Origin of the sequence: Bacillus paranthracis, from assembly GCF_001883995.1 — a bacterium.
Taxonomy (GTDB): Bacteria; Bacillota; Bacilli; order Bacillales; family Bacillaceae_G; genus Bacillus_A; species Bacillus_A paranthracis.
Genome location: NZ_MACE01000056.1, coordinates 57,444 through 172,786, shown reverse-complemented (window position 1 = coordinate 172,786; position 115,343 = coordinate 57,444). Strand labels below are relative to the sequence as shown.

Here is a 115,343-nt window from a genome sequence, read left to right as displayed (position 1 = left end):
GTAATTGCTCTGCCTTTCCTTCAATTAATTGAATATCTATTCCTTCAAACGACCATCTATCTTTCGCCTTTTGAATCATAATCTCATTCTGTTCAACCGCTGTTACTCTATAACCATATTCTTTTGTCATATACGCTGCTGTTTTCCCCGTACCGCAGCCGAGTTCAAGGACATTTGCTCCATATCTAAAAGGCAATTGTGCTAACAGTTGTTTTGTTAACGTAAAACCACCAGGATGAGCACTCCCTATTCCATAATAAGCTAGGAAATCAATGTATGTGTTTCGTTTCATAAAATTCTCCTTTAAATTTTCTATAATACATATATTCACCCATCCATAATTAGTGCACATAAAAAAGCATTCCCAAGTGCGATACCGCAACTTGAAAATGCTCTTCTCTTTTTTATTTCTCTTCAATATACGCCCATTTAAAGCTATATTCCGGACTAATATTATGTTTCACAATTCCCTTTACATTCGGTTTCATAACATATGATTTAGCACTTTGATATAAAGGTACAAGTGCTACATCTTCCTCAAGTAATAATTTCTCTGCCTTACCTAACTCTGTCCAACGTTTTTTTGCATCAGCCATCCATTCTGTCTTACTTTTAGTAATAATGTCATCATATTTTGAATTTGAGTAGCTCATCTGGTTTTGCGAATTTTTTGTTTCAAACATATCAAGATATGTCATTGGATCCGCATAATCTGGATTCCAGCCACCATATGAAAAATCATAATCTTGGTCTGATTCTAATTTTAGTTTTTGTTTAAATGGTTGCAACTTAATATTTACTGTCACACCTTTTAAATTCTTTTCAACTTGATCTTTTACATACTCCCCAACTTTTTTCGCATTACCAGTATCATAATTTAATAACTCTATTGTCACTTGATCTTTTCCAAGTTCTTTTTTCGCTTCTTCCCATGCTGCTGCTGCCTTTTTGGAGTCTTGTTTTAAACCATTCTTAAACGTTTCTGCGAAATCTTTACCGTCTGGTCCACTTGCTAAACCTTTTGGTACTAAGTAATCCACTGGTTTTGAACCATCATTTAAAATAACATTCGTTAAAGCTTTCTTATCAATTGATAACGCAATTGCTTCACGTAATTTTTTACTCTTTAGAGGTGTATCTTGACCACCACGTTTTTGATTTAGACGTAAGTAAAACGTACTTGTTTCCGAATAGGCCCCAAACTCTTCTTTATTGTTTCTATACTTATCCACGAATTCACCTGATAATAGCGCGAAATCAATTGCACCTGTATCATATAAATTTACTCTAGTAGCTGGTTCTTTTACTACACTATAGTTGATTTCCTCTAGTTTTACAGTCTTTTTATCCCAATACTGATCATTTTTCTTTAATTTCCAGCCTTGCTCATGTTTCCAGTCTGTAAGCACAAATGGACCATTATACAGTGTTGTATCAGACTCTAAACCGAATTTATTTCCTTTTTCTTTTACGAACTTTTCATTTAATGGATAGTATGACGCAAATGCCATTAAGTTCAAGAAATATGGTACAGGTCTTTCTAGTTCTACTTCAAGCGTATAATCATCTACCGCTTTTACACCTAATGTCGAAACTTCTCCTTTTCCTTGATTAATCGCTTCTGCATTTTTAAGATAGTAAGCAATAAATGCATACTCAGCAGCTGTTTTTGGATCTACTAGACGTTGCCATGCAAATACGAAATCTTTCGCTGTTACAGGATCACCATTTGACCATTTTGCATCTTTCCGTAATTTAAATGTATATTTTTTGCCATCCTCGCTTTTTGTGCTAGATTCCGCTACAGCTGGGATTGGCTTATTATCTTTATCAAGGCGATATAAACCTTCCATTGTATTCCCTAAAATTTGTGAGCCAAGTGTATCTGTATTTTTTGAAGTATCCATCGTTGGAATTTCATTCGTTTCTGTACGATTTAGCACTTGCTTTGCCGCATATTTAATATCAGATTTCTTCTCTTCCCCACCATTATTAGACGTTGTAGTCGGTTTCTTCTCCCCACCAGATCCAGAAGAACATGCTGTTAAAGCCATACTCATTGCCAAAACTGGTGCTACAACCGCCGTAAACTTTTTCATCTTTTTCTTCATTCTTGTCCCCTCCCCAATTATATGTACGAAACTAACTTTGAGAGATTTTCTACGAACATAATCATTAATACTTTTTCACCAATTAACACGCTATAAATTACCCTCATTTTTAAAGTTTTTATTATCTTATTTTTATAGTAACTATGTATTTTACTATTATTACTATACGAATTCTCCCCCATCTACTATATGTCAGTACCACATTTCTTATTCTTCTCTATTTAATTGAATATAAAAAGAGCGTGTTAAAAATAACTTATCTACTTTTAAACACGCTCTTTTTATTATTTACCTTCCGTTACATAAGCCCACTTAAAGCTATACTCTGGACTAATGTTATGTTTCACAATGCCTTTTATATTCGGTTTCATTACATATGCTCTACCTGTTTGATATAAAGGTACCATCCCTGCATCTTCTTCAAGTAATAATTTTTCTGCTTTACCTAACGTTTCCCAACGTTTCTTCGCATCAGACATTAACTCATTACCTGCTTTTTTCACCATTTCATCATATTTCGGATTCGAATAACTCATTTGGTTATATGGGCTCTTCGATTCGAACATATCAATAAATGTCATTGGATCCGAATAATCTGGGCTCCAACCAGCAAATGAAATTTCATAATCTTGTGCTGATTCTAATTTTAGTTTTTGTTTGAACGGCTGAATTTTCGTATTAACCGTTACACCTTTTAAGTTTTTCTCAATTTGATCTTTAAAGTAGTCAGCAATTTTTTTCGCTGTTCCATCATCATAGCTTAGTAATTCAATTGTCACTTGATCTTTTCCAAGCTCTTTTTTCGCTGCTTCCCAAGCTGCTGCACCTTTTTTCGGATCATATTTCAGACCATTTTTAAATGTATCTTGGTAATCTTTACCGTCAGGTCCTGTCGCAAGCCCTTTTGGTACTAATTGATCTGTTGCTTTTGAACCGTTATTTAAAATAACGTTTGCTAAACCTTTTTTATCAATTGATAATGCGATTGCTTCACGTAGTTTTTTACTCTTTAACGGTGTATCTTGTCCATTACGTTTTTGATTTAAACGTAAGAAGAATGTACTTGCTTCTGAATATTCACCATACTCTTCTTTATTCGATTTATATTTATCAACGAACTCCCCTGATAATAGCGTGAAATCAATTGATCCTGTATCATATAAGTTTACTTTCGTCGCAACTTCTTTTACTACACTATAGTTAATTTCTTCTAATTTCACAGTTTTATTATCCCAGTACTTATCATTTTTCTTTAGCTGCCATCCTTGTTCATGTTTCCATGAAGCCATAACGAACGGTCCGTTATACAACGTTGTATCTGCTTCTAAACCGAACTTATCTCCTTTTTCTTTTACGAACTTTTCATTTAAAGGATAGTACGATGGGAATGCCATTAAATTCAAGAAATATGGCACTGGTTTTTCTAATTCTACTTCTAGCGTATAATCATCTACCGCTTTTGCTCCTAAATCTGTTAGAGGTTTTTCACCTTTATTAATTGCCTCTCCGTTTTTAATATAGTAAGCGATAAACGCATATTCTGCCGCTGTATTTTTATCAAGTAAGCGTTGCCATGCGTATACGAAATCTTTCGCTGTTACAGGATCACCGTTTGACCATTTTGCATCTTTACGTAGTTTAAATGTATATTTTTTGCCATCCTCGCTTTTCGTACTAGATTCTGCCGCAGCTGGGATTGGCTTATTATCTTTATCTAATCGATATAAACCTTCCATTGTGTTCCCTAAAATTTGAGAACCTAATGTATCAGTAGATTTCGAAACATCCATCGTCGGAATCTCTTGATTCTCTGTACGATTTAACACTTGTTTCGCTGCGTATTTAATTTCAGATTTTTTCTCTTCCCCACCACCGCTAGACGTCGTAGTTGATTTCTTCTCCCCACCAGATCCAGAACAAGCTGTCAACGCCATACTCATCGCTAAAACTGGCGCTACAACCGCCGTGAACTTTTTCATCTTTTTCTTCATTTTTGTACCCTCCCCAATTATATGTACGAAGCTGTTTTTGAGAGATTTTCTAATAACCAGTTATCAGAAAATTCTTATTAATTAATATTCTACTAATTTTTCCGGTTTTGTAAAGTTATTTTTAAAATATTTAGAAAATTTATTTTACTTAACAATAGTAACATTCTATTATCTATGACCATACTACACGTATCCTCCATCTACTACATTTCATTTCTTCTCTACTCTTTCATTTTCACGTTCAATGGTACAACAAAAAAGTACTTCAAGGCATGTAGACTGCTTTGAAGTACTTTTTCAACTCTATTATTTTTCAGTAACATATGCCCACTTATAGCTGTATTCTGGGCTAATATTATGCTTAACAACACCTTTTACATGCGGTTTCATAACATAAGATCTAGCACTTTGATATAAAGGTACAAGAGCTACATCTTCTTCAAGAAGTAATTTCTCTGCTTTTCCTAGTTCCTCCCAGCGTTTCTTCGCATCACTCATTAATTCCCCACCAGCTTTTTTAATTATTTCATCATATTTCTGATCAGAGAAACTCATTTGGTTATGAGAGTGCTTACTTTCAAACATATCTAAATATGTCATTGGATCCGCATAATCTGGGCTCCATCCACCATATGAAATATCATAATCTTGATCTGATTCTAATTTAAGTTTTTGTTTAAACGGCTGCAGTTTAATATTTACTGTTACACCTTTTAAGTTTTTCTCAATTTGATCTTTTACATATTCCCCAACTTTTTTCGCATTACCAGTATCATAGTTTAAAAACTCAATTGTAACTTGATCTTTTCCAAGTTCTTTTTTCGCTTCTTCCCATGCAGCAGCTGCTTTTTTCGCATCTGGTTTAACACCGTTTTTAAACGTTTCTTGGAAGTCTTTCCCATCAGGTCCAGCTGCTAAGCCTTTCGGCACTAAATAATCTGCAGGTTTTGACCCATCATTTAAAATAACATTTGTTAAATTCTTTTTATCAATTGATAGCGCAATTGCTTCACGTAATTTCTTGCTCTTTAATGGTGTATCTTGTCCACCACGTTTCTGGTTTAAACGTATAAAGAACGTACTTGGTTCGTTATACACCCCATATTCCTCTTTATTATTTCTATATTTGTCAACAAATTCACCTGTTAATAAGGAGAAATCAATTTGACCACTATCATATAAATTCACATTAGTTGCTGGCTCTTTTACAACACTATAGTTAATTTCATCTAATTTTACAGTCTTTTTATCCCAATATTGATCATTCTTCTTCAGTTTCCAACCTTGCTCATGCTTCCAATCAGTAAGAACGAACGGTCCGTTATATACAGTTGTATCAGATTCTAAACCGTATTTATCCCCTTTTTCTTTTACGAATTTCTCATTTAATGGATAGTACGATGGGAATGCTACTAAGTTTAAGAAGTATGGTACTGCTTGTTCTAATTCAACTTCTAAAGTAAGGTCATCTACTGCTTTAACTCCAAGTTCTGTTACAGGTTTTTCACCTTTATTAACCGCTTCTGCATTTTTAATTGGGAATGCAATGAATGCATACTCAGCAGCTGTTTTTGGATCTAATAAACGTTGCCATGCAAATACGAAATCTTTCGCTGTTACAGGATCACCATTTGACCATTTTGCATCTTTACGTAATTTAAATGTATATTTTTTACCATCCTCACTCTTCGTGCTTGATTCTGCCGCAGCTGGGATTGGTTTATTCTCTTTATCTAAACGGTATAAGCCTTCCATTGTGTTCCCTAAAATTTGAGAGCCCAAAGTATCTGTACTCTTCGACGTATCCATTGTTGGAATTTCCTGATTTTCTGTTTTATTGAACACTTGTTTCGCTGCTAATTTTTCTTCTGATTTGCTATCTCCGCCAGAGCTAGAATTTGTGCTTGTCTTCTTATCTCCACCTGATGTAGAACATGCTGTCAATGCCATACTCATTGCTAAAACTGGTGCTACAACTGCTGTTAGTTTTTTCATTTTTTTCTTTTTCACTTTCTGTACCCTCCCTAATTCTTAACGCTCTCATTTAAGAATTTTCTGATAATTCTGTTTTTCTTTATATATTTATCAGAAGATTCTTATTAACTATTATTCTACTAATTTTTCGAGTTTTGTAAAGTGTTATTATTGAAAATTTTAAAAAAATTATTTTCTTACAGTAATATTCATAAAAATTCCATAATCTTTCGAAACACTATATCTCATTGAATTCTATGTATTGATTTAATAGTCTTTATATCCCTCCACCATAAAACACTTGTAAATTATTGTTAATAAATAATGTATACCGTAACAAACCTCTTTTCTACAAAAATAAAAAAGTCAGCTTTGCTGACTTTTTTATCCGACCATTTTCTCTTTTTTCATTTCCTCTATTACTCTCGTATACTTCTCTTCATCAAATTCATTTTCACTTTTTGCAACAACTACAGTCGCAATACCGTTACCAATTAAATTAACGATAGCACGTGCTTCTGACATGAAACGATCTACACCAAGTAATAGTGCTAACCCTTCTAATGGAATAACATTCATCGCAGATAAAGTAGACGCTAGTACAATAAAGCCTCCACCTGTTACTGCGGCTGCTCCTTTAGATGTAACTAATAAAATAGCTATTATAGTTAATTGTTGACCTAGTGAAAGATCGACGTGAAAGACTTGTGCTAAAAATATAGTAGCCATAGATAAATAAATTGTTGTTCCATCTAAGTTAAAAGAGTAACCTGTCGGAATGACTAAACCTACTACTGGCTTCGAACATCCGAAGTCTTCCATCTTTGTCATCATTCGCGGCAATACTGATTCTGATGATGATGTCCCAAGAACAATAAGTAATTCTTCTTTAATGTATGCTAAATATTTCCACAAACTAAATTTGTAAAATTTACAAATGAAATTTAAAACAATAAAAACAAATAATGCCATTGTTGCATATACACAAATCATTAATTTACCAAGTGGAATAAGTGTACTTAAACCATATTTACCAATTGTAAACGCCATCCCGCCGAATGCTCCAATTGGTGCTAATTTCATTACAATTGATAAAATGTTAAAAAATACTTTCGATAATCTTTCAAAAAAGTCGATTACCGGTTGTCCATTTTTCCCTAACATCGTTAACCCTGCACCGAATAAAATGGAGAAAAACAAAACTTGTAAAATATCACCTTTTGCAAATGCTTCAAACATGTTAGACGGCACAATATGTAAAAAGAAATCCATCCATTTCATTTCTTGTCCGCTTTGTACATATTGTGAAACATCTCCGCCCTTTAGTTTTGAAGGGTCTAATCCGTCTCCTGGACGCACAACATTCGCTACAATGATACCAATTATTAAAGCCGCTGTTGTAACAATTTCAAAATATAATAGTGCCTTCCCGCCAACACGACCTACCTTTTTCATACTTCCCATACTTGCAATACCAAGCACAATTGTTAAAAAGATAATCGGTGCAATAACCATTTTAATCATATTGATGAACGTTTCACCAATTGGCTTCATCTCTTGTCCAACACTCGGCCAAATCGCTCCTACTGCAATACCACAAATAATGGCCACAATAACTTGAAATGTTAAATTCTTTACAATTCTCATTTTTAATACTCCCTTATTTTTTCATTTCTCCCAAACTATTTTCATCACTAACATTTATTCTATGTGATGGCCCTCTGTTATGTAACTTAAACCTTAACTTTATGTTACACTATTATGTTAATTTTGAAAACAGTATATAACATTTGTATATAAACGACATACTATTTAACGTAATAAAAAGCAGACATCACATCTGCTTTAATTCTCCTCAATCTGCTTTTCACTTAATCCTAGATGTGTTCTAAGAGTATTGCTCAAACTCTGTAGATCTTTTTTATTAGGATTATAATAATATACACGTTGGCCGTTTGGGCCATTAGGTAAGTATAAATCATCACCAGCTAATTGTATTTTTTCAACTGAACTGTTTAAACCGTATTTATAAAAAGATAAAATATCATCCATTACTAAATTTGTTTTAAAATCACCGTCAACCGCCTCAACTATTTTTTCTAGCTTCGTAATCGATCCTACACTTTTTAATTTACTTAAAATCGCTTCCATAACAAGTTGTTGCCGCTGCCCTCTCATTGCATCACTATCAATATGACGCGTTCTTGCTAAGGCAAGTGCCTCTTCCCCTGTTAATTTTTGTAGTCCTTTTTTCAAATGGATTGCGTCAGGTTCATCTTTACTATTTTGCTCCGTAAATTCAACTGGGACATCTACTTCAATCCCATCTAATCCATCAACAATTTTAGTAAATGAATTAAAATTAAACTTTACAAAATAATCAACAGGCACTTGTAATAACTTTTCTACCGCTTCCACTGAAGCTTGCGGCCCTCCATCTTTACCATTTTTAACGAAACCACTTCCATATGCATGCGTTATTTTATCTTTTTTCTTTTCAACCGGAACATATGTGTATGTATCACGTGGTATGCTCGTCAATTTCACAGTCTTATCATCTTTATTAAAAGTAGCTAACAGCAGTGCATCTGTATGAAATGCACCATTATACTCCTTTTGTCGCTCTTGATTTTCATCAATTCCCATAATTAAAAGTGAAACATTATTAGTAATCGGTTTTACCGTTTCCTCACGTAAATTTGATTTTTCACCACGTGCCAAATTAACATTTGATTTTTGTACGAGATTAGAAGTTTTCATATATACGTAAGTACCATATCCAAATCCGCCAAATAATAATATCGCTAACAATACACTTATTATCGTTGTCTTTTTATATTTTCGTTTATTTTTCTTTTCTCTTGAAGAAGAATGATTCTCCATATAGTTTCCTCCGTTTTCTATTCATCTAATATATTTTTCACTTTCTCATAATTAGTGCTTTCCTTTTGAAATGTATTCTCTTTCAATCCTTTGTTTATTTGTATCCATTCTGTTGTAATCGAATATTGAATCATACCTTCGTGGAAACTAAGGAATTTTAGCATAATCCCTGTATTTTTCTCTACAACCATTTCAAATTTCCCTCTTAAATCTTCAGATGTACTTACAGGCATTTCTATATTTATTGTCCCTTCTATTTTGTAGCAATCCAGTCCAAGATACTTCGTTTCTTTATAATTCCAATCTTTATATCGAATTAATAAATCAGCAAATTCGGATTGAATACTATACTTCGCGAATCCCACATATTCATCATCATATCTTTTTTTCTCACCTGATTTTCTCAATAACCTTCCCGTAGGATTTAATTTTAATAGTTCATAGTTTCTTTCTTTCGGGCTCCATTTTGTTTCTTTGTACGTATACTTCTCATCATCAAATTCTTTTTTCTTGCCCTCGTTATATATAATGGTTCGTTTTTTCGTTAGCTTGTCTTCTTTTGAAGAGATTCCTCTTTGTTGCTCCGTATCAATCGCATATTTGTATGTTGTAGCAATTCTTGACGAACTAGAATATTCCTCAAATTGTCCTGAAATATTATTAAAATGATCAATGGAATCTAGCATCTTTTCATGAATCTTTTCTTTATCTGGATAATTTGCATTCGCTTTTATTTCCTCTTCATTTTCGTAATCAGAAAATGCCTTTTTCTTTACATATTCAAACACTCCGCCGTTTTGAGCAAAAATTTGATCAGAAAACTCCGACATAGACACAATGGAAAGTGCTAGAACAGCAGCACTTATAACCATCATATAAACTCTGTAACCTTTCTTTTTTACCGGAAGACTATGTAGTGTACGATTAATCTTTTCATTTAACTCTGGTGGTACTATAACATTCTCTTCGTTTATTCTCTTTTTTAATTTCTCATCAAATATTTTTTCATTATCCATCCTTTGCACCTCCTATTCCATCTTTAATCGTTTCTGTAGTTGTTCCCTCGCACGTGCCAATCTCGATTTCACTGTTCCTTTTGGTACTTCTAAAAGCTTCGCTATACTCTCTTGATTCATATCTTCATAATAATAAAGCACCGTAACAGCTCTTAACTCTTCATGTAACGATTGAATCGCATTACACAAATCTATATCTTCATACTGATCGCACGCACTCATATTGTAATCATTCTCTTCTGTCACAATTACCTTTTTATACGTTCTAATAATGTTGTTACATTCATTCATTAAAATTCGAATTAACCAAGTTTGAAAAAACTCTTCCTTCTTTAATTTTTTTATATTTTCATAGGCTTTTAAAATTGTTGTTTGTATCGCATCCTCTATATTTGTCTCATCACGTAACATAGCCTTTGCAATGCGATACATCTTCACTTTTTCTGTATGTATAAGAGTCATAAAAGCTTCATGATCACCTTTTTTCGCTAAGGAAACATCTGTTTCTTCTTTTACCAACATTTTATATAAAGGGATTACTTTCACAATTGCTCCTCCTGTTTCATCCTCGCTTCAAATTTAACTTTACATGTATTAGACGTATGAGCCTAGAAAAAGGTTCATTTTTTTGAATATTTTCATAAAAAAAGGTAAACATTTTTCATGTTTACCTTTTTTATACGTAACTCTGAGGAGATATCCATTTGGATCGACAACTTCAAAGCAATTATTTTCTTATAAAACAATAATGACTTTTCTACATCATTTACATATAGCTGCAACCCATTCGTTTCCTCCTCATCAAAAAAAGTCCACTCATATAGTGGACTTTCTACTCTACAACGGTAAATCCCTCTTCTTAAACAATACAATCGCTACTATAAAAATACAAAGCGCTCCCGCAGCTAAACCTATACTTACCGGCCATATATTATACGTTCCTTCCGCAATTTCTTTTGGACGAAACAGTGTAAATAACGATAGACTTTTCATCCACTCTAACTTATCACTTAATTTACCTACCATATTTAGTACAAAAAATAAAATAGTTAAACTTGCTGAGTAGCTAAGTGCTTTTCTTTCATCATTACATATACAAGAAAAGAAAAATGAATATGCACTAACGACTAAAAATATGAGCCCTCCTACTATATTTATCTTTAGGAATAATTCTTTATTTAAGTTATTATCACTTAAAAACCATTCTGCACCTACTATGCCCGCTACATACGTAACAACTACAATAATTAGTAGTCCTAATATGAGAACAGCGGCTTGTGTGATTGCAATTTTCACTCTAGATACAGGTGTCGCTAATAAATATGCCATCGCCCCTTTATCTACATGCCGGGCAATTAAATGTGTTGCAACTGTAACGCAAAAAATTGTTAATATGATAATAAACAATAGACTATAGTACTCACCAGCTAAAAAATCCATTACGTTTTGAATCGGACTTTCCATGCCAACAATTTTTTTCACACTATCAGGCATAGCGCTTATTAATTCATTTAAACCTTTCGCTGATACCATTGAAGGGAATATCCAAATTAACAACCATAAATATAGGGCTGCACCAGTTGCGTAACTCAAAATACTTTTTTGCGTCTCTTTCAAACTAGCTAAAAACAATTGCTTATTCATGCTTTACCCCTTCTTTCTTATCGTAATAATGCATAAATAAATGTTCTAAATCCATTGCTCTCGTTTGAAGTGCCGTTACATTATAGTTTGAAAGTATTTGTAAAACAGTTTGATAGTTTCCTTGTACGATAATCGATGCCTCTCTACCTTTTACCGCTTCAAATTGCAAATTACATTGCGTAAGAGATTTAATCTCTTCCTCTGATGATACGGTTACATCTATCACTTGTCGTCTCATACTTTGTAAATCATGAATATTTTCAACCGTTACAAGGCACCCATCTTTAATAATCGCTACTCGGTCGCATGTACGCTCAATTTCAGTGAAAATATGTGAAGACATAAGAATCGTTTTTCCCCTTTGCTTTTCCTCTACTATTAAATCTATAAACACTTGCTGCATAAGTGGATCGAGCCCTGAAGTCGGTTCATCTAAAATTAACACTTCTGGATCATGCATAAAAGCAGCAACAATCCCTACTTTTTGTTTCATTCCTTTAGACATTTTTCGAATCGGTGTTTTCACATCGAATTGTAGACGTTCTATTAATTCATCTCGTCTTTTCGTATCCTTTAGCCCACGCATTCCTTGCATTAACTTCAGAAATTCTAATCCGTTCATTCCTTCAATAAAAGAAATTTCACCCGGCAAATAACCAACTTCCCTTTGAATTTTCGCTGCTTCATTCCAACAATCCAATCCAAAAATTGAAGATTTTCCAGATGTCGGTTTTATAAATCCCATTAAATTACGAATCGTCGTTGATTTACCTGCACCATTCGGTCCTAAGTAACCGAACACTTCTCCTTCTTTTACATCAAATGTAATATGAAACAAGCCCTTTCCGTTCGAAAATTGTTTTGTGACATTTTGAACTGAAATCATAAATCCACCTCATTTTTTGAAATATTTAATGTATGATATTTCAAAATTATTGTACTCCTCCTCTTCCATATTCGCAACAACTTTTTGAAATATTTATATGTCCATATTTCAAAATTATTGTTTTCACCTATATTTTCCTGTATATTTTTATTGAGGTGATTGTATTGAATGGCTTTGAAAAAGTGAAAGAGAAGAAAAAACGCGCTATTAAAGAGGCAGCTTTCTTATTATTTTCAGAACGTGGATTTAATGAAGTAAAAATAGAACATATCGCAAAAGAAGCAAACGTTTCTCAAGTTACAATTTATAATCATTTTGGAAGTAAAGATGCGTTATTTAGAGAACTTATACAAGAATTTATCATATGTGAATTTCAATATTATAAAGATCTTGCAGCGGAAAAATTACCTTTTCATGATATGATGCAAAAAATGATTGTAAGAAAAATGAATACTGGTGGGTTATTTCAGCCGGATATGTTACTACAAATGATGCAAAGAGATGAAGAGCTCCGAAAGTTTATTTATAGTTATCAAAACGAAAAAATCTTGCCTTGGTATTTAGAAATATTAGAACAAGCACAGCAAAAAAATGAAATTAATCCCCACCTTACTAAAGAAATGATGTTACTTTACATTCAAATGTTTACTAAATTAGGTGATGATTTCGGGGCACAGCTTCTTGAAGGGGATCGTGAAAAACATATACAAGATATAGTCACTATGTTCTTCTATGGTCTTTCTGTTCCACAAAAATAAAAAGACACGAAATTCGTGTCTTTTTTATTTTATAGTGATAACTCTACCCGTTTCACTACTTTCAACCGCTAATTGAATCAACTTAATAACTTCTAAACCTTCTTGTGCTATCACAGGTAATTTCTCACCACTTATAATACTATCTCTTACACCTTTATAGTACATGTCATAACAGCCGACTTCTGTTGGAATACGTACTGACTCTTCTTCTGTTTCTAGAGTAGCAAAATTCTGTTCAATGTCTACCCCATAACCGTTATCGCCTGGCTTCATTCCATTTTTTAATTGTTCTTCCTGTGAATCCATACCGTATTTCACGATAGAACCTTTATCTCCATGCAGTGTAAAGTGTGGACCTGCCTTTTTCACATAACTGCTACTACGTAAAATGACACGTTTAACTCCGTAATGAAGTACTATGTGGAAATAATCATCAATTTCTGCACCTGGTCGTTGTTTGATTACATCTGCACTGATTGCATTTGGTTTCCCAAATAATGATAATGCTTGGTCAATTAAATGCGAGCCTAAGTCATATAATATACCTGATCCTGGTAAGTTTTTTTCTCTCCATCGATCACGTACATGTGGACGGAAGCGATCGAAATGCGCCTCATATGCGTATACATTTCCTATTCTATCCTCTTCTAATAATTTCTTTATCGTTAAGAAATCATTATCAAAACGGCGATTATGATATACACTTAATACCACATTATGTTTCTTTGCTAATGAAATAAGCTCTTCTCCTTCTTCAATTGAAACAACAAATGGTTTCTCTACAACAACATGCTTACCGTTTAATATTGCTTCTTTTACATATGGAAAATGAGTTGTATTTGGTGAAGTAATAACAACTAAATCAATATCAGCTCGCTTCACCAATTCATCAATTGTACTCAAGACGTTAGCATTCGGTAATGTTTCTTTTACTACCTCTTCTTTTGAAGATAATACGGCACGAATATCGTATTCTTCTATCGTTTGTAATAATGGGATGTGAAATGTTGTACTAGAAAATCCAAACCCTACAATCCCTACACCTATTTTTTTCATGTTGCCCCTCCATTTATCCCGCTATTTGTGGGTAGTAAGTCCACTTCATGAGAACGATTTCATTCAGTTATTATAACAAGATTATTATTATTTACATAATAAGTTGCCTAGAAAAAAGCATCTTGCCATTATTCATGGCAAGATGCTTTTTTTATTCCGGTCTTTTTTTCGTCCACGTTTCAATAACTTCACCAGTATCGTTAACATCTAGCACTAAACTACCGTTACTATACCGGTCTTTATTTCGATACGCTTTCGGATCAATTTCTTCTACGATATGTTTCTCTGTCTTCATATAAACTAGTTCATCGTCTCGAACGATTTCAATACCGACAATGCGGTATGGATTACGTTTTAATTCTTTGAAAATAACAAGACCTCGCTTCGCCCTCGTTGATTTCTCAATTTCTGATGCTTTTAGGCGTTTTACAGCACCGCGCTGCGTTACGAGAATAAGTTGATCTTTATCAGCATTTAATGGTTTACCAGAAGCGACATAGTCATCTTCTTTTAAATTAATTGCTTTCACACCAGCGGCTCTTACACCGACTGGACTTACTTCATCTTCATGGAAAATAAGTGCATATGCACCATGTGTAGCAAGAACGATATCACTCGTTCCATCTGTCGCAAATATATCAACAACTTCATCATCTTTTTTCAAGTTTACAGCAACGAATGCTCTAGAGTAACGTTGTACTTTATATTGGTTTAATTCTGTCTTCTTAATCATACCGTTCTTCGTTACAAATACGATAAATCGCTTTTCTTCCTCAAAGTTCGGTACGACAGTTGCCCAAATAATGGTTTCATCCCGGTCGAGTGAAACGATATTAGCAACGTGCTGCCCTAAATCTTTCCAACGAATATCTGGCATTTCGTATACTGGCAGATATATATAGTTTCCTTTATTCGTAAATAAGAGGACTGTCTCTGTCGTATTCGTATCGAATCGTTCAAGTAAGATGTCACCCTCTTTCATACCGAAGTCTTTGCCATTTGAGGCATTATGTGAGCGCCATCCAGTACGTTTCACATATCCTTCTTTCGTTACAGTAACGATGACATCTTCTTGTGGGATCATCACTTCTACATCGATTTTAATTTCCTCGATTTGATCTTCAATAATCGCGCGTCGATCATCACTATATGTTTTCTTAACTCTCTTTAAATCTGTTTTAATAACTTGAAGTAATCTTTTTTCACTTTGTAAAATTGCCTGTAGCTCAATAATTTTCTTATTAAGCTCATCTGCCTCTTGTTGTAGCGCTGTAATATCTGTATTCGTTAAACGATATAATTGCAAGGATACAATTGCTTCCGCTTGCGCTTCTGTAAAACCAAATTTCGCACTTAAATTATCTTTTGCATTACGCTTATCTTTTGAAGCACGAATCGTTTCAATAACTTGGTCTAAAATCGATAATGCTTTCTTTAAACCTTCTACAATATGTTGACGATTTTCTGCCTTTCGTAATTCATATTGTGAACGTCTCGTAACAACTTCTTTTTGATGGCCAATATATGCATCTAAAATTTTCGGTAATGTCATAAGCGTTGGACGACGATTATTAATCGCTACCATATTAAAGTTATATGGAATTTGTAAATCTGTATTTTTATATAAGTAATTTAAAATACCTTCAGAATTTGCTTCTTTTTTTAATTCTACGACAATGCGAAGACCTGTACGATCTGTCTCATCACGTACTTCAGCAATGCCATCTAATTTTTTATCTAGGCGTAACTCATCCATTTTCTTAACAAGGTTTGCTTTATTTACTTCGTATGGAATTTCAGTAATTACGATTTGCTGTTTCCCGCCACGAACCGTTTCAACCTCTGCTTTCCCGCGAATAATAATTTTACCTTTACCTGTTTCATACGCCTTTTTAATACCATCAATCCCTTGAATAATACCACCTGTTGGGAAATCTGGTCCTTTCATAACTGTTAATAAATCATCAACAGTACTATTCGGTTTATCAATACGCATCATTGTAGCGTCAATAACTTCTCCAAGATGATGCGGAGGAATTTCTGTTGCATAACCTGCGGAAATTCCTGTAGATCCGTTCACTAATAAGTTCGGGAACGCTGCTGGTAAAACAACTGGTTCTTCACTCGTATCATCAAAGTTTGATACGAATTCTACTGTTTCTTTATCAAGATCACGTAATAACTCCGATGCAATTGGTGATAATCGTGCTTCCGTATAACGCATTGCTGCTGCCGGATCCCCATCAACACTGCCGTTATTACCATGCATTTCAACTAAAACATTACGTACTTTCCAAGTTTGGCTTAAACGTACCATCGCCTCATATACAGAGGAATCACCATGCGGATGATAATTACCAATAACGTTACCGACTGTTTTAGCTGACTTACGGAACGCTTTATCGTGCACGTTTCCTTCTACATACATAGAATATAAAATACGTCTTTGTACTGGTTTTAAGCCGTCACGCGCATCTGGAAGTGCGCGATCTTGAATAATATATTTACTATAACGTGCAAAGCGATCACCTAACACGTCTTCAAGCGGGAGGTCATGAAACTTCTCTGCTTGCATGTTATTCCACCTCCGTCTCCATAATCATTTCATTTTCTAAAATATTTCCTTCTTCTTGCATACCAAACTGTACATTACGCTCAATCCATTTACGGCGCGGTTCTACTTTATCGCCCATTAATGTTGTTACGCGGCGCTCTGCTCTTGCTGCATCATCAATTTTCACGCGAATTAATGTACGTGTTTCAGGATTCATCGTTGTTTCCCATAATTGATCCGCATTCATTTCGCCAAGTCCTTTGTAACGCTGTAACATGTAACCTTTTCCAACTTTTTTCGTTACTTCATCTAATTCATCATCTGACCATGCGTATTCAATTACTTCACTTTTTCCTTTTCCTTTACTTACTTTGTATAAAGGAGGAAGTGCGATAAACACTTTACCAGCTTCGATAAGTGGTTTCATATATCTGTAGAAGAATGTTAATAACAATACTTGAATATGCGCTCCGTCTGTATCGGCATCGGTCATAATGACAACTTTATCGTAGTTAATATCTTCCACATCGAATTCATTGCCTACACCGCCGCCAATTGCATAAATGATTGTATTAATCTCTTCATTTTTGAAAATATCAGCAAGCTTTGCTTTTTCTGTATTAATTACTTTACCACGTAACGGTAATACCGCTTGGAAACGTCGATCTCGCCCTTGTTTTGCAGAACCACCGGCAGAGTCACCCTCTACTAGGTATAGTTCATTTTTCTGCGGGTTACGTGATTGTGCAGGTGTTAACTTACCACTTAATGTACCTTCTGATTTCTTTTTCTTTTTACCAGTACGCGCTTCCTCTCTCGCTTTACGAGCGGCTTCACGTGCTTGCGCTGCTTTAATTGCTTTTCTCACAAGAAGTGTGGCTACGTCCGGGTTTTCTTCTAAAAAGTAAGCCAAATGCTCTGATACAATGGCATCAATTGAAGAACGAGCTTCACTTGTACCTAGTTTCCCTTTTGTTTGTCCTTCAAACTGAAGTACTTCTTCTGGTACACGTACAGAAACGATAGCCGCTACACCTTCACGAATATCTGTACCTTCTAAGTTTTTATCTTTTTCTTTTAATAGTGAAACTTTGCGAGCATACTCATTGAACACACGCGTCATTGCTGTCTTAAATCCAGCTTCATGTGTTCCACCATCTTTTGTACGTACATTATTTACAAACGAAAGAATATTTTCTGAGTAGCCATCGTTAAATTGAAATGCTAGTTCTGCTTCAATCCCATTTTGTTCACCAGTGAAGTATACAACTGGGTGAATTGAATCTTTTTCTTCGTTTAAATAGGAAACGAAAGCTTCAATTCCTGTTTCATAATGAAAGACATCTTCTAAATCATTTCTTTCATCTTTTATTGAGATTTTCATCCCTTTTAATAAGAATGCAGATTCGCGTAATCTCTCACATAATGTTTCATAATTGTAATTTGTTGTACTGAAAATCGTTGTATCTGGTTTGAAATGCATTGTTGTACCAGATTCTTTCGTCTTTCCGATTTTCTCAAGCGTCGTTACAGGAACACCGCCATTTTCAAAGCGTTGTTCATAAATATTTCCGTCACGCTTAATCGTTACGACTAACCATTCAGATAAGGCGTTTACAACTGATGCCCCAACACCGTGTAAACCACCACTCGTTTTGTAACCACCTTGACCAAACTTACCACCGGCATGAAGTACAGTTAAAATAACTTCTGGTGTAGGTTTTCCAAGCTTATGCATTCCCGTAGGCATTCCTCGCCCTTTATCTATAACGCTAATACTATTATCTTTATGTATTACGACAGAAATTTCGTCGCCAAATCCCGCTAACGCTTCATCAACGGAGTTATCTACTATTTCGTATACTAAATGATGCAATCCACGGCTGTCCGTGCTCCCGATATACATACCCGGGCGTTTTCGAACGGCTTCAAGTCCTTCTAACACTTGAATCGCATCTTCATTATATTGGAACTGATGCTTCGCCAAACTCCTTGCCCCTTTCCTAATCCAAAATCAGAACATATGTTTCTATTATAGAATAACGCCTCGACTATCGTTTTGGCAAGTTATCTTATCTCTTTTATATACCATTTTCAATAGAAAAATCCTTGTTTTTTCACAAGGATTCCTCTAGGCTACTATTTCAGAAAAATAATCGTTTGTCAACGAGAAATGGATATGTATTCCAAGATTACACATTCCAAACCTTTATTATGATCCAAATGATCAATATCCAAAACGGGATTACAAGTAACAATCCCCAAAAACAGCCTTTAAAAAATCTCATGATGAACACCTCGTTCATCGGCCCTACTTATTATCATGAGGGCTGAAGCAATCTTCCTACCTTTACAATCTATACTATTTTGTCATCGCATGTTCTACTTTTATACAACGATCCATTATTACAGTATAGTCTTTTTCTTTTAAAAGTTTGTATGTATCTTCATCTTGTACTCCTAATTGTGCCCAAAAAACATCTGCATCAATCTCTACAAATTCTTTTGCAACATCCATTAAAAACTCTGAGCGACGAAATACATTTACAATGTCAACGTGTTCCTTAATATCCTTTAGTGAAGCAACTGCCTTTTCTCCAAGCACCTCATCTACTGTTGGGTTAACTGGAATAATGCGGTATCCAGCATCTTGCATTGCTTTTGAAACCATATACGATGTACGTTCTGGCTTATCCGATAAACCAACAACTGCAATCGTTTTGCTTTTCTTTAATACTTCACCAATTTCCGTACGAGTTGGGTTTTCAATTGTCATAAATTATCCCTCCTATTCCTTTAGTATAGCCGATAAAGAAAGTCTCTTTCAATATGAAAGAGACTTTCTTTTATTCCGATTATTGATTCTTTGTAGCTGAGTTATCTGCTAAAGTAGCTGTTTTCGTCATTTTTTGACCGTTACGATAGAATGTAACTTCTACCTTCTCTCCTACTTTTTTCTTTTCATATAAATATTTACGGAATTGAAGTGAATTTTCTACTTTTTGATTATCTAATGCTACTACAATATCATATTGCTCTAAACCTGCTTTTTCAGCCGGTGATATTGGGTAAATTTTACCTAATACAACACCGTTTGTTACTTCTTTCGGTACTTTCAATTGATTGACTGCATAAGCTTGCACATCTTCTAATGAAACAACACCTACTCCAAGCGCTGGACGTTTTACTACTCCATCTTTTTCAAGAGATTCAATAACTGGTTTTGCGATATTAATTGGAATAGCAAATCCAATTCCTTCAACTTCTTGTTGTGCAATTTTACTTGAATTAATCCCAATTATTTCTCCGTTTTGGTTAAATAACGCACCACCACTATTACCAGGGTTAATTGCTGCATCTGTTTGAATAACTTGAGCATTCCAATCTGCACGTTTATCGCCATCAATATCAACCGGAATTTCGCGTTCTTTACTACTGATTATACCTTCCGTTACACTTCCATCAAATCCTAGTGGGTTACCGATTGCAATTGCTTTTTCACCCGCACGGATTTTACTAGAATCACCTAAAGTGGCAACTTTATTTACATTAGCACCATCAATTTCAACAACAGCTAAATCTAACCAAGGGTCTTTCCCTACAAGCTTCGCATCTACCTTCTTGCCATCACTCAGTTTTACAGCAAGTTTATTTGCACCATCTACTACATGATTGTTCGTTACAATATATGCTTTATTTCCTGCCTTTTTATAAATAACACCTGATCCTGAACCAGCTTGTTGTTCTTGACCCGTCGGTTGCATTGCAAATGGATCAATACTTTGTTGCATATTAATAACACCTACAACAACATCTTTCGCGCCTTCAATCATACCAGGTAAGTCCGTTTCATTTTTTGCTTTATTGACAACAGGAACTACAGTACCTTCAACTTTTGAATCTGAACTAAAAGATGATACAGTCGCTCCATTATTTTGAGCCCATGGCATATATGGTGCCGCAAAACTAATTGAAACAGCCCCAACTACAGCTCCGACTAAACCTGTGAAAAAATAGCCTTTTTTACTGCCCGATTTTCTCACTTCTCTCGTTTCACTATGCTCTTCATTTAAATTTGGTCCGTCGTAATATCCCATGTTTACTTCCCCTCTCTGGTGAATTCGTATTTTTAGTATAGTCACGTTTTGTGTCCTTCTTGTGAACTCATCGTGAAATCCAATTAAAAAAATACACTTATTTAACATTGTAGACAAAAAAAGCATTTTTTGTACATTCCACCTGCAAAAGAGGATATAAAATTGTTATTTTCCTAGACTGAAGCACACAATACGTTCCAAGTTATTCTTCAAATTTATAACCAACACGAATAACAGTACCGATATGCTTCGCTTTATCTCCTAGCTTATTTCGTAGTTTTTTAATATGAGTATCAACAGTTCGGTCATCACCGTAATAGTCATATCCCCATAACTGATCTAATAAATGTTGACGTGACAACACAATTCCTTTGTTCTCCATTAAATAAACGAGAAGTTCAAATTCTTTATGTGTTAATATAATTTCTTCTCCATCTACTAAAACAGTTCTAGATAGACGATTCACTTCTATTCCAGCTAAAGACATAGCATTTTCTTCTGCTACCCCTACCACGCCATCCGCACGTTTCAGTAACGTCTTCGCGCGAGCTACTAACACTTTCGGGCTGAAAGGTTTCGTTACATATTCATCTGCACCTAATTCGAACCCTAGTAATGTATCATCCTCATCCGAACGTGCTGTTAGCATAATAATTGGTACTGCTGATTCTTTTCTAATTCGTCTACAAACAGACCATCCATCTATTTCTGGTAACATAATATCTAACATAATTAAATCAATTTCATGCTCTGCAAATAATTCTAACGCTTTTTTTCCGTCTTCTGCTTCGATTACTTCAAAGCCTTCATTGCGAAAATAATCGCTGACAATTTCACGTAATCTTCTTTCATCTTCAACAAGTAATACTGTTTTATTCATAATAATCTATCCCGCCTTTTTACTCTTTCAATCGAATAATACGTTGATTGGAGCTTCCGCGAAATGGAAGTGTTAAATCTTTTTTCTCGATTTCAAATCTTCCATCGACTAAAACATCCCCATAATGTAACAACTCTATCATATCATTATTTTGAGAACTCTGTATCTCTTCTAACGTATAACCTGTATACATCCATAGATTTTTTTTCAAATCTTTCACAGCTTTTGCTACTTTTTTCACTTCAGCAGCTTGGAAAAATGGATCTCCACCTGAAAATGTTACATCAGTTAATGGATTACTTGCAATCCCTTTCACAATTTCTTCTACTGTCATTTCAGTTCCATTACAAATATTCCACGATTTCGGATTATGGCAACCGAAACAACGATGCGGACAGCCCGCAAAAAACACGACTGTCCGCAACCCTTCTCCATCTACTACACTATCATGAATGATGTTCATCACTTTCATTTATGTTTCACCCGATCCATCTCTTCACTACGTTTCGCACTATTCCACTTCGACATATCTCCTACAAGATAACCTGTTATACGGCGAATTCTTTCTATATTAGCCTCATCTTCATTTCCGCAGCTCGGACATTCATTTCCAATAACTCCGTGATAACTACAGCACTTACAACGGTCAACAGGGTGATTAATTGAACCGTATCCAACGCCATTCTCTGCCATCGCTTGTACAATTTGTTTTAATGCCTTTTTGTTATGCATTGCTGCTCCATCTAGTTCAATATACGTAATATGTCCCCCGTTACATAGAGCGTGGAACGGGCCTTCTAAACGAATTTTATTTATCGCTTGCATGTTATAATAAACTGGAATATGGAATGAATTCGTATAGTAATTATGATTTGTTATACCGCTAATCACGCCAAATTCTTCTCTATCTTTTTTCACAAACTTCCCTGATAATCCTTCTGCCGGAGTTGCAATTACCGAGAAATTCAGTTCATGTTCTTCTGTCGCTTTATCCATTCTATCTCTCATAAAGGAAATGATTTCATACCCGAGTTTCCATGATTCTTCATCTTCTCCATGATGCTTTCCTGTTAAAACTACTAAACACTCCGCAAGACCGATAAAACCAAGACTTAACGTCCCTTGCTTTAAAATGGATGCTACAGAATCTTCAGGCTGTAACTTTTCTCCACCGCGCCATACACCTTGTGAGTATAAAAATCGAAAATCTCTTGCTCGTTTCGTACATTGATACTCAAATCGCTCTAATAATTGCTTAATTCCTAAATCTAAATAATAATTTAACGCTTCAAAAAACGCTTCTTTTGAACCACTAATTAATGCTAATTTCACTAAGTTAATAGATGTAAATGATAAATTCCCTCTTCCAATCGCCGTTTCTTCTCCATGTATGTTCGACATAACACGAGTACGACATCCCATGTAACATACTTCACTTTCCGGTCGTCCATCATAATGCACAGCATTAAATGGCGCATCTAAAAATGAAAAGTTAGGGAATAATCGTTCAGCCGTTGTCTCTAACGCTAATTCAAATAAATCATAGTTCGGATCACTTTCTTCAAAGTTCACACCTTTTTTCATTTTAAAAATTTGAATAGGAAAAATTGGTGTTTCTCCTTTACCAAGACCAGCTTGTGTCGCTTTTAAAAGTTGTTTAATTAAAAGTCTTCCTTCTTTTGATGTGTCTGTTCCATAATTAATAGAAATAAACGGTACTTGCCCGCCGCCCCTACTATGCATACTATTTGAATTATGAATGAAAGCCTCACAAGCCTGATACGTATCATTTTCTGTTTCTTTCCACGCAAATTCTTCTATTTGTTCTTTCGTGAGCGGATATGACTGTAATCGTTTCTTATGTCTCTCTACGGTTTTTCTCACATATGGAGCTAAATCAACATCAAAGAGTGCAAACGATTGACCACCGTGCTGCATATTTTGATTCGCTTGAAAAATAATAGATGAAAGAGCTAATGCACTTTTAATGTCTTGCGGTTGTCTCATATGTCCATGTCCGGTATGAAAACCGTTCGCAAGCATTTGCGCTAACGGAATTTGTGAACAAGTCGTCGTTCCTGTCGCATAAAAATCTAAATCATGTGGATATAATATATTTTCATTTATCGCTTTTTTCACTTGATCTGACAATAAATTTTCCACAGCATAATATTTTGCACTCTCAGATGCGAACGTTCCCATTACTCCCATTGGAGAGCGGCCGTCTACATTTGCATTTTCTTGCATTAAATCTTGTTCATTGCCGTGGACAATCGTCTCAAACACTCTCATTAATTCTTCTCCACGTGTATTTTTTTGTAACATTTATAACCCTCCACCAATATGTTGTTGTATTTTGATTAAAATGTTACTACATATAGTCTTATTGTTTCTGTGAGAAATGTAACATTCCTGTGAAATTTTTTGCACGAAATAATGAATTTTTCATTTACAAAAAAGAAATGTGCTCTTTACAAATGTATGGTACAATATACGGGAAAAACTCTTTTTACCCTTTATCAACACATTTGAATAAAGGAGACTGAACTTATGGTTACTACATATCTTTTATTTATCGTTGCCTACTTACTTGGCTCGATTCCATTTGCACTAGTCGTTGGAAAGATTGGTTATGGAATTGACATTCGTGAGCACGGAAGCGGTAATTTAGGCGGAACAAATACATTCCGCACATTAGGGAAAAAAGCAGGTTTTATCGTTACAATTGCTGACATTTTAAAAGGTACATTAGCAACGAGTCTACCGATTATTTTCGCGTTAGATGTTCATCCACTATGGTTCGGATTAGCAGCTGTTCTTGGACATGTGTATCCGATTTTCGCGAAATTCCGTGGTGGTAAAGCAGTTGCAACTTCTGCTGGCGTGCTATTATGCTACTCACCAGTTGTTTTTGCAATTTTAGCTGTTGTCTTTTTCAGCCTTTTATTTACAACAAGATACGTATCACTTTCTTCTATGGTAACAGCTGTCGTTGCCGTTATCGCATCAATTGTTAGCGGGGATAAAATCTTCATTATTGCGATGTGTTTATTAGCAGGTATGGTTATTTATAAACACCGTGCAAATATTGGACGAATTATAAATAAAACTGAACCGAAAGCAAACTTTTCAAAAAAGCAAAAATAAGATCGTAACCCACATAACGCAAAAAGAAAACGTGAAGCATATTAATAGCGTCTTTTTGCGTTATTTTTTATACTAAAGAAAAAGCAACATAATTTGGAGGAACTATACATGAATCTTTCCGTAACAAAAGAAGCAGCACAATGGTATAAAAACGAATTAAACTTACAATCAGGTGAAACACTACGCTTTTTCGTACAATACGGTGGTTGCAGTACTGTGCAAAAAGGACTTTCTTTAGGTATTCGTAAAGATGATCCTGCACATCCTGCTGTGCAAATTCAAGAAGAAGATATTAACTTCTTTATTGAAAGCGATGATGAGTGGTTCTTCGATGGACATAATTTAGTTGTTACATTTAACGACGGTGATGATTTCCCGCAATTTAATTATGAAAAATAAAAAAACGTGGCTTCCGCCACGCTTTTTTATTTTTTCTTAATTTCCTCATATTTCGCATACCACTCTGGATAGAACTTTTTAAATGATACAGGGCGGAACCCTTCTTTTTTTGCACAAATATTCGTTGTACTTGCAGTAATACAAAGTTCGCCATCACCATTATAAATTTCATATCCATATACAACGCGAAGCGGGCTCACTGTATCAACCCACGTTTTTACAATTGCTTTTTCCCCGTAGCGCATCGCTTTACGATAAGAAATTTGCAAATCTAAAACAGGAGAAATAATTCCTTCCTTCTCCATTTCAACATATGAAAACCCTAAATCTTGTATAAGTTTCGTGCGACCTAGTTCAAGCCACACTAAATAGTTTGAATGGTAAACAACACCCATTTGATCTGTTTCCGCATAACGGATTTCAACTTCATGTTCTGCTACAAACATATGTATTCGCCTTCTTTCACTTCTGCTACCTTGCATACATTTAATCATAATACAGTGACATCAAAAATAAAATAAAAATAGTGAATCTTTTACCGAAAGGAGCAAGCATATGATTCAAATTGTAACGGTTCGTAGCGGTGATAGCGTATATAGCTTGGCATCAAAATATGGATCAACACCTGACGAGATAGTAAAAGACAATGGATTAAATCCAGCTGAAACACTCGTTGTTGGTCAGGCACTAATTGTGAATACGAAAGGAAATAATTATTATGTACAGCCTGGCGATAGCTTATATCGAATCTCTCAAACATATAACGTTCCTCTCGCTAGTTTAGCTAAAGTGAATAATTTATCTTTAAAATCCATTCTCCATGTTGGCCAGCAATTATATATTCCAAAAGGGACGAAACGAGCAGTAGAATCCATCGCTTATTTACAACCTTCAACTATCCCCATTAAAGAAAGTTTAGTTAATTCTACACGTGCTATTAATCCATTTTTAACATACTTAGCCTACTTCAGTTTCGAGGCAAAAAGAGATGGTACGTTAAAAGAACCAACTGAAACAGCTAAAATTGCTAATATTGCAACGCAAGGAAACACCATTCCTATGCTCGTTATTACAAATATTGAAAATGGAAACTTTAGTGCCGATCTAACATCCGTTATTTTACGTGATGCAACGATTCAAAATAAATTTATTACAAACATTTTGCAAACAGCTGAGAAGTACGGTATGCGAGACATTCATTTTGATTTCGAGAGCGTGGCACCTGAAGATCGCGAAGCGTATAATCGTTTTTTACGAAATGTGAAAACACGCTTACCTAATGGGTACACACTAAGTACAACACTTGTACCGAAAACAAGTTCAAATCAAAAGGGAAAATTTTTCGAAGCTCATGATTATAAAGCACAAGGTCAAATTGTTGATTTCGTCGTCATTATGACATACGACTGGGGTTGGCAGGGCGGACCACCGATGGCTATTTCTCCTATCGGTCCTGTAAAAGAAGTACTTCAATACGCAAAATCTCAAATGCCTCCGCAAAAAATTATGATGGGACAAAATTTATACGGATTCGATTGGAAACTTCCATTCAAAGAAGGAAATCCGCCTGCAAAAGCAATTAGCTCTGTCGCAGCTGTTGCACTAGCTCGTAAATACAATGTTCCGATCCGCTATGATTTCACAGCACAGGCTCCTCATTTTAATTATTTCGATGAAAATGGTGTACAACACGAAGTTTGGTTTGAAGATTCACGGTCTGTTCAAAGTAAGTTTAATTTAATGAAAGAACAAGGTATAGGTGGTATTAGTTATTGGAAGATTGGTTTACCATTCCCGCAAAATTGGCGTTTACTCGTTGAAAACTTTACGATTACGAAAAAGGGCTGACAAAAGTCAGCCCTTTTTGTACATTCTGTTAAGATTCATCTTTGATTTCACTTTTTAATGAGTCAATACTTTCTAAACGTCTTTGATTTTTTGCTTCAATAGCAGAACGATCTTTTTCATTAGAAAGCTCCGCTGTTTCTTTCGCTTCATTAAAGTTATCAATTGTATTTTGCACCATTTCTTGTAACTTTTCAGCGTTATCACTTCGATTATCTGGATTTGGCATGTACTTTCCTCCTAATATTGTATATACACACCATCTTAAATTACCTATCTTCCCTCAAATTTATACATAAAAAAGGAGAATACAATATTCTCCTTTTCTTTAACCGTTATCAACAATCGGTTGTTTACCCGTTTGGTCTTGCATTTGCTTCCCTTTATTGCCACCAGCTTTTTTTGATTGTGTTCCAATATGATTCGGTACAAAGTCTTTTGAATTCTTTTTCGGATTACCCATTACTATCGCCTCCTTAACAGTAGTATCGTACTAGTGTTAAGAATTATTCAGCTTGCTTAAAAAGTTTCATTTCATAACGTTTTTCAATACGCTCTTCAATGCGATCGATTGCATCGCGATCGCTTAATAATTGTTGTTTATTTTCTTTCACAAGCTCGTCAAATGATTTGCGACGACTTCTTCTCATGCTGTTCACCCTCTCTCCTTCTCATTCTTACTATACATAGTATGAGCAAAGGAAAAACTCTTTAATCAGATTTGCAAGAAAATTTTATGTTTTAATACTCCTAAAAAAACTCCGTGTACAATAAAACGTACACGGAGTTTTTCACACCATAATATTTAAATACTCTTTTAACTTTTCATCTGCATTCATTTCACTTTGTTTATAGTCATGCAGCGCTTGCAGTACGAAATCATACTGTTCTAAAATATAACTTTCTAATTTCAGGACGTCCTCTAAGCAATTCAGCATAATTCTCGTATTACCAACTTCACTTTTTAACGCCGGTTCACAGGCTAAACTCGTACATATTTCTTTCACATCATCTTCTAATATGTCTGTTAATACGTATTTCTTTCGCCCTTTTACCTTTAATCTCATAACTGGATAAAAAGCTTTTATATCTAAATAGCTTCCTACATTCATGCAACGAATCCATTCGATATCACGTTTATTTCGTACAAGTATCTCTTTTACCGCTTCATATACTGCTGTCTCATCAAGTACTTCTGTATTCGATTTCCTTTTCGCCTCTCCTTCAATAGAGGCACATTTTTGATAAACTGCTGCACAAGTAATACAATCATCAAATGCATTATGAGAACTTAAACGAATTCCAAGCATTCGCTTTAACGTTTCAAGTTTATGATTAGGAGCGTGCTTCATATATTTCTTCGCTAAAAATACAGTATCAATCACTTTATTTTTCGGTTCCGGCAACCCCAGCATATTCACATTACTTTTCAAAAAGCGCATATCAAAAGATGCATTATGAGCGACAATTACATTCGTATGTAAAAATGCTAAAAATAAAGGTAACACTTCTTCAATCGTCGGTGCATCTGAAACACGATAATTTGTAATACCCGTTAAACTCGTTATTCGGTCTGGAATTGGACGCTCTGGATTCACATAGGAAACAAATTGATCTACTAGTTCATGATTACGATATTTCACTGCTGCCACTTGAATGATTTTATCATTATAAGGGTTAAATCCTGTTGTTTCAAAGTCAATTACAACATAATCTAACGGTAAGGATATATTCCCCACTCCAAATACACTCCTTTATCTCTCAACGTTTATATTTCTTTTATCATATCATGAAGCTTTCACTACGTGAAAAAGAAAAGGCAGAAATGATTATATTCCATCTCTACCTTTTCACTGTTATTTTAATTTAGCAATTCGTTTCTCCATCTCTTTTTGCGTCATCGGTCCAATAAACTTATCTTGAATGACACCTTTCGTATCTATAAAATACGAAGTTGGGATTGTAATGACTTTATACGCTGTTGTCACATCAATATTCTTGTCCAATAAAATAGGAAAAGTAATTCCTTTCTCCTTAGCAAAATTACTCACCTTTTCTATCCCTCCGCCTTTTTCTGAAGGCGTATAATTTATTGCTAAAATTTCTACATTTTCTTTATGTTCTTTATAGAAAGCCTCCATATCTGGCATTTCTTGCTGACAAGGTCCACACCACGTTGCCCAAAAATTTACAATCACTTTCTTTCCTTTTAAATCCGATAACTTTACATTCGTTCCATCTAACTTCGTTAATTCAAAGTCTGGCGCACTCTTTCCTATTTCAATACCGTTACTTGCAATCATCTCTTTCATAGCAGCTTTACTTTTTTCTTGCTCTCCTTGGGCCACCTGATCGCTTTTACCAAACTGTTCATAAGCTGCATATCCCGCTAAACAAAGTAACACTACAATAATCGTAAGCTTCCGCCACATTTTATATCACCCTAACGTGTTTGTCTTGTAACATATTCACCAAAATGCTATATACCTTATTTTAGCTTATACGGACAAGCTTGGAAATATTCACAGTCTAAATAATTAGAATATTCTTATTTAAAGTGCATTTTTTTCCTTTTTATCATATAATTAGAAAAACAAATGAAGTATTACCTATCTTCTTCTAGACCCATTCACCTTTTATTTTCATGGTTATATAACCTTCAACAAAAGGGGGATTGTTTATGAATTCATTCGAAAAAATAACATTATATATTCTTAGTTTTCTTTTATACCCAATCGGTATTATTACATGGATCATTTCACTCTTTAGTAACGATCTTGAAAAAAAGAAAGTAGGGCGTATTTGTCTCTACGTTTCTCTAGTCTCATTCGTCCTTTTCTTAATTCTTGGAATTGCAACTTTCCTTATGACAGCTACTTTTAACGTCGATCTGAATCATTCAGAATCTATCGAGTATCAAATAAATGACGCTGAATAAAGATAAGAGCATTGCGCTTATCTTTATTTACACCCTTTAAAAAACGAATGATTATTTATTAATTTTTCAGGACTTCCACATGCTACAATACTTCCTTCTTTCATGATGACAACGCGATCTGCTAGTATCACTTTCTCTACATCATGCGTTGCTACAATTCTCGTTACATCGCTTCCTAGTCCTTCTATCATATTCCAAACAAATTCTTGATTGCCCGGATCTAATCCCGCAGTCGGTTCATCTAAAATAATAAAATTCGGATTTGAACCAATTGCTCGCAATAATGCAAGCCGTTTTCTTTCTCCTCCCGAAAACTCTTCACCGCTTTTATGTAGTACAGTTTGAAGACCTTCAGGTAACCCCCTAATAATCGGTGTTACATTTACAAGTTCAGCACTTTTTTCTAACTCGTTTTCTAAGCCCACTTCCCCGAAATACATATTCTCTTTTACTGTCGTCCGAAAGAATCGAGGTTCTTGCCACACTGTAGTCAATCGAGCCTCATTTCCATAATAAGCAATACTACCGTTAGATGGTTTATACAAACCTGTCATTAATTTTAAAAGCGTTGTTTTTCCTGCACCACTTTCTCCGACAATCATAACGAGTTCACCAGGATTAATCTGCAAATCAATATTATGAATTCTGCATGTCTCTTCATCATTTTCCTGAAATGAGACATTTGTTATTGTCATCCCCATCGCTCTTTCTACATTACTATTTGCCACTCGTTTATCTAAAAAGAAAAACACTCTACTTGCCGAAGCAACTGCAACTTGTGTCATCATTAATAAATCCCCCACATAACGGACAGGGAAAAAGAGCATCTCAATTGTCGCTAACACTGCAACAAGTGAACCAACCTCCATTTCGCCCTGCATTATTTTTTGCGCACCTATAATAAGAACAACGATATATGCTCCTGTTTCAATCACTGTTCCAACTACTCCAATGTAATGCTGCATCATCGTCTTCTTTACTTCTGTTTTATAAGATTGTGCCGTTACTCCTTTAAATAAGCCAATAGCCCATTTTTCTTTTTGCAAACTACGTAAATCTTGCGCTCCTTTTACAAACTGTGACACCATCTCTACAACAGTTGATTGATTTTTTTGAGCAATACTAGCAATATTTCTTACCTTCTTCCCTAAAAGCATCGGAACCATTGCACTTAAAAATAAAAACGGAGTTATCCACAATATGAACTGTATATCTATATGTTGTAGTGCTATGATCGCACCGATAAATTGCGCAATGGCGTGTATATATTCTATTAATATAGAACCATATAGCCTGACCCAGTTCGGAATATCAGATACGACTAACGTTTCTAGCTCTCCTTGTTTGATTTTCTCACTCTCTTCAAACGGTAATAGGAAAAAATGGCGCAATACATCTATACGCTTCTCTCGTAATATTCGCTGGCTCGCTTTTGAGCTTACATAATCAAATGAAAGATTGTTCACCCACATCAATAAGCGGGTAACTGTAAACAAAGTAATGTAAAAATACGCTCCCTTCAGCTCTCGTTGAATTAGGTTATCTACAATTAGTCCCATGAATAGTGGACGGGATAGATTTAAAATAGCTGCAAAAATCCCACTGCATACAGCTGCTATTACTAATATTTTTTCTTTCTGTAACGGTAACAAAATTCTTTTATATTCTTTCATAGTATTCCCTCCATTTTTATAGTAAAAAGAAAGGGATGAAACCATTTGGTTTCATCCCTTTCCATAAAATAAGGAAGCTAACAGTTGTTAGCTTCCTTATCATTCATTTCAATTGTTTAGTTCGACACTTTAGACTCTTCAATTTTCTCACGAAGAACCATTTGTAAGATACCACCGTGACGGTAGTAGTCAATTTCAACTTCACTATCGAAACGAGCTACTACTTCAAATTGTTTTTCGTTGCCATCTGCATCAGTTGCAACTACTTTTACAAGATCACGCGGTCTAACTGTTTTGTCGATTTGAATTTCAAATGACTCGTTACCAACAAGACCTAACGTTTCAGCGCTTTCGCCATCTTTAAATTGAAGCGGTAATACGCCCATTAACACTAAGTTACTGCGGTGAATACGCTCGAAGCTTTCTGCGATTACTGCTTTAATACCTAATAAGTTAGTACCTTTTGCAGCCCAGTCACGAGAACTTCCCATACCGTAATCTTTACCTGCAATAACTAGAAGGCCTGTGCCATCTTCTTTATACTTCATAGCAGCATCATAGATTGATGTTACTTCACCAGTTGGCCAGTATGTTGTATATCCGCCTTCTGTTCCTGGTGCGATTTGGTTTTTAATACGGATGTTCGCGAATGTACCACGCATCATAACTTCATGGTTACCACGACGAGAACCGTAAGAGTTAAAGTCAACTGGTTGTACACCGTTTTCTAATAAGTAGCGTCCAGCTGGTGTGTGCTTACCGATTGAACCTGCTGGTGAAATGTGGTCAGTCGTTACAGAGTCACCAAATTTACCAACTACGCGTAAGCCTGATAACGTTTCAACTTCACCTGGTTCTTTAGATAAACCTTCAAAGAATGGTGGGTTTTGAATGTACGTTGAATCATTATCCCAAGTATATAAAGCTTCGTTTGAAGTTTGGATTTCATTCCAACGCTCATTGCTGTTAAATACTTGTGCATATTCTTTCTTGAACAGCTCAGATGTAACAACGCTTTGAACTACATCTTCAATTTCTTTAGCTGATGGCCAAATATCATTGAAGTAAACAGCATTGCCATTTGCATCTTTACCGATTTCATCATTTTTCAGGTCAATATCAACAGTACCTGCAAGTGCATATGCCACAACAAGTGGTGGTGATGCTAAGTAGTTTGCTTTTACAAGTGGATGAATACGACCTTCAAAGTTACGGTTACCAGATAAAACAGATGTTACTAGTAAGTCGTTTGCTGCGATTGCTTCTTCTAATTCCGGTGCTAATGGGCCAGAGTTACCGATACAAGTCGTACAGCCGTAACCAACTGTTTGGAAACCTAATTGATCTAAATACGTTGTTAAACCTGATTTATCTAAGTACTCCGTAACAACTTTAGATCCTGGTGCTAATGATGTTTTTACGTATTCAGGTACTTTAAGTCCCTTTTCAATTGCTTTCTTCGCAACTAAACCTGCCCCAATTAATACGTATGGGTTTGATGTATTTGTACAGCTTGTAATTGCAGCGATTGCGATTGCACCTGTTTTCATCGTTACTTCTTTATCTTCTAATGTAACCTTCACTTCTTTATCGAACTCTTGCTCATTAAATCCAAGTCCTTGTGTTCCAACTGGTGCTACAACAGCTTTGTGGAACGCATCTTTCATATCTGAAAGTGGAATTAAATCTTGTGGGCGTTTCGGTCCAGAAAGGTTAGATTCAATTGTATTTAAATCAATTTCAACAAGATCAGTGTAAATTGGATCTTTGCTGTCTGCTGTATAGAATAAGCCGTTCGCTTTACAGTATTCTTCAACAACGCGAATTTGCTCTTCATCTCTACCTGTTAAACGTAAGTATTCTAATGAAATATCATCGATTGGGAAGAATCCACAAGTTGCGCCGTATTCTGGTGCCATGTTTGAAATTGTTGCACGGTCAGCTAAAGGCATGCTCTTTAAGCCATTACCGAAGAACTCAACAAATTTACCAACTACACCTTTTTGACGTAATACTTGTGTTACTTTTAATGCAACGTCTGTTGCTGTAGTACCACTTGGAAGTGTACCAGTTAATTTTACACCGATTACTTCAGGTACTGGGAAGTACGAAGGCTGTCCAAGCATTCCTGCTTCTGCTTCAATACCACCAACGCCCCATCCAAGAACGCCGATACCGTTAATCATCGTTGTATGTGAGTCTGTTCCAACTAATGAATCTGGGTATGCAACTAAGTCACCTTCAGCATTTTTTACAGCGTGAACAACTGGTGCTAAATATTCAAGGTTTACTTGGTGTACAATACCTGTAGCTGGCGGAACTGCACGGTAGTTATCAAATGATTTTTGTGCCCAGCTTAAAAATTTATAACGTTCTTCATTACGTTTAAACTCTAAGTCCATGTTGAATGCAAGCGCGTCTGCTGTACCCGCTCTATCAACCTGTACAGAGTGATCAATTACAAGGTCTACAGTAATTTCCGGATTAATTTTATCAGGATCCCCACCCATGTCTGCCATTGCTTTACGAAGCGAAGCCAAATCAACAACAGCTGGAACACCAGTGAAATCTTGTAAAATTACACGAGATGGTTTAAATGGAACATCGATATCTTGCACATCTTTCGTTCCCCATTTCGCTAAATTTGTAACATGCTCTTCTGTGATTACACGTCCGTCTACTTGACGAAGTACTGATTCAAGTAAAACTTTCACGGAATATGGTAATTGAGATACGTTGCCAACCCCTGCATTTTCAAGCGCTTTCAAATCATAATAATGATACGTTTTTCCATCTACTTCAAAAGTTGCACGTGATTGAAATGGATTATGTTTGACCATTATGTTTCCCCCCTGTTAAACGTGACTAAGTTGTCTGAATATAAAATGTAGACAAACTTTTCAATACCTTACGATAATATCTTATTACAACTTTCTAAATAAGTAAATAATAAGAAACTTATAGATTATCATAAGTTTTCTTTATGTTTCTAAATTTGAATAGTGTTCATGTTCCTTATGAATACTATTACCATAAAGTAAAGTGCTCTATTAGCGCTTTCTTTACAGTTCATACATACTATGAACTGCTCATCATGCAACTTACAAAAAAAGTTATAGAGGTGAAATAAAATGGGTAAAAGAAAAGCAAATCATACTATTTCAGGAATGAATGCAGCATCTGCACAAGGACAAGGTGCTGGTTATAACGAAGAGTTTGCAAATGAAAACTTAACTCCTGCAGAACGACAAAATAATAAGAAACGCAAAAAGAACCAGTAACGAAAAATCCCAAAAGGAGCATTCACCTTTTGGGATTTTTTCTAATGTTTATAACGTAACAATTCCGAAACCGTTACAAATCGATAGCCCTGCTTTTTCAGTTCAGGTAATATTTTTGCTAGCGCTGCTACTGTTTGACTACGATTATTTCCTCCATCATGTAGCAATACTATATCACCACTTTTAGCATGTTTCACTACATGATTTACAATGGATTCAACCCCTGGATTTGCCCAATCACGTGGATCTTGATGCCACGACCATAGAACCGTTTGATAACCAGCTTCTTTCGCTGTTTTAAATACAGCATCGTTAATATAACCGCCAGGAGGACGGAATAGCAAAGGCTCTTTCACCCATTTTTCGAAAAATTTCTTTCCATCTAAAATATCATTTTCTAATTTTTCATCCGATGAATTACTTGCATACAAATGGTTCATCGTATGATTTCCAATTTCATGCCCCTCTTTTAACACTTGTTTCACTAAATATGGATTACGCTGAACTCGAAATCCAATCATAAAAAATGTCGCTTCTGCTTTATATTGGCGCAATAAATTTAAAATTTGTGGTGTATAAATTGGATCCGGTCCATCATCAAATGTAATAGCAATAATCTTTTCATTATTAGGTACTTCCCATGTTACATATCCAGTTGGTTCTAGCTCTTTTCTGAGCAACATTTTCGCTTCCACTTTTTCAACTTGAAATATATGTACTGCGCATAATAAAGAAAAAATGAGTAGAAAAATTTTCTGTTTTCGCATAATATTCGTTAAAGTAAGAGGTTGTCGAATACACAACAACCTCATTTACTTTTCTAATTGATCTACATGCTGCATAATATTTTGAAGATTATTTTCGTATTGCTCAAGTTGTGGGCGTTGTGTTTCCGAAGCTACTTCTAGTGCATTTTGAATCTGTTCATAGGCTTCCTGAACCTCTTGGCGTAATTCTTTCAAATCATGACCGTAGTTTGGATCATTTTTTACAATGTTGTTAAATGCATTTTCTGCTTGTGTAACACCTTGCTGCGCTGCTTGAAAAGCTTGTTGCTTATCTTTATGATATGGCATTATACAATCCCCTTTCCATAATAGTTAGTCCCACTTATCTTTACCTTTTTTTCTAAAAACATTCTCGTATAAATTTGCAAACTTCTCTCATTCTAAAAAGAAAGAGGAGGTGTCACAGACAATGAGCAAAAACAATCGTGAAGCGAAAGAAAAAAAAGGACAACCCGAACCATTAAGCGGATCTCATAAAGTAAAAAACCGTAACCATTCACGTCAAAAACATCATGCACATCATGATATGTAAAACAAAAAATGCACACTAGCTACCTTTTCCACATACAATGTTTATATTTTTCCATTTATTCTTCACCCCTACTTCATTCATGCATAACATAGTATGAATTGAGATTTTACGGAGGGTGTCTTACATGGGCAAGAAAAAGAAGGATTGTCTTTTTCATGTTGATGGTTTCGAAGAATGGATGGATCAGTTTTGTTCTGATTCTTGTAGCAACTTTAGTTTCCCAAATCAAATTCATATTGACCTTTGTGAAACGGAACAAGAATACATTTTGGAAACAGATGTACCAAATGTGACAGAACAAAATGTAGTCATTAAAAAGATGAAGACAGGCCTAAACATTTGCATACTTCATAAAAATATTTCTTTGCAGAGGATCATTCCTTTACCCGATAATATTATTTATAAAAAGATGCTAGCCTGCTTAGAGAATGGATATTTAGCCATTCATATTTCCAAAAACGAAGTAGCTAATAAACATGAAAAGAAAGTTCTTTTTCAAATTGAGAATTAAAATAAATACAAAAATAAGCCCCAGTCGTTGACTGGGGCTTATTTTATTTCGCATGTACTTCCATATTAGAATTCCCATCATATCTTTTTTTCAATAAACCTTTCGTAACTAACAGTACTGGAAACGCTACAGTTGAAAATATAGCTAGCGCTGAAAATACTACAAATCCATTTTGGTACCCGTAATAATCGAGAAGTACTCCCCCAAACCATGGACCAATTACTGCTCCAATTCCTGAAAATCCCATTGCTCCAAAGTACGTTCCTTTTAGATGCGCAACAGCTATATCATCAATAAATACATCCGTCATCGAAAACATTAAGACTTCTCCAATTGTAAAAATAATTGTGCAAATAGCAGCACCTAGCATAGATTCTACTATTCCAAATCCAAATAATCCCCCGCTCACAAATAAAGTTCCAACCATAATGGATGCTAATGGTGTATACTTTTTACACATTTGAATAACAGGATATTGAATTACGACTACAACAATCGCATTTAATACTAACATATATGAAAATAATTTCACTCCATCCTGGAATATATGTGCATTTGCAAAATATTGTGATACTGTCGTCGTTAAGTGAGAAAAACCACAATTACTCAAAATAATACCAACTAACGCAACTAAAAATACGACATCCTTTCGTAATATACGCAGCGCATTTAGCATTGTAACAGGCTTTTCTTTATTGATTTTCTTTTGTTCCACTGGATATTTCTTAAATTGGAACGCTAGTATAACTGTATATAGAATATATACTCCAGCTGCTACTAAAAAAGGAATTGTTGATTTTGCGCTTCCAATCTGTAATCCGACAAGTGGCCCAATCGCTACTCCAACATTGATTGCACCGTAACGCAAATTATATACGAGTAAACGATACTCTGGTTTCGTTAAATCTGATAATAACGCTCTTGACGTCGGTTCAAAAAAGGACCTACATAATCCATTTAAAGCATTTAATAAAAAGAAACTTAAAACATGATCTGCAAGTGAAAATCCTATGAATACAAATACCCAAACGATCATGGACCATATTAGAATCATATTTCGACCGAATCGATCAGATAAATTCCCTCCGATAAAACTAGCAAACACTCCAACAAGTGCACTCGTTCCAATAATAGCACCCGTCATTCCAGCTGATACGCCTTTAACAGTCGTTAAATAAATTGCTAAAAAAGGAATACTCATTGACGTGGCGAACCTCGCAAATAAAGTCCCGATTATAATTGTCATTCCTAACGGATGAATATTTTGTAACTTCCCCTTCATCTTAAAAACCTACTCTCCCTGTTATCACATAAAAAAAGAAAGCAAAGGATCTGCTTTCTTTTCCCTTTTTATACTTGAGCTGTTGATACCCGCGTTGTTCTCGTTATATCCATATCTATGCCATATGTAAACTGTAATTCTTTACAAACATCTTTAATTAAAATTGCGACATTATACTTTTCATTAAATTGTAAAACGATGTTTTCTACTTCTTCATATGTATACTTATATTCCCCTGTAATGACACTTTTTAAATCAAAGCATTCATTTATACAAAGTTGCACAAGTAGCTGGTCATATTTCTCTATTACATCTTCTTTCTTCCACAGTAACTCTTTTACATATAACCGATCAAACTTCACACTTTCGCGGTTACAATCCGTTAAAATCCGGGTCATTTCGTTTAACTCTCGATACAATTCAGAAATATTTTTACTTAAACTAAGCAGTTTATCTACGCCGTTTTCATACAACATATTCATTCCACCCCCGCATTTTCTTTTTCTTATTATAGCAAGAAAATTCTAAAAAAGGCTTCTTTCTTCTGAAATATTAGGAAACGAATTTCAATTGCTTTACAATGAAACTAGTTAATGCGAGAGGAGAAAGAAAATTGGAGCAAAAATTATATTACACTGACGCTTATAAGCAAGACTTTACTACAAAAGTTATAAAGCAAGATTATGATAAAGACGGTAACTTATACGTTATTTTAAACGAAACGGCATTTTACCCAACAGGTGGCGGGCAACCCCATGATACTGGAACTTTAAATGGCATTGCTGTACTTGGTGTTGAAGAAGTCGACGAAGAAATCCACCACTTCATTGCAGAACAATTACATACAGAAGAAGTAGAAGGTAAAATTAATTGGGAGCGCCGTTTTGATCATATGCAACAACATGCGGCTCAGCACATTTTATCTGCTGCTTTTTGGGACCATTTTAACATACCTACAATTGGATTCCATCTTGGTAAAGAGACGGTAACAATTGATTTAGAAACAGAAAATCTGCATGCAGAAACAGTTGAAAAAGCAGTGCAAATTGCGAACAATATTGTTTTTGAAAACCATCCAATTCTTATTAAATGGATGAACTTAGAAGAAGCGAAAACATTACCACTTCGCAAAGAACCGACTATGACAGAAAATATACGCGTTGTTATGATCGAAAACTTTGATTATAACGGCTGTGGCGGAACTCACCCAAAACGTACTGGTGAAGTAGGTCCTATTCAAGTTCTTAGCTGGGAGCGCAACAAAGGTGGCATACGACTAACGTTTATCGCTGGCTGGCGCACACTTAAATTAATGGGACAACAACAACAAATTATGAAGGATGTTTCTAAACAATTAAACAGTAGCGAAGCTGATATTCCAGTAAAGGTAGCACAGCTTCTAACTTCTCAAAAAGAAACCGAAAAAGCTATGCAAACAATGAATGAAAAATTATTATATGCAGAGGCAAACGAACTACTTCAACAACCTACCAAAATACATGCTGGCATACTTATTTCTAAAGTGTTTACAAATCGTTCTATGCAAGAAATCGCAAAGCTATCCGCTATTATTACAGAACAACAAGAGCATGCCATTACATATTTCGTTATTGAAAACGAGGACAAATTACAATGCATCCTCGCTTGTGGCAAAACAGTCACACTCGATATGAATGCTCTTTTAAAAGAGGCACTTCCTACAATTGAAGGAAAAGGTGGCGGAAATAAAAAAAGTGCTCGTGGCGGTGGGAAAGCGATTATGACTGGGGATGAGTTTTTAAATCAACTTGTTTCTTCTTTACAGTCAGCAGTGTAAAACATGTTATGAAGGATAGCGAACGGCTATCCTTCAACTATATTTACAGGCCAATATTTTGTTTCAATCCTTGGTAACTCCCTGCATTTGCAAACCCTTCATTTACAAGCTTTATAAAGGTTTCCGAAAAACCATGCTGACTTAATTCGTCTATTGGCATCATTTGTACATCATGAATCGGATTATGATCAAATTCATTTGATGGTAACATAATTTCCCCTGTAATCTTTTCAAGTAGAAATGTAATATGTAATAAAGATGGACTGGCATCTGGTTTATCACAAACATAGAGTAGCTTCTTAATTTTAACTTCTAATCCCGTTTCTTCTCTCATTTCTCTAACCATCGCCTCTTCTAACATTTCACCATTCTCCACTCTTCCTCCAGGTAAAGACCAATTCCGATTAGCAATTTTTTGCTTTACTAGCAATACTTTTTCATCTTCAATTAAAATTCCAGTAACACGAACTTGCATTACATTTTCCATATGTAATCTTCTCTTCCCATTATATTTACAAATTAATCCTTCCATAAAAAGAACGTACGTTTTATAATTAAAGAAAAATATGGAAGAAAGAAGTTGTTACATTCATGCGTCCACCTTTAACAAAGTCTATATCACTTGAAGATTTCCAAAACTATTATTGGTTAAAAGAAGAACTGCAAACATTTTGTCGTGAGCATGGGTTGCCAGCTAGTGGCTCTAAGATTGAAATAGCCAATCGTATCTCCCATTATTTACATACTGGTAAAATATTAAAAAACAGCTCTGGTCCAAAAGCGAGTAAAACTTCTCTCTCTTATAAAGACCTTTCTCTTCAAACTGTTATTACTGAAAATCACCGCTGTAGCGAAGAGGTTCGGGCCTTTTTCAAAGAAAAAATTGGAGCAAACTTCCGCTTTACAGTAGCTCTTCAAAAGTTTTTTAAAGAGAATGTTGGAAAAACATATGAAGATGCGATAACGTTTTGGTATGAAGAAAACGAACGAAAAAAAGACCCTACATATAAAACAACTATCAGCGCGCAGTTTGAATACAATCGCTTTACTCGTTACTTTTTCGAAGATCCAAATAACAAAGGAAAATCAAAAGCTGATGCTATCGCTGCTTGGAACGAAATAAAAGCAAAGCCTGGTAGCAATGCTTATGTTCCTCAAAAAGTAGAGAACTAGTTCCTTGCTAGTCTTCTACTTTCTCAAATAATAGTGCAAGCCCTATTCCGCCCCCTATTCCTAACGTCGCGATTCCGTATTTCATACGCTCTCGTTTCGCCTGATAAAACAAGCGCGTTACAAGCATAGCCCCAGATGCACCGTATGGATGACCAAGCGCAATTGCTCCACCATTGACATTCAATTTTTTATATGGAATTTGTAACTCCTTTGCACAAGCAACAACTTTTGAAGCAAACGCTTCATTTATTTCAAAATAATCGATGTCCTCTACTTTCATATTCATTTCGTTTAATAATTTGTTCACCGCAAATATCGGACCAGTCCCCGGAAGATTTGGATCCACTCCAACTACAGCACTACGAACGAAACGAAGAACAGGCTTGTATCCTAATTTTCGGGCTTCCCCTTCTTCCATTACAAGAACGGCACATGCTCCATCATTTACACCGCACGAATTACCGGCCGTTACTGTACCATTTTGTAAAAATACGGGTCTTGTTCTTTTAATCATTCTTTCATACTTCATTTCTCGTTTTATAGCTTCGTCAAAAGATCCATTAAAAGAAAGTATTTCATCCTGTAAATATCCATTTTCTAATGCTTGCAGTGTCCGTTTATAACTAAGGTAAGCGTACTCATCTTGCATTTCTCGCGTTATATTATAACGCTCTGCAACATATTCAGCCGCCACTCCCATATTAGGATCACCAATTGTTTCTGGTGAAAATCGCGCTCTATTTTGAAATGGTGATGTACTTGTACTCTCTACTCCTCCTGCAATATAACAATTACCGGCCCCGCCTTGAATAAAATGACATGCGGTGCGGATCGCTTCCAATCCGGCACCACATTGCCGGTCAATCGTTACACCAGGAATACGATATCCAAGTCCTGCTTCTAAAGCAGATAATCTTGCAACATTCCCTCCTGGTCCAACAACATTCCCTAATATGACCTCGTCTATTTCTCTCTCAATTCCTTTACTTAAAAATGTAAGAAGAGGTGCTGCTAATTGCTGAACTTCATACCCTTTTAACATCCCATTCTTCTTACCAATAGGTGTCCTTTTTGCTTCTACAATAACCGCTCTATTCATATATCTTCTCCCGGTTTTCAATTATACTTTTTGCTGCCATACGAGCGATTTTCCCGCTATTTGTATACGGTATTTCATCAACGAAATACCATTCTTTCGGTATTTTAAAAGAGGATAATCGTTGTAAGCAAAAACTTTTTAATTGTTGCTTCGTAGCACTTCCTTTTACGATGGCGACAGGTTTTTCACCCCAGTAACTATCTTCCACACCAATTACAACTATTTCATCAACAGCTGGATGTTCATGTAATACGCTTTCTATTTCTTCTGGGAAAATATTAATTCCTCCAAATAAAATCATATTCTTCTCTCTACCGACAATATAAATAAAGCCTTCTTCATCTTTATAACCTACATCTCGCACTGTCATCCAGCCATCTGCAGTCAACTCTGGAACTAAAACCTTATCCAATATGTAGCCCATAAAAAACTGATCACTGTTCACATAAACAGTTCCTATCTCGCCTTTCGTTACTTCTTCTCCTGCTCCATTACATATTCGCACTTGCACATTGTGACAAGGTTTCCCTACTGAATTGGGCTTTCTATTACTCTCTTCATCAACTAGCGCTGTTACAAAGCTTAACTCCGATGCACCGTAAAATTCGTATTTTTTCGCATTAGGGAATATACTCTTTATTTTTTCTTTCGCTTCAGCTTCCCATTTCGCTCCTGACGAAATAATTTTCATGTCATTTTCTATTACTCTTTTTTCTTTATATAAAGATTCTAGCATTGTCGGAACTGTATACATGACCGAAATATGTTCCATTTCTAACTTGTCCAACACTTGTTTTGGAATAAACTTCCTCATAATATGTACGGTTTGTCCTATATATAATGCACTTATTGCACCGTATAAGAAAAGAGAGTGAACGAGCGTTCCAGCTATTAAAATAGAGTCTTCTTTTTTCATATGAAAATCATGTATATTACAATTAAAACTATGAACCCACGATTGTTGCGCACGTAAAAATGCCTTTGCCTTTCCTGTTGATCCTGATGTAAATCCCATATAAAAAGGAGCATCTTGTAAACTTTCTACAATGTGCTCTGTAGGAAGATAGTTCTCTATTATTTGTTTCCATCTATCAATTTCAATTACTCTTTCTTCTTCATCCAATAGATCATTTAACTTATATTGCTCTGTCACAATCATATCCGGATTACTGATTGCAATCCTTTCTTTAAGCTCATCCTGTTTCCACCTTATATCTAATGGCACACAAACCCATCCGGCCATAGCGGCACCAGCGAATAGTTCTAAAAACTCTATACGATTTTCTAATACAATCGCTATCTTTTTATTCTTCGATTCTTTTTCATTCAACCAGTTTGCTACTTTATACACTGACTCAAACCACTCTTTGTATGTTAAAACTCGATCATTTTCCTTAATTGCTATTTTATTTGGTTGTAAAGAGGCATGTTTTTTATATTCTTTTGTAATACCCATATGAGACGTCCTTTCTTTCCAAAATAATAAAAAGAAACACGCAACGAACGTGTTTCTTCTCTTTCTTATCCCGCATTTGTATATTTGCTTCTCTTTAGAGCAGGCGTAATAATATGTTTCAATGAACGATGTAATTTCGTTACAAGAATTGCTGCTATAATCGCTTTTATGCAATCACCTGGTAAAAACACAACACTTACTTTCATCGTTTCCCATACAGAAATATCCATTACGAAAGCTTGCACAAGGATACCAAATACATAAACTACGAAAATACCACCAATTATATTAATACATAATACTTTTATAATAGAAACTTCACGCAAACGCTCAATTAAGTAACCAATGACAAATGCTCCAACGATATAACCAAGTAAATATCCTGCACTTGGCCCAACAAATACGCTAAAGCCACCACGTCCACCAGCAAGTAATGGCGCTCCAACTCCTACAATAAGTAAGAAAATAAGCTGGCTTAATGCACCAAGACGTGATCCTAACAATCCACCAGCAAGCATAACACCAAGTGATTGTAATGTAATTGGAACTGGTGTAATAGAAAGAGCAATTGGAGGTATTAACCCTAACACTCCCATAATAGAACTAAATAAAGCGACGAAAACTAAGTTTTTTGTATTCATATTTGCTTCTCCTATTTGTAAACTCAAAATGATTTTTAGATAACATATTATAGGAGTTATATTATCTTTCTATCTAGCATTTGTCAACTTATTTTTAAAATAGGTTTACAAATATAAATTCCATTATTTCTCTTTATGCAAATGCTCGAGTTCTTTCCGAAGCGCCTGTTTTAAAAACTTCCCAACAGATGTTTTCGGTATTTCTTCCATAAATACAATATCGTCTGGTAACCACCACTTCGCAAACTGTGGTTTTAAAAACTCATATATTTCTTCTTTTGTTACTGTACTATTTTTCTTTTGAACGACACAGGCAACTGGGCGCTCTTGCCACTGCGGATGAGGAACAGCAACGACAGCCGCTTCAAATATAGCATCATGTGCCATTAAAGCATTTTCAAGGTCTACTGAAGAAATCCACTCGCCTCCGCTTTTAATCACATCTTTCGTGCGGTCGACAATTTTTACGCAACCTTCCTCATCGACTGTGACAACATCTCCTGTATATAACCATCCATCACGAAAGCCTTCAACAGTACGATCATCGTTATAATAGCTTTCAGCGATCCACGGTGCTCGTAAACATAGTTCTCCCATCTCCGTACTATCCCACTTCACTTCACCATTTGTACCGACTACTTTCATCTCTACACCAGGAACAAGATACCCTTGTTTTGATCGAATTTCTAATTGCTCTTCATACGATAATTCTGTTTCATAACTTTTTAAACGTGCAAGTGTTACGAGTGGGCTTGTTTCGGTCATACCATATGCATGGATGAACGGAACATTATGTTTCTGTTCAAATGCTTTAATAACACTCTTCGGTGCAGCTGCACCACCGCATAGTATTCTCGTCATACTAGATAAATCGTAACTATTATTTTCTAACTCTTGTAATACACCAAGCCAAATTGTCGGCACACCAGCAGCTAACGTCACTTTTTCAGCTTGAATCATTTCTAATAAAATTTTTGGCGTAAACATCGGTCCTGGAAGCACTTGTTTTGATCCAAACCAAGTAGCTGCGAAAGGTAGTCCCCAAGCATTCACATGGAACATCGGTACAATAGCCATTGCCGCATCACTTTCCGATAAAGCAGCTGTATCTGCTAAACCGAGTGCCATACAATGCAGTACAGTACTACGATGCGTATATACAACACCTTTTGGATTTCCTGTAGTCGCTGACGTATAACACATACCAGCAGGTGTATTTTCATCAATATCTTTTACAAATTGGAAATTTGGATCGCCTTCTTCTAATAGTTTTTCATAATGATATACAGGTTCTAGCGTAGTATTTGGAATTTCATCTTTATCAGTCATAATAATGTAAGCTTGTACAGTTGATAATTGTGATTGAATATTTTCAATGAGCGGTACGAGATCTTCATCAATAAGTAGAATTCGATCTTCTGCATGCTGAATAATGTATGAAATATGTTGAGGAGATAAACGAATATTAATTGTGTGCAAAACGGAAGCAATACCAGGAATAGCAAAATACGCTTCCACATGTCGATGATGATTCCACGCTAACGTTCCTATACGCTCGCCTTCTTTAATTCCTAATTTTTTTAACGTACTGGAAAGCCTTCTCGTTCTTTCACCTAACTGCTTATACGTTAATGTCGTAACTGTGTCATGTGTCCGTGAAACAATTTCTTTCTTCGAAAACAGTTTTTCTGCTCTTTCCATCATAGAACTAATTGTTAGCGGTACATTCATCATCATATTGGTTATATCCCCCTTTAAAGCGTTTTCATTTTTCGTTTATTATAACAGACTTCTACAAATAATCACGACATTTTTCTGTATTTTCTGAATTATTTCTTTGGAAATAATTCAGAAAATACTAAGAGAAGATATGCTAAAATTCCTTCTTACGATATATAAATACCGAAATAACAAAAGAAAAGATATATATGATAACGCCAAATATTGTATATAGAATGGAAGCATATAAAGATGAATTTAAATTTGATATTGGAAATTGTTCTATTAGATAGCCAATTACACTTTGTAATCCAAAATAAGTAACAAGTCCCCCGCATGCGCCTCCAATTGTAATAGCATCAGATTTTTCTGCTCCAAAAACATAGAGAAGTGGGTAGGCTATTGCTCCGGCATTAAGGATGATGAACGTCCCTAAAGAAACACTCTTAAATATCCCATCATCAATTGGTGTATCTGAAACGAAACTATGTATATAAAATATGCCATACGACAATAAAGTACCAATAATTACAACTAAAAAATAGAAAAGGTAATGACTTTGTACAATGTTATTTCTAGTAACCGGTAAAGTAAGTACATATTTTTCATAACCTGACTTACTCTCATATTTAATAACTTCAAGTGCAGGAATTGCAGCAAATAAGATAATGAATGTAGCAATTAAACGGTACATTGAAGCATTACCAAAATAAAAAACAAATCCCGATCCTAATATCGCTATTCCCATGAACGTAAAGAAAGTTCGATACACTAGATAATAGTTTGTCAATAATAAACCTCTCATTTATTTTTCACTCCTCGTTAATAAGACACTCATTTCTTCTATCGAAATAGTTCTATGAGCAATACCACTTGGTAATTTATATATATCTGATACGAGTACATTGAAATATGAACCAAGTCTCCTTCTAGCCACAACTATATCTTTGTTAATTAAAGCTAATTGTTCTTCATCAACGTCTACAATGGAGTAACTTTTCAAAACTTTATCCTTTTCTTCGTTCAATAAAATTTCTCCATCTTTTATAATGATAAGATGGCTAGCTATTTTTTCTACATCACTCATAATATGAGAAGAAAGTAGTATACCACCATTACTTTTACTCACAAAACTTTTTAATTCCTCTAACACCTCTTCTCTAGATGAAGGATCGAGACCACCCGTCGCTTCATCTAGAATTAATAATTTTGCATTATGCGATAACGCAACAGCTATAGTTAGTTTCATGGACATTCCACGCGAGAATTTACCTACTTTCTCATTAGTAGGTAAAGAAAAAGTATGAACTAATCGATAAAAATTATCTTGATCCCAAGATTCAAACATCTTTTCAAAAACTTTGTTTAGTTGCTTTATCGTAAGATGAGCCGGTAGATTCATAGCATCAAATACGACTCCTATCTTTTCCTTAATCTTGGCATCTTTATTTATATTTTCTTCACCAAATATTTTTACTGTACCACTATCTTTAGAAATTAATTCTAGTACTGTTTTAAAGGTTGTTGATTTCCCTGCTCCATTGTCACCAATGAATCCAACAATTGATCCAGACGGCACATTGAAGGAAACATCTCTTAAAACAACTTTGTTTCCAAATGATTTACTTAAATTTTCAATTTCTAGAAGATTTGACATCATTACACTCCTATCTTAACTTTTCATAAAAATATGTTTTCATTTATTAAAAATTATCCACTTTTTCTCTCACTTTCTTTTTCAGTTTAAAAATAAGACGATTACTATATTCTTTATTTTCTACTAAAATTCGATACGCCTCTAATACTCCTAACACACGAACAAAAAGATAAACTCCAATAGCAATAAGTACAACACAATAAGGGTGATACTGGACTAATTCTCCTGAAGTGATATGCTTTTTCTCAAATAAAAAAGGTAGCGCTCCTGCTGCTATAAAACAAAATCCAACGATTATTACTACAGCATACTTTTTCTTAATAATTGCATATCTTGTTGTCAATTCTTTTAGAAAGTTTTGATCAAATAATAATTCTTCCTTTTTTAATACATTGTATCGACTCTCTTCTATCATTACAGGTACCATCATCGCTCCAATTCCAAGGACAGCAATAATAATAACAAGGAATGTCGACATTGTTGCATCTTCTTTAAATAGTAAATATGGTATTGTAGATAAAATGAGTAAACTAAATCCTAGCGCTATATATTTAGAAATTTTTTGTCCATACGCTACATACCCTTCTGCCATTTCCTGACTTACGTAATAGCCATCCACATTTTCATTACTTTTCTCTGCAGTTTCTTTTAATAAATAGTCGAGTGATACTTCAAAAACATTTCCAATCATTATTAACTTTTCAGTTTCAGGAAAACCTTGACCGTTTTCCCATTTACTAACCGCTTGCCTTGTTGTGTTTAATTTCTCAGCTAATGCTTCTTGAGAAAGGCCCTTTTCCTTTCTTAATTTAAAAAGCTTTTCACCAAATCCCATATGTGTGTGTCCCCCTTTGTTTTCTTACCTAAATTGTATGTAAACATTGCCTTTATCTCTATCTTCCTGCGGTTGCACTTTGTCAACTTACGGTTGCGAATGTGTTATATAGCGGTTTTCTATACAATTTAGCTAGTTTTCTTTTATGATTATGGTGTAAATAAAAACCTCCCATCTCAATAACCAATTATAACAATTAAAGGTAATTATTGTTACCCGAAAATAAAAACTCCTTTATTTATTTAAAGGAGTTTTCGATATGAAATATTCTAAGATGAGCTAATTTTTCTTTCTCATACTAATTCACAATTTCTTCTATACATTTTTGTACGTTGTGCAACGATTCATAAGCATCCCACACAGTATATGTTGTCATCTCTTTATATAAGGCATATTCATATATATGTAAATATTTCTCCTATTAACTTCCCTAATAAAAACACTTTTTAATAATCATAACGGCTTCTGCTTAAACTTTTCATAATGTCGTACTTTTAATAAAAGGACATTCCCGCAATCTGTACAAATATAAGCATCTACTGGTGAAGATGTGAACATCGTCTCCTTTTTCCGTATTTGTGCATAACCGACAAACTCACCTTCTCCTATATTTTGAGAACCACAATTAGAGCATGTCTGCACGTCTTTCTGTTTCATGAGAGCACCACCTTTAATCTGTTTCTACTCCCTTCGACAGTTCACTTCCATTTCCCTTCCAAAAAACCTCTTATTCTCTTACATTTCAACAGGAATCTCAGAACAAACATCGTATATGTACTATGAAATATATTTATTGACGGAGGAATCTCATGAGTACAATTATGACAATCAATACCGCACAAGAAATTGAAAACGCAGAAATACATATGCTTTCTTCTAGATTAGCACTATTACAAGCAATGGACGGAAATCCAATGCAGGTACAAGTGAAAAAGTTCGGTAGTGCCACTGCCTTTTCATCAAAAGTAATTGCTGGTCCTGCTTTTAATACAGTAAAAGGCGTTACCTTTACAAATACAGATGAGATAGATGCGATTCTCTCTTATTATCAATCACTACAAATTCCTTGCCGTTTTGAAATTACACCAGCGCAAGGTACAGCTGAACTATTTCAATACTTATCTCAAAAAGGTTTTTATCAATCTAGCTTCCATACCGCTTTATATAGTACACCGCGAGAAGATCCGTCCCTTCTTCCTTCTAACATTTCAGTACGCAAACTAAAAGAAAATGAGTTTGATGTTTTTGCAGACATATATGTACGTGGATTTAACATGCCATCCTTTACAAAAGATGGCGTGCGCCAAAATAACGAAATTCTCCACAATAAACCAGGATGGCATTTTTTCATAGCTGAAGTTCAAAACATTCCTGCGGGCATTGGTGTCCTGTATATAAATAAGGGTGTCGCATCATTAGCTGCTTCTGCTACTTTGCCAGAATTTCAGCGTAAAGGTTGTCACACTGCATTAATTCAAAAACGAATTGAGACAGCTATTGAATCCAATTGTCATTTAATAGTCGGACAAGCAAGATTCGGTAGCAGCAGTCAAAATAATATGGAACGTGCCCATATGAAGATCGCTTATACAAAATCAATCTGGACCGCCAAAAACATATAATTAACATCCTTTCTCTTCTCATTACTACTTTATACACTTTATGACAATTCCTTTTCAACTCTATTAACCATTTGAATATTCAAACTAAATCTGTTACGCTATTGCTAGATACATCATTCAACTTGCAATATGAAAAGAGAATTCTAATCAAACTACAAGGAGGAGAAATGTATGACAAAGCATGATCATGGTTTAAAAGAAAAAGTAGAAGGTGCCATTGATAAAGTAAAAGGTGAAGTAAAGGAAGTTGTCGGGAAAGTAACTGACAATAAGAAATTACAAGCTGAAGGAAAATGGGATAAGGTAAAAGGCACTGCTAAAGATACTGTCGGTAATGTAAAAAAGAAAGTTAATGAATATAAAGAGAATAAAGAAAATAAATAAAAAACGAAAATGTAGGGTTGTGCAAGTAGTAAGTTACTAGATTTGAGAAAAGAGAAATTGCACCCATAAAAAATCATTTTAAAACGACAAATAGATGCCTCAAGGCATCTATTTGTCTATAAATAACTATTTTAATTACCCAACCCTTAAGCTTTTCCTTACTAACATTTTCTAACATAATGCCTTTGCTACAGTAAAGGCTTACTTTGTGAAATTTGGTTTTAGATCACCTGTATACGGTTCATGCTCAACAAAGATTTTTATATCTTTTCCATTCGCATCTTTCCCCATTCTTGTATACGTAAATTTCTCTTTATTTAATTCTGTAAGTTCAAGAACTGCACCGTATTTATTATTTCCTAACGAAACGTGAGCTCTTATTTTATTACCATGTACAACATCAAAGAAACCGTAGTCTCCACGACTTTCTCCAGTATTCACATTGAAAAACTCGTATTTATTTGTATTTTTATCGTATTTTGCTAGACTGATTAAGTTTGAGTTATATTTTGTTACATCATTACCTTGGTCGTCTAATACCACCGTTCCGTTCCATAGTGTACTAGATAAAATTTCATCTCCATCAACATCTTTAACTATTTTACCTGTTGAACTTTCTAAATTTTTATCAGGCCGCGTGAAAGAAAGTTCTTTTTCATGGTACGGAATATGTTCAACAAACACCTCTACATCGTTCCCTTTTGTATCTTTCCCCATTCTTTTATATGTAAATTTCTCCTTATCTAATTGCGTTAATTCAACAACTGCTTGATAATTTTGCGTCTCAGAAATTAGTACTCTTTTCTTTCCATCATTCGTTATAAAAAAGGTACCGCTATCATTACGACTCTCTCCTGTATTTGCATTAAAAAATTCATACCTTGCCGTTTTAGCATCATACTTTGCAAGCCCGATGAAATTTTGATTTTCTTTCGTTACATCATTATGATCTTTGTCATAGACTTTTGTCCCTTGCCAGTTTGTTTCACCAAGTATACTAGCTAGTTGTTGCCCCTTCGTCTTTTGAGTTTGCTTAGTTTCTTGTATTGCATTGTATAAAAATTGTGCATACTGTTCACGCGTCACATCCATATTTGGAGCAAAATTTCCTCCGCCTACTCCTTTTGCAATATTATTTGTTTGAACAGCACTAATTGCATTGCTTGCCCATGAGTTCGTTGAAACGTCATTAAAAGTGTGATCACTCTTTGCCTTTAAATGAAAAGCATTTGTAAGAACTTGTGCCATTTCTGCACGCGTTAAGGAAGCCTTCGGTCTAAAGTTCCCATGCTCGTCACCCTTAAAAACGCCCATTTCTGTTAAAGACAAAATCTCCTTTATATAACTTGTCGAATCTTCACTTACGTCTCCATATGGGTTCTGATAATTTTTGTCTTCTGCCAAATTAAAATAACGATATAGTAAAGCTGCAACTTGTTCGCGTGTCACGTTATCTCCAAAACCAAATCTTCCATCATCATAGCCGAAAATGATTTTCTCGTCTGTTAATTGCTGAATCGCCTCATATGCCCAGTGCCCCTTTGGAACATCTTTAAATACACCAGTATGATTCGTTTTTGGTGTAATCTCTTCTGCTTTCACCACTCCAGTCGTTTCACTTAATAGACTTCCACCTAAAACTGCTGATATGATACATGTTTTTAAAATTGTTTTATTCATAGCTTCCCAAACCCTTCCTTCATTTAACAAAGAATTACACCACTTTTCTTTCAAAAGAAGATTCTATGTGCGCAATTTATGTTATAAATTTTGATTACAGCTAATGGAATACAAAGTGTTACACATTCAAATTTCTTATTTATAGTATCAATAGCTGCTATATATAGGAATTATAAATAACAACTATAAATTGCCCATAAACAAATTATTAAAAAAAGATAAAATTAAGATAATATATTTTTAATCTCAACTTTTTTATAAAAAAACGTTCCTTTTGGCAAAAAAGATGGCTTGAAATTAAAAGTTCATTCTATTTTTTTGTTTATGTTATCATGATAAAAGAAAGAATATTTCGAAATAAAAAAACTTGAATTTGGGCAGAAATGAGGAAAAGAAATTGAATATTGAGCAACAATTATATGATGTGGTGAAACAGTTAATTGAACAAAGATATCCAAACGATTGGGGTGGAGCCGCAGCGATTCGTGTAGAAGATGGAACAATTTATACAAGTGTTGCTCCAGGCGTAATAAATGCTTCAACAGAACTTTGTATGGAAACAGGTGCAATTTTAGAAGCTCATAAATTTCAAAAGAAAGTTACACATTCTATTTGTCTTGCGAGAGAAAATGAGCATTCTGAATTAAAGGTACTCTCGCCTTGTGGTGTATGCCAAGAACGTTTATTTTATTGGGGACCAAAAGTACAGTGTGCGATTACAAATGCTAAACAAGATATTATTTTTAAACCTTTAAAAGAGTTGCAACCATATCATTGGACAGAAGCATATCATGATGAAATGGCAAAAGAATGGAGTACGAGATAGAGGAATAAGTTTCATTATTTTCCTGATGACAATAAAAAAATGTCACGTCCTTTTCCAAATAAAACATCGGAAAAGGACGTGACATAACACTTATTTTATAATTGACGGAAGTTTACTTCCCTTCACTTTTTTCTAACACATACAAATCTTCTTCAATATTAGATAGTTTCTCTGTTACAAGCTTTCTTGCATCTCCAATTGCTTGATTGTATGCAAATGGTCCAACTAATTTAATCATTTCTTCTATTAAACGCTCTGCTTGGAAACGTCCAATTTCATCTAAATCTTCTTCAACGAAAAATTGCTGAATTTGTGCTACAAGCTCTTCTTTTTTATCATTTGGTATTTTTATATTCATCATCATTTATTACTCCTCTATATGTAAGATAGTATGTTTCTTAACTCTACCATAGAAAAACGCTTTCCAGGACAACTTTTTGTAACGCCTTCTAGCTCCCTATGACCGAGTATATTTTCTTTCTTTATAGCAAACCGATTCATAAACATTTTACATAAAGAATATAATGCATTCATTTGTGCGGTAGTTGGATCATATTTATCAAAATTACCCGTCATACATATTCCAATTGCATCTCTATTATGATCTTTCGCATGTGCTCCAATATGTAAACCACGTCCTTCGACTACAGTTCCATCTTCTTCAATAAAATAATTGTAACCGATCCCGCTCCACCCTCTTACTTTTTGATGAAATTCATGTGTTTTATACACATCCCATCCATCTTCGGATGTATGGTGAATAATCAGTTTGTTTACTTTTTCTAAAGGAACTAATTCATCTTGAAATGCTAAATTTACACATTTAATTTCCATTTGAATATCCCCCTTAAAAATCAATCATCATAATTGTTTTATCATCTGGTCGTATTCTCTTTTCCCCTTCTAACTCTTCAATAATTGCTACATATTCATTTATACTATTCTTTCTTATATATGCAACAGTTTGTTCGAGTGGCCAATCTGGGTGGAATAATCCGTCTGAACAAATAAAAATCCCACTCACTTCATCTACATGTAATTCCCCATGCTGCAAATAATGAATTGCTTCTTTCATTCCATTCGCAACGGAATATCCCCCCTTCACATTTGCAAGATAACGATTGTATTTTAACTGTTCTCGCACATCTTGAAAAACATGTTCTTCTGGTACAGATAACCCTTTTTTACGATCTTCTTCTCTTTTCTTTTTTGCTCGTTTACTAATTCCTTCAACCGTATCTTTCGTTAATACTTGCATCGTTCCTTTCCGAAATATTGCGACAATCATACAGTCCCCTAACTGTGCGTATTCAATTTTCTCACCAACTATTTGGACTGCCGCGATACATGTGCACCACAAATGCTCTTTCTTTCTCGTATCTACTCCATATGCTAACATTTTTCTTTGCAATGCTTCATTTGCTTTTGCAACTGCAACTTGTAAACTATGATTTTCGCGGAATGAATTAAAATAACTTGCAAATAAATGTGAAGCGATGTATGCTCCATTATGTCCCTTTTCATCACGAAACGGGACAAGTGGTGTTGCACCGTCACATACACCATAAATCTTTTTTTCTTCATTACAAAAATAAGAATCCTCACATTCTTGCTTCAACGGGCTTTTCTGTTGATATGTTTTTATCTTCACAACTGTATCCCCTTTCAAATGGTAAAATACTCAAATTCTTTTGATTAATCTAATTTTCCGAAATAAACTGTTTTTACCCAAAACTTTCAATATCATATATAATCTTGAAATAATATGAATTTTTCAGTGAAGGACGGGAAAGAGATGGTCAGATTTCTTGGTGTTATTATTGGTTCTATTATTATTGCGATTGCCTTTAATCTTTTCCTTATCCCCCACAAAATTTTAAGTAGTGGAATTGGCGGAATTGCTATTATTTTAGGGATTGTAACTCCTGTAAACACAGGTATTATTAACTTTGTATTAAACTTACCTATCCTTATTTTAGGATACATAGGTCTTGGAAAAAAAGTCATTTTTAACACGATTGTCTCTGTTATTGTATTATCTGTTGCATTATACTATGTTCCAGTGAAAGTCGTAGCAACAGATCCACTTTTATCATCTATCTTTGGTGGTGTTATTGCCGGAGCTGGTATCGGTCTTGTTTTTAACTGTAATGGATCAACTGGTGGATTTGATATTATCGGTATGTTGTTATCTCGCAAAAGAGATATTAAACTTGGCGGATTCCTTATTGTTTTAAATGCAGTCGTTGTAATCATTGCAGGATTCTTCTTCACTTGGGATGTTGCCCTTACAAGCTTACTTTCCATTTATGTAACTGGTAAAGTTATCGATGCTATTCATACGAAACATCGAAAGGTTACACTTATGATTGTAACAAATGAAGCAGAAAAAATGAAAAAACAACTTCTTTCAACTGTTGTACGTGGCATTACATTACTTGATGGCGAAGGTGCTTATTCTAGCGAAAAGAAACGTGTACTTATGACAGTCGTTTCTCGTGAAGAATTAGCAAGTATGAAATTAACAATTTCTGAAATTGACCCTCATGCATTTGTTAACATTACAGAAACGGTTGAAGTATTAGGATTGTTTAGAAAAGGTTAAAAAACTAGGTGGATTTCCACCTAGTTTTTATTTTCCATAAATTCAATTCGATTTCCGAACGGATCTGACACATAAAATCGAATTACATCTGGTCGTGCATGATCATCTATTACTTCAATGCCTTGCTGTATTAACGCTTGTTTAAATTCATCTATGTTTAAAACATAAAAAGCCGGATGTGCCTTTTTAGCTGGGGTAAAGTTTTGCTCAACTCCGATATGAATCTCTTGATTTCCACACTTAAACCAGCACCCACCGCGCTTCTTTAATTCCTCTGGCTTTGGGATTTCCTCCATACCAATTTTATTACTATAAAACTCTCGCGCTTCTTCTTCACACCCTACAGGCGCAGCTACTTGTACATGATCGATCCCTTGAATATAAGTTCTCATTTTCTCTCCCCCTCTTCTACCCTAATGTTATAAGGAAAACCTACTCCTGTAACTTACAAATGATTTATAAAACAATATAAGCTCCCCTTATTACCACCCTATACGTACTTTTCCAAAATAAAGAAAACAAAATTTATTATATAACTTCCATTTTTTATAGAAATACACGTTACATCTATATTATAGTTATGAATAGACAAATCTTTTTAGATGCTATTTGTACGGAGGAACTATTATGAGTCGTAAAAAATATTCATCAACTCAAAAAAAACGTCATCCGAACATTTCTAGACGTTTACGCAACCATATACAAGATTGTTCATTAACAGAAATGTACGCATCTCTGTTCGAACACAACCCTGATGGTATTATTTCATTAAATTTAGAGGGAATTATTATACACACTAATCCTTCTGCCGAAAGAATACTAGGTTACACTTCTTCAGAATTAGAGCGGAAAAGCATTACCTCGATTTTAGAAGCTCATATTTCTGAGCAAGTATTACAAAATATAAAGAATACGGAAGCGGATAATCAACAAGAATATATTTTATCTATTTATCATAAAGATGGATTCCTATTAGATGTCGTGACAAAACTAGTTCCTATTTTTGTCCAAAATCGTCTAACTGGCGTATATGCCATTATGAAGCCTCTTGAAAAATCAGAAAGAATTGAGAAAAAGCTGAAAGAAAGTGAGAAGAGATTACGCACATTAGTAAACTCCATGCCTGCGTTTGTTATATTTAAAGATCATGAAGGGCGCTGGCTTGAGGCAAATGACTACGCACTTTCTTGCTTCAATTTCCATCATGTACCTTACCACGGAAAAAAAGATAGTGAACTCATTCAATATAATGAAGCGTACCGAGAAGCTTTTTTACATTGTGAAGAAGTCGATGAATTAGCATGGCAACAAAGACAAATTCTTCATGGTGAAGAATTTATTATTCATAGAGATGATTTCGACCTAATCTTAAGTATATCGAAAGTTCCTCTCTATCACCCTGACGGCTCCCGTAAAGGTCTTATCGTAATGGGAAGAGATATTACTGAGCTAAAGGAAACGGAAAAGTTATTACGAAAATCTGAAAAGCTCGCAGTAGTCGGACAACTGACAGCTGGAATTGCTCATGAAATTCGAAATCCACTCACTTCTCTAAAAGGTTTTCTAACATTGCTACTCCCTGAAATAAATGAGGAGCAGAAGTGGTATATCGATGTTATGTTAAGTGAAATTTCACAGATGGAATCTATCACGAGTCAATTTATGGCGATGTCTAAACCACAAGTATTAGCAATCCAAACTTGTAACATACAAACTTTAATTGAAGAGGTAGTTACATTTATTTTACCAACCGCAATTATGCATAGCGTTCATATCATTATGGATCATTTTGATTACGTATATGACATTCAATGTGACGGTAACCAATTAAAACAAGTTTTTATAAATATATTAAAAAATGCGATTGAAGCAATGCCAAATGGCGGAAATATTTTCATCCAAACAAAACCATTAGAGGGTAATTTCATCTTAATACGGATTATCGATGAAGGTTGCGGTATCCCAGAAGATCGTATCTCCCGTTTAGGCGAACCTTTTTATAGTTTAAAAGAAAAAGGCACAGGGCTAGGATTAATGATGTGTTACAAAATAATTGAAGAACATCATGGTAAATTACACATTTCAAGTGAATTAAATAAAGGTACGGTCGTTGATATTCACCTACCACTTTCTTCACCTCACCTTGCAATCCAGTCTTAAATAATAAAAGAAGCATCTGCTAACGATTAGCAGATGCTTCTTTTATTATTTATACTTATAGAACTGTTTTTCCATACCATTCTTTTGCTTTTTCTACTTCACCCATCGTTAATTGATGTCCTCTATTTTCCCAATGCATTGTTACATTAGCGTTTGCATTTTCTAATAGTAGCTTCAATTCCTCTGACTCAGAAGATGAACAAATTGGATCATTTGTCCCAGCAGCAATAAACACGGATTTCCCAGCTAAATTAGGCAATTGTGTTCCTCTTCTAGGCACCATTGGGTGATGAAGCACAGCACCTTTTAACGCATTTTCGTAGTGGAATAATAAGCTTGCCGCAATGTTTGCTCCATTTGAATAACCGATAGCTACAATGTTATTTCTATCAAATTCATATGTTTTTGCAGCTTCGTCTAAAAACTCATTTAATTCCTTCGTACGGAAAATAAGATCCTCTTCATCAAAAATACCTTCTGCTAATCGACGGAAGAAACGTGGCATCCCATTCTCTAATACATTTCCACGGACACTTAATACTGAAGCTTCCGGATCCATTATTTCTGCAAGTGGTAATAAATCTAATTCATTACCTCCTGTACCATGAAGTAATAGCAATACTGGTTTTGACGTATCTTTTCCTTTTTGAAAAACATGTTTCATCATAATCCTTTTCCCCTTTCAATCACTTTAATCTAAATTTCTCACTTCAAATGGTAAAAGCGTTTGTTCAATCTGTTTTCTATGTTTTTCATATTGTTCCGGTAACTTTAATTCCTCACCCATCGTCTCTAACGATTCATCATGAGCGAAACCAGGGGGATCTGTTGCAATTTCAAATAAAATTTCACCGTGTTCTCTAAAATAAATTGCGTTAAAATAATTTCGATCTTGTACAGGAGTTACGTGGTATCCAAAACGGGACACATGCTCTTTCCAGTCTAGCTGATCAGCATCGTCACTCGCTCTCCAAGCAATATGATGAACTGTACCAACACCCATTTGACCGCGTCCGATTGTCGATAATTTCAAATCAATAATATTGCCAATATTAGCAGAAGAACGGAATCGAACAAATTCACCCTCTTCTCCAATTTTCTCAAGACCCATGATATGTTCTAACAGTTCAGCAGTTTTTTGAGGCTGCGTTGATAAAAGAACTGCACCGCCAAATCCTTTAATTGCTACTTCTGGCGTAACTTCCCCAAAAGTCCAATTATTTAATTCGCCTTCTTCTCTTTCTACTAATTCTATATGCAAACCATGTGGATCATCAAATTCTAAGTACTGTTCCCCAAATCGAGTCATTTTTGTATACGAAACATCGAATTTTTCTAATCTATTTTCCCAAAACTCCATTGCCCCTTTTGGTACAACATAAGAAGTGATTCCTACTTGACCGTCACCAATAACTCCTTGACGAGCACCTGCCCATGGGAAAAACGTAATAATTGTTCCCGGTTTTCCTCCTTCATTACCAAAATAAAGATGGTACGTACCTGGATCATCAAAATTCACTGTTTGTTTCACTAAACGTAAACCTAACACACCAGCGTAAAAATCTACATTTTCTTGTGGATGCCCTACAATCGCTGTAATATGGTGGATGCCCATTGTTTTCTTTTCCATTTCTTCCACTCCTTTTTTATTCCATTATAAAAATTGCTTTACATTAAGATTCATTATTCATTTTGTCCATACTGACTAGTAAAATCCGTCATGATAATTTTATCTCGAATTTGAGATATTGATTTTAAAATTACACATTAACTTCCAGTTCCTTAAATTATCTCAAATTCGAGATAATTATTAAAAAAATATTTAATCCATTTGAAATCTTTATTCAAAGTACAAATTAACTCGAACTCAAATTTATTATAAGTTACTTACTTTTAGTTGTCAACAAGTTCCTTATTTTCATTTTAAATAAAAAGAGAGTAAACGCCAGTTTCGTTTACTCTCTTCGCTAATCATTTCGTTTCTTCTTCCAGCACTGCTTCCATCTCATTAAATTCACGATGAATTGCTTTAACTGGTTCTTTCGTTAATAAACTTATAACAATCACAGCTAATAAGCTACAGAAGAATCCAGGTACCATTTCATACATAGTCGCTTTTAAACTTGGAATTTGTACCCAAGTAATTACAACTACTGCACCAACAATCATCCCAGCAAGAACGCCCCATTTGTTCGTTCTCTTCCAATATAAACTTAATAAAATGGCAGGTCCGAATGCTGAACCAAATCCTGCCCAAGCATAACCGACGAGTGTTAAAATTGTATCACTTGGATGATACGCTAAAACAACTGCGATCATAGCTACTACTAAAACTGACATTCTACCGATAAATACAAGTTCTTTATCACTTGCGTTACGACGGAAAAATGTTTTATAGAAATCTTCCGTTACTGCACTTGAAATAACAAGTAATTGCGAGGAAATACTACTCATAATCGAAGCCAAAATAGCTGATAATAAAAATCCAGTAATGTACGGATGGAATAAAATATTTGAGAATGTTACAAAGACCATTTCCGGATCTTGTAATGTCGCATTATTTTTAGCGTAATAAGCAATACCAACTAGACCAGTAAGCATTGCACCTATAATTGAAATCGTCATCCAACCGATACCGATTCTACGAGAAGTTTTCAAATCTTTAATAGAGGTAATTGCCATAAAGCGGACAATAATATGTGGTTGACCAAAATACCCAAGACCCCATGCTAAAAAGGAAATAATACCAAGAATTGTGGTCCCTTTAAACATATCTAAATGCGATGCATCAACTTGCTTAATCGTATTGAATGTTTCTGTTACACCACCGACATCTGTAAAAGCAACAATTGGTACTAATACGAGAGCAATAAACATAATACACCCTTGCACAAAGTCGGTCCAACTTACTGCTAAAAAACCACCGAATAGTGTATAAGCAACTACGACACCAACAGTTACAAATAAACCAATTTTATAATCAAGGTTGAAAGAATTTTCAAACAAACGTCCACCTGATACTAAACCAGCCGACGCATAAAATGTGAAAAATACTAAAATGACGATAGCGGAGACAAAACGAAGTATTTTCGTACGATCTTTAAATCGATTCTCTAAAAAGTCTGGAATCGTAATTGAATCATTAGCCACTTCTGTATACGTTCGCAAACGCGGGGCAAGAATTAAATAGTTTACATAAGCACCTATTAATAAACCTATCGCAATCCACACACTTGATAACCCTGTCGCATACATCGCACCAGGTAATCCCATTAGCATCCAACCACTCATGTCAGAAGCACCAGCTGATAAAGCTGTAACTGCTGGACCGAGTCCCCTTCCGCCTAACATATAATCTGATAAATCGGATGTCTTCTTATAAGACCAATAACCGATATACAACATACCTGCCATATAAATAGCAAGCGAAACCATAATCTCAATCTTCACCAAATCTCTCCCTTAGTTACATAAGCCATTCAAAATTTCGAAAAATGACTTTTTCTATTTTCTTGTTTTCGCTTATGGTTCCCTACCTTAACAAACATTTTTTGTTCTTTCAAGTGAACAGGTGTTTTTTACTGCATGTGAAAACCTTCATAAACGCCTTTATCCCAGTGGATTACCCGGTTTTTAAAAGAAATTAAAGTAAAAATATTCAGAAAATAAAACACCTATTTTTTTAATAAAAATAAGCCATACAAATGTATGACTTTTAATCTATTAAACATAGCTTACTTCTATTTACTAGTAGGAAACAATTCTGAGAGAGGAACTATCCGCCCCACCTCATCTTTAAATACAATATGATCTCTCTTTAAATGACGTGGACTCTTTACTCCCGCTGCTGCTGCTAACGAAAACAAACTATATCTCATACTAATAATATAATTCATAACTCGCCACTTCTTCTCATACGGATCTAACGCTTTTTGATAGTGCGGATTCGTCGTAGCCACACCAGATGGACATTGGCCAGAATTACATTGAAGCGCCATAATACAACCGCTTGCCATCATAAAACCACGTGCCGAGTTTACAGCATCTGCACCAATCGCTAAAGCAATTGCCACTTTATCTGGTGTAATTAATTTCCCCGAGGCAAACACTTTGAATTTATCACGAACACCATACTGATTCGCTGTATCAATACATGTCAGTAACGCTGGAATAAGCGGCATCCCCATACTATCTGCCATCGATTTATATGTTGCTCCTGATCCACCTTCTGAACCGTCAATTGTAATAAAATCCGGATAGATATTTAACTCTTTCATCGTTTTAAATAAATCTTCCAACGGCTCCTGCTGTCCAATTACAATTTTCATACCGATTGGTTTCCCGCCAGTTTCTTGCAACTGTTGAATAAAATAAAGTGTCTCTGCTGCATTATTTAAAAATGAAAATCGATTCGGTGAATTAATTGTCTCTCCCTCTCGTACATTCCGAACAAAAGCAATTTTCTCGTTTACTTTTTGCCCCTCTAAATGACCACCACGTATTTTCGCACCTTGCCCAAATTTCAATTCAAATGCTTTAATATTACTTTCTTTCACTTTCTCCATAAATTTCTCCATTGAAAAATTCCCGTCCTCATCACGGTATCCAAATAGCCCTGGACCAATTTGCGCAACGATATTCGCCCCTGTATGTAAATGTTCTGGAATAACGCCACCTTCACCAGTATTAATCCACGATCCGCCTGCCATTTTCGCTCCAAAGCCGCTCGCTAAAATATAATTTTCGCCAATCGCACCGTAAGAAGTTGCTGATGCCCCAAACATGCCATACAGTTTCCACGGATATTTACGATTTTCGCCGACGATAATTGCATCGTCTTCTTCGTATAACCAAAGATTCGTTGTATCCGCTGTCAATTTTTCTCTCCGTGAAAATAATCCTTCTTTATGAATCACATACTTTTTCCCTTCACGTTCTTGCGTTACGTTCACACTTAATTCTTCTGTTAATACCGGAAACAACGTATTAGCAATATAATAACCAGATGCTTCAAAATCTCGTTTCGACCCAAAACCAAGTATTTCAGAGCGATACTTCGCTAAAAACATAACACTTTGAAAATCGTAACGTGAAAAAGGTTTTCCATCTGTATCGTGATCAAACCAATATTGTCGGAATTCCGGCCCTATCTTTTCCAGTAAGTAACGCATTCTTCCTAAGTATGGATGTAATTTTAAAATAGAATGATGCGTCCGTTTTTTTATAAAAAATGTGATAATAAAAAAGACGATTAAAAGCAACATTAATAATAGTAATATGCTAATAATAACGAGTAGCGTTTCACTCATCTCGCTTCCCCCTATGAAATTCCATAATAAAAGGAGAACACTCCATGTGTTCTCCTTTTATCTTTATTCAAATTAATGTAGCAAGATGCTCTTTCGCGTCATATTCAACTAAACTTTCAGCATGTTTAATTCGATGAACAAAATCTGGATTAGCAATTAACGGTCTTCCGAATGCAGCTACGTCAATTGTTCCTTCTTGCAACGCTTCTTCAGCTTCTTTCGGATTCAAATTACCAACCCCAACAATCGTACCCTCCCAATATTTTCTTACTAATTGATGAAAATTCTTTCCGTCAGCAATCACTTGCGTATAATTCATCGTTGAAGGATGAATCATCGTTAATCCAACTTCTTTAAACATATTTACAAATGTTTCAATTGCCAGCTCAGGGTTTTCCCACATATAAGTAGGATTATCCCCTTTAAAAGCAGAGAAACGAAGAAGTGTTTTATCAGCTCCAACTGCTTCTATTACAGCCTCAGTTACTTCTTTCATAAACGTTAATCTTTGCTTTAAGTCACCGCCATATTTATCAGTACGCTTATTAGCAAACTCATAAGTAAATTGATCAATTAAATATCCGTGTGCACCGTGAATTTCTACCCCATCAAACCCAGCTTCAATCGCATTTTTTGCTGCTTGTGCGTATTGACTGATAACTTCTTGTATTTCTTCTAATGTCATTGCTTCTGGTGTATCGAATGGTTTGCGAAAACGTGGAACATTCCCTTCTGCAGCGATGGCAGAAGGCGCTTGGGGCATTTGCCCACCAATTATTTCATGATGACTCATACGACCAACATGCCATATTTGAGCAATAATTGTCCCGCCTTCTTTATGTACTGCCTCTGTAACAGGTTTCCATGAATCAATTTGTTCTTGCGTATAAATCCCTGGTACTCCTGGATTGCCTTTCGCTCTCGGACTAATGACAATTCCTTCTGTAATAATTAATCCAACTCCGTCAGCAGCACGCTTTCTATAGTACTCCACTACATCAGCACCAACTACTCCAGTTTCATTGTCTGCAAAGCATCTTGTCATCGGTGCCATTGCTATGCGATTACGAAGAGACCAAGCTCCGACTTGAATCTGATCAAACAACTTCGTTTCTTCAATATTTTCAAAAGATCCCCAAGCGTTTACATTTGTTCCTTCATAAATACTTGCCGCTTTATTATTAGAACTTGCCATTTTTCTTCCCCCTTAAAAATTCTTGCTATAATCGCATCATACTTACTTTTAAATAGTAACGTCAATTTATACGACTTTTCTATAAAACATTCGAATATCCAAAAAACAGAATGCTATAAATAAACTAAAAAGGTTTCCTTAGTAGGAAACCTTTTTTAGTTGATCATATATGGCTGTCAATTTCTTCATCTCTTTAATATAAAGAATCCCTTATCAATAGAAGTGAAAATGGTTCAGTATTCTTCTAAAAATAATAACTTATATACCTAAAACAATGAAAGCCCTACCTCTCTTTCATCCTTACGGCTCCTCGTCCGTGCCAGTGTGAATCAGGATTGCAAAAATCAAGTAACTATTTTATCGAAGTATTGAATTAAACTTCGAACATTCGTAAAAGAATTAAAAAATAAAAATGGATTTGATTGTAGTAATAACAAAAGAGGTTAATGCTCTAAAAGTGGTTTGAAAGAGTTGAATGTCTTTGAAATGATTGATTGTCTATAATTATGTTCCCCAAAAATTCAAAACCTTTTTTTGGGATGCCATATATTATTTGTAATGAACCTTAACAAAAGCTTTTTATTTGATTTTCTGTGATACCTTCAATTAATCCCAGTTCACTAATCAAAAATTCATGTGCGTTATCTAACATTTTCTTTTCGCTTGCATTAAGTGCCTTTTCTTTCTGTATACGCATTAGATCACGCACAACTTCAGCACCTTCTTGCATTTTACCCGTTTTTATTTTATCAGTGTTCAATTTATATCTTTGTTTCCACGTAAGTAATCTATCTGATTCTCCATGTTGAAAAATATCTATTATGTGTATTAATGCCGTGATATCCGTTACTGGTCGTATATTTGAACTCAATATTTTCCCTTCAGGAATCATTATTTCCATATTACTAGCCGACATTTTTATAACATAATACTGTTGTTTTTTTCCTGCGATTTCCTTCTCTTCTATGGCTTTAATTATACCTGCTCCTTGCATTGGATAAACAATGTTATCGCCAATTTGAAACAAATAATCCACCTCCATATATGGTAACCTTCTCAAGTTTAACACACTTTTAGTTTTTTAGCAAAATTTTTATTTTATCACAAAAATATTTTACACGTCAACACTTCAGAAGCAAGAAATTAAATTCACACAATACACTATAAAAAACCGCAATTTTATTAACGGTTCCACACACATTCATTCTCTTTTAACATAAAAACACATCACTACATTTGAGTAGTAATGTGTTTTTGATAAAGCGTAAATAAAAATCTACTTTTCCTTCTATATACTAACCTGCTTACTAACTGTTTCCCTCGCTAAAAGAAAACTCATAATCACTTGCGCAGCTACTCGACTCGTCATATCTCTGAAATCAAGAGTTGGATCAATTTCTACAATATCCATCCCTTGCACAAGCGGTTCTTTACCAAGCAATTCAATCGCATCAAGTAAAGTCATACTGTCCATTCCGCCAGGACCGATTGCTGGACAACCTGGTGCGAATGCTTGATCTAGTACGTCCATATCAAGAGAAATGTAAATAGAGGTCACGCCTTGCTTTCTTAATACTTCGATACTTTCCGTCATAATATCTTTTATTTCTCGCTCTCGTACATCTTTCATTGTATACACTGTCACGCCATGTTCTTTTGCATATTCATGGTACGCTCGTGCATTTGAAAAATTACGAATACCGATTTGAACGAGTTGTTTTCCTGTAATAACACCATTTTCTAGTAAACTACGGAACGGTGTACCATTTGACGGACCACCATCTTCTAAATTGCGCAAATCATGATGGGCATCAAATTGAATAATACCGACCTTTCCTTTACTATTTGCAAATCCTGTTATACTCGGAAAACTAATCGAGTGATCCCCACCAAGAACGATTGGTATCATGTTCGGATTTACTTTCGTTACATGACCAACTGTTTTCGCAATTCGGTTATGACTTTCTTTTATATCCGTCACATGCATCGTAATATCGCCGCAATCATATAAGACACTTTCTTTCATATCATGTTCCTCTGTAATTGCGTACGTGCTATATGCATCTAACATCGCACGAATTGTTTTTGGAGCAAAACTTGCTCCTGAATGACTAATAGACGGTTTAGAAAGGGGTGCTCCAATTAAGGCCGCACCGAATATTTCCACGCCTTCCTCCCAATCTTTGATCATTTCACTCCATTTTGTCACTTCACGATCGATAAACTTGGCATTTTTCTTTAAATAGTGGCCGTGCTCCACGATTGTTCACCTCTTGTATATGCGATATTACCATTCTTCCATACTGTATTTACATGACTTACGCCGTAATGATACGGTACGTAAGCATAATTGTAAGCATCCCATAGCACTAGATCTGCCTTGCGACCTACTCTAATTTTCCCAGCTACGTCACCACGATTAATTGCGTAAGAAGAGTTAACTGTTACGGCATTCCAAACTTCTTCTGGTGTCATTTTCAACTTCAGCATTGCGATGCTCATAATAAGCTGAATGTTTTCCGTTGGACAGCTGCCTGGGTTAAAGTCTGTAGCTAAAGCTACCGCAACACCTTCATCGATCATTTTACGACCGCGAGCAAAGCTTTCTTTATTTAAATAGAAAGTTGTTCCTGGTAATAAAGTGGCTACTGTATTAGAGTTTGCAAGCATTTCAATTCCTTTATCAGAAGCACCAACTAAATGGTCCGCTGATGCTGCACCAATTTCAGCTGCCGCTTCCGCACCACCAAGAGGATCAATTTCATCCGCATGAATTTTCACATCAAAGCCAAGCTCTTTCGCTTTTAATAAAAACTCTTTCGACTCTTCAACAGAGAACACGCCTGTTTCGCAGAAAATATCAACAAATTCAGCTAATTGCTTCTCTTTCATTTCTGGCAGTAAGTCTAACATCCATTGTAAAAATTCTTTCGATCTACCTTTATACTCTTTCGGAACTGCATGAGCACCTAAAAATGTAGAAACTAAATCGATTGGATGCTCTTTTTGTAATTGTGCAGTTGCCTCTAATTGTTTCCATTCCGTCTCATCATCCAATCCGTAACCACTCTTCGCTTCTACAGTTGTAACTCCGAAAGATAGCATACGGTCTAAATGAAATTTCGCTTTTTGAACAAGTTCTTCCTTCGACGCTTTTTTCGTTGCATTTACAGTCGAAAGAATACCTCCGCCTTGTTCTAAAATTTCTAAGTACGGAACTCCTTGTAATTTTAGCGCGATTTCATTTTCACGAGATCCACCAAATACAAGATGAGTATGCGGGTCAACAAGGCCAGGGGAAACCATTTTCCCGCCGCAATCAATAACCTCTTTCGCTTGTAACCCTTTTGCTTCTTCCGCTGTTCCAACGAAAGTGATCACACCATTTTCAATTCCAACCGCACCGTTTTCGATAACAGGAAGCGTGTTCATCGCTTCCCGTCTTAACAAGCCATCTTCTTGATCCATTGTTAGCAATTGACCGATATTTATTAGTAAAGTGTCCAGCATGTTTTCTCCTCCTTATTTCATCATTGGAATGTTAACGCCTTTTTCTTTCGCAGTTTCCACAGCTAAGTCATATCCTGCATCCACGTGACGAACAACACCCATACCAGGGTCAGAAGTTAATACGCGCTCAATACGTTTTGCTGCTGCTTCTGTTCCATCTGCAACGATAACCATTCCAGCGTGAAGTGAATAACCCATACCAACGCCGCCACCGTGGTGAACAGATACCCAGCTTGCACCGTTTACACTGTTAATTAATGCATTCAAAATTGGCCAGTCAGCTACTGCATCACTACCATCTTTCATCGCTTCTGTTTCACGGTTTGGAGATGCTACTGATCCGCAATCTAAATGGTCACGACCGATAACGATTGGTGCTGATAATTCACCATTTGCAACCATTTCATTAATGATGCGACCAAATTTCGCGCGCTCACCGTAACCAAGCCAACAAATACGTGACGGAAGACCTTGGAACTCAACTTGCTGACGAGCCATACGGATCCAGTTACATAAATGCTCATTATCAGCAAACTCACGTAAAATTACTTCGTCTGTTTTATAAATATCTTCTGGGTCACCAGAAAGCGCTACCCAGCGGAATGGTCCTTTTCCTTCGCAGAATAATGGACGGATAAATGCTGGAACGAATCCTGGGAAATCGAATGCATTTTTCAAACCTTCATCAAAAGCAACTTGGCGAATGTTATTTCCGTAATCAAATGTAATTGCGCCTTTTGCTTGCATAGCAAGCATTGCTTCTACATGTTTTGTCATGCTTTCTTTTGATAATTGTACGTAGCGCTCCGGATCTTCTTCACGAAGTTTTGCTGCTTCTTCTAATGTGTAACCTACTGGAATATAACCGTTTAATGGATCATGAGCAGATGTTTGATCTGTAACTAAATCTGGCGTAATATTACGCTTCACTAGCTCTGGTAAAATCTCTGCCGCATTTCCTAATAAACCAATAGAAATCGGTTCTTTCTTCTCTTTATACTCGTTCGCAACCGTTAATGCTTCTTCTAATGATTCTGTATACATATCACAGTATCTCTTTTCAATACGGCGATCGATACTGCGCTTATCAACATCAATAGCGATAACAACACCGCCATTCATCGTTACAGCAAGAGGTTGTGCACCGCCCATACCACCTAAACCAGCAGTAAGTGTTAATGTACCTTTTAATGAACCACCGAAATGTTGGCGTGCCGCTTCACCAAACGTTTCATATGTCCCTTGTAAAATACCTTGTGTTCCAATGTAAATCCAGCTACCTGCTGTCATTTGTCCATACATCATAAGACCTTTTTTCTCTAGTTCACGGAAGTGATCCCAGTTCGCCCACTTCGGTACTAAGTTTGAGTTCGCTAAAAGAACGCGAGGTGCATCTTCATGTGATTTAAAGATTGCAACTGGTTTTCCTGATTGAACAAGTAATGTTTCATCGCTTTCTAACGTTTTTAATGAATCTACAATTGCATTGTAGCTTTCCCAGTTACGAGCTGCACGGCCGATTCCACCATATACAACTAATTCTTCTGGCTTTTCAGCAACTTCCGGATCTAAATTGTTCATTAACATACGAAGTGCAGCTTCTTGCACCCACCCTTTCGTTTGTAACTCAGTACCTCTTGGCGCGCGAATTGTTTGTTTAACTTTTTCCATTTCAATCTCTCCCTTTTCTCATTTTATAGTGCTGCGTTTACATCTAATCTTTCTTTTATCGAATAATTCGTTTTTAACCAATACGCAATATTTTCAATATCCGTTGAGAATATACGGTCATTAGTAATAGAAGGTACTTGTTGACGACCTTGATGATAGAAGCTCTTCGTCACTGTACTCATGTTTTCAATACCGCGATATTCTGCTGCTTGCATCGCACAAATCATCTCAATTGAAAGAACACGTCTTACATTTTGAATAATTTGATGTGCATGGCGTGAAGCAATTGTTCCCATACTTACGTGATCTTCTTGATTAGCTGATGACGGGATTGAATCAACACTCGCCGGATGTGCTAACGTTTTATTTTCAGAAACTAGTGACGCTGCAGCATATTGCATAATCATTGCACCAGACTGAAGTCCTGGTTCTGGACTTAAAAATGGTGGTAAATCGTTTAACTGTGGATTTACTAAGCGTTCAATACGGCGCTCTGAAATATTTGCAAGTTCTGCCATTCCAACTTTTAAGAAGTCCATCGCAAATGCAATTGGTTGACCGTGGAAATTACCACCTGAAATTACTTTTTCTCCGCCATCAAAAATAAGTGGATTATCTGTCGCGGCATTCATTTCAATTTCTAATTTTTCTTTCACATAATTTAAAACTTGCCAAGAAGCACCGTGTACTTGCGGAATACAGCGAAGTGAATAGGCATCCTGCACACGTAGTTCTCCTTGTTTCGTTGTTAATTTACTATCATGAAGGATGTCACGAATTCTGCTTGCTACTTCCACTTGCTCTTTATAACCACGTGCTTTATGAACATTTTCATCAAATGCATCAATAATGCCTTGTAAACCTTCAATTGTCATAGATGCAATTAATTCAGCTTGATAAGCCGTTGCTTCTGCTTCTATATAAGAAAGAACTCCTTGCGCTGTCATCGCCTGCGTACCATTAATTAACGCCAGACCTTCTTTCGCTTCAAGTTCAATTGGCTCAAGACCTTCTTCTGTAAGAGCGACCATTGCATGAACGCGTTTTCCTTTATAGAACACTTCACCTTCGCCTAATAATACGAGCGCAAGATGAGATAAAGGTGCTAAATCGCCACTCGCACCAAGTGAGCCTTGTTGTGGAACAACTGGGTGAATTTTACGATTTACAAACTCAAGAAGCATATTTACAACGAGCGGTCTAACACCAGATACTCCTTTAAGCATCGTGTTTGCTCGTAAAATTAACATACCGCGTGATACTTCTTCAGGGAATGGCTCGCCTATCCCACATGCATGTGACTGAATTAAATTATGTTGAAGTGCCTTTACATCATCTTTTTGAATTAGCACATCACTAAACTTTCCAAATCCAGTTGTAATACCGTAAACAACTTTTCCGTCCTCTACAATTTTCTCAACTACTTCGCGGCACTCTGCCACCTTTTGCATACTAGTTGGACAAGCTGTTACACCTTCTCCTTCAAGTAACAACCTCTTCATTTCTTCAATTGTCAATGTGTGTCCTGTTAACGTAATCATTGTTTTTCCTCCTTAAAAAGGCAAAAGGGGACCTTATCTTTTTAAGACAGACTTCTGTCCTAAAAAAGTAAGGCCCCCTTCTAACTAATAGACTATGGGCAAATCATATGTGATTAATTCCTAAACCAATCGCCTCATGCTCAGATCCTTTTACAGGTGCACCAATCGTTCCATATAATGCAACAGCAACCCATTCGCCCTCTTTTTTTCCGTCGTATGGTGTACCGCGCACAATTGCAAAGCGAAGTCCTACTGTACGAAGAACGTCTGCTAACTGAATTTGACCTCTCGTCACTCCGTACAAAGCTTCCATAATTGCGTGATAAAGTGCATGTGTTTCTCTGTAAACGTCTGTTTCAATAACTTGGTTGCTCTTAGCCGCTGTTTCCATTGCTGCGACAACCTTTTGCGAATTCATCGAACCCACTTTCCCCGTACAATACTTCCAACCTTTTGGGATAGATAATACAGGGCTTTCATTCTCATCCGCAAGTGCCAACAGCATGGCCATACGACCAATTCGATGTGTTCCTTGAAGAAGCATGTGACTCTCTCATTTCTTTTAATTATTTGAATATTTCTTAATTTAAGAATATATGAAAACGGTTAAATCGTCAATAGTTTAAACTCACATTCAAACAATTTTTTCATCCCCTCCATTTGTGTACACAAATGATTTACACAAATTTTCCAGGCGTGTTATAGTCTCACTAACCGATACAAAGGGGAGAGATTTCAGTGACAAAGCGAAAAAACATTCATTTTCGAATTGAAGAAAAATTACTTGAAAGGTTTGAAGCTGCACTCCATTACGAAGGCTTAAAGAAAACCGACGTATTAACGCACGCAATTCAGCAATTTTGCACGAAGGTGGAATGCGAAAAGATGAATGATGTAAAACGCCAGTACAATGTAAGCCACCATTTACAAATACGTATTGATACGCATAAACATTACGAAGAAAAACAAGTGAATTTAGATGAAGTCGTCATGGATCATTTACAACTTCAAGGAGACGAGAAAATATTAGAGGTTGGGTGCGCTAACGGAAAATTTCTTTCCTTTTTGCAAGCGAATGGCCATAAAGGTCAATTAACAGGTTTTGATCAATCAGAAGCCATGCTCTCTGAAGCCACTAAAACAAATACTTTAATTGAATGGAGACTAGGTAACGCTGAAAAACTTCCTTTTGAAGCCAATTGCTACGACTGGATCGTCGCAAGACATATGTTATATCATATGAAAGATGTTGAAAAAACTATCCAAGGGTTCCATAAAGTAATACGTCCTGGTGGCTCACTTTTAGCTACTACAAATTCTGACGTTACATTACCTCGTATAGTTGAAATGTGTAATCGCATGTTAGACGCATTTGATTTACCGAAAACAACATCTTCAGTCACGCCATTTTGTTTGGAAAATGGTAAAGAGATATTACAGTCTGTTTTTTCAACTGTTGAAGAAGCAGTTATTCATAATGCTCTCGTTTTTCATCATGCTACTCCAATTGTAAACTATATTTCTAGCATGTTTCCGTCGCTAAATATACCTGATAATACACATCTTCACGCCGAAATGAAGGAATGGCTAAAAGAAGAAGTAGAAAATGAATTGGCAATTCATAACGGTATATGGCGCGATCCGAAAACGTTAGCCATTTATCGATGTCAAAAAGAAAAAAGCTAGCAAATGCTAGCTTTTATACATTCTCAGGCAAAAGCTCCTCCATCATCACATTCCCCTTACCACTGTAAAAATTTATATTGTGTTCGTTCGCTATCCCAAAATAAGAGGCAATCGCTATTCCAAATGGTACAAATGCATGCCCCTGCGCTGTAATAATGTTTGAATGTTCCACAACTTCTTCATACACAAAATTTTCTACTGGAAAACAATCTAATTTTCTATAGTCCATAGTTACTGTATACGAGTTTTCTTTGAATAAGCCTGCTTTTGCTAGTGCATACGGTCCCGCACAAATAGCAGCTACTAATTTTTCTTGTTCGTGAAACTGACGGATGACTGAAAAGAGTCCTTCTGCATCCTTCATATGTATCGCATCTCCGCCTGGAATAATAATCCCCTCATATTCTTCTACACGTACTTCACTTAATTCTATATGCGGTTGCACTTGCAAACCTGTTTCACTTATAATCAATTCTTTCGTTAAACTCGCTGTAATAATTTCATATTTATTTTTCAACAATGCCGTTGCTACTGTTATTTCAAACTCCGCAAATGTTGGGTATACAAATAAAAGTATTTTTTTCATATCCCTCTCTCCTTTAACCAATCCATAAAATATCCCTCTAATTCTTCCGCTGTTAATCTATTCGTGTCCACATAAGTTACAGGAAATTGTTTATACCAGTCTTTTTCAGTTTCTACTAATTTAAATTGCTCCTCAAATGTACTTCTGTTTCTTGTTCTATCATTATTTTTTCTATTATATAAATTACTTTCCGAGCCATCTAAATAAAAAATAGCATCTGAACGACATTCTCTTAATTTATATAATTCATCTCTTAATGCAGTTTCTATATCCCACTCTTCTCCTATAATCTTTGGATAAAAGAGCGTAAAAAACTCAATATCTTCTGGCCCGCGATCAAAAATTACAACTGAATCTTTTACATTTTGAAACTCCTTTATTTTTGCTTCCATAAACATTTTTTGATTTAGAATAAACCCTTCTTTTGAATTTATATCCAAATTTAATACTCTTCGCTTTTCTACAATTGGATAAGGGTTTTCATATATAACTGAAAACCCACATCGCTCTAACCTTTTAGCCAATGTCGTTTTTCCGCTTGCCATCGGTCCTTGGAGTGAAATTACATATGCCATTCCTCTCATTCCCTTGCGCTTTAGTAAAACTATAATATACAGAATCTTGAAAACTATCAACAAAATATATATCATCTTGTTTCTTATTCTTATCTAACATATAATAAAAAATAGAGATTATGACGGACGCATTAATAATGTAAGCTTGGAAATCCAAGCTTACATTATTTTTTGCTTTCCCTTTTCAAATAAAAAGAGTATACTAGATTAGAACGTATGTTCTTAATGATTACATACAGTAAGGAGATAAGACAATGGTATACGATACAAAAGCAATTTCTTGGAACGAGTCTTTAAAACAACTTCAACGCCGCTATACAAACAAACAAGTTGACCGAAAAGAATTTGAGGATATTGAACTGATGGAATTCTTCCGCGATAACGACTACATTTCTTTACCTACACATATAAGCGGCCTATCAACAGCACGTTTTACTTCTTACTCTATTTTCACAACTGAAGATAAAGATCGTAAAGTTGGCACATTAATCATTGAATATGTAGAAGATGATAATAATAATTTATGTGTGGAACAACTATACTTCGTTTAAATGATAACGCTTGGTCAAAATGACCAAGCGTTCTTGCTTTCTATCAATCTCACTGTTTATAATATAAATAAAAGAAAACCGCAATCATTAAGGGGGGATACTCTTGCTCGAAGGATGGTTCAGTTGGTTTATTGTACTGTGGACTGTTATTTTATTAGGACTTATGTCTATCGGTGGATACTTTATGTTCAGAAAATTTTTAAAACGACTACCAAAAGAAGATGGTATGTCCATTTTAGATTGGGAAGAGCACTATATTAATAAAACGAGGCATTTATGGGATGACGAACAAAAACAATTGTTAGAAGAGCTCGTCAGTCCTGTTCCAGAGCTATTTCGCGATGTTGCTAAATCAAAAATTGCTGGCAAAATCGGTGAACTAGCCTTACAAGAAAAAGCCTCTCAAATTACACAAGATTTAATTATTAAAGGGTATATTATTGCTACACCGAAGCGTGATCATAAATTTTTAGTAAAAAAACTACAAGAAAAAAAGATTGATTATTCTCATTATCAATCTTTACTAACAAAATCTACCTCATAAAAAAAGATTGCTAACTTATAGCAATCTTTTTTAACTTACAGTTACTGATTTTACTGCTGTTAATTTAGCCTCCGCCAAGTCTATTTGTAATCCAACCGCACTTGTATAAATTGTATCTCCAGTACCTGTAATATTTACTTGTGTAGATGTCGTATTTGGTGCAATAGAACCTGTTGCATTTACATTTGTAATATCAAACTCAGCTCTTGCATTTGCAGTTGTAGTCGTTCCAGAAAAATTCCGATCTGCAAAACTACCAATTGTATTTAAATTTCCATTAATATCATTTACTTGCCCTCTAAAAAAGTTCCCTATTGGATTATTTGGTCCTGTTAATGTCACAGAGTTCAATTGAAAATTATCACCTGTAAAATTCGGATCACCATTTACCGCCATTACAAAAGCTCTTGCTGTCACCGTCCCTGTAGCTGGTGTAAAAAATCCTGAAATGGTTTGTGGTGTACCGGATAATAAAAAACCTGGAAATAAACTCACATTTCTCATCGGATATGAGGAATCACGATATACAACAATCAACGACCATCCTGCACCATAACCAACTGGCTGACGCGTAGGTAATCTTGTCACACTATATCTTCCTGCTGCTCGATTCGGTAAACCTTGCAGTAAAGATGTAACGTCTGCTGCTCGATTATAAACATTGGCTATAAAAGGGAGATTTGTCCCTTCTGATGACCATGCTGAATTAATTGTCACTTGTGTACTCGTTCCATCAGGCGTAACTAAATTTGGAGGATTCGCATCAACAACAGCAGTTGTAACAGCCGTATCCAATCCACCTGACCAAACAAGTAACGCAAAATCTACAACCGCCGTAGCTGGAACGATAGTAGTTGATGGATTTAATTCAGCCCATGAGCCATCTAATGTCCAATCATTTGTTGTACCTCCAAATGTATTCGGGTCCGTCGATGAAGGAACTCCTCCAAAAGTAGAATCTGTATTTAATGTTATAAGTGCATTGTAAGCAAAGTTTGTATTTGCAGTACCGCGCATTCCCATCGTATTACCCGTATGCATCATAAATAAGTTATCGTTTTTACCGTAAGCTTGAACAAAAGCCAATAGAATTCACTCCTATTAGGATAAAAAATTTTATTAAAGTTTTCAATTTTTTAACTCACTATTACTGATTTTGTAGCAGTTAAACGTGCCTCCGCTAAATCTATTTGTAAACCGACAGCACCAGCGTAAAGATAATCAAATGTATTTGGGATATTCACGGTAGTAGAAGTAGAGCCGGCTGTTAACACGCCATTTGCGGGTACATTTGTCACATCAAACTCTGCACGCCGATTAGTCGCAGAAGTACCAATTGGCATATTTCTATCCCCAAAACTTCCGACTGTATTTAAATTTCCCAAATAATTATTTACTTGTGAAGCAAAAAAGTTATTTATTAAATTATTAGGTCCTGAAAGTCCCGTACCGTTTAAGTTAAATCTATCACCTGTCGCATCAGTATCACCATTAATTGCCATTGTAAATACACGAGCATTAACCGGCGCTACAACTGGAGTGATAAAATTTGAAATCGTTGCTGTCTCACCCAATGTAGAAATGAGTAAACCAGTATATAAACTAACATTCCTAATAGGATATGAATTATCGCGATATACAACAACCAATGCCCATCCTACGCCTGTCCCTTGCGTCGGAGGATTTGCCGTGGGAACCCTTTCTACAAAATAATCCCCCGCTGCTCGATTTGAAAGCCCTTGTAGAATATTTGTTACATTTGCAGCACGTGTATAAATGGTACCTTGAAATGTTCCGCTTGATCTCGTCTCTCCCCATGCAGGAACACTCGTAATTGTATGAGTGACCCCATCCGGTGTTTGTAAAGTAGGTATATTGTTATTTACCACCGTTTCTGTCACAGTTGCACTCAATGTTCCTTGCCATACTAGCATTGCAAAGTCTACAGTTGCTGTTGCTGGTACATCTGTTACTGAAGGATTAAGTCTTGCCCAAGAACCATTTAATGTCCAATCATTTGTCGTTCCCGCAAAAGTTAATGGATCTACCGAAGAAGGAACTCCTGCAAAACTTAAATTTGTATCTCTTGTTATTAATGCATTGTATTGATACGCCGTCGCTGTTGTAATACCACGCATGCCAACTGTATTACCTGTGTGTACCATAAATAAAGAGTCTGTTTTCGTATATGTTTGTACAAAAGCCAACAATTCCACTCCCCTTCCATATAAGATAAATATTTATTCGCTATTTCATTTAATGCAAACAAGTAAAAAAAGTTCCATTTGTATATGCACAGACTAATTTGGGCAAAAAAAAAGCCTTTGCCTATTCCTATTCATTTAAATTTGAATAGGATGCAATGACGAGCTCATTTTATACTAATATTTACACATAGTATTGTTTCTAGATTATTAAATAATGCTATTTGTAAATATTCCATGCCTTGACCGGATTTAAATTTATACAGAAAGGACGAATCTAATGGCAATAGCAACAATAGGAAGTCGTTTAACCTATACAATCGTTGTCCAAAATACCGGAACACTTCCTGCCCAAAACGTTACATTTACAGACCCCATACCCGCTGGCACTACTTTCGTTCCAAACAGCGTTACAGTTGATGGCGTTGCAACAGCTGGAAATCCTGCTACTGGTATTCCCATTAGCAACATTCCTGCTGGCGGCTCTGTTACAATTACCTTTCAAGTAGATGTTACAAGTGTCCCTACCCCACCAGTTGCAAGTAACGTAGCATTATTTGGATACGAATTTCAACCTGCACCTAACGCACCCACTATCACACGTACGACAACAAGCAATATTGTTAATACAGATATTTTCACAGCTAATGTCGCATTAACAAAAGCAGTAGATAAAACAATTGCTACTATCGGTGATACGATTACGTATACAATTACGGCCACAAATCAAGCCACATTAGCTGCTAATAATGTTATCATTACAGACACGCCTCCTGCCGGCACATCGTTCGTACCGGGTAGCGTTACAGTTAATGGTACTTCTACTACAGATAATCCTGCTACTGGAATAAATGTAGGAACGATTGCTGCAAACGGGAATGCTACAATTACGTTTCAAGTTCAAGTTAATACTCTCCCTACACCTAACCCTATTCCAAATAGTGCAACTTCAGGCTTTCAATATAATCCACCAAACCAACCACCAATTAACAGAAACTCTACAAGTAATATAGTTGAAACACAAATTAATGCTACTATCATAAATCCAACTAAAAGTGCAAACCAACAAATTGTGAATATTGGTGACATCATTACGTATACGATTACTGTTCCAAATAACGGTAATATTTCAGCGACAAATGTTTCCATCACCGACCCTATCCCTACTGGCACTACTTTTATTCCAAACAGTGTTACAGTTAATGGAACGGCACAATCTGGCGTAACTCCAACAAATATTCCGCTAGGTACAATTCCTGCTGGTCAAACTAAAACTGTCACATTTCAAGTCCAAGTCACTTCCCTCCCAGCTAACGGAACGATTACTAACGAAGCAAATGTAACATTTACGTCGCAACCGAATCCGGCTGAACCCTCAACAACCACTACGATAACACCACCTCCAACAACTACTTCTGTACGAACTGCAATTGTAAATCCAACAAAAACTGCTAGTCCACAAATTGCTGATATCGGTGATATTATTACGTATACGATTACTGTACCAAATACAGGAAACATCGCTGCAACGAACGTTATTGTAACTGATCCAATTCCAAGTAGCACTACATTTATTCCGAATAGCGTCACAATTAACGGTACTTCACAACCTGGCGTAAACCCTTCTGGTGGTATACAAATTGGAACAATCGCAGCTGGTAATACTGTCACTGTCACTTTCCAAGTTCAAGTTACCGCTCTCCCAGAGAATGGCCTAATCCGAAATATCGGAACCACAACATTTACGTATCAACCAGATCCTACAAAACCAGCTATTACAACAACAAACCCTACACCACCTACTACTACTCCTGTTAACACCGCTATTACAAACCCTGTTAAAACGGCGGATAAAACTACTGTTGATATTGGTGATGTTATTACGTATACGATTACTTTCACTAATGATGGTACGATCCCTGCTACAAATGTAGTTTTTACTGATACCATTCCTACTGGTACAACATTCATTCCGAATAGCGTAATCTTAAATAATGTACCGGTTCCAAATTCAAATCCCGCACTAGGAATCCCGGTTGGAACAATTAATCCCGGTGAAACCAAAACACTATCTTTCCAAGTTCTTGTTACACAAATTCCAGCTGGCGGCGTTATTGCAAACGAAGCTTCAACGACATATACGTACCAGCCAGATCCAACAAGGCCGCCGGTTACCACAACCGAACCGACAGCACCTACTACAGTCTCTGTTAATACCGCTACAGTTAACCCTACAAAATCTGCTGATCGTACTTTCGTTGATATTGGTGATGTTATTACGTATACAATTAGTTTACAAAATAACGGCACTGTTCCCTCAACAAATATTGTACTAACAGATCCAATTCCAAACGGTACAACATTTATTCCAAATAGCGTCACGATTGATGGTGTCTCACAACCTAACAGTAATCCTGAAAACGGTATATCGATTGGTACTTTAAATCCAAATCAAGCAAAAACAATTACATTCCAAGTTCAAGTTACAAGTGTCCCGCCAAATGGAATTATAGAAAACCAAGGCAGTGTATCATTTAATTATATTGTTAATCCAAATGAGCCTCCTGTTACAACAACTACCCCAACTCCTAAAACAGAAACTCAAGTTGGGACCGTTATTACAGCGCCTACAAAATCTGCCGACAAACAAGTTGCTGATTTAGGAGATACGATTACCTACACGGTCACATTTACAAATAACGGGACCGTTCCGGCTACAAATGTAGTCGTTACAGACCCTACACCTAACGGAACTATTTTCGTTCCAAATAGTGTTACAATCGATGGCATTACAACGCCAGGAACAGCCCCATCACTTGGTATACCACTTGGTACCATTTCTGTCGGAGAAACGAAAACAATCACGTATCAAGTTGTCGTTACAAACTTACCACCTGATGGAATAATTAGAAACCAAGCATCCTTCACTTACCAATATCAACCGAACCCAAGTGAGCCTCCTGTCACAACAACTACCACCACTCCAAGTGTAAACATTCCAATTAATAATCCTAATCCAACGACTACAAAATCTGCTGATCGACAAGTTGTTGATATAGGGGATACGATTACTTTTACTGTAACATTCCAAAATAGAGGGACCGTCCCCGCTACAAATATTATTATAAAAGATACACTTCCATCTGGTGTTTCTTTCGTTCCAGGTAGCGTTGTCGTAAATGGCACATCACAACTTGGAGAAAACCCTGAAATTGGTATACCCGTCGGCACTGTAAATCCCGGTCAAAGTATTATAGTTACGTTCCAAGGTGTAGTAAATAGTATCCCGCCCGGAGGAGTTATTAGAAATCAAGCAAATGTTACATTCACATACGAGCCAAATCCAAATGAACCTCCCGTTACGACAACTATTACAACTCCTGAAACAGAAACAGCAGTTAATACCGCTACACTAAATCCACAAAAAACAGCAGATCGCTCCTTCGTTGCATTAAATGATGTCATTACCTATACTCTCTCATTTCAAAACACCGGTACTGTTCCTGCTACGAATATAACAGTAATAGATTCTATCCCTGCCGGTACTGTATTTATTCCAGATAGTGTTACGATTAATGGGATTCCTCAAGCAGGAACAAATCCATCATCAGGAATTTCACTTGGAACTTTAGTGCCATCCGAACGCGCAACGATTACTTTCCAAGTACGAGTAATAAACATCCCTGCTAGCGGCGAAATCCGAAATCAAGGTAGTGCAACATTTAATTATCAACCGGATCCAAATTTACCTCCAGTCACAAAAACAGAAACAACTCCTGAAACAACAACTCCTATCCAAACTGTAGTCATAAGTCCAACAAAAACAGCAAACCTTACGTTTGCAGAAATTGGCGATATTGTAACTTATACTGTCACATTTACAAACCAAGGAACTATACCTGCTACTGGTGTAACAATTACAGATTCTTTACCACCGGGTACAACTTTTATTACGAATAGTGTTACTGTAAACAATGTCGCTCAACCCGGCGTAAGTCCAGTCACAGGAATTCCTGTTGGAACAGTTAATCCCGGCGAGACAGTTACTGTTACATTCCAGATTCAAATAAACGCTATTCCTCCTAATGGAAAAATAGAAAATACAGCAAGTGTTACCTACACTTCTCAGCCTAATCCTAGCGAACCTCCTATTACAACAACAGAAACGACTCCTACCGTAACTTTACCTGTTCGTACCGCTAACCCGAACCCGCAAAAAACAGTGGATCGTGAGTTTGCAAGTATTGGTGATACGCTCACTTATACAATCACCCTTCAAAATACTGGTAATATACCTGCAACTAATGTCATTATTACAGATTCTATCCCTACTGGAACTACATTTATCCCTGGTAGCGTTACGATTAATGGCATTCCACAACCTAATTTGACCCCTGAAACAGGAATCCCAGTTGGCACATTAAACCCTAGACAAGTAGTGACTGTTACTTTAGAAGTACAAATAACAGCTTTACCACCAAATGGCATTATCTCAAATGAAGCAAATGTCACTTACACATCTCAACCAGATCCGACACTCCCGCCTATTACAACAACCACACCGACTCCAATCGCAGAAACAATTGTACAAAATGCAGAATTAGAGTCAACAAAAACAGTAGATTTGCCAATCGCTAACATTGGCGATGCACTCACTTATACAATTACCCTTGAAAACACTGGAAATATTCCTATGACAAATGTATCTGTCATTGATCAACCACCAGTAGGCACACAATTTATTGTAGATTCTGTTACAGTAAATGGCCTTTCCCAACCAGGTGTTGATCCAAGCATTGGGATACTCATTGGTACAATACAACCAAATCAAATAATAACCATTACGTTCCAAGTAACGATTACGAATATACCCCCTAATGGGGTTGTTACAAATGTTGGTTCAATCAACTTTACCTCTCAGCCTAATCCAAATGAACCTCCTATTACAAAAACAGAAGAAACACCACCAGTTAATACTGAAATCATTAATAGTATTATTAATCCATCGAAAACGGCTGATCGAAACAACGTTGATATAGACGATATCATTACGTACACCGTTACATTCCAAAACTTACAAACTGTTCAACTAACAAATATCATTTTTACAGATTCGATTCCAGTTGGTACGACTTTCATTCCAAATAGTGTAACAATTAATGGTATCCCAACTAGTGATGTTGATCCAGCTCTTGGCATTCCTCTTGGCACATTAAATCCTAGTCAATCAGTTGTTGTAACTTTTCAAGTTCGCGTTGTTTCCATACCACCTAACGGAATTATTATAAATGAAGCTACTATCACCTACACATTCCAACCTAATCCTGGAGAACCTCCAGTAACAGTGACTACTCCAACGCCTCCTACTACTACCAATGTCAACACGGCAACAACAAACCCTACAAAATCCGCTGATAAAGTATTTGCTTTATTAGGTGACACAATCACCTATACAATCTCCTTACAAAATACAGGAACTGTCCCTGCAACAAATGTACTTGTAACCGATCCTATTCCAGCTGGTACTACTTTCATTCCGAATAGCGTTACGATTAACGGCGTCACGCAACCTGGTATCGTTCCTAGTTCCGGAATTCTTATCGGTACATTAGAACCTAACACTTCAGCCGTCGTAACTTTCCAAGTTCAAGTAACTTCGATACCACCGACAGGCTTTATCGAAAATGAAGGGATCGTTTCATTCCAATATCAGCCAGATCCTACTAGACCACCTGTATCTGTTACTACGCCTACACCTACTACAAAGACGCAAGTAAGTGAAGTTACTATTAATCCTAACAAACAAGGTAACCCTCAAACTATTAATCTTGGTGATACTGTCACATATACAATTACGTTCCAAAATGTCGGGAATATTAATGCGACAGATGTTATTATTACAGACCCTACTCCATCTGGTACTACTTTCATTCCGAATAGCGTTACGATTAATGGCGTCACGCAACCTGGAACAAATCCAAATAATGGTGTAAACGTTGGGACTGTAACTCCAGGACAAATTGTTACATTAACTTATCAAGTTACTGTAACTGAACTCCCACCAGACGGTATTATTAAAAACACTGCAACTGTCACTTACACATTCCAGCCAAACCCTAGCGAACCCCCTATTACTATTACAGATCCTACTCCAACTGTTGAAGTATCCGTTATTACACCTACACCTAACCCAAATAAACTAGCCGACAAACAAATTGTAGATATAAATGAAATCATAACGTATACTGTAACCTTCCAAAATCGCGGATCAGTCCCTGCAACTTCCGTTATCATTACTGATCCGTTAGCAAATGGGTTAACGTTTCTTCCAGGTACTGTTGTAATAAATGACATTTCAGATCTTGGAGCAAATCCTGTTGTAGGTATACCTGTTGGAACAGTCAATCCAAACGATACAATTACTGTTCAATTCCAAGCAAGAGTCACAAGTGTACCACCTGGTGGTATTATTCGAAATCAAGCAACTGTTACTTTCACATATGAACCAGGTCCTGGTGAACCTCCTATTACAATTACAGACCCTACTCCAATTAACACAACGAATGTAACTACAGCTATATTAAATCCGAAAAAAACAGCCACGCCGGAAACAGTTACTTTAGGTGATATCATTACGTATACGATTTCTCTCCAAAATACAGGTACCATTCCTGCTAATCATATACTTGTAACTGATACAATTCCTATCGGTACTTCGTTCATCCAAAATAGTGTCACAATTAACAACGTGCCGCAACCAACTGCAAATCTATCAGCAGGCATCCCAATTTCAACACTTGCTCCTTCTGAATCCGCAACGATTTCTTTCCGTGTCCTAGTTACTTCAATTCCACCAAGCGGAGAAATTCAAAACCAAGGTAACGTTTCCTTCCAGTACCAACCCGATCCTACTAAACCACCTGTATCCGTTACTACGCCTACACCTACTACAATTACTCCTGTAAACGTTGGGACTATTAACCCGATAAAAACCGCTGATAAATCCATCGTTTCAGTAGGTGATACGATTACATTTACTATCACATTCCAAAATGAAGGTACGATTCCTGTCACTGACATTTCTGTTACAGACTCACTTCCTGTCGGCACATCATTCGTTCCAAATAGTGTCACAATTAATAACATTCCCGTTCCAAACGCAAATCCATCCACAGGCATTCCAGTCGGAACTCTTAATCCAACAGAATCCGTAACTATTTCATTCAAAGTACAGGTTATTACACTTCCAGCTAATAGAATGATTACAAATATCGCATCCATTACGTATACTTCTCAACCCGACTCTACTAGACCACCTATCACAACAACGACTACAACACCACCAATTACGATAGAAGTAAACCCTAATGAGCCAAACACATTTATTAAGACCGCAAATGTAAATAGCGCCCATCTCGGTGATTTCATCACATATACACTTACCTTTACTAACAATGGCACCATCCCAGTAAATAACGTACTCATTACCGACCCACTTCCTCCTGAAGTTACTTTCTATCCAAATTCAGTAACAGTAAATGGAGTAGCACGTCCCGGAACTAGCCCAACTATCGGTATTCTTATCAATACTGTTAATCCAAGTGAATCCGTTGTTGTTCGTTTTATCGTTCAAGTAACAGCAGAGCCACGAAATGGTCTCATTCAAAATACCGCCCGCATTCGCTATACACTCAGACCAGATCCTACTAAACCACCGACTTTCGTTGATGAAACTTCAGAGCCAAACATTATTCCGTTTATCGGTCCGTTCGTCTCACCAAATTTAAATTGTTTCTTTAATGGGGAACGTTTTATCCGGCGCGGTTGGAATAGAAGATGTTAGCAATATAAAATAAAAAGACAGCGTCAAAAAACGCTGTCTTTTTATTTTATACATATACAGTTTTTAAGTTAATTTCATATCTTTTTCATTATAAAAACCATCTTCTTTTTCCATTTCCTTCTGTAATTTTGTAAAGGAACGGTACATGGCAATTCTCCATGACACAATCATCGCAAATGCCAGCAAGAAGAACATCCCACTAAGTTGTCCTAAATCAAGCGATTGGCTTAAATATGTTTTAAATACAATACGCACGACAAGTAATCCGATTAAAATAAAGACAAATGCTTTCGAACGCTTCAAATAAATCTCTTGTCCTCTAATTTCAAATTTAGATGTTTTAATAAGAAAAATAGAGAAAAACAAACCGACGCCAATTGCTTCTAACATTTCTGCTGGAGTTAATCGAAATTCAGGAAAAACATACATCAACGCTCCCGTACTCATAAAAAATGGTGGAAGTATAATTTTTTTCAATGTTGCAGGTTTCTTAGCTGCTTTTAAACGAATAAACATCGCACCAACAGCCATACAAACAGCAACGATACTGGATAAAACAACTATGTTCATATTTTCTCATCCTTTTTTGTGGCTATATGCAAAATATACTTTCATTATATGCTTTTCCGTTAGTATTTCCAACATTTTCACAGAATAATACTAAAAACCCGTAAAACCACCAAATAAACTTGAGAAATATACGATAATTTTCGTCATCCAGTTAAAGTATAAGAAGATACCCATGATAATCATAATGTATCCCCCGATTTTCATGAACTTCATACTATTTCTTTTAATCCAAGACATTTTCGTAATAAAGAATGATAGCACGAAGAACGGAATAGCGAATCCAAGTATGTATGCAATCATATAAATCATTGCTGATTCTGGATTTGTTGCTGCTAATCCGATTACAGACACTAAAATAGGTCCTGTACAAGGCGTCCACCCTGCAGCAAATGCCAACCCAATTAAAACAGATCCAAAATAACCACTCGGACGATTTTTAAACGTAAATTTACGATCTTGCATTAAAAACTTCGGCTTAAACACACCGACAATAATAAGACCGAACACGATGATAAATATACCACCTAACTGTCTAATTAAATCTTTATAATTTGTAAAGATGCCTCCAATAAAACTTGTACCAAATCCAATTGCAATAAATATAATTGAAAATCCAAGTAAGAAAAACGCTGTATGTATCATACTTCTTTTGCGAAGCATTGCATTTTCTTCTTTCAACTCAGAAACCGACATACCTGTTATGTACGATAAAAATGCCGGATAAAGCGGTAAGCAACATGGGGAAATAAATGATAAAAACCCAGCACCAAACGCTAAAAAAATACTAATATCTTGCATTATTCCACTCCTCTCCTTACATATTGTAGCAAAAACATATAAAAATACTATGAACAATTCGTGAAATCACTTTTCCAACGTGATAATAAGAAAAACTACCCTTTCACACTTTTTCTGAAAAAACGTTTTCATTTCCTTCTATTTATATAGAAAAATCTCAATTACACTACAAAACCTCTCTAATGTTATTAACATAACAAAGGTAATATAGTTTCTCAAATGATTAGCATGTTATTCGTACGTTTATATACATATTGATTAAAAAATATTTTTTTCAAATGCTGTCTTTATACAATACAAACTTGATTTTACAATACTTCTATTATTACTAATTTCAAGATTATGCATAAATATCATACTTTTATTATTATTCTATAAAATGTCACACTTTTCTTTTATTTGACCCTTCATTTTTAATTTTGTATACTTCCCTCTAGTTATATATGTCCGTTACGGAACAATTTCATATAGATGGGAGGAATATTTCATGCTTCGTTATTCTCTTTTAGTTTTATTAGGAGCGTGTAGTTATGGAATTTTAGCTATTTTCGTTAAACTTGCATATGCAGAAGGATTTTCACTTGGAGAGGTAATTGGCAGCCAATATTTGTTCGGTTGGATTATTTTGCTTGCTATTACACTTCTATTTTCTAGACATCGTGTTCCATTAAAACAAGCTTTAATTTTATTCGTTGCAGGTACATCTGCAAGTTTCACTGGAATTTTTTATTATGCTTCATTAAAAACTGTACCAGCATCTATCGCCATTATACTTTTATTCCAATTCGTTTGGGTCGGAATTATTATTGAAGCAGTCGCAACAAAAACTTTACCTTCAAGAGAAAAAGTTATTTCTGTTATTTTCTTACTTGCAGGTACATTTTTATCAAGTGGTTTACTAGAAAAATCAGCAGGTGATTTCGATACGACTGGAATTATATTAGGCCTATTATCTGCTGTTACATTTGCAACATACATTTTCGTGAGCGGAAAAGTTGCTGTTGAAGTACCTTCATTACCACGCGGTGTTCTTTTAATGGCTGGTGCTTTAACTTTAGTAATGATCGTATTCCCTCCAACATTTATTTTTAACGGTGCAATTTCTGAAGGACTTTGGAAATACGGTTTAGGTTTAGGAACATTCAGTATCGTCATTCCTTCTATCGCCTTTACAATTGGTATTCCAAAGATTGGTTCTGGCTTAGCGACTATTCTTGGCGCTGCGGAACTACCAGTTACAACAATTATGTCTGTATTCGTTTTAAAAGAAGCTGTACTATCTTCACAATGGTTCGGTGTATCACTTATTTTAATCGGGATTGCAATCCCGCAAATTGCTTATGCAATGCGTGGACGTTATCGTAAACATCATACACACAAAAAATTGGCAGCATAAACGAGAGGGGATTTTCATTTGAGAATCCTCTCTTTTAATATTGTATACTTAATGTAAATACTTTATTTAAGAAAGAAGGCATTATAAGTGGCAGCAAATCTAGAGCAATTAACTGAGACGCTAATTTCTATTCGTCGAAATTTACATGAGCATCCAGAACTATCATACGAAGAATTTGAAACGACGAAAGCTATAAAGAATTGGTTGGAAGAGAAAAACATTACGATTATAAATTCTAATTTAGAAACGGGCGTTATTGCTGAAATTTCGGGGAATCGTAACGGACCGCTTATAGCAATCCGTGCTGATATTGATGCCCTTCCTATTCAGGAAGAAACAAATTTATCCTACGCTTCAAAAATCCATGGAAAAATGCACGCTTGTGGGCATGATTTTCATACAGCTGCTATTATAGGGGCTGCTTATTTGCTAAAAGAAAAAGAATCTTCTCTTAGCGGAACTGTACGCTTTATATTCCAGCCAGCTGAAGAAAGTAGTAATGGTGCTTGCAACGTCATCGAAGCCGGGCATTTACGTGGTGTACAAGCTATTTTCGGTATGCATAATAAACCTGATTTACCAGTAGGTACAATCGGTATTAAAGATGGTCCACTGATGGCCGGAGTTGATCGATTTGAAATTGAAATTCACGGAGTTGGTACACATGCAGCTGTACCAGATGCTGGGGTAGACCCTATTGTCGCATCTTCTCAAATTGTGATGGCACTACAAACTATTGTAAGCCGAAATATAAGTTCTTCACATAATGCCGTCGTTAGTGTCACAAACATCCACTCAGGAAATACGTGGAACGTTATTCCTGAAAAAGCAATATTAGAAGGTACTGTTCGTACTTTCCAAGCTGAAACACGCGAAAAAATTCCAGCCTTAATGGAACGTATCATTAAGGGCGTTTCTGATGCACTAGGTGTAAAAACAGAATTCCATTTTCATTCAGGTCCTCCTGCTGTCCATAATGATGAAAGTCTTACTCATTTATGTACACAAACTGCACAGGAAATGTCACTAGACGTGATTACCCCTACTCCTTCCATGGCTGGCGAAGATTTCTCTTTTTATCAACAACACATACCAGGATCATTCGTCTTTATGGGAACGAGTGGTACACATGAATGGCATCATCCAAGCTTTACAGTAGATGAGCGAGCGTTACCTATAAGTGCAGAATACTTCGCTTTGTTAGCTGAAAGGGCACTTAAACATTTTTCCTAAAAAAGGAGCCGTTAAGAAATGCTTAACGGCTCCTTTTTTTAAGTTAAATCACGTTTTAAAAATACTGTATAGGAAATGATTAAAAATACAAATAAATACAGTAATAACATACATGATGCAAACGGGAACGTTACTCCATCAATAAAGCTTCCATTCTTTGCAATACTATATAAATCTGTGTTTGCTGGCAATAAATATTTCGCCCAATCATATCTAGTTGCTGCTAGTAATGCGATGTTTCCTGATAAAGCAAGAAATAGTGAAATACCAATCGCGCCTCCGCTAGATCTTGTTAGCACAGAAATCATAAACGCAAACGCTACGTACACAATCGTCGGCAACCACGATAAAATATAATACTTACTAGCTTCTACAAAAATATTTTGTTTTATAATATTTCCATCTTGGAAAATAAACTCGCTCCATGCAGGCTGCTGGAATTTATAAATAACCAGTCCACATAAAATGGAGAAAATCATATTAAATATAAACAATAATGCTGCAAATATGACAATTGCTAAAAACTTAGCTGTCAAAATTTTAAAGCGACTCGCTGGTCGTATTGTTAAAAATTTATATGTTCCCCAGCTATATTCATTCGCAAAAATTGTACTTGCATACACGAGGATAAACGGAAGTAATATTGGAAATACGATAAAGCCTGTATCTCTCATGAAAGAAAGTGGAGAACTACTTGCCGGTGCTGTATCTGTGTCTAAATGCTTCATCTTGAGCTGATATTCCTTTACAAGCTCATCCCCAGATCGTTCCGCTAAAATTGCTCCTTTTTCCATGCCTAGCTTTTTCTCAATTTCTACAGTTCGTTCTGTATAATCAGCTTTCCATCCTTTTGTTTCCGGCTCCAAATACTTTACAGTAACCCATCCTAATCCGATTATTAATACTGCAATAACTGCAAATGGAATAATCGTTCGCTTTCGCTTAAATATTTTATACAATTCGTTATACACTAAATTAAACAATATCTTTTCCCCCTGTTAATTCTAAAAATTGCTCTTCTAACGTTTTTCTTTCTTCATATACACGATACACTTGAATGTTTTTCTCAAGCAATGTACGAATAACATTTGGGATTTCTTCATCTTTTACATGAATAAGTAAATCATTACCTTTTATTAAAACATCTTGGTCTAACATTTCTGCCGCTTTATTCGCATCATCTACGCGTATACGGATTGTCTCCATCTCTTCACTTTGATTATGCTGAATATTTTGCGTCGCGACATATTCTCCGTGCTGAATAATGATAACTCTATCACACATTAATTCAACTTCCGAAAGTAAGTGACTAGATACCAGTACCGCTTTTCCTTGTTCATGTGCAATTTTCTTTATGTACATTCTCATTTCATGTATTCCACTAGGGTCTAATCCATTCGTTGGTTCGTCTAATATTAATACATCTGGATCATGAATAAGCGCTTGGGCAATTCCTAAACGTTGTCTCATGCCGAGTGAATATGCTTTTACTTTGCGATCAATGACTTGTCCCATACCTAGCAGTTTCACTACTTCATCGATACGTTCTTCTGTAACGTTACCATTCATGCGTCCGAAATATGTTAAATTCTCATAGCCACTCAAAAACGGATAAAATTCCGGTGTCTCAATTACCGCTCCAATTTTCGAGGCAGTACTTTCAAATTGCTGTTTTACAGATTGACCATCAATCCAAACTTCGCCCTCTGTCATACGAATCATGCCGACCATCATTCTCATTAAAGTCGTTTTTCCAGCACCATTTGGTCCAAGCAGACCAACTACTTCACCTTTTTTAACTTCGAAACTAATATTTTCTACAAGTGTCTTTGAACCGATTCGCTTCGTTAACCGCTCAACCTTTACAATCGATTGTTCATTTGTCATGCTATACAACCTTTCCTTCCCATTCTTTGTCAGGTCTTTACACTGTAACATGATTATTTTTATGTGTAAAATGGAAAAAGACATGATTTCTCATGCCTTTTCTTTAAACTGAAATGAATTTTCATCTTGTAAACTTTGAACAAATCGAATACATTGCACCATCGATAATAGAAGAATAACAATCATAATTATACTCACTACTACTATTGCATATATTGTAATCGGTGCACTATTTATCCCTTGTATTCCTGTTATTTTCATAAAGATAATCGTAAATAATTTTAAAAATAACATCCCATTAACTAATCCAAAAACAAACGCTGCTCCATAAATAAATAATTGCTCCTGACATAATAAACATAGTACATCATTTCTCTTCCTATTCTCTGCTACATAAGATTTAATTTCTTCTTTCCTCGCTTGCAGAAGAGAATAAGTCATTTTATATGTAATAAACGTACATATGAAAATGACTACGATAAACAACGTGTAAAAACACATTTGAAATAAAAATGTAGTCCCTAATTCCCCAGCAACTACTTCATTAAATTGTAGCGATATCATAAAAAACAAAATCATAATACTCATAGCAATCCACATAAATTGCTTCATCCTTTTGGTAGCAAATGTTCTTATATTTTTTCTCGCTAACCGACATAAAGACATAAAATTCTTCCCCTACCTTATTACATACGCATTCTATACTACTAGTGTATAAAAATATGACATTTTAAACATCGCACTACAATCGGAATTTTCTCTAAGTCTTTAGTCCTAGAAAACAAAAATGAACATGTTTATCTCTTTCGTATAGAACTAAAAAAACACTAAAGCGGAAATGCAATTACATTTCCGCTTTAGTGTTTAACGAGGTGTATTTTTCAACAACTTAATTAATCTCATCCTCAACTTCTATTCTTTTCTTCTCTCTTGCAATTTTTAAAAACTCTAAAAGCTCTGGATTGCTATTCATTTTTTTGTACGCGACTGACATTTCTGCAACAAAATTAGAATCATATAGCTCTTTATATACAACTTCTGTTTTATATAATTTATTTGCCGATACCGGTATGACTGTAATTCCAATCCCCGCTGCTACAAGTCCCATAACTGTTTGATATTCCGTCGCTTCTTGTACGATACGCGGACTAAACCCGACGTCGCGGCAAAGTGATAAAATTGTATCATATAACGCTGGCCATACTGGTCTCGTAATAAATACAAACGGTTCATCCCGTAAATCTTCTATATGTATTTCATCTTTCTCTGCAAGTGGATGAGCCTTCGGTAAACATAACGTACAAGATAGTTTTTGAATTGGCTCTAATTCTAATAATTGTGTTGGGATTGGTGGACGCAAAAATCCAATATCAATACGATTATCATGAAGTGCATGCACTTGATCTGGAGTAGATAATTCATGTAATGCAACAGACACCCTCGGAAATTTCTTTCTATACTCCCTTACGATAGATGGTAAAATATCATATATCGCCGCACCTACAAAACCAATTGAAAGTGAGCCCACTTCTCCCCTTTGGGCACTTTGTGCAATTTCTACAGCTTTTTCAATTTGTTCAAACGCTTTTTTTACTTCTTTCAAAAACATTTCTCCAGCTTCTGTTAATTCAACCTTTCTCTTCGTTCTTGAAAATAACATAACTCCCATTTCTTTTTCTAATTGCTGAATTTGTTGACTAAGCGGTGGTTGTGTCATTTGTAAACGAGCAGCTGCTCGTCCAAAGTGTAACTCCTCTGCCACTACAACAAAATATTGCAAATGCCGTAATTCCATTTTGGACACCCTTTTCCATTTCAATTAATACGTCTAATATATTAATAACATATAATTTATATATTAGACAAATTTTTTGAATGAACGTATAGTAGAAATTGTTAATTCTTTTTTACAATTTTTATGTAAAAAAAGAAAGAGGTGTTTACTGTATGAAATGGTGGAAATTAAGCGGACAAATTTTACTATTATTTTGTTTCGCTTGGACAGGTGAATGGATTGCAAAACAGGCACACCTCCCAGTTCCAGGAAGTATTATCGGTATTTTTTTATTATTAATCTCGTTAAAATTTAACCTAGTGAAAAAAGAGTGGATACAAGACGGTGCAGACTTTTTATTAAAAGAACTTATTTTATTTTTCATTCCTTCTGCAGTCGCTGTCATACGCTACAAAGATACACTATCACAATATGGAATCGATCTCATCTTAATTATTATGATTAGTACACTTTGTGTCACTCTCGTTACAGGACTCTTAACAGAATTGCTACTAAAGCGGAAAGGATCCGTGCAATGATCGGCTTTCTTTGTTTACTATTAACACTATTCACATATTGGATATCGAAAAAAATGTATCAACGCTGGAATTGGAGCTTACTTTCTCCTCTTCTCGTCTGTCCTATTATTTTAATCGCGTTATTACTCGGACTAGACACATCTTATGAAACGTATGAAACTGGAGGCCACTGGTTAACAGAATTATTAAAACCTGCAACAGTTGCTTTTGCATGGCCAATCTATAAATACTTTGATTTACTTAAGAAACATGGAATGGCTATTTTACTTAATGTCATTGTCGGTTCGTTTCTATCAGTTATTACTTCAGCACTACTAGCAAATTATTTTCAAATTGATTCATCGTTAGAGCATAGTTTAGCACCTCATATTGTAACGACGCCAATTGCAATGGCCATTTCAGAAATGATTGGTGGTATGTCACAATTAACAGCAGTATTTGTTGTTTTAACTGCGTTAACAGGAGCATTGCTCGGACCTTCTCTCATTCGTATATGCCGTATTAAAACAGCAATTGCAAAAGGTATTATGTTAGGAACGAGCGCAAATGGAACTGGTACATCAAAAGCATTCGAAATCGGTCCTGTAGAAGGAACGATTGCAAGTTTATCTATGCTTTTAACTGCAGGAGCTAGTTTAGTTATCGTTCCGCTTTTCTTATCGTGGATACATTGAAAAAGCAAGTGTTTACACACTTGCTTTTTTATTTATGTATTTGTTTAAAATCTCATAATCCTCCGGGAAAGATAACGTTAATTCCTTCATTTCGTCTATCCTCTTCCAAGCAATTTCATGTATTAACTCATCAGGATCTTGGATTTTCATACTACCGCTTATTCTTTTTACGACATAATAATGAACGTATACAGGAACCCCATATGTAATCGCTTCTTTTTCGTATATTTTACTTACAACTTCCACATTGTAGCCTGTTTCTTCCCAAACCTCTCGGATACAACATTCCTCTAATGTTTCTCCTTTTTCAAGTCCTCCACTTGGGACGGACCACCTTTTTTCTTCATCCTTTTGTCCTTGTAATACCATTAAAACTTCATTTCTTTCATTTACACATACTGCTGCGCAACCTATCCATCTTTCCATATACACCCCTCCCCTACTACTATTCGTCTCCTTTTGTATTTTCTCCTTGAAAAAAGAGGAAAAAAGGAAAACAATGACGAAATTTTACATCAACTTCATAGGCAGTTCCTTCTTAGAAATTAAAAACGGAAGGATGAAAGCATGATTTTTAAATATGTTGTGGAATGTGTCTTTTGTGAAGAAAATCGAAAACCTCGCCAAGCTATCGTCACAGTTCCTGCTACTACTCAGCTACTAGCCATTGAAAAAGTGCGTGCAGAATGTAAACGTCGTTTCGGAAAAGCTTTATTATTACAAACTGAAATTAAAGAAGAAATAGTTTTTGAACAAAAAGAAAGCTGACCATAAATTGGTCAGCTTTCATATCCGATCATATTTTCACATGAAGATTAGGGGCATCCTCTTTAAGGATCGGGATTTTCCCATTATGTACGTTCCATAATGGTCATCGAACAATATATTTCTATACAATTAAATATTGAATAGAATAGGGCAAAACTTGTTCGCATTTTTAGAAAAGGGATAGGGATATAATTCAAGTAGTACTTCGAATACTCGAACTTTACACTCATTATATTAAAGCAAATCCTTTTATATGGGAAATATGAATTACTTACATAATTCATTCGTAAAACATATTAGTTTGCTATATTATTTTTATCCCATTAATAACATACATCCAGCGAAAACTGGTGTCATAATCATTGAAAACTTCAAAAGCATACGTGGTGCATAATTTGTAAACTTCGCACCGATATAAGCTCCTAGCATCGTCCCAATTAATACTTGCAATAATAATATATAATCTAGATACCCTTCTGAACTATACCCTAACCCACCCCCAATCGCAATGGGCAATATAACAAGCATTGTTGTTCCTACAGATTGCTGAATCGTCAATCCTAATAGAACCATTAATCCAAGTTGAATAAATGGTGCAGAACCAATCCCAAATGAACCAGCCATCATTCCAGTGACTAATCCAAGACATATACATTTCATTATGTTCTCTTTCGAAAAATCTTTAATCTCTGCTAAAAGTAACTCTTCCCTATTTTGAAACTTAATTAATTTAATAAACATAAAAATTGCAGATAAAAATAGCATCCCAGCTGTAAACCAATGAAGAAGATGTCCTGGTATAAGTGAACCAATTTTTGAACCGATATAAGAACCAAGCGCTCCACATCCCCCAACAATCCCGCCTATAGTAAGTACTACATTTCCTTCACGATAATGACTTATAACCCCAGATAATGTCGTAAATGCCATAGCAGTTAAAGACGTTGCAAGTGCAACGTGAATAGGAATATGGAATACTAAAGTGAGTATCGCGATAATAAACCCGGCTCCCCCAGCTCCAACAAACCCTAATAAAATCCCCATTACTAACATCGTTATAATAATTGCCACATACTCTCCCTCCAGTAAGGCAATTATCCACCATATTCTTTCTTCTACACAAATAAAAAGCATCCATCTAGGATACTTTTTATTTCAATACTATGTACTTAATCTTGATTAATCAAAATAACCGCGGGACCAGCGACTACTACTCCAGCTACTTCGATTTTTTCAAATTCCTTTACTGTAATAGATATAACGCCTTCTCTTTCCATCAATTCTTTACTCAGGACATCAGTCGGTATAGCTTTCACCGTCTTACCTCCTTTTCATTTATACAATATGCAAAAAACAACTTAACGCATCTATATATATGCATCACCTCCGCTTTCATTCCTTATTCCCTTCAAAACCCTTCTCTCCCTTCCATAACGTATTGAAAAATAAAAAAAGCACTCGCAATCGCGAATGCTTTTTCATTATTTACTTTCTATTACTTTTAACATTCTATTAATAAACATACAAAATACCCCTTAATATAACACTCAGAAAGCCCACCTCTTTTTAATTCATTATATAATTCATTCGATTAATGGTTTCTCGAAGTTTTTCCAACTCTTGACCTGTATATATTACTTTCCCCGTTAAGAATTCATTTCTGAAGAACGATACAATTTGCTCTCTATCTTTTAATCTCGGCGTTTTTTCTTCAGAAAGATCTAGCACTTCTTTCCCATTCTCATTATAAAAATATACAATCGGATTTATGTTTTCCTTTACAATATCAACTTGCATTTCTTTCAAACAATTGTATAGAATATGAGATAGTTTCTTCGCTCTATATACTGGGTTCCCTTCATTTTTCACTTGTATCGTTAATGAATCTTCACCTGTAATATATTCAAACGTCTCTTCTTTCTCTATCTCTTGTTGATACTTGCCAATTTCATCAATCATAAATGAATATGTACTAGCATTTTCTTTCGTTAAGCCATGAATTAATTTCCCTGTCCATTCTTTCGTTTCAAGTACATACATACCCGTTTTACTTAAAACAAGATGATGAATTCGAAAATCATTTCTTCCATGCTGATTCCTCATAAAAACATTCGGCATTATATGAAATTCATTATCTAGTATTATGCCTTGCTCTACGAAGCCACGCTTCATATATTGTAATGTTTCGTGTGTACTCACTTCGGCTCCATTTTTCGTATACTCTCGCAAATCTGCAATTAACTTTTGAAACATATGTATTTCGTTACTATGTTTTTCTTGCATTTCACTGCGTTCTTTACTATGTTGCACAGCTAATTGATTTTTCATCATACGCATATTTTCAAGTTCTCTCGCTGCACTTATTTGTAAATCATTGTATTTTTTCTGTTCCATATTTTTTAATGTATTTTGCTGCTCTTTATGTTCTGTAACCGTAGCTGCAATTTCATTTTCGTACGTTTCAATTGCTTGTTTTTTTTCAAATTCCGCTTGCTGACTCTCTGATTCTAGCTGTTTATTTTTATAAAACAGCACGAATACTGCAGCTAATAATAATAAAATTACACCTATTAACACGTAATCCATAATTCTTCTCCTTTATTTCATTTCCTGCTTTTTTCCATTCACATTTCTACTACATTATACTATGTAATTCCTATATTTTTTGTAAAAATTTCACACGCAGTCAAAAGACCTTGTAATTCTACAAGGCCTTTTGTAAACTTCCTTTATTTTGTAGTAAGTACATATTATAATACAATCCTTGTTCACTCAGTAATTCTTGATGTGTCCCTCTCTCTACTATCTCTCCATCGTGCATAACAAAAATTTGATCTGCATCTTGTATGGTAGATAATCTGTGTGCAATCGCTATCGTAGTCCGTCCTTTTCGCATTTGCTGTAACGCTGTTTGGATTGCATCTTCAGTTTCTGTATCAATATTTGCTGTTGCTTCATCTAATACTAACACTTTCGGATTCGTTGCTATCGTTCTAGCGAAAGCAATTAATTGTCGTTGACCACTAGAAAATGCAGCTCCTCTTTCTACTACTTCCGTTTCATACTGCTCTGGTAATTTTTCAATAAACGTATTCGCTTGCACAAATTGTGCCGCTTCTTTTACTTCTTCATCCGTAATTTCTTCATTATACATACGAATATTTTGCTTTACATTTCCCGCAAATAAAAATGCATCTTGCAATACAAGTCCTATTTTCTTTCTAATTTCTTGTTCTTCAAATTTCTCTAACTCTACACCATCTATTACAATATTTCCGGACTTAATATTATAGAATCTCAGTAATAAATTCATAATGGTACTCTTTCCGCTACCAGTGTGCCCAACGAAAGCAACCGTTTGCCCTTGTTTCACGTGAAAAGATACATTTTTTAAAACATCACGTTTTCCATCGTACGAAAAAGTAACATTTTTAAATTCAATATCTCCATTAATAACTTGAGGATTTCCATCCCCTTTTTGAACTGGCGCTAAATCTTTCTCATCCATTAAATGAAATACACGTGATGATGAAACCAGTGCCTGTTGGAAAAATGATAATTTCATCATCATCTCATTTACAGGCTGGAAGAAACGATGGATATAGTTAACAAACGCATATAAAACGCCTACTTCAACAGGACTCTTCAAAGCATCAATTCCAAATAAACCAAGTACTAACGCAATAGCTACAATATGAACTAAATCAGTTGCTGGACGTAAAAGCAATGCATCTAACTTTAATGTACGTCGCCCTGCACTATAATGTTTATTATTCACTTCTTCAAATTCTTTTCTCATGCGCTTTTCTTGTCTGAACACTTGAACAATATTCATCCCTTGAATGGACTCGTTTAACTTTGCATTTAACACACTTAATTGATTACGGACTTCTAAATAAAAAGCTGCACTTTTCCGGCGATATAATACCATAATCGCAAACATGATCGGAATTAATACGAGAGAAAATAGCGCTAATTTTACATTTAATAAAAACATCGCTACTAAAATCCCTACTAAAAATACGATATTTTTAACAAATGTTGATAATACACTGACATAAAAGTCTTTAATTGCTTCTGTATCATTCGTTATGCGCGATACAAGCGTACCAATCGGCGTACGATCAAAGAAACTTAATGACAACTTTTGAACATGCTCATATACTTCAACACGCATATCTTGAACAATTTTAAAAGCGATATTTTGAAAATATAACAAGTCTAAATAAGTAAATAATACTTTTAATAAGTGAGCAACAATATACACTACAAATAGAGTAACAAGTGCTGATTGATCAAAGTTACGTGGTACTAAGTGTTCATCAAGGAATTGTTTAATTAAAAAAGGACCCATCATTTCTGTTACAGTTGCACCAACTAGAAATAAAAATGCTAATGCTAACAGTCCTTTATATGGCCTCATATAAGACAGTAATCTTCTTAAATCGCTCTGTTTTTTCTCAGCCATCATACGCCTCCTTTCTCGACTAATGCTTCTAACTGCTGGCTCTCATACATTTCTTTATACCAACCATGTTCTTTCATTAGTTGTTCATGTGTACCTCGTTGTACAATTTTACCTTCATCCACAACAAGAATAAGATTGGCATGCTGAATTGCACTTAAACGATGGGCAGTAATAATTGTCGTTTTCCCTGCTCTCTCCCTCTTTAAAGCATTTAAAATCGTTTCTTCTGTTTTTGCATCTACCGCTGATAAACAATCATCTAAAATTAATATTTCAGCATCCGTTAATAAAGCACGCGCAATAGAAATTCTCTGTTTTTGACCTCCAGATAAAGAAACGCCTCTTTCCCCAACTACTGTTTCATATCCTTCTGAAAATTGAAGGATGTCATTGTGAATACAAGCAATCTCTGCAGCACGGGTAATTTCATTATATGTAGCATCCGCCTTTCCAAAGGCAATATTCTCCCCAATACTCGCTGAAAATAAAAAATGATCTTGCGGCACATATGAAATAGCAGAACGGACACCGTAAAGTGTTACATCGCGAATATCCCGCTCTCCAACTTTTAATTCACCATTAAAATGATCATACTCACGGATTAAACATTTTAATAAAGTCGTTTTCCCTGCACCTGTACGTCCTACAATCCCTAACGTTTCCCCTTTCTTCAAATCAAAATGAATATCTGTTAAATGTAACAGTTCATTTTTCTTATACGAAAACGAATCGACCGCAAATGAAACATCACCGCTCGCTACTGTATGCACAGCATTTTCTCTATTTACTACATCTGATTTTTGTGAGAGAATTTTTTCTACACGGTCATACGAAGCACGCCCACGCTCCATAATATTAAACAGCCATCCAAACGCTAACATCGGCCAAACGAGGGTACCTAAATACGTCGTAAATGTAACGAGATCACCTACTGTTAATTCACCTCTCACAACTAATACTGACCCGTAACATACTGCGATTAAAAATGAAAATCCTACGATAAGAGCGATTGTTGGATCAAATAACGAATCAATACGTGCAACTAACATATTTTTATGTACGACATCTTCTGATTTTTTTCGGAACGCTTGCAAATCTTCTTTTTCTTGTCCAAGCGATCGAATTACCTTCATCCCACTCATACTCTCTTGCACTTTATCATTGATTTCCGAAAACGATTGCTGTGCTTTATGAAACCTTTTATGTAATAAAGTGCCGTAATAATTTGTCGATATTGCTACAATCGGCATTGGAATTAAGCTTAACAATGTTAACTTCCAACTAATTGTAAAACCCATTGCTACGAGTACACATCCTCCAACAGCCAATGAATCAACAAGTGTTAAAACACCCGCCCCAGCAGTTTGCTGAATTGCTTGAATATCGTTGGTCGCGTGCGCCATTAAATCACCTGTGCGATTTGACTGATAGAAAGATGGACTCATCTTTGTAAAATGTTCATACAAATTTTTCCGTAATTGGCGAGCTAATTTTAATGAAGATCCGAAAATCATAATACGCCACACGTAACGTAATATGTACATCGTAATACCTACGAGTACTAAGAGTACAACCCATTTTAGTAACTTATCAGTCGTTAATGTTCCCTCATTAATTTCATCTACAACAATCCCAATCACTTTTGGTGCTACAAGTTCTAAAAGTGCAACGCCAAATAATAAAATAATTCCGGTTATGTACGCTCGTTTTTCTTGTTTAAAAAACCACGCTAAATTCATAAACACTTTCATATTTTTCCCCCTCTCTTAAAATGAGCGATGTTTTCAGTTTACCAAAAATACAGAATTTTTAAAAGTTTTAAACTCTGTCCATATCAAAAAGAAAAGACACTCTTAGCGAGTGTCTTTTAGCGCTTATTTCATTTGTTGCTTATTCATCGCGCTCATCATTTGATTGATTTTCTTTTGGGAAGGTTTTTGTCCCATTTGCATCATCATCATTTTTAACATTTGTTCGTTAATTGGTGGATTTTTTTGTAAGTAATTCATCATGTATTTGCGGGCAATGAAAAATCCTAACGCCACGCCTGCTACTAGTGCTACTACGCCCACTAGAATACCTAACCAAATTGGCATATATTTTCCTCCTTCATGTTGTCTACCTTACAGTGTACTAAAACCTTTTCAATAAGACAAGATACAATTCGACATTTTTACACATATGTTCGTACTTGTTTTAGAGGATTCAGCCATCCGTACTTTGTATTTTCATAATCCATAGCTAAAAATGTTAATTCACACTTCCGAAGCACCTCAAAGAAAGTCGTTTCCATAGAAACATTTCCAGAGGTATTCATGCGAATATAGTGTGGTTTCACCATTATTTCGCCATATTCCGCCCCTGTATAAAGTGTATGTGTATGATGTGTTCGATCATATTTACCAAGAACGCGCAAAGCTTGTTCTAATTTATGATGAATTTTCATTACTTGTAATGGCATCGTTATATACATCATTTGTTTATATAACACTTTTTTCTCCGAAAGGGACCCAGATTCTGAAAATCGAGCAAATAAATCAAAAAACAAATATTCACGACCAAAGTAAGATTTCGCAATATCCTCTTGAATTAAATACAATTCATACGTTTTCATCTTTCGCCTCCCAATCTGGACAACCTTTTCTCTTCATTATATAGAAGAAATTTTGCAATGATTGTCTGACTGCGGAGAGAGAAAAAACTTTTTCTGTCGAAAAAACTCATTTACATAGAAAAACCTCTCCATGCCGGAGAGATTTTTCTAAAATCATTAAAGCATTTCTTTTACTTTACGAACAACGTTCTCTACAGTAAATCCATACTCTTCCATAATCTTCTCACCAGGAGCAGAAGCACCGAATGTATCGATACCTAACACATCTCCTTCAAGACCTACGTAACGGTGCCATCCGAATGTAGCACCCATTTCGATTGCGAAACGTTTTGTTACTGCTTTTGGTAATACAGATTCTTTGTACTCAGCAGTTTGAGCTTCAAAGCGATCCATAGATGGCATGCTGACAACAGATGCGTCAACACCGTCTACTGCTAATGCTTTTTGAGCTTCAACAGCTAGACTTACTTCTGATCCAGTTGCAAGTAAGATTACATCAGCTGTTTCTTTCTTGCTTGCAGAAACTACATATGCACCTTTTGCTACTTTTTCATACGTATCGTCTTTTGCACCTTCTAATGTTGGAAGATCTTGACGAGTTAATACTAAAGCAGTTGGTTTGTTTGTAGATTCAAGAGCTAGTCTCCAAGCTGCAACAGATTCGTTACCATCAGCTGGACGGATAACAGATACATTTGGCATCGCACGTAGCGCTGCTAATTGCTCGATTGGTTCATGTGTTGGACCATCTTCACCAACAGCGATACTGTCATGTGTGAACACATATGTTACCGGCAATTGCATTAATGCTGCAAGACGAATTGCTGGACGTAAGTAGTCAGAGAATACGAAGAACGTACCACCGTAAGTTTTTAAACCACCATGTAGTGCAATACCGTTCATTGCTGCACCCATTGCGAACTCACGTACACCGTACCAGATGTTTTTACCGCTGTAATCATCTCTTGTAAAGTCTTTTTCGTTATTCATGTATGTTTTGTTAGAACCAGCAAGGTCAGCAGACCCACCGAAGAATGATGGCACAGACTCTGCAATTGCATTAATTACAGCACCTGAAGAATTACGAGTTGCTGCTTTTGATCCTAATTCATAAGTTGGTAAGTTTTGCTCCCAACCTTCTGGAAGAAGACCATTCATTGCCGCTTGCAGTTCGTTTGCTAATTCTGGGTATGCTTGTGCATATTCACCTAGCATCGTGTTCCACTCAGCTTGCGCAGTTTCACCAACATCTTGTACTGTTTTACGGAAGTTGTCATATACTTCTTCTGCTACATGGAAGTCTTGCTCAGCAGTCCAAGCGTATGCTTCTTTCGTTAACTTTGTTTCTTCTACACCAAGTGGAGAACCATGTGAAGCTGATTTTCCTGATTTGTTTGGAGAACCGAAACCAATTGTCGTTCTTACTTCAATTAGCGTTGGGCGTTTTTCGTCAGCTTTCGCTTCTTCGATTGCTTTCGCGATAGCTTCAATATCGTTTCCATCCTCAACACGGATTACTTGCCATCCGTATGCTTTGTAACGATCTTCTACACTTTCAGAGAATGAACGATTTAAATCGCCATCTAATGAAATATCGTTTGAATCGTAAAGCACAACAAGACGACCTAATTGTAAATGAGCAGCTAATGAAGATGCTTCAGCAGAAACGCCTTCCATTAAATCTCCATCACCACAAATAGCGTATGTATAATGATCTACTACATTATACGCATCACGGTTATATTTAGCAGCTAAATGCCTTTCTGCCATTGCCATACCTACAGCAGTTGCAATACCTTGTCCAAGTGGACCAGTCGTTGCATCTACACCAGCTGTATGACCGTACTCAGGATGTCCTGGAGTTTTGCTTCCCCATTGACGGAAGTTCTTTAAGTCATCCATTGTTACATCATAACCAGATAGGTGAAGTAGGCTGTATAATAACATTGAACCATGACCTGCAGATAATACGAAACGATCACGGTTAAACCACGTTGGGTTATTTGGATTGTGTTTCATAAATTGAGTCCATAATGTATAAGCCATTGGTGCTGCACCCATTGGCATTCCTGGGTGACCAGAGTTTGCTTTTTCAATCGCATCGATGGATAATGTGCGAATCGTGTTGATAGAAAGTTGTTCGATTGAATGTGACATGCTATTCTTCCCTTCGCTTATATTAGTAAACGTTTTATACATTTATATGATAGCTTCCCACGCAAGATTATACAACATGTATCGACAAATATGTTGATGTTTTTTTGATTTTTTATAAAAAAATCAATGATTCCGGGAATGTATGGGCATTCAATATGACATACTTTTTCAATATTTTTATTTTGAAAAGAAAGGGAATTATCTGTATATTTATACAGATATACAAAATTCTTCAATACTAACTTTTTAACCCACTTGCGAACTACCCCCACTTAACATGATTATTATCTACTTTCATTGTTATACCAAACTTTACCTCTTATAAGACTGATTATATCAGGGGTCAAATAAATAGGAAAACCAAATGTTTGGCTACGCCAAACCGAAATTCATCTCCCACCTACCGCTAGACTATCGTCTTTCACACGCCCCAGGAAGGAGATTTCTTTCGGATAATGGGTTAAAAATACAAAAAAGCATCTAAATTCGATGCTTTTCAAATCAGTTAAACAATCCGTTTCCGAATCGAACTTGAAATAAAATCAATGATAATGACCATTAAAATGATGCCCAATAAAATAATTCCCACGCGAGACCAATTACGGGAACTCAGCGCAAAAATTAGGGGCGTACCAATACCACCTGCTCCAATAACACCTAAAATGGCAGCGGATCGCACATTAATTTCGAACCTGTATAATGTATACGATAGAAAATCTGGTAATACTTGTGGCAATACTGCATACCAAAGTATTTGGAACCGGTTTGCACCTGTAGCTATTAACGCCTCTGTCGGCCCCTTATCTATATTTTCAATTCCTTCTGAATATAATTTCCCTAACATTCCAATAGAGTGTAATCCTAAAGCTAGAACGCCGGCAAAAGAGCCTGGTCCAACAGCCTTTATAAATAAAAGGGCCATAACTAATTCAGGAAATGTACGAACAAAACTAAGTACAAATTTCCCAGTTCCTGAAGTTAGTTTTCCACTGCTCATATTCGTCGCCGCCCAAAAAGCAAATGGAACAGATAAAAAGGCAGAAATAAATGTACCCAATATCGCAATTGCCAACGTATCAATTAAACCATGTAATAAATCTTCACCATCTGGCAAAGATACATACGCCCAATCTGGATTCAATACACCTGTCATAATTGCTTTTGTAATTTCTCCTGCCGTATCCTTAATTCCTTCTAGCGGTACTCCTGAAAAAGCCCATACGTAAACAAATGTAAGTGCTATAAAAATAAACAAGCGATACACACTCGGTTTCTTCGGTTTTGGTACGATTATCGTCGTTTTACTCATTATAATTTCTCCCGCAACAATGTACTTACATAATCAATTAACAATACAACAACAAGGGTATAGATAATAATAGATGCAGTTTGCTGATATTGTAAAAATCCAAGTGTACGATCATAGTATAATCCAATACCACCTGCTCCTACTAAACCTAAAACAGCTGCTGCACGTACGTTCACCTCAAATGTATACAGAACATAAGAGACAAAATGCGCTTTCACTTGCGGAATTACTCCATAAACAATCCATTGCACTTTATTTGCTCCTACTGCTGTCATCGCCTCTAAAGGACCTGGATCAATTGATTCAATTGACTCATACAACAATTTCGCCACGAGCCCAATCGAGAAAAAAGTAAGAGCCAGAATACCTGGAAGTGGCCCGATTCCAAAAATCGCCACGAAAATTGCCGCTAATAATAAATCTGGTATCGTTCGGATAAAATTTAAAATCAATCGAGCTGGACTGTATAAAAATGTACTAGTAAATACATTACTTGCCGCAAATAGTGCCAGCGGAATAGCTAAAATCGCACCTAAAGTCGTCCCAATAATCGCCATACGTATTGTATCTAACATTGCTGTTGTAATAACTTGAAAATAACTCCAATCTGGCGGCACCATCTCTTTTAACAAATCCATCATATTAGGAAAACCAGCTACTAGTTTTGACAATGATGCATCGACCTGTACACTACTTCCCCACAACAGTAAAATGACTAGAACAGCCGTTAACATATGTTTCAACTTACTCGGTGGCTTCGGTATCGATTTCGAATATATCGTCACGTCATTCATTTAACTGCCACCTCTAACAATTCACTTTTCTGTACTACGTCACCATAAATTTCAGCAAACTTTTCATCCGTTGCCTCTTCTACTAAACCATCAAAAACAATTTCTCCTGCATGTAATCCAATAATGCGCGTCGCATATTGCCTAGCTAAATCAATAGAATGTAAGTTTACAATTGTTGTAATTCCAAAATCTTCATTAATTTTCTTCAAATCATCTAATACTTGCTTTGTTGTTAGCGGATCTAACGATGCAACAGGTTCATCTGCTAATATGATTTTTGCTTCTTGCGCCAACGCTCTAGCAATCGATACACGTTGCTGTTGTCCTCCTGATAATTCATCAGCACGCGCATATGCTTTTTCTAAAATATTTACTCTTTTTAACGATTGAAAAGCAAGCTCCAAATCTTCTTTCGGAAATAGACCTAACGTTGTACGCAACGTCGAATGATACCCAACACGGCCAGCTAATACGTTCTTTAATACTGTTGATCGCTTTACAAGGTTAAAACTTTGAAAAATCATACCAATATCCCGGCGCATGCGGCGTAATCCTTTTCCTTTCGCAGCCGTAATAGACTCACCTTCAATCATGATTTCTCCTTCTGTAATCTCATGAAGACGATTTACCGATCTTAGAAGTGTAGACTTTCCAGCTCCGGAAAGCCCTACCATTACAACAAACTCACCTTTTTGAATTTTCAAGTTTATATTATTCAATCCTTTTGTACCATTTGGATACACTTTGGAAACATTTCGAAACTCTATCACACATCTTACCTACCTTCTATGTATTCAAAACGGCAAACTAACTGAAAACATACCTTTCCAGCTAGTTGCCATTTCCATATGTATTATTGCGTTTTTACTTTCTTTCCATATTCACGAACGATATCAAATTTACTATCATCAGATTTAACATATCCTTCATGTGAATATACTTCTTTAATGATTTTGTGACCTTCCTCATTCTTTCCAATTTCAATGAAAGCATCCTGTAATTTCTTGCTCCACTCTTCATCTAAATCAGAACGTACCGAAATCGTATCGTTTGGAATTTTCTCCGTAAATTTCACTATTTTCGTTTGATCGAATATATTCGGATAATCTTTTTTTACAATATTACGAGCATCTTGGAATACAACAGCTGCATCTACGTCACCATTTAAAAGAGCAATAAGCGACTGATCGTGACCTTTTAATGTAACAGGTTTCACATCTTTTAACGGATCAACGCCCTCTTTTAATAGTACAGCCGCAGGCCACACATATCCCGCTGATGACGTTACATCTTGATAGCCAATTTTTTTACCTTTTAAATCTTTTACACTATTAATATTTGAATCTTTCTTAACAACAAACTCAGATTTATAAAAGTCTACTAAGTCCTTTGTAGGAGCTCCCGTTTCATCATCTACGCCAAAACGTTGCGCTTGTAAAATTACGTTTGCTGCCTTTTTCTCATGTGCTAACACATACGCTGTTGGGGGTAAAAATCCCACATCTACTTGCTTAGATGCCATCGCTTCTACAATTGTATTATAATTCGTTGAAATACTAACTTTTACTGGAATATTTAACTTATCACTTAATAGCTTCTCAAGTGGTTTTGCCTTCGCCTCTAACGTATCTGCATTTTGAGAAGGAACAAATTGAACATTTAAAGTCTTCGGTACATACCCTTTTTTCGTATCTTCATTTTTACTTGCGCTTGATTCCTTCGTTCCACAGCCACTTAACAAACCCGCTGCTAATACAACTGTTGTGCTCATTGCAAAAACTTTTTTCAACATGTTAATGCCTCCATTTTTCATTGTTATAAAATAACCTTTCATAAACATGAAGAAATATATCACACATTTTTACAAATAATTGATTATTTACAGAATCTTTACACATTCTATACACTCACATTAAAATTCTCTCCATATATTTGATATGCTTAATCAGTAGATAATAATAGAAAAGGTGAATGATATTGAATCAAAATCAAATTGTAACTTTAAACATCCTATTAACAAGTGATATACATGGTACTGTTTATCCAATTCACTACCAAGATAACTCTCCAGCAGAAATTGGTTTAGCTAAGATTTCTACTCTTATAAAAAAAGAACGGTCCCAAAATAAAAACGTTCTTTTAATTGATAACGGTGACTTCATACAAGGAACACCATTTACTTACCATTACGCTACATATGAAAAAGATAAGAAAAACCCAATGTCATTAATAGCAAACTATTTACGTTATGACGCTGCAGTGATTGGGAATCATGAATTTAATTATGGAATGGATGTATTAAACAATGCTATTTCTACTGCAAACTCCCCATATTTATCAGCAAATATTTTAGACAAAAGCAGTAAAAAACCTTATTTCGGGAAACCATATATAATAAAACATATTGAAGCAAATATAAAAATTGCTATTTTAGGGGTGACAACGCATTATATTCCAAATTGGGAACAACCCCATCACATTAAAGACTTGCAATTTGAAGATGCGTTAGAAACAACAAAAAATTGGGTTTCTTACATTCACGAACATGAGAAACCAGATTTACTAGTCGTAGCGTATCATGGGGGATTTGAACGCGATTTACAAACTGGAGAACCGACTGAAGTTTTAACAGGCGAAAACCAAGGGTATGCTATGTGTCATGAAATTGAGGGCATAGATATTTTATTAACAGGCCATCAGCACCGAGAAATGGCTCAAACAGTGGGTAATGATGTAACAATTTTACAGACTGGATGTAACGGACATTCAGTTGGAAAAGTAACTGTAACATTTGAAAAAATGAAACAAGAGTGGGTAAAAAAAGAGAGTTATTCCGAACTATTGACTGTGCAAGAAATCGAGGCAGATCCAGATGTTCTTTACTTGGTAACTGATTATGAAGAGAAAACACAAAAATGGCTTGATCAACCTATTGGAACCATCCACGGTGACATGCAAATTTCAGATGCTATGCAAACTCGTTTGCAAGACCATCCTTTTATTGAATTCATAAATAAAATACAGATGGATATGGCTAATGTTTCTATTTCTTGTACAAGCTTATTCCATAATACATCTCCAGGTTTCCCGACATATGTAACAATGCGTGACATCGTTTCTAATTATATTTATCCAAATACATTAAAAGTAATTAGAATAACTGGAGCTGATATAAAAGATGCTCTCGAACTCTCTGCTTCTTATTTCACATTAAAAGAAGATGGAACCATCATCGTAAACCCTAGCTACATAGAACCAAAACCGCAACACTATAATTACGATATGTGGGAAGGAATTTCGTACGTATTAAACATTTCCAAACCAATTGGCGACAGAGTAGAATCTTTACAGCATAAAGGCACTCCTCTTAATATGAGTGAAGAATATGATGTCGTTATGAATAATTATCGCGCGAGCGGCGGAGGGAACTTCTTTATGTTTCAAAATAAGCCCGTAATAAAAGATATACCAACAGATATGTCTGAACTTATCGCTAACTATATATTGAAGCATAAAAAGATAGAAGCAACAGTTAATAACAACTGGAAAGTTATTAAATAAATAAAAAAAGATGGGCTTCGCCCATCTTTTAGTTTAATTTTGCATTATCTTGCTTTTTTAAAGCTTTTAATTTCGCCGGTGTAACATCAGTACCTTGTTCGTTAACGACTTTAATTCCTTTTAGTTCGTTTAACATATTTTGACGAAATCCTTTTAAATATTGTTCACGTAGCGATTGACGCTCACGTTGTTCTTCTTCAGTTAAACCTTCAGCTTTTGCTTTTTTCGCTAAGAAGTTAATGCGTTCAACGAGTTCGTGACTAAGCATCTCGAATCCCCCTTCTACTCAAAACTGATTATTATCATACAATAGTTACTCTTCTTTATCAAGCAATTGCTTTGTATACTCTACATATCTACGATGTACCGTCGCTTTTGAAACATTATGACCAAAGCCACGTAGTGTTGCTGCAATTTCTTCGAAAGTAAGTTCACTCTTACGTAAACGTACAATTTCCTCAATTGGCACTTCTTTCTTCTCTCGTCCTACACTTAAATGACGATTCTTTAAATTATTTTCTGGACGATAGCCTTTTTCTACTGCTCGTTGCATACCACGTTTAATTTTTAAATTATGAATCTTTCTTTGATACTCTTCAACAATACCAATAATATCTAATACCATTGAATCAGAATCCGACAATTGCAATTCACCATTATGTGTATGCGTATATACTTTTATTCCTTCTTTATGTAAACAGTGCATTAACGCAATCTTTGCATTCCCCCTACCAAGGCGCGTTTCATCTTGTATAAGTAGCACATCAATTTGTTCGTCTCGAATTGTATCTAGCACTTCTAATATGCCATCACGTTCAATTGTATAGCCACTAGCCTGCTCTTCAATCACCTTAGTAACATTCATTTGATAGCGCTCCGCTAAATGCAATAATTCATCTTTTTGACGTAATAATGATGTTTCTTGCGCTTCTTTTGTTGTACTCACACGCGCATAAATAATTGCATTCATTATGAACCCCTCTTTCTCACTATAATTTCCCTTTAGTGTAACATAAATTCGCCTTTTGTTCGAACTTATGTTTGTAGAATGTTTTTTCACATGTTATACTTATTAATAAGAAAAATGAAAGAAAACGAGGTGTTAGAAAACATGGAAAAGTTAACGAAACGCCAGCAAGACATTCTCGACTTTATTAAGCTAAAAGTACAAGAAAAAGGATATCCACCTTCCGTACGTGAAATTGGCCAAGCAGTCGGCCTCGCTTCTAGTTCTACAGTGCACGGACATTTATCAAGATTAGAAGAAAAAGGATACATTCGACGCGATCCAACAAAACCACGCGCAATTGAAATTTTAGGTGAAGACCGAATGGATACAGAAACACAATCTGTTATTCAAGTTCCAATTGTCGGGAAAGTTACTGCTGGATTACCAATTACAGCAGTCGAAAGCGTTGAGGAACACTTCCCTCTTCCAGCTAGCATTGTCGCAGGAGCAGATCAAGTGTTTATGTTACGTATTTCTGGAGATAGTATGATTGAAGCTGGTATTTTCGATGGAGATTTAGTTGTTGTTCGCCAACAACAGTCTGCATATAATGGTGAAATTGTAGTCGCTTTAACAGAAGATAATGAAGCAACTGTTAAACGTTTCTATAAAGAAAAAGACCATTTCCGTCTACAACCGGAAAACTCTTCATTAGAACCTATTATTTTAAAGCAAGTGTCAGTTATCGGTAAAGTAATTGGCGTATATCGTGATTTACATTAAGAATAAAAAAGAAGATAATTACCTTATTTATATAAGGTAATTATCTTCTTTTTTGTATTTTGATAGATTTTCACACATTCTATTTCTTACGAACGCGTTTCAATCGTCACATCGCCCGCAGCTGTTTTACCGCTAATCTTTTTACTCCCATTACCAATCGTTACGTCTTTATTTTCTTCATTAAAAATTGTTACATCCCCGGCAGCACTTTGCCCAGTAATTACCGCATCTTTTGGTTTTTCCGATAAAGTAATATTTACATCTCCCGCAGTTGAACTTGCTTCTAGATTGTACTTAGAATCATGATCTAGAATATTTATTTCCCCACTGGTCGTTTTTGCAGTCACTTTCCCTATTACTTTTTTAAAGTTTACTTCACCAGCTTTTGTAGATCCCTCCACATTCTTAGCCGTTACATGTTTCAAATCCACTTCTCCAGTAAGTGTTCTAGCACTTACACGGTCACTTTTCACATCACTTATTTCAATTTGTCCCGCAGATGAATTTACTTTTACATCTTGGTAAGAGCGTTCAGGCACAAGGAGAGTCAATGTAGACGTTTGAAACCTAAAATCGTAAAAAGAAAAATCAAATGAAGCACCTTTTTCTCTTTCCCCAATGATTTTTAATGTGTCACCATCTTCAGTAATATGAATCTCTTGTTTACGCGCATCTCCTAATTGCTTTACATAAAAAGAAGCGTCAGGAGATTTTTGGACAACAATATCCCCGACATCTAACTTAACTTCTATATTTTTTAGTGTTTCGTTTTTAATTATATCTTCTTTGTTTCCTTTTTCTGCAGTTTGCACTGCTTTTTCATATGTTTGTGAAATTCCTATTACTCCAATAATGATACAAGCGATCGCTACTAACAATATTTTTTTCATCATCTACTCCCCTTTTATCATTTTGAAGTTCCATATGACATAACGTACACATAACCTTTTAAACCACTTCGTACTATAATAAGCGATAATACATAACAACAAACCTATCCCAACAAATGTTATACTTACGAATACATCTAACCATATAAATGTGCCCATAAATACTTTTCCAATAACGAAAAATGGTGTCACTACACTAACAATCCCACCGACCCAAAAAGAGAATATAAAAGCGATAATTGCAACTAACGGGCCTAATACAATAATGAAATTAAACAAACTAAGTCCAATCGCTGCCATGACAGCTCTTGTCACATTTGAAGTTGACGGATCTTTTTTCATTTCATCAAATCGATACATCGCAAGTAATTCTTTTGCAATTACTTTCGGAGAGCCAAGACCCTTTATTATTTCCGATTCAGTTTTCCCCTCTTCTATCCCAAACTGAAAATGCTCTTCATAATCAAATAAAATATCTTTCCTCTCTTCGTCCGGTAACTTTCTAAGATGACTTGATAATTCCTTAAGAAACTGTTCTTTACTCATCCCATTCCACCCCTTCAATAATTTCTTGTACACCTTTCGCAAAATCACGCCACTCTGTTACTAACAAATTCAGTTGCGTTTCCCCTTGCTCAGTTAGTTGATAATATTTGCGAGGTGGTCCTTCCGTAGATTCTTTTAAATACGTTTGAAAATATCCTTCCTTCGTTAAACGGCGTAATAAAGGATATACTGACCCTTCCGATATTAAAAATTTATTTGAGATTTGCTGAACAAGTTCATAGCCGTAACAATCCTTACGTTTCACAAGTGCCAGTACACATAGTTCTAACACACCTTTTTTAAACTGAACGTTCAAGGACAATCCCCCTTTCTCATTTCAGTACTGTTCAATACACAGTACCTTCCTTATCCATAATATACCACTTAGTATTGTTTATTGCAAGGTACTATATTTTTAAACACTCGAACTTTAGTATGAAACATATCCAATACCGAACACAACATATCATTCAATTTTTTATATCCATAGATATTACGCATGTTACTTTTACTTATCCACCCTTTTGGAACACAAAACAATTCGAATTTCACCACGTTACATTAAAGTTATGGAATAGAAATTTAAATACCGTCATAATTTTTTCAGACATCTATTCAATTCATTTCAACTAACACCTATATTGCCAACAAATAAAAAAGCCCTGATACCGTAGTATCAGGGCTCCTCACCTCTTAGTAAAGAGACATATATTGATCGCGTTCCCATTGGTGAACTTGCGTACGGAATATATCCTCTGAATTCATCAAGTTTTAAATCGCGCCAAAAACGTTGATTTATCAAGGTTTTATAAAAGTGATGTTTCATAGTGATTCATCACTTTTTTTAATTTTGTGGGTGAATTGTGGGTGGGTTCGTGGGTGAATTATAAATTATTTTGATTCACCCACAAAAACAAACGGTTACTCATTTATTTCTTCTTTGTCAGTCACGACCTTTTTCTTCTTTTCATATTCCCCTTCCTCAACTCCAAGTTCAAGAAGTATAGCATTCAATTTATTGTAAAGGTCATTCGCACCCCGAACGGAATTTTTGCCCCTATCATTGATCGAAGTTAATTGTCCATTAAATTCGAATGCAATACCGTCTCTATGACGAAAGATCTTTACACCATCCAAGTAAGCCGTCTTTTCATTATGATATGTAGCTTTGAATCGTCCATTTTCAATTGTCTTTTTATCCATTATTAAAAACCCCTTTTTATTTTCAAATTCCCCTGCCTACTACATCTTAAAAACACGATGCACCTATTTTTCCGTGCCTTATATTTATAACTACAATACCTCTACTGTCGGAATGTCAGCCGGTGCCCAATTCAATTCCTTTAAATGATCGATGCTAACCCACCTCAATTCTGAATGTTCAAGGGCCTTAGGTATCCCTGACTTTATACGCGCTTTATAAGTAACTAAATGAACAATTATATTCTCATATTCATGTTCAACTGCTTTTAATTGCTCCTCTACAGCAATGAAGCAATCTAATTCTTCTTTAATCTCACGTACTAAAGCATCTCGCGGATGCTCCCCTTTATTTATCTTACCACCTGGAAACTCCCAATAATTTGGAAGTGACATCTTCGGAGAACGTAATGCGCAAAGTACGTGATTATCATTATTTAATATAACCGCACCAACAACTGATATTTTTTTCTTCATTTTTAATCGCTTCCTTATGCGAATTATTGTAATTTAATCATTATCTTCCATCTTATACTTTCTTAACTTTTCTTTTAACTTCATAACATCATTTTTGTCATTTAGAATATGTAAACAGCTATGACAGTTTGGGCACACTCCTACTGTGTTATAGATGGTGTCTTCTCCCCCTTCAGATAACCATTCTACATGATGGGATTCAAGATAAGGATTTCCATTCTTATCTTCAAATGGGGCTTTTTGTTCACATAACTCACATACACCATTTGCTCGTCTTTTTGAAAACTCTGCTACAAATTCATTTCGCTCATACGTTTCAGTTTTTATATTTCTTTTATTACTTCTAGATGTAGCTTTCTTAGCCCTCTCCTTCAATTCCTGGTAATCTAATCTTCTTGCTTCTTTCTGTTCTTTCTCCTGTTTTCTTAGGAATACTTCCTCATCTGTTAATAAACCTATCGGAAAAATCCATACCCTTCTCTTTTGGCCTTTCGTATCTTCTTGGGTCTCTTGATAAGGTTTCCTCACAAGAGTAACTTGCCCCCTAAAAATATGTTCACCAGGTTGAAATGCTTCAAACAAATATACATCTACTCCATTTTCATTGGATTCGTACAATGTTTTGTTTTGGTTTCCATCTAGTATTTGATGCCCTTCTTGTCCCATTCCGGTGTACAATAATGTACCATTATCCCAACGATCATCATAAATACCTTTTGTATGGTCAGAAAATAGCACTAATGTATTTGTTTTTTTAGACCGTCTCATTCCGCCCATGTTTCCACATTTGAAATTTTTAGCGATTTCACTATTAGTATACAT

Annotated in this window: 112 protein-coding genes and 2 pseudogenes (2 of these 114 cut by a window edge); 26 read left to right on the top strand and 88 right to left on the bottom strand. The window is 35.6% G+C overall.

Annotated features, from left to right (window positions below; translation table 11 throughout):
- The 10 genes from BAQ46_RS22855 to BAQ46_RS22805 all read right to left on the bottom strand — a co-directional run.
- A protein-coding gene (locus BAQ46_RS22855) for a class I SAM-dependent methyltransferase (RefSeq protein ID WP_061131680.1) crosses the window boundary here: on the bottom strand, positions 1 to 292 show its start. It extends 428 nt beyond the left edge of the window; only the first 292 of its 720 coding nucleotides appear in the window; it begins with the start codon at positions 290 to 292; its stop codon lies off the left edge, out of view.
- Between the two features lie 112 nt (positions 293 to 404).
- Positions 405 to 2,111, bottom strand: coding sequence for a peptide ABC transporter substrate-binding protein (locus BAQ46_RS22850; RefSeq protein ID WP_071742854.1), 1,707 nt, complete (start codon positions 2,109 to 2,111; stop codon positions 405 to 407).
- A gap of 284 nt (positions 2,112 to 2,395) precedes the next feature.
- Positions 2,396 to 4,102 carry a peptide ABC transporter substrate-binding protein gene (locus tag BAQ46_RS22845; RefSeq protein WP_061131678.1) on the bottom strand — a complete coding sequence of 569 codons (1,707 nt, stop codon included), beginning with the start codon at positions 4,100 to 4,102 and terminating at the stop codon, positions 2,396 to 2,398.
- A 306-nt stretch (positions 4,103 to 4,408) separates the two neighbouring features.
- The gene (locus tag BAQ46_RS22840; protein WP_000727510.1) at positions 4,409 to 6,112 is read right to left on the bottom strand and encodes a peptide ABC transporter substrate-binding protein; all 1,704 of its coding nucleotides are present in this window, start codon (positions 6,110 to 6,112) and stop codon (positions 4,409 to 4,411) included.
- A gap of 348 nt (positions 6,113 to 6,460) precedes the next feature.
- Positions 6,461 to 7,723: a dicarboxylate/amino acid:cation symporter gene (locus tag BAQ46_RS22835; RefSeq protein WP_061131677.1), complete on the bottom strand. Its 1,263-nt coding sequence runs from the start codon at positions 7,721 to 7,723 to the stop codon at positions 6,461 to 6,463.
- Between the two features lie 198 nt (positions 7,724 to 7,921).
- Positions 7,922 to 8,959 (bottom strand): LCP family protein, encoded by a 1,038-nt coding sequence (locus BAQ46_RS22830; RefSeq protein WP_000427602.1) that lies wholly within the window; start codon positions 8,957 to 8,959, stop codon positions 7,922 to 7,924.
- A 17-nt stretch (positions 8,960 to 8,976) separates the two neighbouring features.
- Positions 8,977 to 9,975 (bottom strand): anti-sigma factor, encoded by a 999-nt coding sequence (locus BAQ46_RS22825; RefSeq protein WP_071742853.1) that lies wholly within the window; start codon positions 9,973 to 9,975, stop codon positions 8,977 to 8,979.
- 12 nt (positions 9,976 to 9,987) lie between these two features.
- On the bottom strand, positions 9,988 to 10,521 hold the full coding sequence (locus BAQ46_RS22820) for a sigma-70 family RNA polymerase sigma factor (RefSeq protein ID WP_000864754.1): 534 nt from the start codon (positions 10,519 to 10,521) through the stop codon (positions 9,988 to 9,990).
- 291 nt (positions 10,522 to 10,812) lie between these two features.
- Complete coding sequence (locus tag BAQ46_RS22810) at positions 10,813 to 11,619, bottom strand: DUF2705 family protein (RefSeq protein WP_071742852.1); 807 nt, start codon at positions 11,617 to 11,619, stop codon at positions 10,813 to 10,815.
- A complete protein-coding gene (locus BAQ46_RS22805) occupies positions 11,612 to 12,505 on the bottom strand; it encodes an ABC transporter ATP-binding protein (RefSeq protein WP_071742851.1) in 894 nt (297 codons plus the stop codon). Before BAQ46_RS22805 ends, BAQ46_RS22810 begins: the two co-directional genes overlap by 8 nt.
- Positions 12,506 to 12,660: 155 nt before the next feature.
- On the opposite strand from BAQ46_RS22805, the gene BAQ46_RS22800 reads away from it, so the two are divergent.
- Entirely contained in the window at positions 12,661 to 13,263 is a 603-nt protein-coding gene (locus tag BAQ46_RS22800) for a TetR/AcrR family transcriptional regulator (RefSeq protein ID WP_235061219.1), read from the top strand.
- Positions 13,264 to 13,287: 24 nt separating this feature from the next.
- On the opposite strand, the gene BAQ46_RS22795 is transcribed toward BAQ46_RS22800, so the two are convergent.
- The 8 genes from BAQ46_RS22795 to BAQ46_RS22760 form a co-directional block, all read right to left on the bottom strand.
- On the bottom strand, positions 13,288 to 14,319 hold the full coding sequence (locus BAQ46_RS22795) for an oxidoreductase (protein WP_000719751.1): 1,032 nt from the start codon (positions 14,317 to 14,319) through the stop codon (positions 13,288 to 13,290).
- A gap of 151 nt (positions 14,320 to 14,470) precedes the next feature.
- Positions 14,471 to 16,894: a DNA topoisomerase IV subunit A gene (parC, locus tag BAQ46_RS22790; protein ID WP_001147475.1), complete on the bottom strand. Its 2,424-nt coding sequence runs from the start codon at positions 16,892 to 16,894 to the stop codon at positions 14,471 to 14,473.
- Position 16,895: 1 nt separating this feature from the next.
- Positions 16,896 to 18,860 carry a DNA topoisomerase IV subunit B gene (gene parE / locus BAQ46_RS22785; protein ID WP_001062205.1) on the bottom strand — a complete coding sequence of 655 codons (1,965 nt, stop codon included), beginning with the start codon at positions 18,858 to 18,860 and terminating at the stop codon, positions 16,896 to 16,898.
- A gap of 375 nt (positions 18,861 to 19,235) precedes the next feature.
- Positions 19,236 to 19,649: a CoA-binding protein gene (locus BAQ46_RS22780; RefSeq protein ID WP_000151382.1), complete on the bottom strand. Its 414-nt coding sequence runs from the start codon at positions 19,647 to 19,649 to the stop codon at positions 19,236 to 19,238.
- 79 nt (positions 19,650 to 19,728) lie between these two features.
- Entirely contained in the window at positions 19,729 to 20,970 is a 1,242-nt protein-coding gene (locus BAQ46_RS22775) for a S1C family serine protease (RefSeq protein ID WP_000542648.1), read from the bottom strand.
- A 202-nt stretch (positions 20,971 to 21,172) separates the two neighbouring features.
- Positions 21,173 to 21,850: a response regulator transcription factor gene (locus BAQ46_RS22770; RefSeq protein ID WP_001044683.1), complete on the bottom strand. Its 678-nt coding sequence runs from the start codon at positions 21,848 to 21,850 to the stop codon at positions 21,173 to 21,175.
- Positions 21,851 to 21,869: 19 nt separating this feature from the next.
- Positions 21,870 to 22,322 carry an anaerobic ribonucleoside-triphosphate reductase activating protein gene (gene nrdG, locus BAQ46_RS22765; RefSeq protein ID WP_071742850.1) on the bottom strand — a complete coding sequence of 151 codons (453 nt, stop codon included), beginning with the start codon at positions 22,320 to 22,322 and terminating at the stop codon, positions 21,870 to 21,872.
- The gene (locus BAQ46_RS22760) at positions 22,319 to 24,175 is read right to left on the bottom strand and encodes an anaerobic ribonucleoside triphosphate reductase (RefSeq protein ID WP_071742849.1); all 1,857 of its coding nucleotides are present in this window, start codon (positions 24,173 to 24,175) and stop codon (positions 22,319 to 22,321) included. The genes nrdG and BAQ46_RS22760 overlap by 4 nt, the downstream gene beginning before the upstream one ends.
- 225 nt (positions 24,176 to 24,400) lie before the next feature.
- On the opposite strand from BAQ46_RS22760, the gene plsY reads away from it, so the two are divergent.
- Positions 24,401 to 24,997: a glycerol-3-phosphate 1-O-acyltransferase PlsY gene (gene plsY / locus BAQ46_RS22755; RefSeq protein WP_000258966.1), complete on the top strand. Its 597-nt coding sequence runs from the start codon at positions 24,401 to 24,403 to the stop codon at positions 24,995 to 24,997.
- Between the two features lie 108 nt (positions 24,998 to 25,105).
- Complete coding sequence (locus BAQ46_RS22750) at positions 25,106 to 25,396, top strand: HesB/YadR/YfhF family protein (RefSeq protein ID WP_001054442.1); 291 nt, start codon at positions 25,106 to 25,108, stop codon at positions 25,394 to 25,396.
- Positions 25,397 to 25,422: 26 nt separating this feature from the next.
- Here BAQ46_RS22750 and BAQ46_RS22745 read toward each other — a convergent pair whose 3' ends face one another.
- On the bottom strand, positions 25,423 to 25,842 hold the full coding sequence (locus BAQ46_RS22745; protein WP_000495810.1) for an acyl-CoA thioesterase: 420 nt from the start codon (positions 25,840 to 25,842) through the stop codon (positions 25,423 to 25,425).
- 109 nt (positions 25,843 to 25,951) lie between these two features.
- Here BAQ46_RS22745 and BAQ46_RS22740 point away from each other — a divergent pair, with 109 nt between their 5' ends.
- Positions 25,952 to 27,244, top strand: coding sequence for a glycoside hydrolase family 18 protein (locus tag BAQ46_RS22740; RefSeq protein ID WP_000614849.1), 1,293 nt, complete (start codon positions 25,952 to 25,954; stop codon positions 27,242 to 27,244).
- A gap of 28 nt (positions 27,245 to 27,272) precedes the next feature.
- On the opposite strand, the gene tlp is transcribed toward BAQ46_RS22740, so the two are convergent.
- From tlp to BAQ46_RS22710, 5 genes are all read right to left on the bottom strand, one after another.
- The gene (tlp, locus tag BAQ46_RS22735; protein WP_001133509.1) at positions 27,273 to 27,470 is read right to left on the bottom strand and encodes a small acid-soluble spore protein Tlp; all 198 of its coding nucleotides are present in this window, start codon (positions 27,468 to 27,470) and stop codon (positions 27,273 to 27,275) included.
- Between the two features lie 99 nt (positions 27,471 to 27,569).
- Positions 27,570 to 27,704 (bottom strand): acid-soluble spore protein SspN, encoded by a 135-nt coding sequence (gene sspN, locus BAQ46_RS22730; protein ID WP_000527989.1) that lies wholly within the window; start codon positions 27,702 to 27,704, stop codon positions 27,570 to 27,572.
- A gap of 43 nt (positions 27,705 to 27,747) precedes the next feature.
- Positions 27,748 to 27,891 (bottom strand): FbpB family small basic protein, encoded by a 144-nt coding sequence (locus BAQ46_RS22725; RefSeq protein WP_001254697.1) that lies wholly within the window; start codon positions 27,889 to 27,891, stop codon positions 27,748 to 27,750.
- Between the two features lie 141 nt (positions 27,892 to 28,032).
- Positions 28,033 to 28,980: a 3'-5' exonuclease gene (locus BAQ46_RS22720; RefSeq protein WP_071742847.1), complete on the bottom strand. Its 948-nt coding sequence runs from the start codon at positions 28,978 to 28,980 to the stop codon at positions 28,033 to 28,035.
- A 117-nt stretch (positions 28,981 to 29,097) separates the two neighbouring features.
- Positions 29,098 to 29,673, bottom strand: a complete 576-nt coding sequence (locus tag BAQ46_RS22710) for a TlpA family protein disulfide reductase (protein WP_046198956.1) — start codon at positions 29,671 to 29,673, stop codon at positions 29,098 to 29,100.
- 248 nt (positions 29,674 to 29,921) lie between these two features.
- Between BAQ46_RS22710 and BAQ46_RS22705 the strand changes: the two genes are divergently transcribed.
- Positions 29,922 to 30,179, top strand: a complete 258-nt coding sequence (locus BAQ46_RS22705) for a hypothetical protein (protein ID WP_001083879.1) — start codon at positions 29,922 to 29,924, stop codon at positions 30,177 to 30,179.
- A gap of 23 nt (positions 30,180 to 30,202) precedes the next feature.
- Here BAQ46_RS22705 and BAQ46_RS22700 read toward each other — a convergent pair whose 3' ends face one another.
- Entirely contained in the window at positions 30,203 to 31,852 is a 1,650-nt protein-coding gene (locus BAQ46_RS22700; RefSeq protein WP_071742844.1) for an ABC transporter ATP-binding protein, read from the bottom strand.
- A 116-nt stretch (positions 31,853 to 31,968) separates the two neighbouring features.
- Positions 31,969 to 34,692 carry an aconitate hydratase AcnA gene (gene acnA / locus BAQ46_RS22695; protein WP_061131666.1) on the bottom strand — a complete coding sequence of 908 codons (2,724 nt, stop codon included), beginning with the start codon at positions 34,690 to 34,692 and terminating at the stop codon, positions 31,969 to 31,971.
- Between the two features lie 291 nt (positions 34,693 to 34,983).
- Between acnA and sspO the strand changes: the two genes are divergently transcribed.
- Positions 34,984 to 35,133 (top strand): small acid-soluble spore protein SspO, encoded by a 150-nt coding sequence (sspO, locus tag BAQ46_RS22690; RefSeq protein ID WP_000518052.1) that lies wholly within the window; start codon positions 34,984 to 34,986, stop codon positions 35,131 to 35,133.
- A 41-nt stretch (positions 35,134 to 35,174) separates the two neighbouring features.
- Here the strand turns inward: sspO and pdaB are convergent, their stop codons facing one another.
- Positions 35,175 to 35,900 (bottom strand): polysaccharide deacetylase family sporulation protein PdaB, encoded by a 726-nt coding sequence (gene pdaB / locus BAQ46_RS22685; RefSeq protein ID WP_116777259.1) that lies wholly within the window; start codon positions 35,898 to 35,900, stop codon positions 35,175 to 35,177.
- Between the two features lie 45 nt (positions 35,901 to 35,945).
- The gene (locus tag BAQ46_RS22680) at positions 35,946 to 36,209 is read right to left on the bottom strand and encodes a hypothetical protein (protein ID WP_001146294.1); all 264 of its coding nucleotides are present in this window, start codon (positions 36,207 to 36,209) and stop codon (positions 35,946 to 35,948) included.
- Positions 36,210 to 36,330: 121 nt separating this feature from the next.
- Here BAQ46_RS22680 and BAQ46_RS22675 point away from each other — a divergent pair, with 121 nt between their 5' ends.
- Together BAQ46_RS22675 and BAQ46_RS22670 are read left to right on the top strand one after the other, a co-directional pair.
- On the top strand, positions 36,331 to 36,453 hold the full coding sequence (locus tag BAQ46_RS22675; RefSeq protein ID WP_000042141.1) for a small acid-soluble spore protein P: 123 nt from the start codon (positions 36,331 to 36,333) through the stop codon (positions 36,451 to 36,453).
- A 124-nt stretch (positions 36,454 to 36,577) separates the two neighbouring features.
- The gene (locus BAQ46_RS22670; RefSeq protein WP_000516746.1) at positions 36,578 to 36,964 is read left to right on the top strand and encodes an Hsp20/alpha crystallin family protein; all 387 of its coding nucleotides are present in this window, start codon (positions 36,578 to 36,580) and stop codon (positions 36,962 to 36,964) included.
- A 43-nt stretch (positions 36,965 to 37,007) separates the two neighbouring features.
- Here the strand turns inward: BAQ46_RS22670 and BAQ46_RS22665 are convergent, their stop codons facing one another.
- Positions 37,008 to 38,246: an MDR family MFS transporter gene (locus BAQ46_RS22665; RefSeq protein ID WP_000676837.1), complete on the bottom strand. Its 1,239-nt coding sequence runs from the start codon at positions 38,244 to 38,246 to the stop codon at positions 37,008 to 37,010.
- A gap of 68 nt (positions 38,247 to 38,314) precedes the next feature.
- Positions 38,315 to 38,722, bottom strand: a complete 408-nt coding sequence (locus BAQ46_RS22660) for a hypothetical protein (RefSeq protein ID WP_000965134.1) — start codon at positions 38,720 to 38,722, stop codon at positions 38,315 to 38,317.
- A 137-nt stretch (positions 38,723 to 38,859) separates the two neighbouring features.
- Between BAQ46_RS22660 and BAQ46_RS22655 the strand changes: the two genes are divergently transcribed.
- Entirely contained in the window at positions 38,860 to 40,062 is a 1,203-nt protein-coding gene (locus tag BAQ46_RS22655) for an alanyl-tRNA editing protein (RefSeq protein ID WP_148662492.1), read from the top strand.
- A gap of 43 nt (positions 40,063 to 40,105) precedes the next feature.
- On the opposite strand, the gene BAQ46_RS22650 is transcribed toward BAQ46_RS22655, so the two are convergent.
- Positions 40,106 to 40,549 carry an NUDIX hydrolase gene (locus BAQ46_RS22650; RefSeq protein WP_000432558.1) on the bottom strand — a complete coding sequence of 148 codons (444 nt, stop codon included), beginning with the start codon at positions 40,547 to 40,549 and terminating at the stop codon, positions 40,106 to 40,108.
- 104 nt (positions 40,550 to 40,653) lie between these two features.
- On the opposite strand from BAQ46_RS22650, the gene BAQ46_RS22645 reads away from it, so the two are divergent.
- Positions 40,654 to 41,235: a DUF6434 domain-containing protein gene (locus BAQ46_RS22645; protein WP_071742841.1), complete on the top strand. Its 582-nt coding sequence runs from the start codon at positions 40,654 to 40,656 to the stop codon at positions 41,233 to 41,235.
- Positions 41,236 to 41,242: 7 nt separating this feature from the next.
- Here BAQ46_RS22645 and BAQ46_RS22640 read toward each other — a convergent pair whose 3' ends face one another.
- From BAQ46_RS22640 to BAQ46_RS22600, 9 genes and pseudogenes are all read right to left on the bottom strand, one after another.
- The gene (locus BAQ46_RS22640; RefSeq protein WP_071742839.1) at positions 41,243 to 42,334 is read right to left on the bottom strand and encodes an acetyl-CoA C-acyltransferase; all 1,092 of its coding nucleotides are present in this window, start codon (positions 42,332 to 42,334) and stop codon (positions 41,243 to 41,245) included.
- Complete coding sequence (locus BAQ46_RS22635; protein WP_071742838.1) at positions 42,327 to 43,790, bottom strand: acyl-CoA synthetase; 1,464 nt, start codon at positions 43,788 to 43,790, stop codon at positions 42,327 to 42,329. Before BAQ46_RS22635 ends, BAQ46_RS22640 begins: the two co-directional genes overlap by 8 nt.
- A gap of 65 nt (positions 43,791 to 43,855) precedes the next feature.
- Positions 43,856 to 44,431 (bottom strand): biotin transporter BioY, encoded by a 576-nt coding sequence (locus BAQ46_RS22630; protein ID WP_046198966.1) that lies wholly within the window; start codon positions 44,429 to 44,431, stop codon positions 43,856 to 43,858.
- A gap of 123 nt (positions 44,432 to 44,554) precedes the next feature.
- Positions 44,555 to 46,168: a long-chain fatty acid--CoA ligase gene (locus tag BAQ46_RS22625; protein ID WP_071742836.1), complete on the bottom strand. Its 1,614-nt coding sequence runs from the start codon at positions 46,166 to 46,168 to the stop codon at positions 44,555 to 44,557.
- 136 nt (positions 46,169 to 46,304) lie between these two features.
- Positions 46,305 to 46,955, bottom strand: coding sequence for an ABC-2 transporter permease (locus BAQ46_RS22620; protein WP_071742834.1), 651 nt, complete (start codon positions 46,953 to 46,955; stop codon positions 46,305 to 46,307).
- Positions 46,956 to 47,807 (bottom strand): ABC transporter ATP-binding protein, encoded by an 852-nt coding sequence (locus BAQ46_RS22615; protein ID WP_071742833.1) that lies wholly within the window; start codon positions 47,805 to 47,807, stop codon positions 46,956 to 46,958. It abuts the gene before it with no gap.
- Between the two features lie 46 nt (positions 47,808 to 47,853).
- The gene (locus BAQ46_RS22610; RefSeq protein WP_071742831.1) at positions 47,854 to 48,642 is read right to left on the bottom strand and encodes a helix-turn-helix domain-containing protein; all 789 of its coding nucleotides are present in this window, start codon (positions 48,640 to 48,642) and stop codon (positions 47,854 to 47,856) included.
- A 301-nt stretch (positions 48,643 to 48,943) separates the two neighbouring features.
- Positions 48,944 to 49,018: pseudogene (locus BAQ46_RS31585) on the bottom strand (GNAT family N-acetyltransferase); the annotation flags it as partial.
- Positions 49,019 to 49,095: 77 nt separating this feature from the next.
- Positions 49,096 to 49,299 (bottom strand): hypothetical protein, encoded by a 204-nt coding sequence (locus BAQ46_RS22600; RefSeq protein ID WP_000810212.1) that lies wholly within the window; start codon positions 49,297 to 49,299, stop codon positions 49,096 to 49,098.
- A 152-nt stretch (positions 49,300 to 49,451) separates the two neighbouring features.
- Between BAQ46_RS22600 and BAQ46_RS22595 the strand changes: the two genes are divergently transcribed.
- Both BAQ46_RS22595 and BAQ46_RS22590 read left to right on the top strand, forming a co-directional pair.
- Positions 49,452 to 50,264 carry a GNAT family N-acetyltransferase gene (locus BAQ46_RS22595; RefSeq protein WP_000104265.1) on the top strand — a complete coding sequence of 271 codons (813 nt, stop codon included), beginning with the start codon at positions 49,452 to 49,454 and terminating at the stop codon, positions 50,262 to 50,264.
- Between the two features lie 171 nt (positions 50,265 to 50,435).
- On the top strand, positions 50,436 to 50,648 hold the full coding sequence (locus BAQ46_RS22590) for a CsbD family protein (protein ID WP_000160413.1): 213 nt from the start codon (positions 50,436 to 50,438) through the stop codon (positions 50,646 to 50,648).
- Positions 50,649 to 50,849: 201 nt separating this feature from the next.
- Here BAQ46_RS22590 and BAQ46_RS22585 read toward each other — a convergent pair whose 3' ends face one another.
- The gene (locus tag BAQ46_RS22585; RefSeq protein ID WP_061131730.1) at positions 50,850 to 52,328 is read right to left on the bottom strand and encodes a DUF4822 domain-containing protein; all 1,479 of its coding nucleotides are present in this window, start codon (positions 52,326 to 52,328) and stop codon (positions 50,850 to 50,852) included.
- 397 nt (positions 52,329 to 52,725) lie between these two features.
- Between BAQ46_RS22585 and BAQ46_RS22580 the strand changes: the two genes are divergently transcribed.
- Positions 52,726 to 53,154, top strand: coding sequence for a cytidine deaminase (locus tag BAQ46_RS22580; RefSeq protein ID WP_071742829.1), 429 nt, complete (start codon positions 52,726 to 52,728; stop codon positions 53,152 to 53,154).
- A gap of 112 nt (positions 53,155 to 53,266) precedes the next feature.
- On the opposite strand, the gene BAQ46_RS22575 is transcribed toward BAQ46_RS22580, so the two are convergent.
- From BAQ46_RS22575 to BAQ46_RS22565, 3 genes are read right to left on the bottom strand one after another with little or no spacing between them, the layout of a single operon-like run.
- A complete protein-coding gene (locus tag BAQ46_RS22575; RefSeq protein WP_001983516.1) occupies positions 53,267 to 53,518 on the bottom strand; it encodes a DUF2164 domain-containing protein in 252 nt (83 codons plus the stop codon).
- A gap of 11 nt (positions 53,519 to 53,529) precedes the next feature.
- Positions 53,530 to 53,988, bottom strand: a complete 459-nt coding sequence (locus BAQ46_RS22570) for a peptidoglycan recognition protein family protein (RefSeq protein ID WP_071742828.1) — start codon at positions 53,986 to 53,988, stop codon at positions 53,530 to 53,532.
- A gap of 13 nt (positions 53,989 to 54,001) precedes the next feature.
- Positions 54,002 to 54,823 (bottom strand): protein phosphatase 2C domain-containing protein, encoded by an 822-nt coding sequence (locus BAQ46_RS22565; protein ID WP_046198971.1) that lies wholly within the window; start codon positions 54,821 to 54,823, stop codon positions 54,002 to 54,004.
- 126 nt (positions 54,824 to 54,949) lie between these two features.
- On the opposite strand from BAQ46_RS22565, the gene BAQ46_RS22560 reads away from it, so the two are divergent.
- Positions 54,950 to 55,759 carry a YitT family protein gene (locus tag BAQ46_RS22560; protein ID WP_000251338.1) on the top strand — a complete coding sequence of 270 codons (810 nt, stop codon included), beginning with the start codon at positions 54,950 to 54,952 and terminating at the stop codon, positions 55,757 to 55,759.
- Between the two features lie 20 nt (positions 55,760 to 55,779).
- Here BAQ46_RS22560 and BAQ46_RS22555 read toward each other — a convergent pair whose 3' ends face one another.
- Positions 55,780 to 56,151, bottom strand: coding sequence for a VOC family protein (locus tag BAQ46_RS22555; RefSeq protein WP_001261472.1), 372 nt, complete (start codon positions 56,149 to 56,151; stop codon positions 55,780 to 55,782).
- A gap of 235 nt (positions 56,152 to 56,386) precedes the next feature.
- Between BAQ46_RS22555 and BAQ46_RS22545 the strand changes: the two genes are divergently transcribed.
- On the top strand, positions 56,387 to 57,919 hold the full coding sequence (locus tag BAQ46_RS22545) for a BA3702 family sensor histidine kinase (RefSeq protein ID WP_071742826.1): 1,533 nt from the start codon (positions 56,387 to 56,389) through the stop codon (positions 57,917 to 57,919).
- A gap of 55 nt (positions 57,920 to 57,974) precedes the next feature.
- Here BAQ46_RS22545 and BAQ46_RS22540 read toward each other — a convergent pair whose 3' ends face one another.
- The 11 genes from BAQ46_RS22540 to hutP all read right to left on the bottom strand — a co-directional run bounded on the left by BAQ46_RS22540 (position 57,975) and on the right by hutP (position 71,689).
- The gene (locus tag BAQ46_RS22540; protein WP_000975470.1) at positions 57,975 to 58,586 is read right to left on the bottom strand and encodes an alpha/beta hydrolase; all 612 of its coding nucleotides are present in this window, start codon (positions 58,584 to 58,586) and stop codon (positions 57,975 to 57,977) included.
- 24 nt (positions 58,587 to 58,610) lie between these two features.
- Entirely contained in the window at positions 58,611 to 59,549 is a 939-nt protein-coding gene (locus BAQ46_RS22535) for a ring-cleaving dioxygenase (RefSeq protein WP_000412746.1), read from the bottom strand.
- A 341-nt stretch (positions 59,550 to 59,890) separates the two neighbouring features.
- Complete coding sequence (gene putP / locus BAQ46_RS22530; protein WP_071742824.1) at positions 59,891 to 61,369, bottom strand: sodium/proline symporter PutP; 1,479 nt, start codon at positions 61,367 to 61,369, stop codon at positions 59,891 to 59,893.
- Positions 61,370 to 61,659: 290 nt separating this feature from the next.
- The gene (locus BAQ46_RS22525) at positions 61,660 to 63,228 is read right to left on the bottom strand and encodes an FMN-binding glutamate synthase family protein (protein WP_071742822.1); all 1,569 of its coding nucleotides are present in this window, start codon (positions 63,226 to 63,228) and stop codon (positions 61,660 to 61,662) included.
- Positions 63,229 to 63,295: 67 nt separating this feature from the next.
- Complete coding sequence (locus BAQ46_RS22520; RefSeq protein ID WP_061184789.1) at positions 63,296 to 64,423, bottom strand: alkene reductase; 1,128 nt, start codon at positions 64,421 to 64,423, stop codon at positions 63,296 to 63,298.
- A 565-nt stretch (positions 64,424 to 64,988) separates the two neighbouring features.
- On the bottom strand, positions 64,989 to 65,450 hold the full coding sequence (locus BAQ46_RS22515; RefSeq protein WP_000486325.1) for a CarD family transcriptional regulator: 462 nt from the start codon (positions 65,448 to 65,450) through the stop codon (positions 64,989 to 64,991).
- A 261-nt stretch (positions 65,451 to 65,711) separates the two neighbouring features.
- The gene (hutG, locus tag BAQ46_RS22510; RefSeq protein ID WP_071742820.1) at positions 65,712 to 66,683 is read right to left on the bottom strand and encodes a formimidoylglutamase; all 972 of its coding nucleotides are present in this window, start codon (positions 66,681 to 66,683) and stop codon (positions 65,712 to 65,714) included.
- Positions 66,662 to 67,933 (bottom strand): imidazolonepropionase, encoded by a 1,272-nt coding sequence (hutI, locus tag BAQ46_RS22505; protein ID WP_000887524.1) that lies wholly within the window; start codon positions 67,931 to 67,933, stop codon positions 66,662 to 66,664. The genes hutG and hutI overlap by 22 nt, the downstream gene beginning before the upstream one ends.
- Positions 67,934 to 67,945: 12 nt before the next feature.
- Positions 67,946 to 69,604: a urocanate hydratase gene (gene hutU, locus BAQ46_RS22500; RefSeq protein WP_000416706.1), complete on the bottom strand. Its 1,659-nt coding sequence runs from the start codon at positions 69,602 to 69,604 to the stop codon at positions 67,946 to 67,948.
- A gap of 23 nt (positions 69,605 to 69,627) precedes the next feature.
- Positions 69,628 to 71,145 (bottom strand): histidine ammonia-lyase, encoded by a 1,518-nt coding sequence (hutH, locus tag BAQ46_RS22495; protein ID WP_000631850.1) that lies wholly within the window; start codon positions 71,143 to 71,145, stop codon positions 69,628 to 69,630.
- Positions 71,146 to 71,248: 103 nt separating this feature from the next.
- Positions 71,249 to 71,689: a histidine utilization transcription antiterminator HutP gene (gene hutP / locus BAQ46_RS22490; RefSeq protein ID WP_000926516.1), complete on the bottom strand. Its 441-nt coding sequence runs from the start codon at positions 71,687 to 71,689 to the stop codon at positions 71,249 to 71,251.
- A gap of 194 nt (positions 71,690 to 71,883) precedes the next feature.
- On the opposite strand from hutP, the gene BAQ46_RS22485 reads away from it, so the two are divergent.
- Entirely contained in the window at positions 71,884 to 72,831 is a 948-nt protein-coding gene (locus BAQ46_RS22485; protein WP_071742818.1) for a class I SAM-dependent methyltransferase, read from the top strand.
- Positions 72,832 to 72,844: 13 nt separating this feature from the next.
- On the opposite strand, the gene BAQ46_RS22480 is transcribed toward BAQ46_RS22485, so the two are convergent.
- Together BAQ46_RS22480 and BAQ46_RS22475 are read right to left on the bottom strand one after the other, a co-directional pair.
- Entirely contained in the window at positions 72,845 to 73,417 is a 573-nt protein-coding gene (locus tag BAQ46_RS22480) for a DJ-1/PfpI family protein (RefSeq protein ID WP_000722213.1), read from the bottom strand.
- Positions 73,414 to 74,001 (bottom strand): AAA family ATPase, encoded by a 588-nt coding sequence (locus BAQ46_RS22475; RefSeq protein ID WP_001998011.1) that lies wholly within the window; start codon positions 73,999 to 74,001, stop codon positions 73,414 to 73,416. The genes BAQ46_RS22480 and BAQ46_RS22475 overlap by 4 nt, the downstream gene beginning before the upstream one ends.
- 245 nt (positions 74,002 to 74,246) lie before the next feature.
- Here BAQ46_RS22475 and BAQ46_RS22465 point away from each other — a divergent pair, with 245 nt between their 5' ends.
- Together BAQ46_RS22465 and BAQ46_RS22460 are read left to right on the top strand one after the other, a co-directional pair.
- On the top strand, positions 74,247 to 74,543 hold the full coding sequence (locus BAQ46_RS22465) for a hypothetical protein (protein ID WP_000262403.1): 297 nt from the start codon (positions 74,247 to 74,249) through the stop codon (positions 74,541 to 74,543).
- A gap of 103 nt (positions 74,544 to 74,646) precedes the next feature.
- Positions 74,647 to 75,087, top strand: a complete 441-nt coding sequence (locus tag BAQ46_RS22460) for a DUF2621 domain-containing protein (RefSeq protein ID WP_000889384.1) — start codon at positions 74,647 to 74,649, stop codon at positions 75,085 to 75,087.
- 30 nt (positions 75,088 to 75,117) lie between these two features.
- On the opposite strand, the gene BAQ46_RS22455 is transcribed toward BAQ46_RS22460, so the two are convergent.
- Together BAQ46_RS22455 and BAQ46_RS22450 are read right to left on the bottom strand one after the other, a co-directional pair.
- A complete protein-coding gene (locus BAQ46_RS22455) occupies positions 75,118 to 76,173 on the bottom strand; it encodes a hypothetical protein (protein WP_061131647.1) in 1,056 nt (351 codons plus the stop codon).
- Between the two features lie 50 nt (positions 76,174 to 76,223).
- Complete coding sequence (locus BAQ46_RS22450) at positions 76,224 to 77,294, bottom strand: hypothetical protein (RefSeq protein ID WP_071742816.1); 1,071 nt, start codon at positions 77,292 to 77,294, stop codon at positions 76,224 to 76,226.
- A 277-nt stretch (positions 77,295 to 77,571) separates the two neighbouring features.
- Here BAQ46_RS22450 and BAQ46_RS22445 point away from each other — a divergent pair, with 277 nt between their 5' ends.
- The gene (locus BAQ46_RS22445) at positions 77,572 to 85,134 is read left to right on the top strand and encodes a DUF7507 domain-containing protein (protein WP_071742814.1); all 7,563 of its coding nucleotides are present in this window, start codon (positions 77,572 to 77,574) and stop codon (positions 85,132 to 85,134) included.
- A 63-nt stretch (positions 85,135 to 85,197) separates the two neighbouring features.
- Here BAQ46_RS22445 and BAQ46_RS22440 read toward each other — a convergent pair whose 3' ends face one another.
- From BAQ46_RS22440 to BAQ46_RS31580, 3 genes and pseudogenes are all read right to left on the bottom strand, one after another.
- The gene (locus tag BAQ46_RS22440) at positions 85,198 to 85,704 is read right to left on the bottom strand and encodes a CcdC family protein (RefSeq protein ID WP_001028639.1); all 507 of its coding nucleotides are present in this window, start codon (positions 85,702 to 85,704) and stop codon (positions 85,198 to 85,200) included.
- Positions 85,705 to 85,794: 90 nt separating this feature from the next.
- Positions 85,795 to 86,502, bottom strand: a complete 708-nt coding sequence (gene ccdA / locus BAQ46_RS22435) for a cytochrome c-type biogenesis protein CcdA (protein ID WP_001152681.1) — start codon at positions 86,500 to 86,502, stop codon at positions 85,795 to 85,797.
- Between the two features lie 16 nt (positions 86,503 to 86,518).
- Positions 86,519 to 86,663: pseudogene (locus BAQ46_RS31580) on the bottom strand (peptidase T).
- 326 nt (positions 86,664 to 86,989) lie between these two features.
- Here BAQ46_RS31580 and BAQ46_RS22425 point away from each other — a divergent pair.
- Together BAQ46_RS22425 and BAQ46_RS22420 are read left to right on the top strand one after the other, a co-directional pair.
- Positions 86,990 to 87,898, top strand: a complete 909-nt coding sequence (locus BAQ46_RS22425; protein WP_000947030.1) for an EamA family transporter — start codon at positions 86,990 to 86,992, stop codon at positions 87,896 to 87,898.
- An 87-nt stretch (positions 87,899 to 87,985) separates the two neighbouring features.
- Positions 87,986 to 89,131, top strand: a complete 1,146-nt coding sequence (locus BAQ46_RS22420; RefSeq protein ID WP_000729800.1) for a M20 peptidase aminoacylase family protein — start codon at positions 87,986 to 87,988, stop codon at positions 89,129 to 89,131.
- Between the two features lie 38 nt (positions 89,132 to 89,169).
- On the opposite strand, the gene BAQ46_RS22415 is transcribed toward BAQ46_RS22420, so the two are convergent.
- From BAQ46_RS22415 to alsR, 4 genes are all read right to left on the bottom strand, one after another.
- A complete protein-coding gene (locus BAQ46_RS22415; protein WP_071742812.1) occupies positions 89,170 to 90,114 on the bottom strand; it encodes an ABC transporter permease in 945 nt (314 codons plus the stop codon).
- The gene (locus BAQ46_RS22410) at positions 90,107 to 91,018 is read right to left on the bottom strand and encodes an ABC transporter ATP-binding protein (RefSeq protein ID WP_000180642.1); all 912 of its coding nucleotides are present in this window, start codon (positions 91,016 to 91,018) and stop codon (positions 90,107 to 90,109) included. The genes BAQ46_RS22415 and BAQ46_RS22410 overlap by 8 nt, the downstream gene beginning before the upstream one ends.
- Positions 91,019 to 91,108: 90 nt before the next feature.
- Complete coding sequence (locus BAQ46_RS22405) at positions 91,109 to 91,684, bottom strand: FtsX-like permease family protein (protein WP_000050620.1); 576 nt, start codon at positions 91,682 to 91,684, stop codon at positions 91,109 to 91,111.
- 223 nt (positions 91,685 to 91,907) lie between these two features.
- A complete protein-coding gene (gene alsR / locus BAQ46_RS22400; RefSeq protein WP_000423223.1) occupies positions 91,908 to 92,813 on the bottom strand; it encodes an acetoin biosynthesis transcriptional regulator AlsR in 906 nt (301 codons plus the stop codon).
- A gap of 152 nt (positions 92,814 to 92,965) precedes the next feature.
- Between alsR and BAQ46_RS22395 the strand changes: the two genes are divergently transcribed.
- Together BAQ46_RS22395 and BAQ46_RS22390 are read left to right on the top strand one after the other, a co-directional pair.
- Entirely contained in the window at positions 92,966 to 93,331 is a 366-nt protein-coding gene (locus BAQ46_RS22395; RefSeq protein WP_000872364.1) for a CidA/LrgA family holin-like protein, read from the top strand.
- Positions 93,328 to 94,005, top strand: coding sequence for an LrgB family protein (locus BAQ46_RS22390; protein WP_000578958.1), 678 nt, complete (start codon positions 93,328 to 93,330; stop codon positions 94,003 to 94,005). The genes BAQ46_RS22395 and BAQ46_RS22390 overlap by 4 nt, the downstream gene beginning before the upstream one ends.
- Positions 94,006 to 94,017: 12 nt before the next feature.
- Here BAQ46_RS22390 and BAQ46_RS22385 read toward each other — a convergent pair whose 3' ends face one another.
- Positions 94,018 to 94,431 (bottom strand): NUDIX hydrolase, encoded by a 414-nt coding sequence (locus BAQ46_RS22385; RefSeq protein WP_061131642.1) that lies wholly within the window; start codon positions 94,429 to 94,431, stop codon positions 94,018 to 94,020.
- A 141-nt stretch (positions 94,432 to 94,572) separates the two neighbouring features.
- Between BAQ46_RS22385 and BAQ46_RS22380 the strand changes: the two genes are divergently transcribed.
- Positions 94,573 to 94,773: a DUF3903 domain-containing protein gene (locus BAQ46_RS22380; RefSeq protein WP_000576449.1), complete on the top strand. Its 201-nt coding sequence runs from the start codon at positions 94,573 to 94,575 to the stop codon at positions 94,771 to 94,773.
- A gap of 315 nt (positions 94,774 to 95,088) precedes the next feature.
- Here BAQ46_RS22380 and BAQ46_RS22375 read toward each other — a convergent pair whose 3' ends face one another.
- The 12 genes from BAQ46_RS22375 to BAQ46_RS22315 all read right to left on the bottom strand — a co-directional run bounded on the left by BAQ46_RS22375 (position 95,089) and on the right by BAQ46_RS22315 (position 107,907).
- A complete protein-coding gene (locus tag BAQ46_RS22375; protein WP_000974648.1) occupies positions 95,089 to 95,844 on the bottom strand; it encodes a sulfite exporter TauE/SafE family protein in 756 nt (251 codons plus the stop codon).
- Positions 95,845 to 95,942: 98 nt separating this feature from the next.
- Positions 95,943 to 96,089 (bottom strand): BC1881 family protein, encoded by a 147-nt coding sequence (locus BAQ46_RS22370; protein WP_000644411.1) that lies wholly within the window; start codon positions 96,087 to 96,089, stop codon positions 95,943 to 95,945.
- A 250-nt stretch (positions 96,090 to 96,339) separates the two neighbouring features.
- Positions 96,340 to 97,359 (bottom strand): nuclease-related domain-containing protein, encoded by a 1,020-nt coding sequence (locus BAQ46_RS22365; protein WP_000386802.1) that lies wholly within the window; start codon positions 97,357 to 97,359, stop codon positions 96,340 to 96,342.
- Between the two features lie 118 nt (positions 97,360 to 97,477).
- The gene (locus BAQ46_RS22360; protein WP_000818391.1) at positions 97,478 to 99,241 is read right to left on the bottom strand and encodes an ABC transporter ATP-binding protein; all 1,764 of its coding nucleotides are present in this window, start codon (positions 99,239 to 99,241) and stop codon (positions 97,478 to 97,480) included.
- Positions 99,241 to 100,992: an ABC transporter transmembrane domain-containing protein gene (locus tag BAQ46_RS22355; protein ID WP_061131640.1), complete on the bottom strand. Its 1,752-nt coding sequence runs from the start codon at positions 100,990 to 100,992 to the stop codon at positions 99,241 to 99,243. The genes BAQ46_RS22360 and BAQ46_RS22355 overlap by 1 nt, the downstream gene beginning before the upstream one ends.
- A gap of 123 nt (positions 100,993 to 101,115) precedes the next feature.
- Positions 101,116 to 101,337, bottom strand: a complete 222-nt coding sequence (locus BAQ46_RS22350; RefSeq protein WP_001123317.1) for a YneF family protein — start codon at positions 101,335 to 101,337, stop codon at positions 101,116 to 101,118.
- A gap of 77 nt (positions 101,338 to 101,414) precedes the next feature.
- Entirely contained in the window at positions 101,415 to 101,855 is a 441-nt protein-coding gene (gene sirA / locus BAQ46_RS22345) for a sporulation inhibitor of replication protein SirA (RefSeq protein ID WP_061131639.1), read from the bottom strand.
- A gap of 156 nt (positions 101,856 to 102,011) precedes the next feature.
- On the bottom strand, positions 102,012 to 104,012 hold the full coding sequence (gene tkt / locus BAQ46_RS22340) for a transketolase (RefSeq protein WP_000019770.1): 2,001 nt from the start codon (positions 104,010 to 104,012) through the stop codon (positions 102,012 to 102,014).
- Positions 104,013 to 104,517: 505 nt separating this feature from the next.
- Positions 104,518 to 105,321, bottom strand: a complete 804-nt coding sequence (gene phnE / locus BAQ46_RS22330; RefSeq protein ID WP_000047890.1) for a phosphonate ABC transporter, permease protein PhnE — start codon at positions 105,319 to 105,321, stop codon at positions 104,518 to 104,520.
- The gene (phnE, locus tag BAQ46_RS22325; protein ID WP_061131638.1) at positions 105,321 to 106,115 is read right to left on the bottom strand and encodes a phosphonate ABC transporter, permease protein PhnE; all 795 of its coding nucleotides are present in this window, start codon (positions 106,113 to 106,115) and stop codon (positions 105,321 to 105,323) included. Before phnE (BAQ46_RS22325) ends, phnE (BAQ46_RS22330) begins: the two co-directional genes overlap by 1 nt.
- Positions 106,112 to 106,885, bottom strand: coding sequence for a phosphonate ABC transporter ATP-binding protein (gene phnC / locus BAQ46_RS22320; RefSeq protein WP_000569254.1), 774 nt, complete (start codon positions 106,883 to 106,885; stop codon positions 106,112 to 106,114). Before phnC ends, phnE (BAQ46_RS22325) begins: the two co-directional genes overlap by 4 nt.
- An 83-nt stretch (positions 106,886 to 106,968) precedes the next feature.
- Complete coding sequence (locus BAQ46_RS22315) at positions 106,969 to 107,907, bottom strand: phosphate/phosphite/phosphonate ABC transporter substrate-binding protein (RefSeq protein WP_000915052.1); 939 nt, start codon at positions 107,905 to 107,907, stop codon at positions 106,969 to 106,971.
- Between the two features lie 185 nt (positions 107,908 to 108,092).
- Between BAQ46_RS22315 and BAQ46_RS22310 the strand changes: the two genes are divergently transcribed.
- Complete coding sequence (locus BAQ46_RS22310) at positions 108,093 to 109,676, top strand: bifunctional metallophosphatase/5'-nucleotidase (protein ID WP_001075245.1); 1,584 nt, start codon at positions 108,093 to 108,095, stop codon at positions 109,674 to 109,676.
- A 28-nt stretch (positions 109,677 to 109,704) separates the two neighbouring features.
- Here BAQ46_RS22310 and BAQ46_RS22305 read toward each other — a convergent pair whose 3' ends face one another.
- Together BAQ46_RS22305 and BAQ46_RS22300 are read right to left on the bottom strand one after the other, a co-directional pair.
- Complete coding sequence (locus BAQ46_RS22305) at positions 109,705 to 109,944, bottom strand: DUF896 domain-containing protein (protein ID WP_000948565.1); 240 nt, start codon at positions 109,942 to 109,944, stop codon at positions 109,705 to 109,707.
- Between the two features lie 45 nt (positions 109,945 to 109,989).
- The gene (locus BAQ46_RS22300) at positions 109,990 to 110,646 is read right to left on the bottom strand and encodes a YneB family resolvase-like protein (protein WP_000991471.1); all 657 of its coding nucleotides are present in this window, start codon (positions 110,644 to 110,646) and stop codon (positions 109,990 to 109,992) included.
- A 141-nt stretch (positions 110,647 to 110,787) separates the two neighbouring features.
- Between BAQ46_RS22300 and lexA the strand changes: the two genes are divergently transcribed.
- A complete protein-coding gene (gene lexA, locus BAQ46_RS22295) occupies positions 110,788 to 111,408 on the top strand; it encodes a transcriptional repressor LexA (protein WP_000413738.1) in 621 nt (206 codons plus the stop codon).
- 86 nt (positions 111,409 to 111,494) lie between these two features.
- Here lexA and BAQ46_RS22290 read toward each other — a convergent pair whose 3' ends face one another.
- The 6 genes from BAQ46_RS22290 to BAQ46_RS22265 all read right to left on the bottom strand — a co-directional run.
- Positions 111,495 to 112,301 carry a DUF4097 family beta strand repeat-containing protein gene (locus BAQ46_RS22290; protein WP_000976123.1) on the bottom strand — a complete coding sequence of 269 codons (807 nt, stop codon included), beginning with the start codon at positions 112,299 to 112,301 and terminating at the stop codon, positions 111,495 to 111,497.
- Complete coding sequence (locus tag BAQ46_RS22285; protein ID WP_000032399.1) at positions 112,302 to 112,844, bottom strand: DUF1700 domain-containing protein; 543 nt, start codon at positions 112,842 to 112,844, stop codon at positions 112,302 to 112,304. It abuts the gene before it with no gap.
- Positions 112,837 to 113,160, bottom strand: a complete 324-nt coding sequence (locus BAQ46_RS22280) for a PadR family transcriptional regulator (RefSeq protein ID WP_001102620.1) — start codon at positions 113,158 to 113,160, stop codon at positions 112,837 to 112,839. The genes BAQ46_RS22285 and BAQ46_RS22280 overlap by 8 nt, the downstream gene beginning before the upstream one ends.
- 605 nt (positions 113,161 to 113,765) lie before the next feature.
- Positions 113,766 to 114,047: a hypothetical protein gene (locus BAQ46_RS22275; protein ID WP_000358992.1), complete on the bottom strand. Its 282-nt coding sequence runs from the start codon at positions 114,045 to 114,047 to the stop codon at positions 113,766 to 113,768.
- Between the two features lie 90 nt (positions 114,048 to 114,137).
- Positions 114,138 to 114,521 carry a (deoxy)nucleoside triphosphate pyrophosphohydrolase gene (locus BAQ46_RS22270; protein WP_071742810.1) on the bottom strand — a complete coding sequence of 128 codons (384 nt, stop codon included), beginning with the start codon at positions 114,519 to 114,521 and terminating at the stop codon, positions 114,138 to 114,140.
- A gap of 33 nt (positions 114,522 to 114,554) precedes the next feature.
- Positions 114,555 to 115,343, bottom strand: the 3' portion of a protein-coding gene (locus tag BAQ46_RS22265) for an HNH endonuclease (protein ID WP_084638367.1). Its footprint extends 192 nt past the window's final position; the window shows 789 of its 981 coding nt (coding positions 193-981); its start codon lies beyond the right edge, outside the window; the stop codon is at positions 114,555 to 114,557.

Excerpts from the sequence above, each read along its gene's own strand:
- hutH (WP_000631850.1), bottom strand. The coding sequence starts at position 71,145 with ATGATTACGTTAACAGGACACACATTGACAATTGAAGAAATGAAGAGG.
- BAQ46_RS22725 (WP_001254697.1), bottom strand. The coding sequence starts at position 27,891 with ATGAGAAGAAGTCGTCGCAAATCATTTGACGAGCTTGTGAAAGAAAAT.
- phnE (WP_061131638.1), bottom strand. The coding sequence starts at position 106,115 with ATGAATGACGTGACGATATATTCGAAATCGATACCGAAGCCACCGAGT.
- sspO (WP_000518052.1), top strand. The coding sequence starts at position 34,984 with ATGGGTAAAAGAAAAGCAAATCATACTATTTCAGGAATGAATGCAGCA.
- lexA (WP_000413738.1), top strand. The coding sequence starts at position 110,788 with ATGGAAAAGTTAACGAAACGCCAGCAAGACATTCTCGACTTTATTAAG.
- BAQ46_RS22475 (WP_001998011.1), bottom strand. The coding sequence starts at position 74,001 with ATGAGAGGAATGGCATATGTAATTTCACTCCAAGGACCGATGGCAAGC.
- BAQ46_RS22350 (WP_001123317.1), bottom strand. The coding sequence starts at position 101,337 with ATGCCAATTTGGTTAGGTATTCTAGTGGGCGTAGTAGCACTAGTAGCA.
- BAQ46_RS22830 (WP_000427602.1), bottom strand. The coding sequence starts at position 8,959 with ATGGAGAATCATTCTTCTTCAAGAGAAAAGAAAAATAAACGAAAATAT.
- BAQ46_RS22560 (WP_000251338.1), top strand. The coding sequence starts at position 54,950 with ATGGTCAGATTTCTTGGTGTTATTATTGGTTCTATTATTATTGCGATT.
- BAQ46_RS22805 (WP_071742851.1), bottom strand. The coding sequence starts at position 12,505 with ATGATTTCAGTTCAAAATGTCACAAAACAATTTTCGAACGGAAAGGGC.
- BAQ46_RS22520 (WP_061184789.1), bottom strand. The coding sequence starts at position 64,423 with ATGGCAAGTTCTAATAATAAAGCGGCAAGTATTTATGAAGGAACAAAT.
- acnA (WP_061131666.1), bottom strand. The coding sequence starts at position 34,692 with ATGGTCAAACATAATCCATTTCAATCACGTGCAACTTTTGAAGTAGAT.
- BAQ46_RS22535 (WP_000412746.1), bottom strand. The coding sequence starts at position 59,549 with ATGGAAAAGAAAACAATGGGCATCCACCATATTACAGCGATTGTAGGG.
- pdaB (WP_116777259.1), bottom strand. The coding sequence starts at position 35,900 with ATGCGAAAACAGAAAATTTTTCTACTCATTTTTTCTTTATTATGCGCA.
- BAQ46_RS22675 (WP_000042141.1), top strand. The coding sequence starts at position 36,331 with ATGAGCAAAAACAATCGTGAAGCGAAAGAAAAAAAAGGACAACCCGAA.
- BAQ46_RS22480 (WP_000722213.1), bottom strand. The coding sequence starts at position 73,417 with ATGAAAAAAATACTTTTATTTGTATACCCAACATTTGCGGAGTTTGAA.
- BAQ46_RS22825 (WP_071742853.1), bottom strand. The coding sequence starts at position 9,975 with ATGGATAATGAAAAAATATTTGATGAGAAATTAAAAAAGAGAATAAAC.
- BAQ46_RS22770 (WP_001044683.1), bottom strand. The coding sequence starts at position 21,850 with ATGAATAAAACAGTATTACTTGTTGAAGATGAAAGAAGATTACGTGAA.
- BAQ46_RS22365 (WP_000386802.1), bottom strand. The coding sequence starts at position 97,359 with ATGGATTACGTGTTAATAGGTGTAATTTTATTATTATTAGCTGCAGTA.
- BAQ46_RS22845 (WP_061131678.1), bottom strand. The coding sequence starts at position 4,102 with ATGAAGAAAAAGATGAAAAAGTTCACGGCGGTTGTAGCGCCAGTTTTA.
- parC (WP_001147475.1), bottom strand. The coding sequence starts at position 16,894 with ATGCAAGCAGAGAAGTTTCATGACCTCCCGCTTGAAGACGTGTTAGGT.
- BAQ46_RS22300 (WP_000991471.1), bottom strand. The coding sequence starts at position 110,646 with ATGAATGCAATTATTTATGCGCGTGTGAGTACAACAAAAGAAGCGCAA.
- BAQ46_RS22440 (WP_001028639.1), bottom strand. The coding sequence starts at position 85,704 with ATGAACATAGTTGTTTTATCCAGTATCGTTGCTGTTTGTATGGCTGTT.
- BAQ46_RS22640 (WP_071742839.1), bottom strand. The coding sequence starts at position 42,334 with ATGAATAGAGCGGTTATTGTAGAAGCAAAAAGGACACCTATTGGTAAG.
- BAQ46_RS22615 (WP_071742833.1), bottom strand. The coding sequence starts at position 47,807 with ATGTCAAATCTTCTAGAAATTGAAAATTTAAGTAAATCATTTGGAAAC.
- BAQ46_RS22360 (WP_000818391.1), bottom strand. The coding sequence starts at position 99,241 with ATGGCTGAGAAAAAACAGAGCGATTTAAGAAGATTACTGTCTTATATG.
- BAQ46_RS22810 (WP_071742852.1), bottom strand. The coding sequence starts at position 11,619 with ATGAATAAGCAATTGTTTTTAGCTAGTTTGAAAGAGACGCAAAAAAGT.
- BAQ46_RS22795 (WP_000719751.1), bottom strand. The coding sequence starts at position 14,319 with ATGAAAAAAATAGGTGTAGGGATTGTAGGGTTTGGATTTTCTAGTACA.
- BAQ46_RS22740 (WP_000614849.1), top strand. The coding sequence starts at position 25,952 with ATGATTCAAATTGTAACGGTTCGTAGCGGTGATAGCGTATATAGCTTG.
- BAQ46_RS22590 (WP_000160413.1), top strand. The coding sequence starts at position 50,436 with ATGACAAAGCATGATCATGGTTTAAAAGAAAAAGTAGAAGGTGCCATT.
- BAQ46_RS22355 (WP_061131640.1), bottom strand. The coding sequence starts at position 100,992 with ATGAAAGTGTTTATGAATTTAGCGTGGTTTTTTAAACAAGAAAAACGA.
- BAQ46_RS22275 (WP_000358992.1), bottom strand. The coding sequence starts at position 114,047 with ATGGATAAAAAGACAATTGAAAATGGACGATTCAAAGCTACATATCAT.
- BAQ46_RS22665 (WP_000676837.1), bottom strand. The coding sequence starts at position 38,246 with ATGAAGGGGAAGTTACAAAATATTCATCCGTTAGGAATGACAATTATA.
- hutU (WP_000416706.1), bottom strand. The coding sequence starts at position 69,604 with ATGGAAAAAGTTAAACAAACAATTCGCGCGCCAAGAGGTACTGAGTTA.
- BAQ46_RS22570 (WP_071742828.1), bottom strand. The coding sequence starts at position 53,988 with ATGGAAATTAAATGTGTAAATTTAGCATTTCAAGATGAATTAGTTCCT.
- tlp (WP_001133509.1), bottom strand. The coding sequence starts at position 27,470 with ATGCCAAATCCAGATAATCGAAGTGATAACGCTGAAAAGTTACAAGAA.
- sirA (WP_061131639.1), bottom strand. The coding sequence starts at position 101,855 with ATGAAAACGTATGAATTGTATTTAATTCAAGAGGATATTGCGAAATCT.
- BAQ46_RS22630 (WP_046198966.1), bottom strand. The coding sequence starts at position 44,431 with ATGAATACAAAAAACTTAGTTTTCGTCGCTTTATTTAGTTCTATTATG.
- BAQ46_RS22700 (WP_071742844.1), bottom strand. The coding sequence starts at position 31,852 with ATGAAAGAATATAAAAGAATTTTGTTACCGTTACAGAAAGAAAAAATA.
- BAQ46_RS22750 (WP_001054442.1), top strand. The coding sequence starts at position 25,106 with ATGAATCTTTCCGTAACAAAAGAAGCAGCACAATGGTATAAAAACGAA.
- BAQ46_RS22660 (WP_000965134.1), bottom strand. The coding sequence starts at position 38,722 with ATGTTGTATGAAAACGGCGTAGATAAACTGCTTAGTTTAAGTAAAAAT.
- BAQ46_RS22585 (WP_061131730.1), bottom strand. The coding sequence starts at position 52,328 with ATGAATAAAACAATTTTAAAAACATGTATCATATCAGCAGTTTTAGGT.
- BAQ46_RS22465 (WP_000262403.1), top strand. The coding sequence starts at position 74,247 with ATGGTATACGATACAAAAGCAATTTCTTGGAACGAGTCTTTAAAACAA.
- BAQ46_RS22610 (WP_071742831.1), bottom strand. The coding sequence starts at position 48,642 with ATGGGATTTGGTGAAAAGCTTTTTAAATTAAGAAAGGAAAAGGGCCTT.
- BAQ46_RS22410 (WP_000180642.1), bottom strand. The coding sequence starts at position 91,018 with ATGACAAATGAACAATCGATTGTAAAGGTTGAGCGGTTAACGAAGCGA.
- BAQ46_RS22780 (WP_000151382.1), bottom strand. The coding sequence starts at position 19,649 with ATGACAATTGAAAACCCAACTCGTACGGAAATTGGTGAAGTATTAAAG.
- BAQ46_RS22745 (WP_000495810.1), bottom strand. The coding sequence starts at position 25,842 with ATGTTTGTAGCAGAACATGAAGTTGAAATCCGTTATGCGGAAACAGAT.
- BAQ46_RS22425 (WP_000947030.1), top strand. The coding sequence starts at position 86,990 with ATGCTTCGTTATTCTCTTTTAGTTTTATTAGGAGCGTGTAGTTATGGA.
- BAQ46_RS22705 (WP_001083879.1), top strand. The coding sequence starts at position 29,922 with ATGAATTCATTCGAAAAAATAACATTATATATTCTTAGTTTTCTTTTA.
- BAQ46_RS22270 (WP_071742810.1), bottom strand. The coding sequence starts at position 114,521 with ATGAAGAAAAAAATATCAGTTGTTGGTGCGGTTATATTAAATAATGAT.
- phnE (WP_000047890.1), bottom strand. The coding sequence starts at position 105,321 with ATGAGTAAAACGACGATAATCGTACCAAAACCGAAGAAACCGAGTGTG.
- BAQ46_RS22390 (WP_000578958.1), top strand. The coding sequence starts at position 93,328 with ATGATCGGCTTTCTTTGTTTACTATTAACACTATTCACATATTGGATA.
- plsY (WP_000258966.1), top strand. The coding sequence starts at position 24,401 with ATGGTTACTACATATCTTTTATTTATCGTTGCCTACTTACTTGGCTCG.
- BAQ46_RS22600 (WP_000810212.1), bottom strand. The coding sequence starts at position 49,299 with ATGAAACAGAAAGACGTGCAGACATGCTCTAATTGTGGTTCTCAAAAT.
- sspN (WP_000527989.1), bottom strand. The coding sequence starts at position 27,704 with ATGGGTAATCCGAAAAAGAATTCAAAAGACTTTGTACCGAATCATATT.
- BAQ46_RS22650 (WP_000432558.1), bottom strand. The coding sequence starts at position 40,549 with ATGGAAAATGTAATGCAAGTTCGTGTTACTGGAATTTTAATTGAAGAT.
- BAQ46_RS22625 (WP_071742836.1), bottom strand. The coding sequence starts at position 46,168 with ATGATGATGAATGTACCGCTAACAATTAGTTCTATGATGGAAAGAGCA.
- BAQ46_RS22315 (WP_000915052.1), bottom strand. The coding sequence starts at position 107,907 with ATGTTGAAAAAAGTTTTTGCAATGAGCACAACAGTTGTATTAGCAGCG.
- BAQ46_RS22385 (WP_061131642.1), bottom strand. The coding sequence starts at position 94,431 with ATGGAAAGATGGATAGGTTGCGCAGCAGTATGTGTAAATGAAAGAAAT.
- alsR (WP_000423223.1), bottom strand. The coding sequence starts at position 92,813 with ATGGAATTACGGCATTTGCAATATTTTGTTGTAGTGGCAGAGGAGTTA.
- BAQ46_RS22290 (WP_000976123.1), bottom strand. The coding sequence starts at position 112,301 with ATGATGAAAAAAATATTGTTAGTAGCGATCGCTTGTATCATTATTGGA.
- tkt (WP_000019770.1), bottom strand. The coding sequence starts at position 104,012 with ATGTCACATTCAATCGAACAACTTTCTATCAACACGATTCGCACATTA.
- BAQ46_RS22405 (WP_000050620.1), bottom strand. The coding sequence starts at position 91,684 with ATGTCTTTATGTCGGTTAGCGAGAAAAAATATAAGAACATTTGCTACC.
- BAQ46_RS22305 (WP_000948565.1), bottom strand. The coding sequence starts at position 109,944 with ATGCTTAGTCACGAACTCGTTGAACGCATTAACTTCTTAGCGAAAAAA.
- BAQ46_RS22760 (WP_071742849.1), bottom strand. The coding sequence starts at position 24,175 with ATGTTACAAAAAAATACACGTGGAGAAGAATTAATGAGAGTGTTTGAG.
- hutP (WP_000926516.1), bottom strand. The coding sequence starts at position 71,689 with ATGCTTCTTCAAGGAACACATCGAATTGGTCGTATGGCCATGCTGTTG.
- BAQ46_RS22595 (WP_000104265.1), top strand. The coding sequence starts at position 49,452 with ATGAGTACAATTATGACAATCAATACCGCACAAGAAATTGAAAACGCA.
- BAQ46_RS22645 (WP_071742841.1), top strand. The coding sequence starts at position 40,654 with ATGCGTCCACCTTTAACAAAGTCTATATCACTTGAAGATTTCCAAAAC.
- BAQ46_RS22635 (WP_071742838.1), bottom strand. The coding sequence starts at position 43,790 with ATGGGTATTACAAAAGAATATAAAAAACATGCCTCTTTACAACCAAAT.
- BAQ46_RS22670 (WP_000516746.1), top strand. The coding sequence starts at position 36,578 with ATGGGCAAGAAAAAGAAGGATTGTCTTTTTCATGTTGATGGTTTCGAA.
- BAQ46_RS22540 (WP_000975470.1), bottom strand. The coding sequence starts at position 58,586 with ATGATGAAACATGTTTTTCAAAAAGGAAAAGATACGTCAAAACCAGTA.
- BAQ46_RS22285 (WP_000032399.1), bottom strand. The coding sequence starts at position 112,844 with ATGAGTAAAGAACAGTTTCTTAAGGAATTATCAAGTCATCTTAGAAAG.
- BAQ46_RS22525 (WP_071742822.1), bottom strand. The coding sequence starts at position 63,228 with ATGAGTGAAACGCTACTCGTTATTATTAGCATATTACTATTATTAATG.
- BAQ46_RS22395 (WP_000872364.1), top strand. The coding sequence starts at position 92,966 with ATGAAATGGTGGAAATTAAGCGGACAAATTTTACTATTATTTTGTTTC.
- BAQ46_RS22545 (WP_071742826.1), top strand. The coding sequence starts at position 56,387 with ATGAGTCGTAAAAAATATTCATCAACTCAAAAAAAACGTCATCCGAAC.
- BAQ46_RS22555 (WP_001261472.1), bottom strand. The coding sequence starts at position 56,151 with ATGAGAACTTATATTCAAGGGATCGATCATGTACAAGTAGCTGCGCCT.
- hutI (WP_000887524.1), bottom strand. The coding sequence starts at position 67,933 with ATGCTGGACACTTTACTAATAAATATCGGTCAATTGCTAACAATGGAT.
- BAQ46_RS22775 (WP_000542648.1), bottom strand. The coding sequence starts at position 20,970 with ATGGGATATTACGACGGACCAAATTTAAATGAAGAGCATAGTGAAACG.
- BAQ46_RS22575 (WP_001983516.1), bottom strand. The coding sequence starts at position 53,518 with ATGATGATGAATATAAAAATACCAAATGATAAAAAAGAAGAGCTTGTA.
- ccdA (WP_001152681.1), bottom strand. The coding sequence starts at position 86,502 with ATGCAAGATATTAGTATTTTTTTAGCGTTTGGTGCTGGGTTTTTATCA.
- BAQ46_RS22680 (WP_001146294.1), bottom strand. The coding sequence starts at position 36,209 with ATGCCATATCATAAAGATAAGCAACAAGCTTTTCAAGCAGCGCAGCAA.
- BAQ46_RS22850 (WP_071742854.1), bottom strand. The coding sequence starts at position 2,111 with ATGAAGAAAAAGATGAAAAAGTTTACGGCGGTTGTAGCACCAGTTTTG.
- BAQ46_RS22710 (WP_046198956.1), bottom strand. The coding sequence starts at position 29,673 with ATGTGGCGGAAGCTTACGATTATTGTAGTGTTACTTTGTTTAGCGGGA.
- BAQ46_RS22835 (WP_061131677.1), bottom strand. The coding sequence starts at position 7,723 with ATGAGAATTGTAAAGAATTTAACATTTCAAGTTATTGTGGCCATTATT.
- nrdG (WP_071742850.1), bottom strand. The coding sequence starts at position 22,322 with ATGAAAGTGATGAACATCATTCATGATAGTGTAGTAGATGGAGAAGGG.
- BAQ46_RS22445 (WP_071742814.1), top strand. The coding sequence starts at position 77,572 with ATGGCAATAGCAACAATAGGAAGTCGTTTAACCTATACAATCGTTGTC.
- BAQ46_RS22380 (WP_000576449.1), top strand. The coding sequence starts at position 94,573 with ATGATTTTTAAATATGTTGTGGAATGTGTCTTTTGTGAAGAAAATCGA.
- BAQ46_RS22620 (WP_071742834.1), bottom strand. The coding sequence starts at position 46,955 with ATGAGAGGTTTATTATTGACAAACTATTATCTAGTGTATCGAACTTTC.